Below are 115,343 nucleotides of genomic sequence, written 5' to 3'. Positions count from 1 at the left end.
TAGTCACGCAGGCGCGAACGGAAGTGCTCAGATTTCTGACAGTCGACAGTGAACTCTCCGAATACCTTGACGCCGCGATCCCCGCCTGACCCAGCGCCGCCCGTCCCAAACCAACGAGCGGCGCTCCTTTCAGTGATATCGCTTCGCCATCGCCTCCAGCGCCATCGGCCTGATCCGATCAGCATGCCCCGCACACCCGAACGCCTCGAAGCGCTCGATACACAAGTCCCGCGCCGCCGCCGTCGCCGCTTTCAACGCATGCCGCGGATCGAACTCCGACTTCGCCGACGCCATCGCCCTGCGCATCGCGCCGGTCATCGCGAGACGAATATCCGTGTCGATGTTCACCTTCCTCACGCCGTTCGCGATGCCGCGCCGAATTTCCTCCACCGGCACGCCGAACGTCGCCGGAATTTCGCCGCCGTGCTCGCGAATGATCGCAAGCCATTCCTGCGGCACCGAAGAAGACCCGTGCATCACGAGATGCGTGTCCGGAATGCGCGCGTGAATCTCGGCGATGCGATCGATCGCGAGGATATCGCCGGTCGGCTGGCGGCTGAACTTGTACGCGCCGTGCGAAGTGCCGATGGCGATCGCGAGCGCATCGATGCCCGTCGCCTCGACGAACGCGCGCGCTTCGTCGGGGTCGGTCAGCAATCGATCGTGACTCAACGTACCTTCCGCGCCGACGCCATCTTCCTCGCCCGCGCGCCCCGTCTCCAGCGATCCGAGACAGCCCAGCTCGCCTTCCACCGACACGCCCACGGAATGCGCCGCCTCCACGACGCGCCGGCTCACCTCCACGTTGTACTCGTATTCGGCGGGCGTCTTCTGATCGGGCATGAGCGAGCCGTCCATCATCACCGACGTGAAGCCCGAGCGTATCGCCTGCTGGCAAACAGACGGGCTCGCACCGTGATCCTGATGCAGGACCACCGGAATATCCGGATGCGCCTCGACGGCCGCAAGCACCAGATGCCGCAGATACGGCTCGCCCGCATACTTGCGCGCGCCCGCCGACGCCTGCAGGATCACCGGGCTCTTCGTCGCCTCGGCCGCCTGCATGATCGCGTGCACCTGCTCCATATTGTTGACGTTGAAGGCCGGCACGCCGTAAGCGTGCTCCGCCGCGTGATCCAGCAACTGCCTCAATGCGATGAAAGCCATCGTGATGTCTCCATGCGGGGTGCGAAAATTCAGGCCGCCACGCGGCGCGCTTCATCGACGAGCGCCGCGGTCGTCACGCCGAAGTGCGCGAACAATTCGCTCGCGGGCGCGGATTCGCCGAAGCGATCGATGCCGATCACGCCGCCATTCAATCCGACATACTGCCGCCAGAAGGCCGTGACGCCCGCCTCGATGGCGACGCGCGGCACGCCTTCGGGCATCACGCGTTCACGCCACACGTTGCACTGGCGATCGAACACGGTCGTCGATGGCATCGACACGACGCGCGCGAGAATGCCCTCTTCCTTCAGCGGCTCGACGGCCGCGAGCGCGAGCGCCACTTCCGAACCGGTCGCAATCAGCACGACACGGCGCGCATCGCGTTCGCATGTCGATGGCCAGTCGAGAAGCACGTAGCCGCCGCGCTCGATGCCATCGATCTGCGCTTCATCGCGCGGCACGAAGGGCAGATTCTGGCGCGACAGCAGCAGGCACGAAGGCCGGTCGCGCTCCACCGCGCTCACCCATGCCTGCATCGTCTCGACGGTATCGCAGGGACGCCATACGTCGAGGCCCGGAATCATGCGCAGGCTCGCGGCATGCTCGATCGGCTGATGAGTCGGGCCGTCCTCGCCAAGGCCGATCGAATCGTGCGTAAAGACGAAAACCACGCGCGCTTTCATCAGCGCGGCCATACGCAACGCGTTGCGCGAGTAGTCGGAAAACGTGAGGAAGGTTCCGCCGAACGGCAGATAGCCGCGATGCAGCGCGACGCCGTTCAGCACCGCGCTCATGCCGAACTCGCGCACGCCGAAGTGGATGTAGTTGCCCTTCTCTGGCGTTGCGCTCACATCCACCGCATCCTTCCAGCGGGTGAGATTCGATCCGGTCAGATCGGCCGAGCCGCCCAGCAGTTCGGGCAACGCGCGCGCGAGACCCTCGATTGCGAGTTGCGATGCCTTGCGCGTCGCCACCGTCTGCCGCGCGCGATCCGCATCGCGCACGAGCGCATACGCCATGTCGCGCCAGTTCGAGGGCAGCGCGCCGCGCACGCGACGCTCGAACTCGGCGGCCTCATCCGGAAACACACGGCGATACGCGTCCATGCGGCGATGCCACGCTTCCTGCGCCGTCGCGCCCGCCTCGCGGGCGTCCCAAAGCGCGCGAACCGATGACGGAATCTCGAAGGGCGCATGCGTCCAGTCGAGCGCGCGGCGCGTCGCTTCGACTTCGTCGGCGGGAAGCGGCGCGCCGTGCACGTCGTGCGTGCCGGCCATGTTGGGCGCGCCCAGGCCAATCACCGTCTTGCAGCAGATCAGGGTCGGACGATCAGACTCGCGCGCGTCCTGCAACGCACGCGACACGTCTTCGACATCGTGGCCATCCACCGCGCGCACGACGTGCCAGCCGTACGATTCGAAGCGCTTCGGCGTATCGTCGGTGAACCAGCCATCGACATGGCCATCGATCGAAATGCCGTTGTCGTCGTAGAGCACGGTGAGCTTGTCGAGCCGCAACGTGCCCGCGAGCGACGCCGCTTCATGCGACACGCCTTCCATCAGACAGCCATCGCCCACGAAAACATACGTGCGATGATCGACGATCTCATGCCCCGGCCGATTGAATTCGCGCGCGAGCAAGGCCTCGGCGAGCGCCATGCCGACCGCATTCGTCAAGCCCTGGCCGAGCGGCCCGGTCGTCGTTTCGACGCCGGGCGTCACGCCCACTTCCGGATGCCCCGGCGTCTTGCTGCCCATCTGGCGAAAACGCCTGATCTCGTCGATGGACAAGTCATAGCCGCTCAGATGCAAGAGCGCATAGAGCAGCATCGAACCATGACCGTTCGACAGCACGAAGCGGTCTCGATCCGGCCAGTCCGGATCGGCGGGATTGTGCTTCAGATGACGCCCCCACAGCGCGACCGCGATCTCCGCCATGCCCATCGGCATGCCGGGATGACCGGAGTTCGCCTGGCTGACGGCATCGACGGCGAGCATGCGCAGCGCGTTCGCCATCTGTCGCGTATCGGGTGAGCGATGAAGTCTGGGAAAAGCCTCAGCGACGGCATTCATGAGATGCCTCCTTTGATACAAGATGAGAAATCTTTCTAGGCGCGCGCGCGTCGGTCGCGCAGTTGCAGAATCATCGGCGTGAAGATGAGCTGCATCGCGAGACCCATCTTGCCGCCGGGCACGACGATCACATTCGGCCGCGACATGAACGAGTCGTGCAGCATCGTCAGCAGATAGGGAAAGTCGATGCCCTTCGGCTTCGCGAAGCGGATCACGACGAAGCTCTCGTCAGGCTGCGGAATCTCGCGCGCGGTGAACGGGTTCGACGTATCCACGGTCGGCACGCGCTGAAAATTCACATGCGTGCGCGAGAACTGCGGACAGATGTAGTTCACGTAATCGGGCATGCGGCGCAGGATCGTATCGACTACGGCCTCGTGCGAATAACCGCGCATCGTCTGGTCGCGATGCAGCTTCTGAATCCATTCGAGATTGATGATCGGCACGACGCCGACGAGCAGATCCGCATGGCGCGCGATATCGACCTTGTCGGTCACGGCGCCGCCGTGCAGGCCCTCGTAGAACATCATGTCGGTGCCGGGCGTGACGTCCTCCCACGGCGTGAAAGTGCCCGCGTCCTGTTTGTACTGCGCGCCTTCGCCTTCATCGTGCACGTAATGGCGAAACTGGCCGCCGCCCGTGCGGCCGTAGGTATCGAACAAGGATTCGAGTTCTTCGAGCAGATTCGCTTCCGGCCCGAAGTGGCTGAAATTGACGCGGCCGTCGCGCTCGCTCTGCTTCATCGCCTCGCGCATGCCGAGACGATCGTAACGATGAAACGCATCGCCTTCGACGATCTGCGCATTGATTTTTTCGCGCCTGAAGATATGCGTGAAGCTCTTCATGACGGTGGTCGTGCCGGCGCCGCTGGAACCGGTCACCGCGACGATCGGATGTTTGACTGACATGCGCTGCCTCCCTGATATTCATGTAATGAGCGCTGTTTCAGATGCGTTTCTACGCTTCCGTCTCCGGCAGGAACAGCGAGCGTTCCTTGAACAACGGCGACGTGAACGGCTTGTCCTCGCCGCGATCGTATTCGCCGTGATAGCGCTGAATGCGCTCGACTTCATTGCGCGAGCCGAGAATCACAGGCACGCGCTGATGCAAAGCCTCGGGTTCGACATCGAGAATGCGCTCGCGTCCCGTGATCGACAGCCCGCCCGCCTGCTCGACGATGAAGCTCATCGGGCTCGCTTCATAGAGCAGACGCAGGCGTCCTTCCATCTCGGGCGTCTTAAAGTCGCGCGGATACATGAACACGCCGCCGCGCATGAGGATGCGATGCACTTCCGCGACCATCGACGCGATCCATCGCATGTTGAAGTCCTGCGCGCGGCAACCGGTGCGGCCGTCCTTGCATTCCTGCACGTAGCGGCGCACGGGCGGCTCCCAGAAGCGCTCGTTCGATGCGTTGATCGCGAACTCGCACGAATCCTCGGGAATGCGGATATCGGAATGCGTGAGCACGAAATTGCCGACATCGCGTTCCAGCGTGAAGCCGTGCGTGCCGTTGCCGACGGAGAGCACGAGCATCGTCGATGGTCCGTAGATCGCATAGCCCGCCGCAACCTGTTCGCGTCCGGGGCGCAGAAACGATGCGTCGTCCGGAGGGCCGCTTTCATCGCCGACGCGTCTCAGCACGGAGAAGATCGAGCCGACCACGCCATTGATGTCGATGTTCGATGAGCCATCGAGCGGATCGAACGCGAGCAGATACTCGCCGCGCGGATACGGCTCGGGAATCGCATAGACGCGCTCCATCTCTTCCGACACCATGCCCGCGAGCAGACCGTCCCATTCGCAATGTTGCAGGAAGATATCGTTGGTCACGAGGTCGAGCTTCTTCTGTTCCTCGCCATGCGTGTTGACCGATTGCGCCGAGCCGTGCTGTCCGCCCAGCGCGCCGCGCGTCAATGCGGCCGCGATCGTCTTGATCGATGCGGCCACGTCGATGAGAAGCGCGGACAGGCCGCTCGCGGCTTCCGGACCGGGCTTACGGTCCAGCGTGTCGATCAGGAACTTCGATAAGGTCGTGCGTCCATCCTGCATCGCGCTCTCCTTTTGCGTCATGAATCGGTGAACACACGGCTCGCGCGGATATCGCTCGCGTCGAGTTGCATCAATGCATCGGCATCGGCGATGGCGCTGCCGTTTTCGGCGGCGGCGAACAGACGATTCGCCTGACGCAGACGCGCGCGATCCAGCGCATTGCGCACCGAGCGCGCGTTGGCGAAGTTCGGCTGTCTGATGCGGTGCGCGAGATACGCTTCGAAGGCGTGGCGTGCGTCTTCGTCGAAGCGATAGTGCATGTCGGTCAGCATGTGCTCGGCGATCTGCAGGAGCTCGTCGGGCGCATAGTCCGGAAACACGAGGTGATGCGCGATGCGCGAACGGAAGCCCGGATTGCTGTGAAAGAACGTCTCCATGCGCGACTCGTATCCCGCGAGAATCACGACGAGATCGTCGCGCTGGTTCTCCATCGTCTGCAGCAGTATTTCAATGGCTTCCTGCCCGTAGTCGCGCTCGTTCTCCGGGCGATACAGGTAGTAGGCCTCGTCGATGAAGAGCACGCCGCCCATCGCACGTTTGAGCACTTCGCGCGTTTTGGGCGCGGTATGACCGATGTACTGGCCGACCAGATCGTCGCGCGTCACCGAAACGAGATGATTGCGCCGGATATAGCCGAGCCGATGCAGCACCTGCGCCATGCGCAGCGCGACCGTGGTCTTGCCGGTGCCGGGATTGCCCGAGAAGCACATGTGCAGCGTGGGCGCACCCGACGCGATACCGAGCGTCTTGCGGGCGCGCTCGACGAGCAGATGCGCGGCGATCTCGCGGATGCGCGTCTTGACCGGCGCGAGACCGATGAGATCGCGATCCAGTTCCGCCAGCACTTCGCCGATGCGCGATTCGCGGTAGAGCGCCATCAGGTCGGCTGTGGTTTGAAGAGGCGCTTCTTCTTCGAGCGTGGCTGCGGCGCTCATGATGTCTTCTCCTGATCAATAGCGCTCGCCGCTCGGGCGATCGGTTGCGTAGGTGCGGATTGCGTAGCGCTGGACGCGATTTTTGTCGTCCTGGCGTTCGAGGCGGAAGCCTCGTTCTTGCTCCGGGCGGTTCACCATGAATGACAGACGCATCGTTTCGAAGCCGCGCACCGAGTCGAAGGCGTTCACCTTGATGTAGTGGTTCGGATATGTCTTGCGGCATTCGTTTACTTCCATCAGGACGCCGGCGGCATCGCGGAGGTCGAACATCGGTAAGCCCCACATTTCCCAATACGTGTTGCGGGGATGGGGATCGTCGGTGTATTCCACTGAGCATGACCAGCCCTGGTCCAGGGCGTAATTTATTTGCTTGGAGATTTCCTCGTCCGTAAGCGGGGGCAGGAAGGAGAATGTTCCTTGGGTTATGTTCATTTCGATATCCTTAGGGTTTAGTTTTGCGTTTGCGTTTGTAGAATCCTGATCTCGTGTCGGTCTATTAGCTCTGCCCCTCCCCGGGGCGGGGGTCACTTTCTTTGCTGCTGCAAAGAAAGTAACCAAAGAAACAGCTATCCCCAGCCTAAGCACTTCACACCGGCCGCGGCACAGACGATTGGCCTAATGGCCCGGCTGTAGCGAGTGCCCCCGCAAGCAGACAAGAGCTTGGACCGCGCACGGTCTGACAAATCGCACCACAGAACAAACTGGTTCAGCACGAAATAGCTCCAGCCCGCTTCGCGGCCGACCGGTCAATCGGGTTTGCGCGTGCTTCTTTGCTAATTCCTCTCCTATAGATGGTTTCCCTTGCAAACCCAACGGCAGCGCGAAGCGCTGTGCCGAAGCTATTTGGTGCTGAACCAGCGCGCTAAAACGTCTAGCGCGTCAGACCGTGCGCGAGCCAAGCCCGACTGGGCCTGTGAGGGCGACACTTAGGCGAGTGCCGCCTGCGGCTGGCAAGCATGGCCAACGTGCGTGTGACCGCGGGCTTAAACGAGCTGCTTTCTTTGGTTACTTTCTTTGCAGCAGCAAAGAAAGTGACCCCCGCCCCGGGGAGGGGCAGTGCTAATAAACCAATAAGAAATCGGGATCCGGCGAAAAAAAACCCCCTTACACCGCCGTGGCAGTAACAGCAAAATCCGGCGTATCCGTCGAAGCATAGTTAAAGGTCACATCGCGCCAGGTATCGAGCGCCTGCTTCAACGGCGTACACCCCCGCGCAGCGGCTTCAAGTATCTCCGGTCCTTCATTAGCAATATCGCGCCCTTCATTCCGCGCCTTCACCATCGCTTCGAGCGCAACGCGATTGGCCGTCGCACCGGCCTGAATACCTTGCGGATGCCCGATCGTGCCGCCGCCGAATTGCAGAATGCAATCATCGCCGAAGAGATCGAGCAGTTGATGCATCTGTCCTGCGTGAATGCCGCCCGACGCCACCGGCATCACCTTGCGCAAACCCGCCCACGGTTGATCGAAGAAAATGCCGCGCGACAGATCCGGCTCATTGCGCGCGTCGCGGCACACGTTGTAATAGCCCTGCACCGACAACGGATCGCCTTCCAGCTTGCCCACCGCCGTGCCCGCATGCGCATGGTCCACGCCGGCCATGCGCAGCCACTTCGCGATCACGCGGAACGAAATGCCGTGATTGCGCTGCCGCGTGTACGTGCCATGCCCCGCGCGATGCAGATGCAGGATCATGTCGTTGCGACGCGCCCATTTCGACATCGACTGAATCGCGGTCCAGCCGATCACCAGATCGATCATCACGATGCACGAGCCCAGTTCCTTGGCGAATTCGGCGCGCTCGTACATGTCTTCCATCGTGCCGGCCGTCACATTCAGGTAATGCCCCTTCACTTCACCGGTTTCGGCCTGCGCGCGATTCACGGCTTCGATCGCAAAGAGATAGCGGTCGCGCCAGTGCATAAAGGCCTGCGAGTTGATGTTCTCGTCGTCCTTCAGGAAGTCGAGACCGCCTTTCAGTCCTTCATACACGACACGTCCATAGTTCTTTCCCGACAACCCGAGCTTCGGCTTCACGGTCGCGCCGAGCAGCGGCCGCCCATACTTGTCGAGCCGCTCACGCTCGACGATGATGCCCGTCGGCGGGCCCTGGAATGTCTTCAGATACGCAACCGGAATGCGCATGTCCTCCAGACGCAGCGCCTTCAGCGGCTTGAAGCCGAACACATTGCCGATGATGGACGCCGTCAGGTTCGCAACCGATCCCTCCTCGAAGAGATCGAGCTCATAGGCGATGTACGCGAAGTATTGCGGCTCGTCGGCGCGTGCGTTCGGCACGGGTTCGACGCGATACGCCTTCGCGCGATACATGTCGCACGCGGTGAGGCGATCGGTCCACACGACGGTCCACGTCGCCGTCGACGACTCCCCCGCGACGGCGGCGGCCGCTTCCTCCGGCTCGACGCCTGCTTGCGGCGTGATGCGAAAGAGCGCGATCACGTCGGTATCCTTCGGCGTGTAGTCGGGCTGCCAGTAGCCCATCTCGCGATACTTCATGACACCGGCCGCATAGCGCGAGCGCGGATCGGACGGATTGCGCGCCGCCTCGACGGCGGCCTTGCTGAAGTCGTTCATTCCGTTTCCTCGACAGTGAGATGAGAGTGACGTGCGCCCCGATGTCCGAAGCGACCGTCGCGCTTGTGTTGCCCGCTGTGATTCCAGACTACGCACTGGCCGCGAGGAAAGGAATTCACGAATAACTTGCCGGACCATAAGCGATGCCTTAGTCGGGATTAGCCCTGATGCGTTTGTGGCTGCGCGAGTGGGACACTTTGTTCTGATTTCGTCACAGTCGGCGCTCACGATGAGCGAGCCGCGTTCTTCGGCATCCGCTTCATGCCATTGGCATGACGCTTGCATCGTCGAAGTGCCGGCCCCCTCCCGGCCGCCTGGCGGATTCGTCCGCATCGGCAAATCATTGAAGCGGTAACCGAGGCATCCACTCGACTCACATGGAGGAACGCGCATGCAATGGACCACGCCAAGCTTCACCGATATGCGTTTTGGTTTTGAAATCACGATGTATATCGCCACCCGCTAAACGCGGATCAAACCCGCACGAAGCCGCGCCGAAGCGTTTCGCGGTCATTTCGTGCGGCTTCGAAGACTTTCGCCGACCATCATGATTTACGAGACCATCGTCACGACCGCGGATCGCGATGGCCGGCCCCACATCGCGCCGATGGGCGTGCGTTTCGAGGACGGTTTCGCGATCCTCGCGCCATTCCGACCATCGACGACGCTCGACAACGTCATCGCGACGCAGAGCGCCGTCATCAACTTCACGACGGACGTGCGTGTGTTCGCCGGCTGCGTGACGGGCTATGCGCGCGACTGGCCGACGCTCGCCGCGGACACGGTGCCGAGCGTGCGGCTCGCATCCACGCTTGCGCATACCGAGCTGCGCCTCGCTGAACTTGTCGACGACGAAACACGTCCGACGCTGCGCATGGCATGCGTGCATCGCGCGACACACGCGCCGTTTGCGGGCTTCAATCGCGCGCAGGCCGCTGTCGTCGAAGGCGCGATTCTGGTGAGCCGGCTCTTCATGCTGCCATCGGAGAAAGTGGACAGCGAGATTGCATATCTGAAGATCGCGATCGACAAGACCGCTGGCGATGTCGAGCGTGAAGCATGGCAATGGCTCTTGCGGGCAATCGAGGCGCATCGCGCCAAAGCGCTCACCTGAAGCGTCTTCCGTGGTATTTCCATTGGAGTTTTGACGATGACCGCACTGCTCGCGAGCGTCCGCTCGGCCGACGAAGCATTCGATGCCGCCGACGCCGGCGCGGAACTGATCGACCTGAAGGAACCGGACGCGGGCGCGCTGGGAGGCGTGGTGATCGGCGATATTGCGCTTATCGTGCGGGCGTTGCGTGCGCGCTATGCGGTGCGGCCGATCAGCGCGACGATCGGCGACTTGCCCAACGATGCGCTCGACGATATGACCGCGCGCGTGCTCGATGTCGCGGCGGCGGGTGTCGATTATGTGAAGGTCGGGGTGACGCCCGGTGCGGGGGCTTCCGCCTGCCTGAGGCATCTGGCGAGCCTGCCGGCGGCGGTGGTGCCGGTGTTGCTATCGGATGATGGCGTGGATCGTGAGCTGGCCGCGCTGGCGGTTCAATTGGGCTTTGTCGGCATCGTGTTCGATACGGCGAGCAAGAACGGACGCACGTTGTTCGATTGCGTCGATGCGGGAGTGCTTGCTTCATGCATCGTCGATGCGCGCGCTCGCGGGACGATGATTGCGGTTGCCGGGTCGCTCGGCTGGGGCGATCTCGACAGGATTCGTAGGCTCGCGCCGGATATTGCCGGGTTTCGCGGGGCGCTGTGTGATGAGCGTCATGGGAGGGGGGGGCGGCTTGATCCCAGCCGCGTGGGGATGTGGGTTCGGGCTTTGCATGGGTTTGGGGGTTAGTTGGGGCGGGTTGCTTGGGTTGTCGCCGGATCCCGTTTTCTTTTTGGTCTATTAGCACTGCCCCTCCCCGGGGCGGGGGTCACTTTCTTTGCTGCTGTGTATGGACCGGAGACATGGGTAACACCTGTTCCAGGACATGGGTAACACTTCGGACGAATGGTTCGTCCGGAGTAGATCATGACCTGGGATAGCAAAGACATCATGGAACTGCGGCTTGAATTCGTGGAATTCGCCACCCGAGAAGGGGCCAATCGGCGCGCCTTGTGTCGCCAGTACGGCATCAGCGCGAAGACGGGGTACAAGTGGATCAGGCGCTTCGAGCAAGGCGACACCGCTTTGGCCGATCAGGGCCGACGGCCCGTGCATAGCCCCTCGCGTACCGATGCCGAAGTAGAGGCACGCGTGGTCGAACTGCGTCAAGCGCATCCCGCCTGGGGGGCGGCCAAGCTTGCCAGGCGCCTGAGCGATCTGGGTTGCGCTCAGACGCCTTCGCCGAGCACCGTGACGCGTATCCTGCATCGGCAAGGCTTGATCACCGCTGAGAGCAGCACCGAGGCCTTGCGATGGCAGCGCTTCGAACACGAGCATCCCAACGATCTGTGGCAGATGGATTTCAAGGGCTATATCGAACTCGACAGTGGACGACGCTGCCTGCCGTTCACGGTGCTTGACGATCATTCGCGCTTCGATCTGGCGCTCGATGCGTGTGGCAGCACGCCCACGCGGGTTGTGCGTGAGCACTTGCGCGCGGTGTTTCGCCGTTACGGGTTGCCGCTGCGCATCAATGCGGACAACGGTCCGCCATGGGGCAGCCCTGCGCGACCCGGACAACTGACTGCGCTGGCGATCTGGCTGATCCGCCTGGGCATCCGACCTTCGTACAGCCGGCCCGGGCATCCGCAGACCAACGGTAAAGACGAACGGTTTCATCGGACGCTGAAGGCTGAACTGCTCGCCGGTCGACACTTCAAGAACCTGAAGAGTATCCAGCAAGCCTTCGATACGTGGCGCCAGATGTACAACTACGAGCGCCCGCATCAGGCGCTGGGCATGGCCACGCCGATCTCGCGCTATCAACCCAGCCCGCGCGCGTATCCGGAGCGTCTGCCGCCGATCGAGTACGGCGACGCAGACGTGGTGCTTCGCGTGGGCATCAACGGCGAGGTGCGCTTCAAGTCGCAATGCTTCAAGGTTTCAAGTGCGCTGGCTGAGCTGCCCATCGCGTTGCGCGCCTGTAGCGAAACCGACGGCTGCTACGACGTGTACTTCGCTCATCATCGAATCGATACCATCAACTTGAAGGAGCGCGGCAAAAGGAGCTAAATGTGTTACCCATGTCCTGACACACCTGTTACCTATGTCTCCGGTCCATACACTGCTGCAAAGAAAGTAACCAAAGAAACAGCTATCCCCAGCCTAAGCACTTCACACCGGCCGCGGCACAGGCGATTGGCCTAATGGCCCGGCAATAGCGAGTGCCCCCGCAAGCAGATAAGGGCTTGGACCGCGCACGGTCTGACAAACCATAACCTTGAGCGCGCTGGTTCAGCACCAAATAGCTCCGGCCCGCTACGCGGCCGATGGGTCAATCGGGTCTGCATGTGCTTCTTTGCTGATGCTTCCATCTTTTTTCGACGGTTTCCCTCGCATACCCAACGGCAGCGCGAAGCGCTGTGCCGAAGCTCTTTCGTGCTGAACCCGCGCGCTGAAACATTTGGAGCGGCAGACCGTGCGCGAGCCAAGCCGGATTGGGCCTGTGAGGGCGACACTTAGGCGAGGTCCACGGGCGCCTGGCAAGCATGGCCAACGTGCGTGTGACCGCGGGCCTAAACAAGCTGCTTTCTTTGGTTACTTTCTTTGCAGCAGCAAAGAAAGTGACCCCCGCCCCGGGGAGGGGCGCTGCTAATAGACCGACGTGATAACGGGATCCGGCGAACAAACCTCAAACCGCCACATTCAACAACCGATCCCGCATAACCGCCGCATCACCCTTACTAAAAATCTCGACAATATAATTCGCATCCCGCACATAAGCAGGAAACCGCCGATCCACGATGCCCTTCGCGGCGAGCGACTCCAACGGCGCATCCGCATCGACATCACACGACTTCACGATCATCAGCCGCTCGGCATTGAGCAACGTCGAAAGCCACGCGGCAAGACTATCCGAAGTGGTATCCCAGTTGGTCATCGAATCGGGCGTTGCGCGCATCAGATCCGTCGGTACCCACACCGCAACGCGCCCATCGCGCAATGCCCGCCGGATGCGATCCTCGTTCGACGCCAGCACGAGCTCCGGCACCACGCCCTGCATCAGAATCGCATACTGCGCCATCGCGAGCAGGCACATGTTGTGGGCCGCGAGATCGTCGAACTGCCATTCGTGCTGATACTGCCGCACCGCGTCCGCAAAATCGCCGCCGCCCGGCACGATCACGACGCGCCCTCCGCCCACTTCCCAGAGCCGCGTCAGCCACTCGCGCAGCGCCGGGTCGTGGCTGAGGCTACCCCCGATCTTCACCACCCACATGTTCTTGTCCTCGTTCGATGATGCCGCCGGGCCACGCACCCGGTTTCGATACGCCGTCTTCGCTACGCTATATTTCGCACGCTATCACGCCGCGCGCGGCGATGCATCGTCGCAGGGACGGGCTTCGTTGCCTGCTGCGCCCTTCGCCGCCATCGACGCCAGCAGCGCGACCGCCACGCTCGGCGCACACGTCGATACCCACTCGGCGCGCGTCGCGTCGTCATCCGCGACGCCCGCGAGCCGCGCGAAATCGATATAGCCGCGCGCCTCCTGCCGCGCCAGCGACGCCGCCAGAAAGCGCCCGCAGCCCGCGCCGACGATCGGCGCAGCGGCCAGCGCCGCATCCCGCGCGATCACGCGCGCGAGATTCGTCTCCAGCGCGCGCAACTGCTCGTGCCGCCAGCTCTGCGCAAAGCGCCGCCATTCGGCATCGCTCGCATCGGCGGCGTCGCGGCCGATCATCCGCGCGATGCGCGCCCGGCTCGCGGCCTCCGTCTTCGGCCCGTTGTCGGCGCTCGGATGCTGGTCGTGCTCGGGCCACAATTCGCCCGTCAGTCGATACACATCGGCCGTCGTCGCGAACCACTCGTTCATCACGCCGGTCGTCTCGCCGCGAAACGCGATGCGATGCGCGACCCCGCACAACGGCGTGCGCACGATGCCCTGATAGACCAGTTCGCCGCTGATGAGCCGCTCGGCGTCGTTCGCGCCGCGCGCCACGACACGGCCGCCGACGATCGGGATGATGTCCGTCGTCGTGCTGCCGATATCGATCAGCACCGCGTCCGGCACGCACGTCGCGACCCATTGCGCGGTCGCGAGCCAGTTCGCCGACGCGACCTTGCGCCAGCCGTCCGCGCACGCCGATCGCGCGAGCCAGCCGCCATCGCCGGCGAAGAACATCGTGCGCGGGCCGAGCCGCTGCGCGAGCGTGCGCGTCAACGTGCGCACGCCTTCGGCGCGGTCGGCGAAGAGATCGACCATTTCGCCCGTCATCGTGACGGCGTGACGCGCGGACGCATCGGCGGCGGCGGGCCAGCGCTCGAACATCGCGTCGATCACGCGTTCCAGATGCGGAATGCCCTGCCACAGCGGACACGCCCATTGCGCGACATCGGCGAGCACGCCCGCGCGCGTCGCCATCGACACCTTGACGTGCGCGCCGCCCACATCCCAGCCGAACACCGGCGCATCCGCTGAAGTCGATGCCGTCATGACGCCGCTCCGCCGCACGCGCGCAGCAAACCGGCGTCGCCGTCGAAACCGGGCACGCGATGCGCCGCGAGCAGTTCCGCCGCGAGATTCCTGCCGCCGCGCCGGCTCAACTCGGCATACGCGACCGTCAGACGCGGATTCACTTCGATCACGACCGGCCCGCGCTCCGGATGCCACACGACATCGATGCCCACGAAGCCGCGCAAACCCGGAAACGCTTCGGCGACGCGCAACGCGAGCCGTTCGAGCGCGCGCCCTTGCGGACCGTGCCGGTCGATGCGATCGACATCGACGCCATCGAACTGCACGATGCGCGCGCGCCGTTCCGATCCCGCCGCGTCCGACAAACCGATGCGCTGACGATTGATGCTCACGAGCCGCGACAGTCGTTCGCGACAAATCAGCGAAAGACTCAGCGGCTCGCCGTCGATCCACTCCTGCAACACGGGATTGCGGCCCGCTTCCGCGCGCGCCGCGTATTCGTTGCGCGCGGCGGCGAGGTCGTCGTAGACGTAGGTGTCGAGGCCACCCGCGCCGTCGTCGGGCTTGACGACCCAGCGTCGCCCGATTCCGGCGGACGCGTTCTCCGGTTCGAGTGCGGGCGTCGCCGGAATGCTGCGCGCGGCGAGACATGCGGCCGTCGCGCTCTTGCTCGATGCCGCTCGGATCGCTTCCTTCGCGCAGCCGAGCCAGCGCGCCTGGCCGACGGCATCGTAAAGCTTGAGGAGCAGGCCGTCGCACTCGGGCGCGACGATGCAGGCATAGTCGTGCTCGCGCGCCACGCGGGCGACGAAGCGTATGACCGGCTCGCCGGGCTGCGCGCGCACGTAGCCTTGTGCGTCGTCGAACTGCTCGAAGCGCGAGCTGGCGACGGTCACTTCGATGCCCGGCAGCGCGCGCAGATCGGCGGCGATGGCGTCGCGCATCACGCGGCCCTCGACGATCAGCGCGGAGAGGTCGGCGAGGCTGCCTGCGCCCGCCGCGTCCGGATCGATGCCGCCGCCGGTGAGATACTCGAATACAAAGATCTTGGTCAAAGGAAAGCCATCCATGCAGGTGATACCCGTTCTCGATCTGCTCGACGGCCACGCGGTGCGCGCAGTGCGCGGCGAGCGTTCGCGTTATCGGCCGATCCAGTCCTCGTTGTGCGCCACGAGCGATCCGGTTGCGATCGCCCGTGCGCTCGTCGCCGCGACCGGCGCACGCACGTTGTACGTCGCCGATCTGGGCGCGATCCTGCAGCGCGGCGCGCACGACCATGCGCTCGCCGCTATTTGCGATGCCCTCGGCGAGGGCGTTCGCATCTGGCTCGACGCGGGCTTCACCGCATTCGCGCCGATGCGTGCGCTCGTCGAACGTATCGCGCGGCTCGCGCGGTCCGCATCGCCCTCGGCGATCGTGCCCGTGTTCGGCACCGAGACGCTGCTCGACATCGGCGCGGTCGCGGAGGCATCTGCCTGCGGTTTCGAGCCTATCCTTTCGCTCGACTATCGCGGCGGGCTCGCGCTCGGTTCGCTCCATGCCGAGAGTTCGTGGTGGCCGTCGCGTGTGATCGTGATGACGCTCGATCACGTCGGTGCTTATGCCGGGCCCGATCTCGATACCTTCGCTTCCGTGCGGGCGCTCGCCGGTGCGCGCGAGCTCATCGGCGCGGGCGGTGTCCGCAATGACGATGATCTCGCTCGTGCCGATGACAGCGGCGCATATGCGTGGCTCGTGGCCTCCGCGATTCACGATGGCACCGTGGGTCGGCGCGATGTGCATCGCGGGGCTTTCGACCTCTGAACTCAATATCTGTGCCAAGGGGGGTGGGCTTTGATTGCGCTTGTAATCCTTTGGCAAGCACGTGTTGCATTCAGTGATGCATAGGTGACAGTGTGTTGCATTGCGGAGCAGTTTTTTTGGGGTTTTTTTGGTTTCGCGCCGGATCCCGGTTTCGTGTCGGTCTATTGGCGTTGCCCCTATGCGGGGCGGCAGTCACTAAACAAACAGCTATCCCCAGCCTAAGCACTTTACACCGGCCGCGGCACAGGCGATTGGCCTAATGGCCCGGCAGTAGCGAGTGCCCCCACAAGCAGATAACAGCTTGGACCGCGCACGGTCTGCCGCACCAAATGTTTAAGCGCGCTGGTTCAGCACCAAATAGCTCCGGCCCGCTTCGCGGCCGATGGGTCAATCGGGTTTGCGCGCGCTCCTTCTTCGAAGGTGTCCCTCGCATACCCGACGGCAGCGCGTAGCGCTGTGCCGAAGCTATTTGGTGCTGAACCAGCGCGCTGAAACCTCTCGGGCGGCAGACCGTGCGCGAGCCAAGCCCGGTTAGTCCTTCGAGGGCGACACTTAGGCGAGTGCCACCGTGGGCTGGCAAGCATGGCCAACGTGCGTGTGACTGCGGGCGGTGAGAAGCTGCTTTCTTTGGTTACTTTCTTTGCAGCAGCAAAGAAAGTGACCCCCGCCCCGGGGAGGGGCAGTGCTAATAGACCGACGCGAAACCGGGATCCGGCGAAAACCAAAAACGGCATAGACCTTGCTTAGAAGCACGACCATGCCCGAGTCCTCAACAACACCGAACCCACAGGCCACAGCAAGAAAACCCTGGACCTGTCCGTTCTGCCCGATGCTATGCGACGACATCACGCTCGCACCAACCGCCGATCGACGGCTCGCAGCACCGTCCACCGCATGCCCGCGGCTCGCAGCATCCCTTGCAAGCTACAGTCCGCAGGATGCAAACCGCAAACCCGCGATCGACGGGCAAGACACCGACCTTGCGTCGGCGCTCTCTCATGCCGCGGCGATCCTGTCGAACGCACATCGGCCGCTCTTCGGCGGCCTCACAACCGACGTGGCCGGCGCCCGCGCGCTCTATGAACTCGCCGCGCACTGCGGCGCGATCCTCGATCACCTTCACGGCGACACGCTCGCCGACAGCAACCGCGCGCTGCAAGATCGCGGTTCCTTCTTCACGACGCTCTCCGAAGTGCGCTCGCGCGCCGATCTCGTCATCGTGTTCGCGTGCGAGCCCTCGCGGCGCTATCCGCGCTTCTATGAACGCGCCATCCGCGAAGACCGCGACGTAAGTGTCGTATTCGTCGGATGTGACATCGATAAAGCAGCAAACGCACGCGCCGAATCGATCGCGTCGAACACCGATCCCTTCGATACGCTCGCGCTCTGGTCCGCACACGTCGAAGGCGGCCGCCCGATTCCAGTCGCGGAACTCGTCGCACTGACAGAGCGCATCGCAAAAGCGCAATACACCGCGTTCATCTACGAGCCTGCGACGCTGCCGACCAGACACGCCGCACTCGCGATCGAGGCGCTGCAACGCATCGTGAAGGCGATCAACCGCACCGCGCGCGCAGGCGCAATCGCGCTCACCGGCGACGACGGCGCCGCATCCGTCAATCAGACGATCGCATGGCTCTCGGGCTTCCCGCCGCGCACGCGCGTCGCATACGGCCTGCCGCTCGATCACGATGCGCATCGCTATCGCACCGAAACGCTCCTGAGCCGCGGCGAAATCGATGCGCTGCTCTGGGTATCGAGCTTCGCGCCCGAGCCGCTCCCCGCATCGCTCGATGACGACGTGCCCGCCATCATCCTCGGCCATCCATCGACGCAACTGCCCGCGCGCAAAGGCCCGACCGTGTTCATTCCGGTCGCGACGCCCGGCATCGACAGCGGCGGCCATCTGTTTCGCGTGGATACATCCGTGGTCGCGCAGCTTTACGCCGCACGCGATGTCGACCTGCCGACCGTCGCCGCGATTGCCTCGCAACTCACGCAGGCACGGAGGCCGTCATGAGCCTCGCGCGTCTCAAGGGCGGCACGCTCTACGATCCGGCGAACGGCGTGAACGGCGAGAAGCGCGACATCTATATCCGCGATGGACGCATCGTCGATCACGCGCAGGGAGAAAGCATCGAACACGATTTCGATGCAAGCGGCATGATCGTGATGGCAGGCGGCATCGACCTGCATTCGCATATCGGCGGTGGCAAGACAAATCTGTCGCGCCTGTTGCTGCCGGAAGATCATCGCGACGATCCGCGCGCCGTGCCCGATCGCCCGAACGAAGGCCGCTATATGCGCCTGCCTTCTTGCGGCGTGTGCGCGCCGGGTACGCTCGCCGCAGGCTATCGATATGCGGAAATGGGCTACACGGCCGCGTTCGAGCCGGCGATGATCGCATCGAACGCGCGGCACGCGCATCTGGAAATGGGCGACACGCCGATCATCGATCACGGCGCCTACGTGATGATGGGCAACGACGAGCTATTTCTCCAGATGCTCGCCGCGAACGAAGACTTCGAACGCCTGCGCGATTATGTCGGCTGGACCATCGATTCGAGCAAGGCGCTCGGCGTGAAGGTCGTGAATCCCGGCGGCATTTCGGCGTTCAAGTTCAATCAGCGCTCGCTCGATGTCGATGAAAAGCACGTGCACTACGGCATCACGCCGCGCGATGTATTGAAGACGCTCACGCGCGCGCTCACCGATCTGCGCGTGCCGCATCCGCTGCATGTTCACGCAAGCAATCTCGGCGTGCCGGGCAACATCGAATCGACGATCCGGACGATGGACGCAGCCGATGGCCTGCCCATTCATCTGACGCATATCCAGTTTCATAGCTACGGGACCGAAGGCACGCGCAAGTTCTCGTCGGGCGCGCGTGCCATCGCCGAAGCGGTGAACGCGCGGCCCAATGTGACGATCGATGTCGGCCAGATCATCTTCGGTCAGACTGTCACGGCATCGGGCGACACGATGATGCAGTTCAAGAACGCACCGATGGCCCGCCCGCGCAAATGGGTGCTCGGCGATATCGAATGCGATGCGGGCTGCGGCGTCGTGCCGTTCAAGTATCGCGAACAGAGCTTCGTGAACGCGCTGCAATGGATCATCGGGCTGGAAATCTTTCTGCTCGTCGACGATCCGTGGCGCGTGTCGATGACCACCGATCATCCGAACGGCGCGCCCTTCACGAGCTATCCGCACCTGATCCGCCTGCTGATGGACAAGTCCTTTCGCGACGAGCAGCTCGACAAGCTCAACGCCGATGCGAAGACCGCGAGTGCGCTCGGCGAAATCACGCGCGAATTCTCGCTCTACGACATCGCGATCATCACGCGCGCCGGTCCCGCGAAACTGCTCGGTTTGAAGGATCGCGGCCATCTCGGCGCAGGCGCGGCGGCGGATATCGCCGTGTATCGCGACGATGCGGACCGCGAGCGCATGTTCACATCACCCGCTTACGTGTTCAAGGACGGCGAGCTGATCGCGCGCGACGGCACGCTGCTCGCCACGCCCACCGGCGGCATTCATTACGTGAGCCCCGAGTACGATCGCGCGATCGAAAAGCGCGTGCGCGAGTATGCAGAGGCGAATCTGGCGACGCGCTTCGAAAATATTGCGATCGGCGACGACGAAATCTGCGCGTGCTGCAACGGCGGGCGGCTCTTGCCCGTCGCGTGCTTCGCGGCGAGCGGGAGTTGACGCATGCGCATCAACGACACGCTGATCGACGACACCTTCGCCGAAGCCTTCCCGATGAAGGCGACGCGCCTCGTCATCACCGCGCACACCTCGACGTGGGCGCGCCATGCGGCCAATTCGCTCACAGGCTTCGCGACGTCCGTCATCGATTGCGGCTGCGAGGCGGGCATCGAACGCGATCTGACCGGCGATGAAACGCCCGATGGCAGGCCGGGCGTCGCGGTGCTGATCTTCGCGATATCGTCGAAGGAATTGTCCAAGCAGATCGCACGGCGCGTCGGGCAATGCGTGCTGACGTGCCCGACGACCGCGGTCTATGGCGGCATCGATCCCGCAACCACGCGCGCGCCGCTTTCCGACAACGCGCCGCTCGGCGCTGGGCTGCGTTTTTTCGGCGACGGCTATCAAATATCGAAAGTGCTCGACGGCACGCGTTACTGGCGCGTGCCCGTGATGGACGGCGAGTTCGTCTGCGAGGAATTCACCGCGACCGTGAAAGCGGTCGGCGGCGGCAACCTGCTCTTTCTTGCGCGCGATATCGACAGCGCATTGCATGCCGCCGAATCCGCCGTCGCCGCGATGCATCGTTTGCCGAACGTCATCACGCCGTTTCCGGGCGGCGTCGTGCGTTCGGGTTCGAAGATCGGCTCGAAGTACGCGGGCGCGACGGCATCGACGAATGACGCGTTCTGTCCGACGCTCGTCGGATTGTCGAAGAAAAGCGAGCTGACGCCCGATGTCGCGTGCGTGCTCGAAATCGTGATCGACGGCTTGACCGACGCCGATGTCGGCGCCGCGATGACGGCCGGCATCGCCGCCGCCACGAAGATCGGCCGCGCGGGCGGCGTGCTGCGCGTTTCCGCGGGCAATTACGGCGGCAAGCTCGGGCCGTATCACTTCAAGCTGCATGAACTGTCGAAGGACATCGACGGGAGCCGCGCATGAACGCGATCACGTTGCGCGTAAAAAATGCGCCGGGCTTTCGCGTCGATGGGTCGAAATTGCTGCCTGTCGAACTTGCGGTTGCTTCGCGGACCGAATTGCCGCGCATCGTGCTGCAAGGCGCGGGCGAAACGTGCGCGCTCGGCGATCTCTTCGATATCGCGCTGATCGAGAACGAAGCGCCGTCGCTGACGATCGAAGGTGATGCGCACTGGCTCGATCGCATCGGCGCGAACATGACCGAAGGCACGCTAACGGTGCATGGCAGCGCAGGCGATTACGCGGGCATAAAGATGTCCGGCGGCGAGTTGCACATACAAGGCGACGCAGGTGCTTTCGCCGCGTGCGAGATGCAAGGGGGCCGTCTCTCGATTCACGGCGACGCGGGCGATTTCGCGGCGGGCGCGTTGCCCGGCGACATGGAAGGCATGACGGGCGGCACGCTCACGATTCACGGCAACGCGGGTGCGCGTCTCGCGGATCGCATGCGGCGCGGCACGGTGCTCGTCGCGGGCGATGCGGGCGATTTCGCGGCGTCGCGGCTGATCGCGGGTTCGGTCTGCATCGGAGGAAAAGTGGGCGCACACTTGGGATACGGCATGCGGCGCGGCACGGTGTTGCTGACAAACGCGCCATCTCGCATTCCGCCGACCTTCACCGAAGGCGGCCGCGGTTTCGACGTGTTCTGGCTGCTGTTCACGCGCATGCTCGCCCGTGAAATCGCGCCCTTTTCGACATTCGCCGGTCATGTGTTGCCGCGACGCTACGCCGGCGACCTCGCGGTGGATGGACGGGGGGAATTGCTGATCGCCAATTCATAGCCTGGAGATGAACAATGGATTGTTGGCCATTCATAGGAGAGATGCGATGAGCACCGCGCGGACATCCGCGACCTCGCGCGACGGCGGCATCGGCGCCGCGAGCGAGCGTTACGCACGCCCGATGATCGCGTTGCACTGGCTCATCGCGATCGCGATCATCGCGATGCTGTGCATCGGCTTCTATATGGTCGGCCTGCCGCGCGGGCTGCCGTTCAAATCGGACCTCATCAACTTCCACAAGTCGCTTGGAATCACGGTTTTCCTGCTGGTGCTGATCCGCATCCTGGTACGCCTGGCTTATGGCCGGCCGCCTCTGCCGCCGATGCGAACGTGGCAACGCGCCGCCGCGAGCATTACGCAGGCTCTTTTATATGCAGGCATGGTGGCGATGCCGCTCACCGGTTATCTCGGCTCGTCGTTCAACAAGTTCGGCACGAAGCTCTGGGGCATCGCACTGCCGCAATGGGGCTGGGACGACAAGCAGTTGCGGCAGATCTTTTTCGGCATCCACGAATATCTCGCGTGGATCATGGCCGCGCTGGTCATCCTGCATTTTCTCGGCGCGATGAAGCATCAACTGATCGACCGCGACGGTCTCTTGCGGAGGATGCTGCCTTGAAGATACGCGTGCTCGGTTCATCGGCGGGCGGCGGCTTTCCGCAATGGAACTGCAACTGCCGCAATTGCGATGGCGTGCGGCGCGGCACCATTGCGGCGCGCGCGCGCACGCAGTCGTCCATTGCCGTTACCGATAACGGCGAGGACTGGCTGCTCGTCAACGCATCGCCGGACATTCTGGCGCAGATCGCGGCGAATCCCGAACTGCAGCCCGCGCGCCGCATACGCGACACGGGCATCGCAGCCGTCGTCACGATGGATGCGCAGATCGATCACGTCACGGGCCTCCTGATGCTGCGCGAGCGCGGCACGCCCCTGCCGCTCTACACGACCGACGCCGTGTGGCAGGACCTCTCGACGGGCTTTCCGCTCACGTCGATTCTGTCGCATTACTGCGGTGTGGAGCACAGGCGCATCGCGCTCGATGGCGCATCGTTCTCCGTGCCCGAGCTGCCGCGCGTGACCATCGACGCACTGCCTTTGTCGAGCAAGGCGCCGCCTTATTCGCCGCATCGCGATGCACCGGAAACGGGCGACAACATCGGCCTGATGTTCACGAATACCGCGACCGGCAAGCGCGCATTCTATGCACCTGGTCTCGGCGCACTGGAACCGCACGTGCTCGACGCGATGCGCGAAGCGGACCTGCTGCTCGTCGATGGCACGGTGTGGACCGACGACGAAATGATCGCGCTGAAGCTCACGAAGAAGACCGGCAAGGACATGGGCCATCTTGCGCAGAGCGGCGCGGGCGGCATGATCGAAGTGCTCGATTCGATCGATCGCGGGAACGTCCGCAAGGTGCTGATCCATATCAACAACACGAACCCGATCCTCATCGAGGATGGACCCGAAAGACGCATCCTGTCGGAGCACGGCATCGAAGTCGCGCACGACGGCATGACCTTCGAGCTATGACATTCGCACCGGATACTGGAGACCGCCCGATGTTCGACCCGATGCTCAACCCGACCACAGGCCCGATCTTCACGAAAGTGAAGGACGATGGACCTGCGTGGACGCGCGAGGAATTCGAAGCGCAGTTGCGCGCGAAGGGCACGGCGTATCACATCCATCATCCGTTCAACGTGACGATGAACAGCGGCGGCTGCTCGAAAGAACAGATACGCGGCTGGGTCGCGAACCGTTTCTACTATCAGATCAACATTCCGCTCAAGGATGCGGCGGTGATGTCGAATTGTCCCGATCGCGAAACGCGCCGCCGCTGGGTGCTGCGCATTCTCGATCACGACGGCTATGGCGATCAGCCGGGCGGCATCGAGGCATGGGCGCGCCTCGGCGATGCAGTGGGCCTTTCCCGCGACGATCTGTGGTCGCTCAAGCTCGTGACGCCAGGCGTGCGCTTCGCCGTCGATGCCTACGTGAACTTCGCGCGGCGCGCGCCGTGGCAGGAATCGGTGTGCTCGTCGCTTACTGAAATGTTCGCGCCGCAGATTCACAAGGATCGGCTCGCGACGTGGCCCGAGCATTACACATGGATCGAGCCGGAAGGGCTTTCGTATTTCCGCTCGCGCGTGTCGCTCGCCCAGCGCGATGTCGAGCACGGGCTCGAAGTGACGCTCGCGCATTTCACGACGCGCGAGGCGCAGCAACGCGCGCTCGATATCCTGCAATTCAAGCTCGATATTCTCTGGACCATGCTCGATTCGATCGAAAAGGCGTTCCCGCAATGAGCGACAGCAATCCGATTCAACGCAAGCAGGAAGCCGTCGTTGCACCGGACGATTCCTTGCATCCGAAACTGAAACGCCTGTTCCGGCTGCAGTGGGAGCCGGCGCAGGATGCGCACGTGCTGCTGTATCCCGAAGGCATGGTGAAGCTCAATCAAAGCGCGGCGCAGATTCTCCTGCGTTGCGACGGCACGCGCGACATTCCCGCGCTCGTCGCGGATCTGGAGCAGGCGTTCAATGCGAACGGCCTCGGCGACGACGTGCGCGCGTTCATCGCCGGTGCGCGTGCGCGCGGCTGGCTGGAGTAGCGTCATGACCGACTTGTCCGAACCGATCGCCAAGCCCGAGCACGAAGGCGTGCCGATAGCGCCGCCGCTGTGGCTGCTCGCGGAATTGACGTATCGCTGTCCGCTGCATTGCGTGTTCTGCTACAACCCGGTGAACTACGCGGACCACACGCGCGAGCTCGATACCGGTCAATGGATCGACGTATTGCGCCAGGCGCGTGCGTTAGGCGCGGCGCAACTCGGGTTCTCGGGCGGCGAGCCGCTCCTGCGCGACGATCTCGAAACGCTCGTGGGGGAAGCGCGCAAGCTCGGTTTCTATACGAACCTCATCACGTCGGGCATCGGCCTGACGGAGAAGCGCATCAGCGCATTGCAGGATGCCGGACTCGATCACATCCAGCTTTCGTTTCAGGATTCGTCGCAGGAACTGAACGACTTTCTGTCCAGCACGAAGACCTTCGACTACAAGAAGCGCGTCGCGAGTCTCATCAAGGCGTACGGCTTTCCGATGGTGCTGAACTGCGTGCTGCATCGCTATAACTTGCCGCATATCGGACGCATCATCGATATGGCGCTCGCGATGGGCGCCGAATATCTCGAGCTCGCGAACACGCAGTACTACGGGTGGGCGCATGCGAACCGCGCGCAGCTCATGCCGACGAAAGCGCAACTCGACGAAGCCGAGGCGGTGGTCGAGCGCTATCGCAATGAGATCGGCGACAAGTGCAAGATCTTTTTCGTCGTGCCCGACTACTACGAGCGCCGGCCCAAGCGCTGCATGAACGGCTGGGGCTCGGTGTTTCTCGGCATCGCGCCCGATGGCGCCGCGCTGCCCTGCCACACCGCGCGCTCGCTGCCGGGCCTCACGTTTCCGAACGTCACCGAGATGCCGCTCAAGGACATCTGGTACGAGAGCGATGCCTTCAATCGCTTTCGCGGTTTCGGCTGGATGAAAGAGCCGTGCCGCAGTTGCGACGAGAAAGCCATCGACATGGGCGGCTGCCGCTGTCAGGCGTATCTGCTGACGCAAGACCCCGCGAATGCGGACCCGGTGTGCGACAAGTCCCCGCATCACGAGCGCGTGATCGAAGTGGTCCGCGCGGCAACGGCAAGGCAGGAACCGCAGGAGCAACCCATCATGTTCCGCAACGATGCGAACTCGAAACGCATCGCGGCCCTTGCTCGCGATAATGGTTCAGAAGAAGGAGAAGACAAGCCATGATTGCCGATATCTCCGTGCTGCTCGTCGACGATCACGCCGTCGTGCGTGAAGGCTACAAGCGTCTGCTCGAACTGAGTCCCGACGTGAGTGTCGCAGGCGAAGCGGCGGATGCCGCCGAGGCGTATCAGAAGTTTTGCGCGTTGCAGCCCGATGTCGTCGTGATGGACCTCGCGCTGCCCGGCGCGAGCGGCATCGAGGCGATGCGGCGCATGCTGGCGCGCGAGCCGCATGCGCATGTGCTCATCTTCAGCGTGCACGAGGAAGCGATCTTTGTGCGACGCGCGCTCGATGCCGGCGCGCGCGGCTATGTCACGAAGGCGAGCGCGCCCGATGTGCTCGTGGAAGCGGTGCGTTCCGTCGCGCGCCGCGCGTGCTATCTGAGCCCGGATATTTCGCAGGCGCTCGCATTGCGCGCGACGATTCAGGAAGGGCCGCCGGGACGGCAACTATCCGCGCGCGAGTTCGAGGTGCTGCGTCTGCTGGTGCAGGGTTATACGCTGCCGAACATCGCGGAGAAGCTGGGCCTGAGTCAGAAGACGGTCGCGAATCATCAATCGGTGATACGGCAGAAGTTCGGCGCGGACAACGGCGTGCAGCTTGCGCAGATCGCGAATCGCCTGGGCCTTCACTTCGCCGATTTCGCGTCGTCGGCAGCTGCTTCGTTCGGGCCTGAAGTCGGCAACGGCAGCCCCGCCTGAGCCGGCACGCGCGCGCAAAAAAGAAAGCCGCCGCCCGGCTCGCTGGCGATATGAAACTCCCCGCCGAGCGCTTCGACGCGCTCGCGCATGCCGATCAGCCCGAGCCCTTCGCGCGGCTTCGCGAGATCGACGCCCGGCCCGTCGTCGGCCATCGTCACGACGATTTCCTGCGGCGCGCGCGCCAGATAAATCTCCACGCGTGAGCGCCGCGCGAACTTCGACACGTTCGTGAGCCCTTCCTGCACGAGCCGATAAAGCGTGATGTTGAGCGCATCGCTCAGATTGTCGAAGTCGCCTTCGACGGCGAGCGTGAACGTCGCATCGGGCAAACGCTCGCGCCAGCCATCGACGCAATGTTCGAGCGCGGTCGGCAAGCCGAATTCATCGAGCCCGATGGGACGCAGCATGCGGATCATCCCGCCGATCTCGCGATATACATGCGCCGCGCTTTGCATCAGCGACAGCGACAGCCGATGAACCTCCGCCTCGCGCCCCGCCGACAGATCGCGGATGCGCCCGGCATCGAGCGACATCGCGTTGAGATATTGGCCGAGCTCGTCGTGCAGTTCGCGCGCGAGATGACGGCGCTCGGTTTCCTGTGCGGCGAGCGCCTGGCTCGCGAGCCGCCGGTTTTCCGCGAGCAGATGCTCGGCCTCTTCCTCCAGCACGCGCCGCCGGCGCACTTCCGACTGCGCCTCGCGATAGCGCCGCCATGCGAACCACGCGAAGCCGATCGCGAGCACGACGAGCGTCGGCGGCAGTTCGTCGAGCTGGAAGCGCTCGGCGCTGCGCGTCAGTCGAAACGCGTACTCGCTGAAATCGAAGCGTGCGAAGAGCGCGCCGGCGACGAGCGTGACCGCAAGCACGCAGGCCAGATCGCGCCATGCCGGCGAGCGCGGCGCGCGACGGTCTGCGTCTTTCGCGAGAGAGGGCAGGGATTCGGATGGCATCACGGAATGCATTCTACGCACGGGGTCGTCGTGCTGCGGAGTAGCCGGAACGCGATTGGGAGCGCTTCCCTGCAAGATCGGGAAAAGCTCCCGGTCCACGCGTTCATTCTTATGCGACGCTTTCATTGAAAGAAACATTCTCGAAGCGTGGATCGAAAATATAAGAGGAGACGACGATGAGAAGCATGCCGCGCCTGCCCGCGCCCGCGCATCCGTTCAAACCCCGAGCAGGGATGCGGCTCGTATTCGGCGGCGCGTTCGCGAGCATCACGGTGGCTGCGTGGGCGCAAACGCCGCCTTCGGCCGATGCGGCGGAAGCACCGCCAGCAGCTTCGGCAACGCAGGCGCAAACGCCGCCGAATACGGAGCTGCCATCGATCATCGTCGTCGGGACCACGCCGCTCGTCGGCGTCGGCACGCCGCTCGAAAAAGTGCCGGCGAACGTGCAGACCATCAAGGGCTCGGAGATCGAGGCGCAGCATTCGCCCACGATCGGCAATTACCTGGAGAAGAACGTCGTCAGCGTCGATACCAACGACGCACAGGGCAATCCGTGGCAGACCGATATCAACTATCGCGGCTTCACCGCCTCGCCGCTGCTCGGCACGCCGCAGGGTTTGTCGGTGTTCATGGACGGCGTGCGCATCAACGAGCCCTTCGGCGATGTCGTGAACTGGGATCTGATTCCGCAGGCCGCGATCCAGACGATGCAGATCATCCCCGGCTCGAACCCGACCTTCGGCCTGAACACGCTCGGCGGCGCGGTCGCCGTGACGACCAAGAACGGCCGCAGCAATCCGGGCGGCAACGTGGACGTAGGCTTCGGCTCCTTTGGGCGCAAGTACGCGCAAATCGAGCAAGGCGGCGTGATCGGCGATCATCTGGATTACTACTTCACCGCGAACATCACGAACGACAACGGCTGGGCCGATCACAATTCGAGCCGCATCCGCCAGGCGTTCGGCAAGATCCGCTACACCGATGCCGATACGACCATCTCCGTGTCGATGGGCGGCGCGGACAACACGCTGAACGGCTCGCAGACGATCCCGCGCTCGTTCATGGACAATTTCCGTCAGGCCTATACGTTCCCCGACACGAACGAAAACCAGGTCGGCTATCTGACGATCAACGCGGAGCATTACTTCACGCCGAACGTGCAGTTGAGCGGCAACGTGTACTACCGGCACTATCGCAACAAGAACGTGAGTTCGAACGTCAACGACGATTTCGATCCGGACGGCGACGATGCCGACGAACTCACGCAAGCCTTCAACGATCAGTCGGTGATCGTGACGGACAGCTACGGCGCGAGCCTGCAACTCACGCTGCTCAACAATCTGCTAGGCCATGACAATCAATTGATCATCGGCGCGGCGGGCGACTTCGCGAATTCGCACTTCAGCCAGGCCGAGCAGCCGGCCACGTTCGAAGAGAACCGCGCGACCATCGGCACCGGTCCCTTCGTGCCGACCACGGACGCGAAGACGCACAACTCGAATCTGGGCATCTACTTCGAGAACACGTTCTCCTTCAACGAGCAATGGTCGATGACGCTCGCTGGCCGCTACAACTGGGCGAAGGCGACCATCGGCGATGAAAGCGGCGTGCAGCCGCTGCTCGACGGGAATCACACATTCTCGCGCTTCAATCCCGCTGTCGGCTTCAACTGGAATCCGACGCCCTACTTCACCGCCTACGCGACGTACAACGAAGGCATGCGCTCGCCGACCGCCATCGAGCTCGCGTGCGCGGACCCGGCCGCGCCCTGCTCGCTGCCCAACGACTTCATCGCGGACCCGGACCTGAAGCCCGTGATCTCGAAGACGTTCGAAATCGGCGCGCGCGGTCGTATCGGCAGCCATACGCAGTGGAGCGCCGCGGCCTACAGCACGACCCTGACCGACGATATCCAGTTCGTCAGCAGCCAGGGCGCGGCGAGCACGCTCGGGTATTTTCAGAACGTCGGCAAGACGCGTCGGCAAGGCTTCGAACTCGCGGGCCGCACGCAATGGGGGCCGGTGGGCGTCGCGGCGAGCTATAGCTATGTGAACGCGACCTATCGCTCGACGTGGACCGAGAGCAGCGCGAGCAATTCGAGCGCGGACGACAACGGCAACATCACCGTGCATTCGGGCGACCGCATCCCGGGCATTCCGGCGAACACGGTGAAGATGCGCGTGGACTACAACCCCTTCGCGCGCTGGAACATCGGCGCGAATCTCACGTATCGCAGCAACATCTTCGCGCGCGGCGACGAGAACAATCAGGACGTGAACGGCAGCGTCGCGGGCTATTTCCTGATCGACCTCGACACGACCTACAACGTGACCAAGCAACTGCAGGTCTATGCGACGGTGAAGAACCTGTTGAACAAGCGCTACGCGAACTTCGCGATTCTCGGCCAGAACTTCTTCGACGGACCCAATCACACGTTCAACAACGGAGCGACGGTGAACGAGCAGTTCCTCGGCGTGGGCGCGCCGCGCGGCGTGTGGGTGGGAATGCGTTACGCGTGGAAGTGAAAACGAAATGGCCGCACGCGCGGCCATTTCCCCGATGTGAACCACGCATCCGCTCAACGCCCGACGATCGACCCCGCGCTCGGCGGATACGTGACGATGCCCCACGCGAGCGGCAGATCGCCGATCTGCTTGACCTCCTTGTAATCCGATCCGTCGAGCACGTAGACCGCGTTCGAACGCCCGCACGCGAGCAGCAGCTTCGAGCCGTCCGGCGTGAAGCTGAAGTGCCAGCAGCGCTGACCGACCGGCACGTCCTGCACGTGCTCGTAGGTCGAGCCGTCGAACACCTGCAAGGTCTTGTCGCGCGATGCCGCAACCAGGAGCCGCTTGCCCGACGGATCGAACGAGACGCCGTACGGGCCCGTTTTCGTATCGACGGTCTTCACGGTCTTCAGGCTTTTGCCGTCGAGCACGACGAACTTGTTCGCGTTTTCGAGCGTGACGACATATTGCTTGCCGTCCGGCGACGCCTTGATGCCGCGCGGACGCGAGCCCTTGTCGAGCTTCACCGTGCGCACCGGCTTGCCCGTGCCGACGCGATACACCGACACCGTGTCGTCGCCCTCGTTGGTCACGAGCATCAGCTTGCCATCGGGCGAGAACTCGACGCCCTCGGTCTCGTGCCCGCTCTTGACCGAATGCGTGACCTTCATCGTCTTCAGATCGACGATGGCGATTTCGGCGGGCGGCGAGTTGGCGTCGTCATCCTTTTCAGGTTCGCCCGGCTTCGGCGGGCCGCCGCTTTCGCCCGGCTCGTAAGTCACATACGCATAGCCGCCGAACACGCGCACGAACTCCGGGTTCTTGCCGATCTTCACGCGCTGCACGACCTTGCCCGTCGATGTATCGATCTCGGACAGGTCGCTCGTCGCCTTGTTCGCCACGTACAGACGCGTGCCATCCTTGTTCAGCGAAAGGCCGCGCGGGCCGTCCTTGCCGACATCCCAGGTTTTCGAGAGCGAGAGGCTGTCGAGATCGATCACGCCGACTCCGGCGTTCTCGGTCGTCACGTAGGCGGTCGGCGCGGCGGCGTGCGCGAGGCTCGCGGCGAGTGCGAGCGATGGCGCGAGCACCGACGCGCAGGCGATGCGCGCCGCCTTGAATCTGACTTGCATGGTCGTCTCCAGCGGTTTCGTTTGGCTTGTTCGAGTTCACGGGCGCACGCGCGCGGCGCATCGCACGGCGCGCATGCCTGCAAATCCAACTTAGCTTAATCGGCGCTGCCGTGGCAACGGCATCGGCCGGGAGAAATTCCCGAATTCGGCGGGGAAAGCCGCATTGCGGGATTCAGCGCGTCGCGGACGGATCGCTCGCGAGCAGATCGACGAGCGCTTTCGCCCCGCGCTTCCAGGAGAGATCGGTGTTGCCGCGTATGTCGACGGAGCGCTGAAAGAGCATCGCGCCGCTATCCGCATCTTCGACCCGCAGGTTCATGTTGAGAATGAGGTTGCTGATCTTCTGCACCCAGCACACGCCGACGCGCGACGCGCCCAGCTCTTTCGCCACACGCCGTTCGCAGCCGTTGCACGCGTTCATGTCCTGCGTGCTTTTCAGCGACGCGATCAGATCGCTCGCCCGCGCATTGTCGGCGACGCGAAAGAGCGCGCGCTCGCGCAGATCATCGCGCAACGCGCCGCTCACGACCGCGAGTCGCTCGGTCTGAATGCGATCGATCTCCGCGTCGTTGTAGGCGGCGTTGTCGTCGATGAGCGTGCAATCGAGCATCGCGATCGATTGCGGCGCCTGCTGCGCGAGCGCGCCGCTCATGAAGAAGGCAAGCGTGATCGCGAGCATCGCGCGAAACGTGGGGATCATGATCGTGGCCTCGTCGATGTGCCCTTCAACATACCGGTCGATGAAGCAACGATCAAGAGGCCGCGCGCAATGCTTCATCCGCGACGGCGAGCCGCGAAGCCATCATCTTCACGACGAAGCGATGCCATTCCTGCGCGGTCAGCGGATCGTCGAGTTCGAGCTTGCGCAAGGCAGCGAGCGTGAGACGCCGCAGGCGCGCGGGCTCGTCGGCGACGACATCCGCGCTGCGCGGCGCGTTCGTGTACACCGCCATTTCGCCGATGATCGTCCCCGGCCCGAACGAACGCAGCCTCACCGAGCGGCCGTCCGCGAGCGGCAGCGACACGGTCACGCGCCCTTCCTCGACGATATAGAGCGCATCGCCCGCATCGCCGCGGCGAAAGAGCGCCTCGCCCGCGCCGATATCCCACACGTCGAGCAAATCGGCCAGCCCTTGCAGCGCGCGCGCCGTGAAGTGCGGCGCGAGCATCGCCCGAAAATCGCCCGCCGGCACGCGCGGTTCGAGTGCGTGCGTCAGCTTGGCGAGCTGCTGCGCTTCGATCCATTCGAGGCCCGCATCGAGCGTGTCGAACTCGCGGATGCCGAGCGAGAGCGCGCCGGTGCGCTTGAGCAGCGCGCGCGAGTTGTGCGGCAGCGCGGTCAGCACGAGATCGGCACCGATCGCCGCGCACGCCTGACGCAGCTTCACGAATGCGAGCGACACGGAGGCGTCCATGCCGTTGGTCCAGCCGAAATCGAGCACGACATGCCTTACCGGACGCGGCCCATGCGAGCGAATGCGTTCGCGCACGCGTTGCAGCATCGAGTTCGCCGAGCCGAAGAAGAGAAAACCCTGCAGACAGACGCCGCAGATTTCATCGCCGCGATCGATCAGAAAACGCGTCTCCTCGATGCTGCGCTCGACATTCGAGGTGCGCGTGCGGCCGTCGAACTCCATGCGCACGCAACCGGCGCGTCCGTAGAGCAGCGCGAACGTCACGCACGCCGCGACCACGCCCGCGACGACGCCCGCGATCACGCCATAGAACGCGATCACCGCGAGAATCAGCGGCACGAGCAGATATTCGTGCCACGTGAGCTTGCGATACGCGCCGACGAGCCAGTCCATCATGAGCCGCAGGCCCATGTAGATCTGCATGCCGACGAGCACCGGCACCGGAAACAGCGAGACGAGATCGGGCGACGCGATCAGCACGAAGAGGCACGCGAGCGCGGCGAACACGCCCGCCGCGCGGCTCGTCGCGCCGGCGCGCGCATTGAGCATCGAGCGGTTGTACGACTGATAGCCGACCATCCCGCCGAGCAGACCGCTCGCGATGTTCGCGAGGCCCGCGGCGCGCATCTCGCGGTTCAGGTCGATGTCCTGCCCGGTGGCCGCGCCCATCGCGGTCGAGTTCATGATGATCGTGACCGCCGACACCGACGTGACGATGAGCGTCTCGGGCAGATGCGCGACGATCGCATGCCAGTCGATCTCGCCGCGCGCGAGCGATGACGGCAAATGCAGCTCGGGAATGTGCAGCGCGTGCGTCGGCACATGCTGGAGCAGAAGGCCCATGTCGCGCGCATCGTCGGGCGAGATGCCGGCGATGCTCAGCAGCACATAGAAGAGCGCGATGCCGATGGCGAGCGTGATCGGCAATGCCGCCGCGTGCCGCCAGGTGCGGGCGAGGATCGTGGCGAGCGCGCCGACGAAGAGCGCGGGCGCCCACGCGAGCCAGTGCAGTTGCAGGAGCCGCGGCAGCGCGTGCCAGTCGAGCGCGACGCCCGTCAGCACGCGAAACGCGCCCGCGATCAGCAGATAGCCCGTGCCCGCGAGAAAGCCGCCCATCACGGGATAAGGCAGGAATTGCAGCGAGCGGCTGCGTCGGGATGAACCGATCGCGAAGAGAATCAGCCCCGTCACAAGCGAGCACAGCGCGATGGCGACGAGCACCGTCAGCAGAATTTCCGTAGGCGACCCGCCGTTCGCGCGCACGCTGCTCGCGACACCCGCCGCGACGCCGACCAGAAACGCGGTCGCATTGCTGTCCGGCCCGCCGATGTTTATGCGCATCGAGCTCGTCAGCGCGATCACGAACGCGGTGACGATGCAACTCACGAGCGCGGTCGGGACGCCGAGTTCGGCATAACGCGCGAGATCGGCGCTGAAGATGAGCGTGCCGAGGCTCATCGCGTAGCACAGCATCATGAGCGTGGACACGGTGCCGGCGGTGACGTCGCCGACGAGCGCGGCTGCGCGCGGCATGGCGCGCGCGAGAACCGTGCGATGTGTCGTAGCTGGCTTCACGGCGCCTCCCGATGCGGGAAAACGGCAGACGTATACGCGCGAACGCAAAGCGCGCCGAAAAGTATCCGCTGCGCGCGAAGACGCTGTCAAATCTATGTGAGCACGCTTTTCATCTGACGTGAATGACCTTCGCGGTGGATTCATCGCGCCAACTGGAGTAACGTTGATCGACGCGAGCGAACACTACACCAAGGAGGCGATCATGCCTGACGATCCCGCTCAGTGGCACGTTTTCGACTACGAAGGTTTCGAGATTCACGTGCAGCCGCAATTGAAGCCGACGCCCGAACACGCGGCGGCGGGCAAGGCGGATCGTTACGTGTACATCGGACATGTGTGCCGGCCCGGCGCGAATGCGGACATACCTGGCGAAGCGGTGCATTTCCACGCCGACGGCGAAGACGCCTACAAGAGCGCACAGGATGCCGTCGACGATGCGCGGCATATCGGCAAGAGCATCGTCGATGGCACGCATCCCGATCTTTCGGTACTGCCGCTCGTGTCGCATCAGCATCATCCGGGATGACGAACGAAAGCATGGCATCGCCCGACGACGACGCGCACGTCGAAAGCCTGAGCGCGATCACGCTCGCGACGCACGACATGCCGCGCGCGGTGCGCTTCTATGAAGCACTCGGCTTTCGCATCCTGCATGGCGGCGCCAACGACGCCTTCACTTCGTTCGCGCTCGGCAGTTCGTTTCTCAATCTCACCAGCGAAACGCACGGCCCGATTCAGTTCTGGGGCCGCGTGATCATCTACGTGTCCGACGTGGACGCGTTCTACCGGAAAGCGCTGGCGCACGGCATCGAGCCGCAATTCGCGCCGCGCGATGCGCCCTGGAACGAGCGCTATTTCCATCTCACCGATCCCGACGGCCACGAACTGAGCTTCGCGCGTCCGCTCTGATAAATACGCACACGCACAGGCACGACATTCGCTTCAAAGCGAGTGACGGGTAGCGTACGCATCGGCCATTTCATATGACCGATCGCGCACATACCCCGGCATCGCGTTGCACGACGATGAGTTCACGGCGTTACGCGTTTTTCATGAACGGGGCATGGCGGAAGGCGCGTGAAAGTTCGCTGTTGCTATTTCGCAAAAACGGGCACTGCTCTGAATTCAAGGCGTAGAGTTCAAGTGCTTTATGAAGAACGTGATGCGTTGCGGCAGGGTTTTCATGGATTCGGGCTTTAAACATCGGCAGGTTCGGCCGTTAACCCTTCTATGAATGCCGCAGGAGACTGAAATGAAAAACGCGAATGAGCGGTCCCTTCGTTACCAGGTCGAAAAATGGCTCGCTCCGGGCAGCATGCCGGTGCATGTGAGACAGTTCAGCCGCACGCGTGCCGACAGGCGTCGTTATGTGTGCGTCGAAGCGTTGCACGGCGCGGCTGCGAGAGCGCTGTTCTTCTTCCGTCACGATGACGGTCACTGGTGCGTCTATCCGCCGGCGCCGAAGCAAAGCAATATGCGCGGTGAAAGGCTCGCGGCCTGATCTCCCGCGTCGCGCGATCAGAAACGAAGGTTGTTGAGGAACTGAAACCACATCGCGCCGAGCGGATTCGCAGCATCGGCGCTGGCAGGCTCCTTCTCTTCCTTCCTGTTCGTTGCAGATTCTTCCTCTCGTTCCTTGATTTCTTCCCTGGCTTGTCGCGATTCATGCAGCGCAATTGCGCTGTCCGCGATCTGGCGCGCCGCAGGCTCGTCGCACTGCGCACCGAGCAGCACGCCGAACACGACATCGCGGTTATAGCCTTGCGATGCAAAGCGCATCGCTAGCGATACGCGCTCCGCATAGAGCGCCTCGCGTGCCTCGCGCTCCTTCGCCTCACGTGCCTCGCGCTCGGCTTCTTCCTGGCGCACGCGTTCTTCCCAGCGACGCATCTCGTCGGCATAGATGCGGTCGTACACCTCGCGCTGCGCGGGGTCGGACAGAATTCCGTAAGCTTCCTTGATCTCCAGGAATTTCGCGCGGGCGATGTCTTCGTTGCCCACGTTGCGATCGGGGTGGCAGCGCATCGCGGCCTTGCGATACGCGCGCTTGATTTCTTCTTCGGTGGCGTGCTCGTCCACGCCGAGCGTCTGATATAGCGTTGCCATCTTGCCTTCTGAGGACACGGATCGCCGATCATCGTAACACGCTAAAAACGGGGTCCTTTCGCCAGATGCGGCATTGCAACACGAGCGGCTAGCGGCCTGTGATCTTGCCGCCGAGCACGTCGTACATCGCGCGTGCAGGCTTCAGATAGCGGGAGATGTGAAACCGGATATTGACCACCGCCAGCACGAAGATCGCGAGCGTGATCAGCAGATAATCGCGCCGCTCGGGCACGACGTGATAGCGCGTATGCAGCAGCACGAAGACGATCCACACGAACGCCGGCGCATGCAGCGTCCAGTGGCGCTGAGCAAATTGCCACGCGAGGCGGCGCACGTCGCGGCGTGCGGCGCGATCGAGTCCGGCGAGTTCGGGGCGTCGGCTGAAGTAGAAAGGCATGGTCGAATCGATTCTGCGCGTGGCCATCGTCGCGTCATAAATTCCTGCGACGATTGCGCGTTGTCCCGCTTCAGCATACCCGCTCGACCCTTTCCTTACGATGGCGCTTACACTCGACGACATCCGGCATCTCTTCGACAAGCACGGCTCGATCGCCTATAGCGGCGAGCCGGTCACGCAGTTGCAGCACGCGTTGCAGAGCGCCGCGCTGGCCGAAGCGGCGGGCGCGAGCCCCGAGCTGATCGTCGCGGCATTGCTGCACGACCTCGGGCACCTGCTGAATCTGCAAGGCGAGACGCCGAGCGAGCGCGGCATCGACGATCTGCATCAGTACTACGCGCTGCCCTTCCTGCGCCCGCTCTTTTCCGACGCCGTGCTCGAACCGATTCGCCTGCACGTCGATGCGAAGCGCTGCCTGTGCGCGATCGATGCGACGTATCACGCGCGGCTGTCCGCGGACTCAGTGCGCAGCCTGCAACTGCAAGGCGGCGTGTTCGACGATGAAACCGCGCAAGCGTTTCTGGCAAAGCCCTACGCGCACGACGCCATCGCGTTGCGCCGCTGGGACGACGAAGCGAAGGACGCGCATCGCGTGACGCCCACGTTGCCGCATTTCATGGATATGGCCGCGAGCATCGCGCTCAGTTAGCCGCCGAGCCAGCAGGCACGCCCGTTTGCGGATCGCGCTAGACTGTGCGCCATGCAAACCTTCCCATTTGGCGCGCGAGCGAGCCACGCATCGTGAAAGGCGGCAACTTTCGCATCACCGCCGCCGTCGTCGCGAGCGCGCTCTTCATGCAGAACATGGACGGCACGATCGTCGCGACCGCCATCCCGACGATGGCCCGCGATCTCAACGTCGACCCCGTCCATCTCTCCAGCGCGATCACCGCGTATCTTGTCGCGCTGACCGTGTTCATCCCCGCGAGCGGCTGGATCGCCGACCGCTTCGGCGCGCGCCGCGTGTTCATGTGGGCGATTGCAACCTTCACGCTGGCGTCCGTCGCGTGCGCCGCCGCGATGAATCTGCCGCAACTGCTGGCCGCGCGCGTCGTCCAGGGTCTCGGCGGCGCGATGATGGTGCCCGTCGGCCGCCTGATCCTGTTTCGCGGCGTCAAGCGCGAAGAGCTTCTGCTAGCGACGACGTGGCTCACGATGCCCGCGCTCGTCGGCCCCTTGCTCGGGCCGCCGCTCGGCGGCTTTCTCACCGACGCGCTCTCGTGGCGCAGCATCTTCTGGGTCAACGTACCGGTTGGCATCGTCGGACTGTGGCTTACCTGGAAGCTGCTGCCGCCGTCGCCGCCCGAGGATCGGACGTCGCCCGATCTGCGCGGCATGCTGCTGTCCGGGGCATCGCTCAGTCTGTTCATGATCGGCATCGAGAGTGCGGGGCGCGGCGTGCTGCCCGTCGGCGTGCCGTGGATCTGCGTCGCGGTCGGGCTGCTCCTGTTTCGCGTGACGGTGCTGCATTGCCGCCGCATGCCGAATCCCGCCATCGACTTCTCGCTGCTGTCGATTCCGACTTTTCATGCGGCGACGGTCGCGGGCAGCCTGTTTCGCGCCGGTGCGGGCGCGTTGCCCTTTCTCGTGCCGCTCACATTGCAGACCGGCTTCGGCTACAGCGCGACTGCGAGCGGCCTCGTCACGTTCGCGAGCGCGCTCGGCTCCTTCTGCATGCGTCCGATGACGGCGCTCGCGCTACGGCGCTTCTCGGTCCGAACGGTTTTGTGCACGGGCAGCGTCGTGTTCGCGGCCGTGCTGCTCGTCTGCTCGACGATGTCGCAAGCCTGGCCCGCCGTCGCGATCTTCCTGTTGCTTCTGCTCGGCGGACTCGGCCGTTCGCTCAGTTTTGCGACGATGGGCGCGCTCGCCTTCGCCGACGTGCCCAAGGCGCGCCTCGCTGCCGCCACCTCGTTCCAGGGCACCGCGCAGCAGTTGATGAAGGCGATCGGCGTGACGGTCGCGGCCGGCACGATCCAGGCGACGATGCTCGTTTCCGGCAGCGCACACACGGAGCGCTGGCAACTCGCATGCGGATTCATCGTCACGGCGCTCGTCGTGCTGGCCTCGTTGCCGATGTTCGCGCGGCTCTCGAATGACGCGGGCGAAGGCATTTCGGCGCCCTCGGCGAAGCGCGCGGAACGCACGTAATTCATTCCGATTCGCGGGGTGAAACATCATATTTAATACAAGTGCATGATCCACAAGGATTTTTTATCTGGCTATAATGCGGTTCCGCTTTGATCCGTGAGTCCGATGCGCCGTTTCCTTCCTATCTTTGCCGCCCTGACCGTAGCGCTGAGCGCAGCGCAACCCGCGCTCGCGCAGGAAAATCCGGTCGCCGCAAGCGACGCGGCCTCGCAGTCCGTCGCTCAGGCGGACCCGAAGACCGAGCAGGCGAGCCACAAGATTTCGGAAATGCTGACGCGGAAATTCGGCGTGGCGCGGGAGAAGGCGCAGACCATCGCGGCGGCGGTCATGTCGTCGGCGTCGAAATATTCGCTTCCGCCAGCGCTCCTGCTCGCCATCATTTCGATCGAATCGCGCTTCAAGGAAACGGCCAAGGGGCCGAACAATGCGACGGGCCTGATGCAGGTGGTGCCGTCGGCGCACAAGAAGCTCGTGCGCAACGTGGACCTGACGGACCCGGAAGACAACATCGAAACCGGCTCGGCAATCCTGCACGGCTATGTGAAGTCAGCGCAAGGCGATGTCGATGCCGCGCTGAAGAACTATGGCGGATCACGCGCCTACGCCGAAAAGGTCAGCTTGCGCGTCAAAACGTTCGAACCCGCTGCATCCGCGGATGCAGCATCGGCGAGCGGACAGTAAATCTCGTCAAGCTACGCGCGCCTCCGCCAGGCGGATGCCGGTTCCGCGTCTCGATGACGCCACGGCGATCGCACCCGCAAGCGCGCTGACATCGTTTTATATTCAATACGCCTTCTGGTTGCCGGTGCCGTCCGACTTCATGCCGCCGGAATTCATGTTGCCGTTATTCGGCGCGCTGCGCTTCACGGTGCCCTGATCCTGGCTCATGCCGTTGGTCGCATCGTTGCCCATGCCGCTCTTCACGCCGGTGCCGGTCGAACCATCCGCCGCGCCGCCCACGCCAGCGCCGCCCATGCCGACGCCACCGCCCTTGCCGCCCGCCGCCGAGCCCGCACCCGCCGCACCATTGCCGCCTGCGCCCGCCGAGCCGCCTGCGGCGCCGCCACCACCACCCGCTTGCGCGTAGACACCGCCGGACAGACCCAGCACCAGCGCGGAAATCACCAGCTTCTTCGTAGTCGCATTCATTGCAAGTCTCCCTGATTTGCGTATCGGTCGTTGCGCATTGGATGCAACGACCGTGTTCGCATTAGCGCAAGGGACGTGCCGCGCCCGACACTGGATCAATAACCGCAAGGCACATACGCGCCACGGTAGTTGTCGTAGCAGTAGCCGGGCGGCTGCGCCGGTTGTGCATAGACCGGTTGCGCGTACGCGGGTTGTTGATAGACGGGCTGCGCATACGTGGGCTGCGCACTCGCCACCGACGTCACCAGCGCGCCGAGCACCGCGCCGCCGATCAGCGCACCGACGATCGCACCGCCATCCCCGCCGCCGCCACGATGACCGCCGCCGTGTCCGTGCGCCGACGCCTGGCCTGCCACAGTCAAACTACCGATCATCAACAAGACAAGTGCTGCGCGTTTCATGAGCTTCTCCATTTCCCGTTTGGCCGGGTTTATGGAGATCATCTTAAGCAGACGGCTAAGAAATAACTGCAGCAGTTGGTAACCGTGCATTTCAACGATTACAAATAGCGCGTCGGAAAGTCACGTTGGAAGAATTCGATTCGGATGCCGAACTTCTCCAATAACCGTTACAAATGGAATTGGTTTCGTTAAACGGTAACAGCTTTTCTGACGCACTCGGTAACGCGCTTCGACATCCAGAAACGATGCAGCCGCTTTTACCGCACGCGGTTTCATTTGCTAGCCACTGGTTACTGTTTGTCACCAGAACGACGTCAACTGGATCGACGGACGCGGCGTTTTCATCGTCAACGCGGCGCACTGCGTGCCACGTGTCCTCAAAGAAAAGATCAAAGGGAGTTTCAAACCATGAAGAAGATCGTCGCTGCTCTCGCATCCGCCATGCTCGTCACCACCGTATTCGCGCAGACTGCCGCAACCGACGCCGGCAAAGCGCAATTGAAGGCCAACAACGAAAAAGCCGAGGCTCAGGCAACCGCCAACAAGAAGAAGGCCGACGCACAGCACGATGCCGCGAAGGCGCAGGCATCGGCGAACGAGGACAAGGCATCGGCGCAAGCCGACGCCAACAAGGAAGCCGCGAAGGTAGCGCAGGCGACCACGCCGGAACAGGCTTCCGACGCCCGCGGTGATGCCACCAAGGCACAGGCGAAAGCCAACAAGAAGAAGCACGCTGCACAAACCAAGGCCGACAAGAAGAAGCAGGACGCAGCGAAGGATGCCAACGTGGCGCAAGCGAAGGCCGATAAGGAAAAAGTCGAGGCGCAAAGCGACGCTAACAAGACGGCCGCCGATGCGAAGGTGGACGCGGCGAAGAAGTAAGGGAGGCCAGCGTCATCGCATCGCGCACTGGGCATTGCATATCAACCAAACCAGTGCGTTCGATTCAGGCGAGCCTTCGGGCTCGCCTTTTTGCATTTCCTTTGGTCCAACTTTTTGCGTGCGACTAAAGGAAATGCTCTACTTGCCGATATCGACGAGCGGCTTATCATTCGTGAATTAAAAGAACACGAACGGAGACGCCCCACATGCGCACGCTGACCGATCAGTTGTCGCAATACGCCGAATATCATCGCGACAGGCGCAACATCGCCACGCACTTCATCGGCATTCCGCTCATCGTGCTCGCGATCGCCGCGCTGCTGAGCCGTCCCGCATGGCCCGTGTTGTCGGGCGCGTTTCTGCTCACGCCTGCGTGGGTGCTGTTCGCGCTCGCCACGCTCTACTATCTCTGGCTCGATGTGCCGCTCGGCATCGGCATGGGTATCGTGTCCGCGTTGAGCGCGGCGTTCGGGCAGTGGGCCGCGTCGCAAAGTACATGGAGCTGGCTCGCGATCGGCATCGGCATGTTCGTGATCGGCTGGGCGTTTCAGTTCGTCGGGCATGTGCGCTATGAACATCGCAAGCCGGCTTTCGTCGACGATATCATCGGCTTGTTGATCGGGCCGCTCTTCATACTCGTCGAGCTGATGTTCGGCCTCGGCCTCATGCGCGATCTGCACGATGCCATCGAAACGCGCGCCGCGCGTTGATCAGTCCACGCGCTCGATTTCCTCCGCGACGGTTTCATGCTCGACGCTCGCGTGGTGCTCGCTCATCAGCAATGTCCGCTTGTGCGACCGCTCGCGCATCAGCAGACGCGCGCTGTGCACGCCGGTCAGCACGACGGCGATCCAGATCGGCACATAAGTACCGAGCTGCCGCGCCGAAAACGGCTCGCCGAGCAACAGGACAGCGACGCCGACGAGCAGCACCGGTTCCACGTAGCCGAGAATGCCGAAGAGCGCGATCGGCAGATGACGGCTCGCGCGCAGGTACGACGCGAGCGCAATCGTGCTCAACGCGCCGAGTCCGGGCAAAAGCAGCAGCCCGAGACGCGGCTCGCCCGCGACATCCGCGAACGAGCCGCGCACGATCAGCATGATCGCGGCGACGGGCGCGATCAGCATGATTTCGACGGCGAACGACACGAGCGGATCGGCATTGAGCCGGCGGCGCAACACGAAGTAAGGCGGATAGCCGAGCATCACGACGAGCGTCGGCCACGCGAACGCATGCGTGATCACCAGCTCATGCGCGACGCCCACGGCCGCCGCGGCGACGCCCGCCCACTGGAAGCCGTCGAGACGCTCGCCGTAGTGAAAGCGGCCGAGCAGCACCATCGCGAGAGGCAGAAGAAAATAGCCGAGCGATACTTCGAGCGCGCGACCGTGCAGCGGCGCCCAGAGAAAGATCCACAACTGCACGCCGAGCAGCGCGGCGGCAATAGCGAACGCCACCAGCAGTTGCGGCGTTTTGGCGAGCCTCGCGACGAGCGCGCATAATTGCGGCCAGCGCTTGCGCAGCGCAACGAGCGCGAGCGCGCCCGGCAATGTCCACACGATTCGCCACGCGAAGATGTCGAGCCCGTCGAGGGGCGCGAGCCATTTCGTATAGCCGGACATGAGCGCGAAGAGCGCGGAAGCGGCAACGGACAGCGCGATGCCGCGCCCCAGGTCATGCTGATTCATCGAAAGAGGCGCTGCGCGCTGAAGGTGACTGCAAGCCGAACGAAACGTGAACGCGCATTCTAACGGTGCACGCGCGCAATTTTCAAAACCCGCTTCAATCGAAATTCCCGGACGTGCCCGCTTTTTGCTTCCTTCATGCTTCGCATTTCCGCATGAACTCCGCTGCCTGATCGCTGTCACTTGCGGTTGTCTTTAGCCGGTCACGATGATCGGCGACCCTTGTCGGTCCGGCATTTGCCGGTCCGGTCCCGAAGTCCGGGCGGCGCCGCGTACGAACATCCGCCGCTCACGTCATTGCATCCGCAGCAACACGCGCCGTGCCGTCATGTTCCACGATGGCACGCGAAGAAAACGCCGCATCGATGGAGACGTCATGACTCAACCTGCCCTGTCGCCCCGCTTTTCCAACGCCTTCGCAGAGGCCGTGTACGTAGGACTCAGCAAGCGTCCGCAAAAAGAACTGCCTTCGATGTATCTGTATGACGAAGTCGGCTCGGCCCTCTTCGAAGTGATCACCGCGCTGCCCGAATACGGCGTGACGCGCGCCGAAGAACGCGTGCTGAAGGCTCACGCGGCAGACATCGTCGCGGCCATGCCGGGCGATATCCAGGTCGCCGAACTGGGCAGCGGCAGCGGCCGCAAGACGCGCCTCATTCTGGAGGCGCTGTGTAAAAAGCAGCCCACCGCTTACCATCCGATTGAAATTTCTCGCACCGCCTTGCAGTTGTGCCGGCGCGAACTGAGCGATATCGAGCGCGTGTCGATCGTCGGGCACGAGCGCGATTACCTCGCGGGATTGTCCGAAGTCAGCGCGAAGCGCAAGGACGGCGAAAGGCTGCTCGTGCTGTTTCTCGGCAGCACCATCGGCAACTTCGCGCGGCTCGCGGCGACGAAGTTCCTGCGCTCGATCCGCGGCATGCTCCAGCCCGGCGACGCGCTCTTGCTCGGCACCGATCTCATCAAGCCGCTGCCGGTGCTCGTCGCCGCGTACGACGATCCGATCGGCGTCACGGCCGCGTTCAATCTGAACATGCTCGCGCGGATCAATCGCGAACTCTCCGGCGACTTCCCGCTCGATGCCTTCGAGCACGTCGCGCGCTTCAACCCGGATGCGCGCAGCATCGAAATGCATCTGCGCGCGAAGCGTGCGCTGTCCGTGCGCGTGCGCGGCGCGGATCTGCGCGTCGAGTTCCGCGAAGGCGAGACGATCTGGACGGAAAGCAGCCACAAATATGCGGCCGATGAAGTCGCGCCGATCGCCGCCGATGCGGGCTTCGAATGCACGCATCAGTGGCGCGACGAGCAATGGCAGTTCGCGGAAAGCCTGCTGGTCGCGAAGTGATTCAGTGCTGCTCGAAGCGCTCGTAACGTTTTTCGATGTGGCGCTCTTCGCTGTGGAAATCGGTGACGCGGGCATGCGGCGGCCCGCGTCGCAGCCATTCGAGCATCAGATCGACCTGATTGGCCGCGCCCTGCACGATCGCTTCGACGGAGCCGTCGTCGAGATTGGCGACCCAGCCGCGCACGCCGAGCGCATGCGCCTTTCTGACCGTGTAATGCCTGAAGCCGACGCCCTGCACGACGCCGCGCACCCGCACGTAATAGGTTTCGATTCTCGTATCCAGATCCGGGCCTGGCATCGTGCTCACTCCTTTCAGATGTCGATACGCCGCATTGTAGCCACGCTCGTCAACTCAGACGGAAAGGCTGCGCCATGTCCGCGCGCTCGCCCGAACGCGGATGCGGCACGCGCGGCAGCGTCACTACGAACACCGTGCCGGATTCGGCGGTGGAGTGCGCCTTGACATCGCCGCCGTGCATCTGCGCGATCTCGCGCGTGATGTAGAGCCCGAGACCGAGACCGCTCGATTCGTGCTGGCGCCGGCCCGAGCGATACGGCGCGAAGATCGTCGGCAGGACGTCGGCGGGAATTTCGCCCGCATTCTGCACGGTGATGATCACGTCGTCGGCGTTGCCGTCGAGGCGCACCTGAATCGCCGAGCCTTCGAGACCGTGTTGCAGCGCGTTGCCGATGAGATTCGAAAACACTTGCGAGAGCAGATCGCCGTCGCCCTGCAAAAGCGTATCGCCCTGACGCAGCACGAAGATGCGCCCTTCGCCGACCCGCGCCTCGTATTCGTCGACGATATTCTTCGCGAGCGTCATCAACTCCACCGCGCGCGGCTGCAAGGTCACGCGTCCGCCGCGCAGACGCGCGAGGTTCAGCAACTGATCGATCATGCGCACCATGCGCATGCCGCTCGACTTGATGCGCGTGCCGATATTCGCGACGTTCTCGTCCGGCACGAAGCGCGCGAGATATTCCGCCGACGCGATCACCGCCGAGAGCGGCGTGCGCAGATCGTGGCCGAGCACGGCCATCAGCATCTCGTTCGCATCGAGCAGTTGCTGCACGGTCGCGAGTTGCGTCGCGAGCTGCTGCTTCTGGCGCTCCATCTGGATGAACACATCGACCTTCGAATTGAGGATGCGCGAATCGAAGGGCTTGTAGAGAAAGTCCACCGCGCCCGCTTCATAGCCGCGGAAGGTGCGGCTCGCGTCCTGCGCCGTCGCCGTGAGGAAGATGATCGGCACATGCGCGGTGCGCGGGCTGCCGCGCATCAGCTCGGCGAGTTCGAACCCGTCCATGCCGGGCATGTTGACGTCGAGAATGGCGAGCGCGACTTCGTGCTTGAGCAGAAGCTCGAGCGCGGCCGGTCCCGATTCGGCTTTCAGCACCGACAGATCCGGCCGCGCGAGCGACGCTTCGAGCGCGGTGATGTTGTTGCGGATGTCGTCGACGATCAGCACGTGGATGGGTTGCGTCATCTGGTGACTCCTTGCCTTGCTTCCTTCATTGCCTGTAGCCGATGCACTGCGTGAGCCGCATCGCCATGTGATCCAGCGTGAGCACTTCGTTCACCGCGCCTTGCGCGATGGCCGCGAGCGGCATCGCGGGCGCGCTCGCCGTCGCCGGGTCCTGCGCCCAGCATGCGCCGCCCGCATCGCGGATCGCGCGTGCGCCGCGCGCACCGTCGTCGTTCGCGCCGGACAGCACGATGCCGAGCAGCCGCTCGCCATACGCATGCGCCGCCGATTCGAACAGCACGTCCACCGACGGCCGCGAAAAGCGCACGGGCGGATCGACGGACAGCGCGATCGCCGGCGCCGCGCCGCCCTCCGCCTCGACGAGCATGTGATAGCCCGGCGGCGCGAAATACACGGTGCCCGGCGCGATTTCGTCCTTGTCGAAAGGCTCCACGATGGCCATCTCGCAGCGCGTCGCGAACAATCCGGGCAGGAGGCTCGGCTGCCCCTGACGCACATGCACCACGACGAGCACCGGCGGCGCGAACGCCTTCGGCAACGCGGGCAGCAAGTGATTGAGCGCCTCGACGCCGCCCGCCGATGCGCCGATCACGACTGCCCCGATGCGGTTCGCGTCGATCATCGTCACACCTTCTGATAAAGCCGCTCGCGCGGATTGAAGTCCGCGAAACGGTCTGCGTACGTGGAAAAGCGCAGGCTCTCCTTGCTGCCGAGACCGAGAAACCCGCGCCGCACGAGCGAATCGCTGAAGAGGCCGAGCGCGCGATCCTGCAGTGCGCGATCGAAATAGATCAGCACATTGCGGCACGACACCAGATGCGCTTCGAGAAACACGCTGTCCGTCGCGAGACTATGATCCGCGAACACGACGCGCGACTTGAGCGTCTGCGAGAACTTCGCCGCGCCATACGCCGCGTGATAATAGTCCGACAGCGAACGCTTGCCGCCCGCCGCCAGATAGTTCTGGCTGAAGCCCGCCATGCGCTCCAGCGGATAAATGCCGCTTTCCGCCTGACGCAATGCTTCGGCGTTGATGTCGGTCGCGTAGAACACGGTGCGGTCCGCGATCTTCTCCTCCGCGAACAGCACCGCGAGCGACCACAGCTCCTCGCCGCTGCTGCATCCCGCGACCCACACCTTGATCGACGGATACGTCTGCAGAATCGGCACCACCTGCTCGCGGATCGCGCGAAAATACTGCGGGTCGCGGAACATCTCGCTCACCTGCACCGTGAGGTACTGAAAGAGCCGCGCGAACAAAGCCGGGTCGCGCAGAATGCGCTCCTGAAGATGCGACAGCGTCGGCACACCGAAATCGTGCACCGCCTGCGCGAGTCTGCGCCTCAGCGAACTCACGGAGTAATGCCGGAAGTCGTGCTGATAGCGCAGGTAGATCGCTTCCAGAATCAGCTTCAGTTCGATGTCGAACGTCGCTTCTTCGTCGTGCCGGCCGTCATTCATCTGAGAGATGGGTCCGTTCATCGCTGGCGCAGCCATACGCGGCACAGCGACACGAGCTTATCCACGTCGATGGGCTTGGATATGTAGTCGTCCGCACCCGCTTCGAGACATTTCTGGCGATCGCTCGGCATCGCCTTCGCCGTCAGCGCGATGATCGGCAGGCGCGCATGTTCCGCGCGCTTGCGGATCTCGGTCATCGCGGTGAGGCCGTCCATCTCGGGCATCATGACATCCATGAGAACGAGGTCGATGTCGCCGCGGCGCGCGAGCGCTTCGAGCGCCTCGCGTCCGTTGCGCGCGATTTCGAGCGTCGCGCCGAGCGGCTCGATCACGCGCGAGAGCGCGAAGATATTGCGCACGTCGTCTTCGGCGAGCAGGATCGTGCGGCCTTCGAACACGTCGTCGCGCTGACGCGCCGCGCGCAGCATGCGCTGCTGCTCGGGCGGCAACGCGCTTTCCACGCTATGCAGGAACAGCGTGACTTCATCGAGCAGGCGCTCCGGCGATTTCGCTCCCTTGATGATGATCGATTTCGAGTAGCGGCGCAGACGCTGCTCCTCGTCCTGCGACAAAAGCCGTCCGGTATAGACGATGACTGGCGGCGACGCCTGCCCTCCGCCCGCCGACACGCGTTCGAGCAATTCGTAGCCGGAGCCGTCGGGCAGCGCGAGATCCATCACGACGCAATCGAACGGCGCGCGCTGCATTTCCTCGATGGCCTCCGCGATCGATCCCGCTTCCACGATGCCCACGGTCTCGCTCGCGAGCAGCGCATGAATGCTCTGGCGCAGCGCCGGATCGTCCTCGACGACGAGCACGCGGCGCATGCCCTGCGACGAGCGCGCTTCGAGCTTGCGGATCGCGTGGGCGAGATCGTCGCGCGCGCTCGGCTTGAGCGTATAGCCGATCGCGCCGAGATGCAGCGCGACATCGGCGTGATCGGTCGCGGAGACGACGTGAATCGGGATGTGGCGCGTGAGCGGATCGTGCTTCAGCCATTCGAGCACCGTGAGACCCGACTGATCCGGCAGACCGATGTCGAGCAGAATTCCGTTCGGCTGGAGCGAACGCGCGAGCTCGACGCCCTGCGTCGCCGTGGCGGCGTGCACGCAGTCGAAGTCGAGTTCGTGAGCGAGATCGTAGAGAATCCCGGCGAACGGCTGATCGTCCTCGATGACGAGAATCACGCGGCCCGGACGCTTGCGGTCGGCACGATCGTCGGCGATGGCCATCGGCTCGTGCACCGCGACCGGCGGATGAACTTGCTGCGGCTGCATCGGCGCGGGCGCGGGTGCGGACGCCGGCTCACTCGCTTGGGCGATCGTATCGAGCTTCGCGGTGACGGTGCCTTCACGCACGGCGATCGGCAGCGTCACCGAAAACACGCTGCCATGCCCGAGCTCGCTCGACACGGACACCGAACCGCCGAGCAGACGCGAGAACTCGCGCGAGATCGACAGTCCGAGGCCGCTGCCGCCGTATTTGCGGCTCGTGGTGCCGTCGGCCTGCTGGAAGGCCTGGAAGATCATGTCCTGCTTCTCGCGCGCGATGCCGATGCCCGTGTCGCGCACGTCGAAGCGCAGCGCGTTGTCGCCCGCGCGCTCGACCGCGACCGTCACGCTGCCGCGCTCGGTGAACTTGAACGCGTTCGACAGCAGATTGCGCAGCACCTGCAGGAGCCGCTGGCTGTCGGTGACGAAATACTGCGGCACGTTCTCGCCGTGCTGCGTGACGAATTCGACGCCCTTGCTTCCGGCAACCGGCGCAAAGGACTGCCGCAGCGTCTGCAGGATCGAATCGACGGACGTGGGCGCGAACTGCACGTCCATCTGTCCCGCCTCCACCTTCGACAAATCGAGAATGTCGTTGATGAGCGAAAGCAGATCGCTGTTCGACGAATGGATCGTCGCCGCGTAGCGCACCTGTTCATCGGTCAGGTTGCCCTGCTTGTTGTCCTGCAGGAGCTTCGCGAGGATCAGCGAGCTATTGAGCGGCGTGCGCAGTTCGTGCGACATATTCGCGAGGAACTCCGACTTGTACTGGCTCGCGCGCTCCATTTCCAGCGCGTTCGCGGTCAGTTCCTGCTGCGCCTGCAGAAGCTCGGCCTTTTGCCGCTCCAGATGCTGCGTATGCTCTTCGAGCTGGACATTGGTTTGTTCGAGTTCCGCCTGCTGCTGTTCGAGACGCCCCTGCGAATCCTGCAGCGCGCGGCCGCGCTCTTCGAGTTCCTCGTTCGACACGCGCAGCTCCTCCTGCTGCACCTGCAATTCCTCGCTCTGGCGCTGCGTTTCTTCGAGCAGTTCGACGAGACGCGCGCGATAACGCGCGGAACGCAGCGCCATGCCGATCGGTTCCGACGCCATGTCGAGCAGCGCGCGGGCATCGTCGAAACGTCCTTCGTTGCCGACGAAGCCGAGCTCGATCGCGCCCGCGACATCGCCATCGGCGAAGAGCGGCGAGATCAGTACGCGCGACGCCGTCGCCGATCCGAGCGCGGAACCGGCTTTCAGATAATGCGACGATGCGTCGCGTAGTTCGAGCACGCGCGCTTCCTCGATCGCCTGGCCGACGAGCCCTTCGCCCCGCGCGATCCTCGCCGGCGCGCCGCCTTCGTCCGGCAGCGCCCACGCGCCGACGCGCACGAGCGCATCGCCGTCGAGCGCATAGACCACGCCGACTTTCGCTTCCACGTACGGAATGATCGAACGCAGGATGCTCACGCCGATCGAAGCCGGTGACTGCTCGCCGCGCAATTTGACGCCGAGCTGCACGATGCCCTGCTGCAGCCAGGTCGTGCGTTGTACGGCCAGCCGCGATTTGATATATAGATGCGCCACCGCCGCGAGCGCGAGCAGCACGACGATGCCCATCGCGCGATTGATCTGGAGCACGTCGCGGCTCGTGTTCGGGTCGGCGGCCGCGAGTGCGTATCCTGCGATCATCAGCACGGCCGATGCGCCCGCGGTGACGATCGGCACCGACGGCCGGTCGGCCCAGACGCACAGCACGACCGGCAGCACGTAGAAGATCCAGATCGCGACGCGCATCGGCGTGAGCACATCGATGCTGAACACGACCGCGAGCGTGAGCGCGATGGCGAGGTAAATCCAGGAGCGTAGGTTTCGAGTGTCTAGAGGCATCGTCCACCGGTTCTGTTCATGTTTTGCGCGGGCCACGCGCCGGCAGCAGGCACGGACCTTAGCATGACGCGCAAGCCCTTGTCACATCGGGCTTTGCAGCCGATCAGCGCATGCTTTCCCGCGCGGCAGTTGTTACGAAAGACGGCCGCGCCAGTATTTTCAACGAGGTAAGAATGACTGATTTTTCCGGCTCTCGCGTGCTTGTCACGGGCGCCTCGGGGTTCGTCGGGTCCGCGGTCGCGCGGCTCGCCATCGAACGGGGTTTCGACGTGCGCGTGCTCGTGCGCAAGACCAGCCCGCGCAAGAACGTCGAATCGCTGAATGCGGAGATCGTCGTCGGCGATATGCGCGACGAAGCGTCGATGCGCGCCGCGCTCAAAGGCGTGCGCTTCCTTTTCCACGTCGCCGCCGATTACCGCATCTGGGCGCCGGACCCGAGCGAGATCGAGCGCGCGAATCTCGAAGGCACCGAGGCGACGATGCGCGCGGCGTTAGCGGAAGGCGTAGAACGCATCGTTTATACCAGCAGCGTCGCGACCCTGAAGGTGACGCGCTCCGGCGCGATCGCCGACGAGACCAAGCCATCGGACCCGGCGAGCACCATCGGCGCGTACAAGCGCAGCAAGGTGCTCGCCGAGCGCGCCGTCGAGCGCATGGTCGCGCAGAACGCGCTGCCCGCGGTGATCGTGAATCCGTCGACGCCGATCGGCCCGCGCGACGTGCGTCCGACACCAACCGGGCGCATCATCGTCGAAGCGGCGACGGGCAAGATTCCCGCGTTCGTCGATACGGGCCTGAATCTCGTCCATGTCGACGATGTCGCGAACGGGCACTTTCTGGCGCTGGAGCGCGGCAAGATTGGCGAGCGGTACATCCTCGGCGGCGAGAATCTGCCCTTGCAGCAGATGCTCACGGACATCGCCGGATTCGTCGGGCGCAAACCGCCGACCATCAAGCTGCCGCGCGGGCCGCTCTATCCGGTGGCCCTGGGCGCTGAACTGATCGCCAAGCTGACAGGCAAGGAACCGATGGTCACGCGCGACGCGCTGCGCATGTCGAAGAACAAGATGTACTTCACGTCGGCGAAGGCCGAACGCGAGCTGGGATACAGCGCGCGGCCGTACCAGCAGGGATTGAAGGATGCGCTCGACTGGTTCCGGGCGAACGGTTATCTCGCAGGATGAAGCACGGAATCATTTCATGAAACGTTCCGGCCGAGGAATGAGGCGCAGGAGTGCAACTCTTGTATAAGACTCGAAAAAAGTTAAGTCCTTGAAATAGCACGAAAAACGTCCGTTTTGGCCCGTCTCGCACGGCGAGATTCACACGCGCGCCCCGCAAAATTCAGGCAGAATAGCGGTTTGTTGCCGGAGGGGTGCCGAGGCCGGCGGTTTTTTCCAACCTGTTTTCGGATGTCGAGACAAGCGATGAGTAATCAGCAACCCACCATCATCTACACCCTGACCGACGAAGCTCCGCTGCTCGCGACCAGCGCCTTTCTGCCGATCATCCGTGCCTTCACCGCGCCGGCGGGCGTCAATGTCGCGACGAGCGACATCTCCGTGGCCGCGCGTATCCTCGGCGAATTCCCCGAATTCCTGACCGACGAGCAGAAGGTCCCCGACAACCTCGCCGAACTCGGCCGCCTCACGCAGCTCGACGACACGAACATCATCAAGCTGCCGAACATCAGCGCGTCCCTGCACCAGTTGACGAGCGCGATCAAGGAGCTTCAGTCGAAGGGCTACAAGCTGCCCGACTACCCCGAAGAACCGAAGAACGACGAAGAGAAAGCCATTCGCGCGCGCTACGGAAAGTGCCTCGGCTCGGCCGTGAACCCGGTTCTGCGCGAAGGCAACTCGGACCGCCGCGCGCCGCTCGCCGTGAAGAACTACGCGAAGAAGCATCCGCACAGCATGGGCGAGTGGAGCATGGCTTCGCGAACGCACGTCGCGCACATGAAGCATGGCGACTTCTATCACGGCGAAAAATCGGTCACGAATGACAAGGCGCGCGAAGTGCGCATGGAACTCGTCACGAAGCGCGGCGAGACCATCGTGCTCAAGCCGAAGGTCAAGCTGCAGGACGGCGAGATCGTCGACAGCATGTTCATGAGCAAGAAGGCGCTGGTCGAATTCTACGAAGAGCAGATGGAAGACGCGCGCAAGACCGGCGTCATGCTGTCGCTGCACGTGAAGGCGACCATGATGAAGGTCTCGCACCCGATCGTCTTCGGCCACGCGGTGAAGGTGTTCTACAAGGATGCGTTCGAGAAGCACGCGAAGCTCTTCGAAGAACTCGGCATCAACGTGAACAACGGCCTCGTCGACCTGTACACGAAGATCGAGACGCTGCCGGAATCGCAGCGCGATGAAGTCATCCGCGACATGCACGCGTGCCACGAGCACCGCCCGGCGCTCGCGATGGTCGATTCGGCCAAGGGCATCTCGAACCTGCATGCGCCGAACGACGTGATCGTCGATGCCTCCATGCCCGCGATGATCCGCGCCGGCGGCAAGATGTGGGGCGCCGACGGCCGTCCGCAAGACACGAAGTGCCTGATTCCGGAGAGCACGTTTGCGCGCATCTATCAGGAAATCATCAACTTCTGCAAGACCAACGGCGCGTTCGATCCCAAGACCATGGGCACGGTGCCGAATGTCGGCCTGATGGCGCAGAAGGCTGAAGAGTACGGCTCGCACGACAAGACGTTCGAGATCGCGGAAGACGGCACGGCGCGCATCGTCGATAACGCGACGAACGAAGTCATCGAAGGACTCACGCAGGAAGTCGAGAAGGGCGACATCTGGCGCATGTGTCTCGTGAAGGATGCGCCGATCCGCGACTGGGTGAAGCTCGCCGTCACGCGCGTGAAGAACTCGGGCACGCCGGCGGTGTTCTGGCTCGACCCGTATCGTCCGCACGAAGCCGAGCTCATCAAGAAGGTCGAGACGTACCTGAAGGACTACGACACCGAGGGCCTCGAAATCCACATCATGTCGCAAGTGCGCGCGATGCGTTACACGCTCGAGCGCGTGATCCGCGGCATGGACACGATTTCGGTCACCGGCAACATCCTGCGCGACTACCTGACCGACCTGTTCCCGATCATGGAACTCGGGACGAGCGCGAAGATGCTGTCGATCGTTCCGCTGATGGCGGGCGGCGGCTTGTACGAGACGGGCGCGGGCGGTTCGGCGCCGAAGCACGTGCAGCAGCTCGTGCAGGAAAACCATCTGCGCTGGGACTCGCTCGGCGAATTCCTCGCGCTGGCGGTGTCGCTCGAAGAGCTTGGCATCAAGAACGATAACGCGCGTGCGAAGCTCGTTGCGAAGGCGCTCGACGCCGCCACCGGCAAGCTGCTCGACAACAACAAGAGCCCGTCGCCGAAGACCGGCCTGCTCGACAATCGCGGCAGCCAGTTCTATCTCGCGATGTACTGGGCGCAAGAACTCGCGTCGCAGACGGACGACAAGGAACTCGCGCAACTGTTCGCGCCGCTCGCGAAGACGCTGGCTGAAAACGAGCAGAAGATCGTCGACGAACTCGCCGCCGTGCAGGGCAATGCGGCGGACATCGGCGGCTACTACAAGCCGGACGAGAAGAAGCTCGAAGCGGTGATGCGTCCGAGCAAGACGCTCAACGCCGCGCTCGCGGAAGTGCGCGCGAAGTAAGGCGATACGGGCGCGTCATGCGCTCCGATGAACCGGCATCTCTTCGGGGATGCCGGTTTTGTTTTGCGCCATCGGCGTCGAAGAAATCTGTCGTGTAATCCGCAGTTTCGGTGCAATTGGTTACAACCTGTGCCGACCTCGCCAAATTCGAGCGGGTAGAATCGTTGCCTCGCCGCCCGCTTGCCAGACACAGACACACTCGCATGAATCTACAAGACCAGCTCGGCGCGCTCGAGTCGAGCCTCGACACGCTCCTCCAGACCGCCGCCGCATCTGTCCGATCATCCGTTGAATCGACCGAAACCGCTTCGACGTCCGTTGCGGGTTCGCCGGATGAACCGCCCGCGTTGGGCGACGTGAGCGAACCGGCCGATTCCGCCGCGCCCGCCGAACCGCCCGGTCTGAACGAGCCGCCCACGCTTGTCGTCTCGCGTCCGGAACGCGATGCAGTTGAAATGACGATTGCGGGCAAGACGGTGAAGTTGAGCCCGGAGGGGGTGTCGGAGTTGATCGAGGAGTTGTCGAACGTGCGGGCGTCGATGTCGGCGGAGCAGCCGGGGGGTATCGCGCCTGGATGGCGCTTTGCGGCTACCAAGAATCCCGTCATGGCGACGCAGAAATATGCCAACGGCGATCGGCTGCTGGTCATGCGTCATGCCGGGCATGGGTGGGTGCCGTTTACGTTTTCGCCCAACATGGTCATCGAGTTGTATGCCATGTTGACTAAGAAATAGGCTCCGTTTTTTCTTCGCTGGGTCCCGGTTTCGTGTCGGTCTATTAGCACTGCCCCTCCCCGGGGCGGGGGTCACTTTCTTTGCTGCTGCAAAGAAAGTAACCAAAGAAAGCAGCTTCTCATCGCCCGCGGTCACACGCACGTTGACCATGCTTGCCAGCCGCCAATGGTCCTCGCCTAAGTGTCGCCCTCGAAGGACCAACTGGGCTTGGCTCGCGCACGGTCTGCCGCCCGAGACGTTTCAGCGCGCTGGTTCAGCACCAAATAGCTTCGGCACAGCGCTGCGCGCTGCCGCCGGGTCCGCAAGGGAAACCATCGGTGTACGCAGTGCATTGAGATGGTGGCGTTAGCAACGAAGCGCACGCACACCCGATTGACCGGTCGGCCGCGAAGCGGGCCGGAGCTATTTGGTGCTGAACCAGTGTGTTGTGTGGCGCGATGTGTCAGACCGTGCGCGAGCCAAGCCCGGTCAGTCCTTCGAGGGCGACACTTAGGCGAGTGCCATCGGCGGCTGGCAAGCATGGCTAAACTGCGTGTGACCGTGGGCTTAAGCGAGCTGCTTTCTTTGGTTACTTTCTTTGCAGCAGCAAAGAAAGTGACTGCCGCCCCGCACAGGGGCAGTGCTAATAGACCACCGCGACAATGGGATCCGGCGAAACAAAAAACCCACCTACGATCCCTCCTGCCCCGGCGCCTGCACCCGCGCCTTCCACTGCCCGCCTTTCCCGCTCCAGTAACGCACCGCCGAGCCGATCGTCGCGCTCACATAAAACAACGCAACGAGCGGCAGAAGCGGCGCCCACAACAGCGATCTGCGGTAATAGCGCAGCATCGGACCATACGCGATGCACATGAACGCCCACGCCGCGCATGCCGGCCACGCCCGCGCGCCATAAGCCAGCGCAAGCACCGGCGGCGCGAGATAGATAACCACCATGCCAAGCACGGTGCCGGCGAGCAGCAACGGCGAATAGCGCAACTGCGTAAAAGCCGTGCGAGCGATCATGTTCCAGATATCGCGCCAACTATCGTAAGGACGCAGCGATTCGCTGCCCTCGGCGAGATCGAGGCGAATCGGCCGCGCGTCGGTGCGGCCCGCGCGATGCTTGATGCGCGCGGCGAGACTGCAATCGTCGATCAGTTCCTGTCGGATCGATTCGATCCCGCCCGCCTCCACCAGCGCCGCGCGGCGTACGAGCATGCAGCCGCCCGCCGCACCGGCAGTCGGCTTCTTCACGTCGTTGACCCAGGCGAACGGATAGAGCTTCGCGAAGAAAAACACGAACGCCGGAATCAGCACCTTCTCCCAGAGTGAATCGCAACGCAAACGCACCATCAGCGAGACCAGATCGCGGTCTTCGAGAATCGTGCGCGCGACGAGCTGCGTCGCGGCATCGGCCGGATGGTAGATGTCCGCGTCGGTCAGGAGCAGGAACTCGGCAGGCAGACCGAGCGAATCGATCGCACCGATGCCCTGCGACTGCGCCCACACCTTGCCCGACCAGCCCGGCGGCAGCGGCTGCGCGGTCAGCACGGTCAGACGGTCTTCAAGCCCGAGATCGCGTGCGGCGGCGAGCGCGACCTGGGCGGTGCCGTCGGTGCTGTGGTCATCGACGACGATCACATGGAACGCGCCCGCGTAGTCCTGCTTCAGGAGCGAGCCGACCGCGCGCCCGATGACGTCGGCCTCGTTGCGCGCCGGCACGACGGCCACGAGCGCGGGCCATGCGCCACGACGCGCGATCTCCGCGTTGCCGACGGCGTGGACCGTCGTACCGGATAGCGCCGGCGCAGGTTCCGCGCGCCAGAAGCCGCCGCGGGCGAACAGCAGCACGATCCAGATCAAAAAAGACAGCCAGGCGATCAGTAGCATGAAATAAACAATTAGCTTGGAAACAGTGGCGCAGCCGGATGGCGCGGTCGACGAGGCGTTGCGCGAAAAATACACAAATCGAACGGCGCCGGAAGTTCGTCCGGAAGGCCGCCGGGCGGGGCGCAACGGCGCAAGTCTCGCCGCCATGCGGTCCGAGGCGTCCGACAGTTTACTGGGTTCTGAAAATTGCCGTATCGGCACGCGCCGGGCGGCTGCACGCAGTGAAGCGGGCATTGAGCACCCAAAAAGGGAACGGGTTAGAATACGCGGTCAACTTCGGCGCGCAGACCAAATCACCGTGTCTTTTTTTCCGGTCTGCTTTCCCGGGGCGTTTTTAACGTCTCCGAGGCGTCGTGAAGGCCGAATCAAAGGAAAGCGCGAGCTTCGCGCCGGCTAACCCCGAAACCCGCGTCAGTCGGAGTTCGTTCGAATATGCGTATCATCCTTGCTCAACCCCGCGGCTTTTGTGCGGGTGTGGTCCGTGCGATCGAAATCGTCGATCGGGCCCTCGAACGACATGGCGCCCCCGTCTATGTGCGTCACGAGATCGTTCACAACCGTCATGTCGTCGATAATCTGCGCAGCAAGGGTGCGCGTTTCGTCGAGGAACTGGATGAAGTGCCGCACGGCGCGGTCGCGATCTTCAGCGCGCACGGCGTCGCGCAGAGTGTCGAGAAGGATGCGCAGACGCGCGGGCTCGATGTGCTGGACGCCACCTGCCCGCTCGTCACCAAAGTTCACGTGCAAGGCCGCCAGTATGTATCGCAGGGGCGCACGCTCATTTTGATCGGCCATGCGGGCCATCCGGAAGTCGAAGGCACGATCGGGCAGATTCCGGGCGAAGTCGTGCTGGTGCAAAGCGAAGCCGAAGTGGAGAAGATGACCCTCGCGCCCGATACGCCCGTCGCCTACGTCACGCAGACCACGCTTTCGGTCGATGACACACGCGGCATCATCGATGCCTTGCAGCGCCGCTTCACGGATATCGTCGGCCCGGACACGCGCGACATCTGCTACGCGACGCAAAACCGCCAGGCCGCCGTGCGCGAGCTGTCGAGCCAGGTGGATGTGCTGCTCGTGGTCGGCGCGACCAACAGTTCCAATTCGAACCGCCTGCGGGAAATCGGCGCCGAAACCGGCGTTCCGAGCTACCTCGTCGCGGACGGTTCAGAGATCAGGCCGGAGTGGTTTGCCAATGTGCAGACGGTCGGCATCACCGCAGGCGCTTCGGCGCCCGAGGAAATGGTCAAACATGTGATCGATGCCCTGCGCGCGTTCGGAACCGTCGAAGTCACGACGATGAACGGCCGCGAGGAAAAGGTCGAATTCAAACTTCCCGCGAAGCTCACTCAGCCGGTCGCCGCCGTTGCGGCAACCGCGACTCGCGAAGAATAAGGAGAGGACGCAATTGTCTATCCCGATGCTCCAGAAGGCCCGCGTAGGCGCCTACATCTTCAAGCAGCACTTCACGGGCACCAAGCGTTACCCGCTCGCGCTGATGCTGGAACCGCTGTTCCGCTGCAATCTCGCCTGTAACGGCTGCGGCAAGATCGATTATCCGGATCCGATCCTGAACCAGCGTCTGTCGCTGGAAGAGTGTCTCGGCGCCGTCGACGAGTGCGGCGCGCCGGTCGTGTCGATCGCGGGCGGCGAGCCGTTGCTGCACAAGGAAATGCCGCAGATCGTGAAGGGCATCATGGCGCGCAAGAAGTTCGTGTATCTCTGCACGAACGCGCTGCTGATGGAAAAGAAGATGGACGACTACGAGCCGAGCCCGTACTTCGTCTGGTCGGTGCACCTCGACGGCGACCGCGAGGCGCACGATCACTCGGTTTCGCAACCGGGCACCTACGACAAGGCCGTCGCCGCGATCAAGGAAGCGAAGCGCCGGGGCTTCCGTGTGAACATCAACTGCACGCTGTTCAACGATGCGGAACCCGAGCGCGTGGCGAAGTTCTTCGACACGCTCGGTCCGATCGGCGTCGATGGCATCACGGTCTCGCCGGGCTATGCCTACGAGCGCGCGCCGGATCAGCAGCACTTCCTGAATCGCGAAAAGACCAAGAACCTGTTCCGCGAAATCTTCAAGCGCGGCAACAACGGCAAGAACTGGTCGTTCAGCCAGTCGACGCTGTTCCTCGATTTTCTCGCGGGCAACCAGACGTATCAGTGCACGCCGTGGGGCAACCCGGCGCGTACGGTGTTCGGCTGGCAAAAGCCGTGCTATCTGGTCGGCGAAGGTTATGTGAAGACCTTCAAGGAACTGATGGAAACCACCGACTGGGACAAGTACGGCACGGGCAAGTACGAAAAGTGCGCGGACTGCATGGTCCACTGCGGCTTCGAAGCGACCGCCGTGATGGATACGGTGGCGCATCCGCTGAAGGCCGCGAAGATCGCTCTTTCGGGTCCGCGCACGACGGGCGCATTCGCGAAGGATCTGCCGATCGACAAGCAGCGTCCGGCCGAGTACGTGTTCTCGAAGCACGTGGAGATCAAGCTGGAAGAGATCGGCCGCACGCAGAAGAACAAGGGTGCGAAGACAGCGGCGGCGGTGAACTGAGCCGCGCGTTGAACGTGTAGAAACGCGAGGGGCGGGTGACTTGGGTCATCCGCCCTTTTTGTTTTTGATGAAGAGCAAAAAACGCGACGGCTCTCACCGTCGCGTTCTCGTCAACTGCCGCCAAGCCATCAACTCAACAGCACTTCCCCGCCCCCGATCCATACCTCGCCTCCTGACGCTCGCGGAAAAACTCCGCATAGCTCATCATCGGCTTGTCGGGATGCGTCGTCTGCATGTGCGTGACATACGCATCGTAATCAGGCATCCCGACCATCAGACGCATCGCCTGGCCGAGATACCGTCCTGCTTGACGAAGATCGGTGAACATCGCGCGCTCCCTAGTGGCCCGAACGAACCGCCGCGCTCGCGCCGGCGGGCATCGCTTCGAAAGGCGTCTCGCGCACTGTCGGCTTCGTTTCGCGACGCGCGCGCAACACCGCCAGCACGCCATACACCGCGATGCTCACCACCACGAAGATGAACAACCCGGCAAGCGCCGCATCGACGTAATCATTGAAGATGATCCGCTGCATCTCCGCGAGCGACTTCGCCGGCGCCATCACCTTGCCCGCGTCGTACGCATCCTTCAGCTTGCCCGCGTGCGCGAGGAAGCCGACCTTCGGATTCGCGTCGAAAATCTTCTGCCAGCCGGCCGTCAACGTGCAGATGAGCAGCCAGATCGTCGGCAGCAGCGTGACCCACGCATAGCGCTCGCGCTTCATCTTGAACAGCACGACGGTGCCGAGCATCAGCGCGATGCCCGCGAGCATCTGGTTCGAGATGCCGAAGAGCGGCCACAGCGTGTTGATGCCACCGAACGGATCGACCACGCCCTGATACAGGAAGTAGCCCCACGCGGCGACGCACAGGCCCGTCGCGACGAGGTTGGCCGGAAGCGACTCCGTGCGGCGCAGCGCCGGATGGAACGTGCCGAGCAGATCCTGCAGCATGAAGCGGCCGGCGCGCGTGCCCGCATCGACGGCGGTCAGGATGAAGAGCGCCTCGAACAGAATGGCGAAGTGATACCAGAACGCCATCATCGCCGGGCCGCCGATCACCTGATGAAGAATGTGCGCCATGCCGACCGCGAGCGTCGGCGCGCCGCCGGCACGCGCCACGATGGTCGTCTCGCCGACCGCCTTCGCCGTCGATGTCAGCATGTCCGGCGTCAGCAGGAAGCCCCAGCTCGACACGGTCTGCGCGACCGCTTCGGGCGTCGAGCCGAGCAGCGCGGCGGGGCTGTTCATCGCGAAGTACACGCCCGGCTCGATCACGCAGGCGGCGACAAGCGCCATCATCGCGACGAACGATTCCATCAGCATCGCGCCATAGCCGATGAAGCGCATGTTGGCTTCGTTATCGATCATCTTCGGCGTCGTGCCCGACGAGATCAGCGCGTGAAAGCCCGACACCGCGCCGCACGCGATCGTGATGAACAGGAACGGGAACAGGTTGCCCGACCACACCGGCCCACTGCCATCGACGAACTTCGTGAAGGCCGGCATCTTCAGCTCGGGCGCGACGATCAGAATGCCGATCGCGAGGCCGAGAATCGTGCCGATCTTGAGGAACGTCGACAGATAATCGCGCGGCGCAAGCAGCAGCCACACCGGCAGCACCGACGCGACGAAACCGTAGCCGATCAGGATCCACACGAGCTGCACGCCGGTGAACGTGAAGTACGGCGCGAGCGTCGCGGATTCGGCGACTTGCCCGCCGTACACGATCGCGAGCATCAGACCGATGAAGCCGATGATCGACACCTCGCCGATGCGTCCCGGACGGATGTAACGCGTATAGATGCCCATGAAGAGCGCGATCGGGATGGTCGCCGCGACGGTGAACGTGCCCCACGGCGAATTGGTGAGCGCCTTCACGACGATCAGCGCGAGCACCGCGAGAATGATCACCATGATGAGGAACGCGCCGAAAAGCGCAATCACGCCGGGCACGGTGCCGAGCTCCATCTTGATGAGATCGCCGAGCGAGCGGCCGTCGCGACGCGTCGAGATGAACAGGACGACGAAGTCCTGCACCGCGCCCGCGAACACCACGCCGCCGAGAATCCACAGCATGCCGGGCGTATAGCCCATCTGCGCGGCCAGCACCGGGCCGACCAGTGGACCCGCGCCCGCGATCGCCGCGAAGTGATGCCCGAAGAGCACGTATTTGTTCGTCGGCACGTAGTCGAGGCCATCGTTGTGACGAACGGCCGGCGTCATGCGCAGGCCGTCGAGCTGCAGGACTTTCGACGCAATGAAGCGCGAGTAGAACCGGTAAGCGATGAGATAGACGCAGACCGCCGCGATGACGATCCATAGTGCGCTGATGCGCTCGCCGTGCGCGAGTGCAATAGTGCCGAATGCGAACGCGCCCAATAGCGCGAGCGCGATCCAGCCCAGGAATCCGGAAGCCCGATTCATGGCGTCTCCTTAGTTATTGACCCGTCAGGTCGATGGATGCGCCGTGATAGCGCATTGGGCGGTAGTATTCGCTTTCGCCACGGCGCTTACAAGCGCATAACTACGTATGCGCGCTACGTGGCTTCACGTAGCGGAAAACCCTGTATCGATGAACCTTAAGGCTAAGATCTTCCTGCTCGCGATCGTTCCGTTCGCACTGGCGATCGGCGGCATCACCTACGGCGTGCGCCAGCAGGCGCAATCGCTCGCGCAGGCGCAGCACGACACCACGCAGGCCGCGTACATGTCGAGCAAGGAAATCGAGCTGCGGCATTACGTCGAGATCGCGAAGAGCGCCATCGCACCGTACTACGATGCACCCGCCACCGATCCGCGCAGCGACGACGAACGCCGCCGCCTCGCGCTCGACGCGTTGCAGCGCCTCGACTTCGGACAGGACGGCTACTTTTTCGTCTACACGATGCACGGCACGTCGCTTATGCATCCGCGCCAGCCTGATCTCGTCGGACGCGATCTCTGGCTGATGCGCGATCCGAACGGCGCGCTCACCATTCAGGAACTCGTCAAGCAGGCATCGAAAGGCGGCGGCTACGTGCGCTACGTCTGGCGGCGGCCGTCCACGGGCCTCCTCGCGCCGAAGCTCGGCTACGTGGTGCCGCTCGAACGCTGGGGCTGGATGATGGGCACGGGCATCTATCTGGAAGATGTCGAAACGACGCTTGCGCGCATCGATGCGCAGGCGGCCGCGAACATCGAACGCACGCTGATGTGGATCAGCGCGATCGCGCTCGCCGCGCTTGCGATCATCGCGGTGTGCGGCGCGGTGCTGAACATCAGCGAGCATCGCAGCGCCGACGCGAAACTGAAGCGCCTCGCGCGGCAAGTCGTGGACTCGCAGGAACAGGAACGCGCACGGCTGTCGCGCGAGTTGCACGACGGCATCAGCCAGATGCTGGTCTCGGTGAAGCTGCTGCTCGAATCGGCGCTCGCGCGTTTCGAGCGCGGCGCGGCGCGCGAACCGACCGCCGAAGCCGCGCTCGCGACAAGCCTCGGACGCCTCTCCGGCACGCTGCGCGAAGTGCGCCGCATCTCGCATGCGCTGCGTCCCGCGATGCTCGATGATCTCGGTCTCGCCGCCGCGCTCGAGCAACTCGCGCGAGAATTCGACGGACACGACGGCATCGAGGCGCGTTTCGAAGCGATGGACCACGGCAAGCCCTGCGCGACGCAGCGCACCACCCTGCCGGATCCCGTCAACACCGTGCTCTTTCGCATCGCGCAGGAAGCGCTGACCAACATCGCGCGGCACGCGCAGGCTTCGCGCGCGGCGATCACGCTCGATATCGCCACGCACGCCGTCACGCTCGACATCACCGACAACGGCCGCGGCTTCGACGCCCACAGCGCGGTCTCCGATCCGGCGAGCGGCGTCGGCCTGCGCAACATGCGCGAGCGGCTCGACACCCTCGGCGGCACACTGGCGATCAGTTCGCAACTCGGCCGCACGTCGATCACCGCGAGCGTGCCGCTGCCGCTCGCCGCACCCAATCTTCAAGGACATACCGATGAGCGCTGAACCCGCCCGCATCATTCTCGTGGACGATCATCCGCTCGTGCGCGACGGCCTGCGCGCCCGCCTCGACTCCGTGCCGCGTCTCTCCGTGATCGGCGAGGCGGGCAACGCAAAAGAGGCGCTCGCACTCGCCGCCGACGAAGCGAATCCGCCCGATCTCGCGCTGATGGACGTCGGCATGTCCGGCATGAGCGGCATCGAGCTGGCGGCGCTTTTTCACGAGCGGCACCCGGGCATCCGCGTGCTGATGTTGTCGATGCACGACAACGTGGAGTACGTGAAGCAGGCGGTGCGCGCGGGCGCAAGCGGCTACGTGCTGAAGGATTCGCCGGCCACCGAGATCATTCAGGCGATCGACGCGGTGCTTGCCGGAAAGACCTTTTTCAGCGCCGGGCTCGCCGGGCGCATGATTCAGGCACAGTCGATGCAGACGCCGCTCGAACGCCTGACGCCGCGCGAGCTCGATATTCTCGATGCGCTGGCCGAAGGCTTATCGAGCAAGCAGATCGCGCTGCAGCATGGGCTGTCGGTGCGTACGGTGGAAACGCATCGGCTGAATTTGAAGCGCAAACTGGATATCGATGGACAGGCCGAGCTGATCAAGTTCGCGGTGGAGCACCGCAGAACATGAGGCCGGCCTGCCAGCAAAGAGACGCGAGCGTCAGCCCGCCGAACGGGCGTTGTGCTCGGAAAGGAACTTGATGAGACCGTCGACGCCGCCCTTTTGCAACTGGCCGGCGAATTGTTGCTGATAGACCTGAATGAGCCAAGCGCCCATCATGTCGATGTCGTAGATTTTCCAGCCCTGCGGCGTCTTCTCCAGACGATAGCGCACGGGATTGTCGCCGCCCGTGGAAATGACGTGCGATTCGACGACCGTGTCTTTCGCGTTGGCATCGATGTTGGGGGCGTCGAACTTGAACTTCACGTCCTGATCGCGCAATTGCGCAAGCGAAGCCGCATAGGTGCGAACCAGCAGCGTCTGGAACTGGTCGTAGAGCTGCTTTTGCTGCTCGGGCGTGGCGCTCGCCCAGGCCTTCCCAACCGCGATGCGCGTGGTGCGCTGGAAGTCGGTGGCGGGCAGGAAGCGCGTCTCGACGAGCTGCGTGATCTTCGCCATGTCGCCGCCGCGCGCCTGCGGGTCGGCCTTCATCGCGTTGACGGTGCCTTCGACGGCATTCTTCACGACGGCATCGGGACTCGTTTGTGCGAGCGCCTCGCCTGCGAAGGACAGCGAGACAAGGAGGAAAGCGAAGCAAATAGACAAATAGCGTTTCATGGCACCCGTTCTCTAATCAGGTTTGGTGGCGCGGGTTGTGCGGCCTTCCGGCATTGCAGGAGCGGCCAGCTTGCTGCGAGGTCAGTATATCGACATCGCCGCGCCGCAACAGTTCAAGCGCGGCGTGTTGCGTGCGCCCGGTATACTTGCGCGGCTCCCCGCATCGTTTCAATGGAAATGATCCGGGTTCCGGCGCTCGGCATTATGCAATTCGCGCGTTCGCACGCACAAAAGATAACAGGCACCAGGTAGCGTCTTCATGCTGACGTCCAACATTACTCGCTTCGTCACCCTCGCCATCCGCCGGCCGGCGTGGATTATCGCCGTTTCGCTCCTGCTCGGCGTGCTCTCCACGATTTATGTCGTCCATCACTTCAGAATCAGCACCGACGTCAGCCAGTTGATCGAGACGGAGCCCGAGTGGGCTGCGCGCAGCAAGGCCATCGACGAGGCGTTTCCGCAGCGCGGCGCGACATTGCTGATCGTCGTTCAGGCGCCCGCCCAGGAATTCGCCGATGCCGCCGCGAACGAACTCGCCGCCGCGCTCGCGAAGGAGCCGGAGCGCTTCAAGTCGGTGTCGCAGCCCGAGGGCGGCACGTTCTTCGAGCACGACGGCCTGCTCTATCTGCCGACGGACAAGGTCGAACAGGTCACGAAGCAGCTCGCGCAGGCGCGCCCGCTCATCAATACGCTCGCGCACGACCCGACGCTCACCGGCCTCGCGCAGACGCTCAACACCACGCTCAATCTGCCGCTCACGCTCGGACAGGTCAGTCTCGGCCAGATGGCGGGTCTGCTCGGCAGAAGCGCGACGGTGCTCGACCGCGTGCTGGCGAATCAGCCCGCGGCATTTTCGTGGCGCGGCCTCGCGGATTCGTCCGACAGCGCCGCGCCGGGGCGCGCGTTCGTCACCGTGTTGCCGGAGCTGAACTTCAATGCGCTGAAGGCGGCGGCGGGCACGTCGGAGGAGATTCGCGCGAAGGCCGCCGAACTCGGCATCGACAAAAAATACGGCGCGACGCTGCATCTGACCGGCGCGCAGCCGCTCGCCGACGAGGAATTCGCGTCCGTGCAGGACGGCGCCGTGCTCAACGGCGTGCTGACCTTCCTCGTCGTGCTGATGATCCTCTGGGTCGCGCTGCGCTCGAAGCGCATGATCCTCGCGGTGTTCATCACGCTCTTCGTCGGGCTCGCGATCACCGCCGCGCTCGGACTCATGATGGTCCACGCGCTCAACATGATCTCGGTCGCGTTCATGGTGCTGTTCGTCGGCCTGGGCGTGGATTTCGGCATCCAGTTCGGCGTGAAGTATCGCGAGGAGCGCTACAAGCACAGGCGGCTCGACGTGTCGCTCGCGGAAACCGCGCGTCATGTCGCCGTGCCGCTCACGCTCGCCGCCGCCGCGACGGCCGCGAGCTTCTTCTCGTTTCTGCCGACCGCGTATCGCGGCGTGTCGGAGCTGGGGCTGATCGCGGGCGTCGGCATGTTCGTCGCCTACGCGACCAACATGACGCTCCTGCCCGCGCTCATCAAGGTGTTCGCGCCGCCGGGCGAAGCGCATTCGCCGGGCTTTCCGGTGCTCGCGCCGCTCGACGAATTCCTCGACAAGCATCGCAAACCGGTGCTGATCGGTACGCTCGTGGTCGTGATCGGCGCGCTGCCGCTGCTCTTCGATCTGCGTTTCGACTTCAACCCGCTGCATCTGAAGGACCCGCACACCGAGTCGATGGCGACGCTCATCGCGCTCAAGGATTCGCCGGAAGGCGCGGTGAACGATGTCGCGGTGCTCGCGCCCTCGCTCGCCGACGCCGACAACACCGCCGCGAAGCTGCGAAAACTGCCGGAAGTCGGCAGCGCGACGACGCTCTCGTCGCTCATTCCCGCCGATCAGCCGAAGAAACTGGAGCTCATCAAGGCCGCCGCCGATCAATTGCTGCCCGCGCTCGATCAGCAGACGGCATCGCCCGTGACGGACGCGGTGCGCGTCGCCGCGCTGAAACGGGTGTCGAGCCAGCTCTCGCTCGCCGCCGAGGAGCATCCCGGTCCGGGCGACAAGGAAGCGAAACATCTGTCGCAGACGCTCGCGAAGCTGGCGCAAGCCGACTCCGCGACCCGCGACCGCGCCGAACACGCGATGGCCGAGCCGCTCCGAATCGCGCTCGCGCAATTGCGCGCGCTGCTCACGCCGACGGAAATCACGCGCGAAACGCTGCCGCCGCAGATGGTCGCGTCGTTCGTGACGCCGCAGGGCCAGGCGCTCGTCGACATCGCGCCGAAGGTTCCGCCAGGCGTCGATCCCAACGACGACGCGCTGCTCGCCCGCTTCGCCGACGCGGTGCAGAAGGCGGCGCCCGACGCCATCGGCGGGCCGATTTCCGTGCGCCATTCGGCGGAGACGATCATCAAGGCGTTCGAGCAGGCGGCGCTCTACTCGCTCATCGCGATCACCGTGCTGCTGTGGATCGCGCTGCGCCGTTTTGGCGACGTTTTGAGAACTTTGGTACCGTTGCTCGTCTCGGCGATCGTCACGCTGGAACTGTGCGTCGTCTTCAGGATGCCGCTCAACTTCGCGAACATCATCGCGCTGCCGCTGATGCTGGGCGTCGGCGTCGCGTTCAAGATCTACTTCGTGATGGCGTGGCGCTCCGGGCAGACGCGCTTGCTACAGTCGAGCCTCACCCATGCCGTTATGTTCAGTGCGGCCACGACGGCGACGGCGTTCGGCAGCCTGTGGTTCTCTCATCATCCGGGCACGTCGAGCATGGGACGGCTGCTGGCGCTGTCGCTCTTTTGCACGCTGATCGGCGCGGTGGTGTTCCAGCCCGTTCTGATGGGCAAGCCGCGCAAGGTGCGCGCGGCGGCGCGGGCGAAGCTCAGGGCGGCGCAACGACATGACAACCTAAGAGGAATTGAAGAATGAAGTGGGGATCGACGGCTTTGACCGCTCGTGCAGTGCGTAAATTGGGGATGAGTCTGGCGATTGCGGGCGTGCTCACGACAGCGGGCTGCGCCACCGGCCCGGACCGCAATCCGAAAGACCCGCTCGAGCCGATGAACCGCAAGATCTTCACGTTCAACGACACGCTCGACACCTACGTCGCCAAGCCGGTCGCGCAGTTCTACGTCGATTACACGCCGAGCCCGTTTCGCACGGCCGTTAGCAATTTCTTCTCGAACCTCGGCGATTTCTCCAACTTCGCGAACAACCTGCTGCAGTTGAAGATCACCGATGCGACGCAGGATCTGATGCGCATCGCGATGAACTCGCTGTTCGGCGTCGGCGGCCTGATCGATGTCGCATCGCCCGCGGGCTTGCCGAAGCATCATCAGGACTTCGGCCTGACGCTCGGGCACTACGGCATGCCGTCGGGGCCGTATCTGGTGCTGCCGCTGCTCGGCCCGAGCTCGTTCCGCGATTCGACGACCTGGCTCGTCGACTGGCGCGTGAACCCCCTGAGTTATTCCGAAGCGGAAATACGCTGGCCGTTGTTTGGAGTGAACTTCGTGAGCGCGCGCGCGGACCTGATCGGCGCGACGGATCTGCTCTCGGCCGCCGCGCTCGACAAATACGCGTTCGTGCGCGATGCCTACACGCAGCGGCGTCAGTACCTGCTGACGGGCGGCGGCGCGAGCACGTTGCCCGACTACGGCGACGAAGGCGCATCGGCGCCCGAAGGCGCGAGCGCGCCGGGCGAGACCGGTGGTGGCAGTACGGAACAAGGCTTGCCGACGTATGTCGATCCGGGCGCGGCGGCGTCGCCTGCGGGTGGTGTCGGCGGGAAATCGCCAGCGCCGGAAGAGAACGCGCCAAAGGGCCAGCCGTCGCCGAGTTCGAGCAAGGCGCAGGGGCTGCCGCAGTATGACGATCCGGCGGCGCAGCCTGCGGGCAAGTGAGCTGGGGGGTGATGGCTGGAAAAGCAAAACGGGCGCGTGGGCGCCCGTTTTGTTTTTAGTGCGCGGCTTCTTCGATGCCGTGAGATTTGGCGCGTCAAAGACTCTGCCCTCGCTCTCACGCCGCCGCGGCTGCCTCGTAGATTCCGCCATCGCGACGCCCAACCGCCAGGACGACAATATCGGGATCGGCTTCGTCGTCGCGAACCAGATAGACGAGCCGATAGCCCACTCCCCGCAGCTTGATTTTGTAGCAATCTGAAAGGGGCGACCGAAGTTCGGAGCCCGGCACACGCGGCGTCTTGAGCCGTTTTCTCAATGCCTGCTTGAAAAGCGCTTTGAGCGAGCCATCCAGTTCGGCCCAGTCCTCTAGTGCCTCGGGAACGAACAGGAGTTCATAAGCCATCAAAGATCGTCGAGGTTGACTTTGACCGCGCGTTTCACCGATTTGAGCCGGGACTGGACCAACGTTGCCAACTGGCGCTCGTCATACAACTCGGCGATCTCCGCCATCAGCTCCGGAGAAACCGTGTAGAAGGCAGGCCGATTGTGATTAAGTACGGCGACCGGTTCACCGCCCGCCTCGTCGACGATCTTCCCCGGGTTCTGCTTGAACTCGGAGATGCTGACGGACAACACGCTATGAATGCGTTCCATGAAAGCACCAAAAATAGGTCTGAATTTCGACCTATTTTACATGGCTAATCGCGTCGGTACGCGATCAATGCGCGGCCTCTTCCGCCACTTCCTCGAACAGATCGTCGCCAGACATATTCGGCGCTTCCACCGCACCCTGATCCCGTCGATACGCCTCGAACAATTCATCGGCGTAGCGAATCTGCGTGCGGCCGTGCGGCGCGGGTTCGCCCTGCTCGTTCAGATTCACGAACACCATCTTCTCGACGGTCAGAATGCTCTTGCGCGTGATCTTGTTGCGGACTTCCGCGCGCAGCGTGATCGACGTGCGGCCGAATTGCGTCGCGGTGATACCCAGTTCGATGATGTCGCCCTGGCGCGCCGAGCTGACGAAGTTGATCTCGGACATGAACTTGGTCACGACGCGCTGGTTGCCCAGTTGCGAAATCGCGTAAATCGCGGCTTCTTCGTCGATCCAGCGCAGAAGACTGCCGCCGAACAAGGCTGTTTTTTCCGGACCTACATTTTCGTCAACATGGCCGCTGACGCCCTTGGGACGGCCGTTCACCGATAATTCCGAATCCCGCGAAATTGACGATTTCGCATTATGAAATAGCAAGACCAGCTTGACTTGGGGATAACTAGCATCGCCATGAAATTTTTTTATCTGATCTCGAAATTGATCGAATGAGTGATTTGTCCGTTGCGATGCACCCTGCCTCAATTTAGTTTTAAGGTCAGAGAGCAAGTCCCTAACGGATGATGATCACCGCGCACAGCGGCGTGGGCATCCCGCAGCGCCGGCCTAGCCTCCTTCCGACGTGCGTCCGCTCATGCCCCTCTCATTCCTTTTGTACGCGAGCGATAGCTTCCTCAAAGCTCGCGGTGAACTCGTTCAGCGTCATCCCGAGTGCGGCACACCACTCTCGAACTTCAATAAAGTCGAGACGGCGCTGCCCGCTCTCACATTTACTGACAAATGGTTGGTCAACATTAAGCCTCGCGGCCAGCTCGCTCTGCAGGATGCCGGCGGATTCCCTTGCATCTCGAAGACTGGCAAGAAAGAGACCGTACTGCTGTGTGTATATAGATTTTTCCACGGTTGGACCAAGCTGGCACGAGGTGAACAGCTTGCAGTCCAAAATCGCATATGCCAAAATCGCATATGCGATCTTCGCATATTGCTTGTTCTATATGAACATCGTCAGTCGGTGCGACGTCGACGATTCTTCGTCTGCCGATCGGCCATGCGCCCCAAAAAGCAACGATTGCAGTTGGCTCCTTGTAGACCCTAAAACATTTTGTCGGCCGATCTGATGCTATTTACTGACAGCAGTTGGGAAGAGCGACATCCCATAAAGAAGAGACTCTTGCAGCCACTTCTTTCGTGGCGGTGCGTTGGATGGTCGGACCTCACGCTGAACTTCTTTGTGGTTGCCTCATCTGGCGATGGGGATTGCGCGAGCCCGGACGGTTGGGTGGTGGACGGTGCCGAGGCGCTGATTGAACTGGTACTGCATCTTGGCGATGTCAGCTTTGCGGTTCACTTGTTGGCTCGCAACGAAGCTGACGCTTCCGTCACGCTCTGTCGAGTAAGCGGTTTGTGGCAGGAGGCTGAGGGCAAAGATAAGGACGTCGTGCACTACTGGTATTCGACCACCGACGGAGAGACAAGACGGTGTTCGCCTGTCGCATCCGGTAGGCGTGTTAAGAGACCACGGTTGGTCAAAGTATTGAGCTTCGAAAACGGGTGAGTACGAGCGAGATTCGAAATCTGCGCCGGGCAGCAGAACGAGCTTATCCGTGAAGGCCGGCCTGTCGCTGGTCGCGAACGTTCGACTTAGTCCAGCACCGACAGGTATTGAAGTAGCAACACAAAGGGATGGATATGCCGCGGTCCGGAAGTAATACGAGCACTGATGTGCGACACGTCATGCGCAATGCCGCCGTTGCGGCGATGCTGTCGGACCCAACAGGCGCTGAAGCAAGTCTTTTCCTGTCCGATGCGGAAGTCGGGCGCCTCTTCAAAGCACACCTCATCCAAGTCATTGGCACCGCTACGTTGTCGAACTTGGACCTAAGCTCGACCCGTGAGGAAGACGAGAAGCGAGGTCGCATCACCGCCCGCCGAGCTTCGGAATTTCCAAGTTTGAGCAGTGTCTCTGCGGCCAACATAGAGCGGTACTCGCTTGTTCTACAAGGAAGGCTGCTACCCGCTGATGACTTTTGCAAAGCTGCGGGTATCACTGAGGCAAAGCTAAGCGAGGACGTTGCGTCGGGCCGAGTGTTCACCGTGGAATTTGAGTCCAACCAGTATTACCCAATTTTTGCCCTGTCGAATCTATTCAATCGCAGGGACTTTGCTAGGGTGGTACGGCGCCTGGGTGACGTGACCGGTTGGAGTAAATGGAAATTCTTCACGACGCCATCAGAATCACTTGGAGGTCTCACGCCGCTAAGACTTCTAGGGCGCGAGCAAGTGGAGCGAGCACTGGCGGCAGCCGATGAGTTCAAAGCCCTGAGTGCGATGTTTTTTAGTATCACGAGAACGACACCGGTCTCTGACTAACCCCTACCGCCATGAATCCAATCGCGAACAAAGGAGTATCAACGCCACGGCCGTCTCGCCAAAAACGACGCATTCTTTCGCTCGAAGAGGCGCGGCTTGCACAGATAGACCGTGCGATTCATCATGCAGTTGTCGCTGCTCTCCTGGTTGACCCTACAGGCTGGAACGCACTTTTAGAACTCTCCGACGAGGAGCTCGGGCGCCGGTTCAAGAATCGACTATGGGAAGTCATTGGCGTATCGACGATACTCAACATAGACCTTCCCTCGATGCATGACGAGGACGAGAATCTACGCAAGCGCATTCGCCGTCAATCGAAACTGCGAACATCTAAAAACGAGGATTTGATACAGAGCGCGTCGGCAAACCCCGAGCGCTACGACCTTGTACGTCAGGGAAAGTTGCTGCGCATGGACGACTACCTAGGAGCTGCAGATGTCACAGAGAAGAAACTGGGCAAATCCCTAGCTTCAGGGAGAGTCTTTAGCGTTGAGCTCGAAGGCGAGGTGTACATCCCTGCATTCTTTCTCTCCCCCATGATTCATCACAACGACTTCGCGAAGGTTGTGCGTAGCTTGGATGATATGTCCGGTTGGAACAGGTGGGAATTTTTCACGACTCCAACAGAGCCTCTTGGTGGCGCCACGCCGCTGCAATTTCTCGCGATAAAAAAGGTCAAGCCCGTGCAAAAAGCCGCTGAAGAATTCACGAAGCGCTGAGCACGGCTCCTTTCTAGGCCATGGAACAGATTCTGGAAATCGTTCTCCGAAACCCGCCGATTCTATATGTACCAGCGCTCGGCGTCGTTCTCGCTTTGATGGTGTTACGCATACAGAAGCGTTATGTGAACCAAGGCTACATCTTCCGGCGCTCAACTACTTCATCGAGCGAGCACCATCCTTCGCTCACCGCAGAGGACAACATGTCTACTGAGAATGAACTTGACTTGGAGATTGCTCTGCGCAAAATCCACGAACTCGCTCTCGCGGACGGAGACCTTGGCCATGAGTATTGGCGTCAGGTTGGGCAACTCCTTCGGCGAGCAGCCGACATGCAATCGCAGATAGATGCGCTCAACAAAGAACTAGAGCTTTGTCACGCGAAGCAACGCAAGCGACACTGAGATGGATACTTTTCATAGTAAAGATGCCTAATTCCGATACACACATCCCGGCCGACCACATCGCCGTGAGCAGGCTTCTTTCGAAGATTTTGCGCCATGAGCCTGAGATGGTTGGCATCCAGCTCGACAGTCAGGGATGGGTATCTATTGGCGAACTCACGCGCGCTATCGAACGCGCTGTGCGTGCTGTGGGAGCGTCAAAGCGGTTGAGGTCGCTGCCAGCCGTGAACAGAGACATCATTCTGGCGGTCGTAGCGACAAGCGATAAAAATCGCTTCTCGCTTTCGCCAGACGGCAAGCGGATACGCGCAGCGCAAGGTCACTCAATAAAGGTGAACTTAGGATACTCCGCAATGGAGCCCCCTGCCGTTCTCTATCACGGCACCACCTGGAGCAACTGGACGAGTATTGTTTTTGAAGGGTTGACGCCTCGAACTAGGCACGCCGTCCATCTGAGCACGGACATCGACACGGCAATGCGGGTTGGTGCTCGCCACGGTACGCCATTAATTCTCGTCGTAGATACCGCGCAGATGTACGCGGATGGGTACACCTTCACCCGCGCGGATAACGGCGTATGGCTTACTGCGGTGGTTTCGCCTAAATATCTGTCTCAATTGAAACACAATGAGCGCGGGCCGAAGTGATGGCAGCGCGTGTTCAGTGAGACCCAAGACATCCTTCACAACCGACTTAGAAATGAACGAGCAATCGCGACTTGAAGTGCTGCTAATGAGTGGGTCCGAGCGTCCCTCCGAAGACCTCAGCCGGAGCTGGCAGATGAGGAAATCCCCTAGCTGCGGCACCATCCGCTCGGGACCGACAACGGGCAAGTGGTGCATTTTCGCGGCTTCGTCCGATGTCGACCAGGCATGGGAGAAAATTAAAGGCGCAGTTGAGAGCGACAAGCTCGTATTTGCGAAGGTGTCGACGGCTCTTCGCAGCCTTGGTCGTGATGGTCATGTCATCTGCGTCTACACGCAAGATTGGACGGACAAGCAAGACCTCTTGCGCGTACGTGAAGTATTGCGCTCACTGGGCTTTGTTGAGGAGCTCGGATACAAGCGTGACGTTGATACACAAAACAGGATTTACGGCCCTGCCGAGTGGTATCTGCGTGCGTAGTCGGCCGCTGCAATAAAATCGGGAGAAGGAATGTGTCGGATTCGGAAGACGAAAAACTGGATAAAGCTGTCGCCTGGTTGCGAGATGCCGACGGATTGCTTATCACCGCGGGTGCTGGAATGGGCGTCGACTCGGGCCTGCCTGACTTCCGTGGGCGGGAAGGATTCTGGCGGGCGTACCCCGCGCTTCGGCATCAACGTCTCTCGTTCGAGGACATGGCAAACCCGACAAGGTTTGCAGAGCATCCAGAACTTGCGTGGGGTTTCTATGGACACCGCCTCGAACTTTACCGAGCGACAGTTCCGCACGAAGGCTTTGAGATTTTGCGCAGATGGTCGGACCGCATGCGCCATGGCGCTTTCGTGTTCACGAGCAATGTCGATGGGCAGTTCCAAAAGGCCGGGTTTCCGGAACAACGCGTTCACGAGTGTCACGGGTCGATTCACACACTTCAATGCCTAGATGTATGTACGACAGACACTTGGTCGGCCACGGAATTTCATCCAGTCGTCAACGAGGAAACGGCGACGCTGGAAAGTCCGATGCCTCGCTGTCCCCGGTGCGGTGCGCTTGCACGGCCAAATATTTTGATGTTCAGGGACTACGGGTGGATTAACGTGTCCTATGAAAAGCAACGGGAGCGCCTGGACGCATGGATTTCAGCGGTCTCGAACTTGGTTGTCGTGGAACTCGGTGCAGGCAAGGCGCTCCCAACGGTGCGACGCTTCAGCGAACGGAACGCGCGTCAGCAACTCATCCGAATAAATCCCCGTGAGCCAAACACAAATCGATTGCATGGAGTCGGATTTGGTGACGGTGCGGCCTCGACCCTTAAGCGACTCGACGCCAGATTGTGAATGGGCGGTAGAAGTGTCCTCCTACAAGCATGGAGAAAGGAATGACGGACCGACGTGTGCCCGATGATTTTCCGAGAGAGCTGGACCCCGGTGCTGTACCTGGGGTTCAACCGAAGCTTCTTGTCCGCGAAGTAGACGGTCGCTATCAAAGTGGTCTCACTGAAGAGCAACTGTGGGTGCGCTATGACGCGTGTGAGGACCTTGCTAGCCAGCTATCCGCGTACGTAACGCGAAAGATTGCCTGCGCGGGTCTGTCGCCAGGCGTGGCGTTGACCCGGGCCGAGAAAGGCATGAGATTGAAGGTCGACACTGGCGAATGGGACTTCTCCCAACGTGAGGTTCTTTGGGTCATGACGCGCACGCGGCAATTGCTGTTTGATGTGGCCGATACGTCTCTGAAGAAAGCGACGCATTGAAAGGGTGAGGTAGTCGCTAGTGCGTAACGCCAGGCTTGACCTGACTCATCAAACCCTTGGTCGGCCGAAACCGCTATTGCGGCTCAGCCGTCACCGCTCCCGCGACCCAGCCAGCGCTTCCTAGTGGGGCTTTGGCGGCATGCGACTCAAGTGCTTCAACCGACGGGCGAGCTAACATCTCTGACCGGATTTTTCTTGGCCTACCCTCCGAGTGAAGCCATGCTCCGCTTCGCATGAGCTGCGGCACGTGCACGGTGTCAGATTGACGGCTCTCGGAGCGCATGCCTTCAATCACCCAACGGACAGTCACGCGAGAGCACCGCCGTCCTCGACATGTATTGAACGGTCGCTCGTCCTAGCAAACCGGTTTTTAACGAAACTGGCCCGATCATGTCACTCCCCTTCCCTATCGCGATCGACACGCACGTTTCTTGAAAATATTCTTGACCGAAAAATTCCAGACACACAAGCCAGTTTCACGAATTCGTTGGACGTCCAACTTGCCATTTCGCTGTTTCGCCTCTTTCATGCCCTCTTCGCGCGCTTATACGAAGAGGTCTGCAGTTGCAGACCTCGGGACGTCGGTCTGACCGGCACCTCCCGAACAATGACGAGTTCCATATTCGAAGAGGCTATTTATGACGTGCAGCTCTGCAATTACGATTGGCGGCTATGAACTGGATGTATGGAGACGCTCCTACACCGTCTGGGAGCGATTTGAGAAAAAGGACCGGGTCATTCGCTCGCGGAAGCGCTCGCTCGATTGGGACCGGTCCAATGGTGAACAGCGATTGATGCTCGAATTTGCATATTCGGTAACCGCGGACGTGCTTCGCAGGCGTCTCGGGCGCGCGGGCTTTACGCGAACAACGCTCGAACAGGAGTTCGAGCGGTACTACGAGGCCGTTTGCCGACAATCAGGAACGCTGTTCTTCAGTACCTATCTCGAGGGTGAAAAGGCACAGGCTCGCGCCGACGCCTTCCGGGCCGCCACGCTGGACGACTGGCTGGAGGCGCTCGCGAAGGTGGTCAAGGCGAACGTCACCCGGGCTCGACGGATTGCACGTGAGGTCGCTCATCCCGAGGACGTTCTTGTCGACATCATCACCGGCTCAGACTCACCCCGTGACGACAACCTGATGCCGAAACACTGCATTCGTGGCTTCCCGTGCAGTTCACTCGACAACATGGCCGTCGCACTGCTGGAGATTGTGGACGGCGACGTACTGTGCGAGCAAGACGTGTCCATGTTCGTCGAGTATCTGGACGATACAACATTCGATGACATGAGGCTTCGTCAGAAGCCGGCCGCTCAGAATGGATTTCACGACGAGGGCGACATCTAGCGACGCGCCGCGAATCGTTACCAACACGGGAGTTGGATTGCAACGTCGAACACAGCTACTCATTGCTGAAGTCTTAAACGAGTAGATCGTGTCTTCCCTGGAATGTGCCTCTCAAGCACGAGAACAAAGGAATCTATATGCAGTGCGTCGTACATACCACCATTGGTGGCTATCCAATCGCGAGTACACTCAACCGATACAACCGGTGGTACTTCAAGCCGGAAGACCGGCTCATCCGTTGCCGGGAACAGGGGCCCGAGACGCTCGAATTCGAGTTTGTGTACTCGATAACGGCCGACACGCTTCGTCGGCGACTTGGCCGAGCGGGATACAACCGTGCTACGTTGGAAAGGGAGTTCTGGAAGTATTACGAAATGGTTTCCAGGTGCTCTGAAGGCGACAACCTGCACTTCACCGGCGAATCCGCTGAGGCATACAGAGAAGCGTTCCTGATGTCCGGTTCACTCGAAGGGTGGCTCTATGCCCTCGAAAGAGCCGTGAAAACTGGTGTAACTCCTGCCCGACGGGCTGCAGAAGGATTCGCGTTAACAGGTGACCCATATGTGGACATCATCACCGGTCCGGACAAGCCGCCCTTCGAAGACCTTGAACCTGAACATGGTCTTCTGGGATTTCCGTGCAGTACCTTCAACAACATGGCGGTGGCGTTGCTTGAGGTTACGGATGGAAACGCGGCGTGCGAACTGGATGTGACGTCGTTTGTGCTGCATCGAGGCGACATCACCTTCGATGACATGCTCGGAAGAAGGGACGAATACTAATCTCAACGTGCGCGATCGACGGTCGCGCACGTTTTCTACATGACACCTGACACCGGCCGGTCTCGGTAACCAGCCTCACGTCCAATGGTCGAAGCGGCAAAGTCGCCATTGGCTTGCCGGCGTCTCTTCGCAGCACAGCGCGAATACCAGAGGAGCGTGGTACCGGTGCGCCGACTCGCGCTCTGCCACCATATCAGTGGCAAAGAACACTTCCAGTCGGTCAGACAGACCAAGCGCGGCCGTTTCATTCGTCTCGACAGCATCGCGGCACCCGATACCGGTTCACGCGAATTGAAGAATCGAAATCAGACTTACTGTGTGAGTTCCACGTTACATGCCCACTCCGTCTTCCTATACTTACGACGTCCCCCAATTGCTGCGGGCGATTTACCACGAAACCGATATGAACATGACCCAAACGAACATCATGGCGCAGAGCCCGAGCGAAATCTACGCCAAGGCGGGCGATGCTATTTTCAAGTACATGGCCGATTGCAAATACGATGAGTCAATGCTGTGGGAGTATTACCTCGGCCTGGCCCTCGCGTATGTATATCAGCCTCATCCTCGATTCTGGCGCGACTTCAATGCCGACATTGTGGTCAATGCCGTCTCTCGGTACCAGTCTCACTATCTCTCGACGCCTGTAGCTTCGGATGAGACAGTCAACAGCATTCGGGAGGTAGCGCATTGGTTGGTCCAGCTGCACGCATTTCACGAGTTCGCCGAAGAGATAATCGCGGAGTTGCCTGTCGCAGAGAGACCAGAGAAACCTGAATCCGCAGCCGAGTGGGTTTGTGCTGCGCTCGAAGGAGAAGGTCTGGAGCCAGAGTTCTTCAAAAGGCTGCAAGATGGCTTCCGCTCCGGCGGGTGGGAACTCACAGCTATCAAACACCTTAATCAGCTCAGAGCGGCAGCCTGCATCGCGCTTCCGAGCCATTCAATGGCCCGTATCTATCGCAAACATGCCATGAGACCGGCGGACTGAGTCGCTAGCAACAAATGAAAAAGCGAGCGCAACCTATGCTGCGCTCGCCAGAGATGCAATACCCCAAATCTGCAGATCGGGCCGAACCCAAACTGCCCCCCATCGTCACGCGACCCGGCAATATCGCTGTTCCCGAGCCTTGTTATCCATAGGAGCAAGCCTTCTAGCCGTATATATCCACGGCGCCATCAGCTGATGCATATTCGTACAGACCGCGCATCAACAGATAGTGCTTGTAAAACTTCCCTTTCCTGTTTAATCGTACTCGGTCATCCCACTCATCGAATTCGGCCACCAGTTTTGCCGATGCAATTGGTCCGAGCATTCCACCATTCCCGCCGCGGAAGATGTCACGAAAAGCGACCCTACTGTCGGCTTCGGGAATTTTTCCATCGCACCCTAAGAGATACGACAGGTCCACAATCCAATCGACAAACTCGGAATGGTCGTCGAATATAAAAAACCTCCGTTTTTCTGCGCATACGTAGCGTGCATCGACATCGAGTCCTTCAGTGAAAAATGGGCTCCAAGGATGGCCATATACGGTAACGAATTCGTTTCCGTTCTCAATAGCGTCGACTTCGTCATCAAAGCTCAGGATTTTCCTCAAGCCCTTATAGGCCAAAATGCTATGTGGCATAGTTTTCCGTATTCATTGTATTGTTGGCGAACGAACGCTAAGTTGCGCCGCGTATCTCACGATTCGCGTAGAACGACAGACTTCCGATGTTTCGTGTCATCTCCAACGCGACTGATGTCCTGCAAATCAGTATAAGAAGATCAGTGGAGCATAATCGGGAGGAGGCGCGCACAAAGCGACATGTAATTCGCCTTCTTACGAAAAAACCCGCTGCTGCGTGAGGAAGCACTTTTTTGTTACGAGACGACGCGTGGCTCCCAGCCGCGAAAGCCGCCTGAATTGAGACGGCTACGACAGCGCTTGTACGCCCATCCCATTGCTATGGAGCTTGAACTTGGCTATGTCCTACTCAACAGTCAGCGAAGGGCGAAGCTTCCGACTATGAGCCGCAGTTCGTTTGGTAGGTCGCAGCGGAGTCATGGAGTGTCCGAGCGTAAATGCGCGTTACTGAACAACAAGGTGACGGCATCGAATGAGACGAGCGACCTGCGTTCCGAGTCTAAGGCACTCGATTCCACGCGTGGCATGCTCGACGCAGTTCAAAACCTCAAGCGCACTCTCACCACATCGACTTCCATCGCGATTCGCAAATCGAAGTTCCTTCTCGAGCCTCCTATTGCGAAGCTCAACAAAAATCCATTCAGATGCTGCCGCCCCATCTCTCGGACGCGCCGCCAACGGCAGAGCCATCAACATTTCCGCATTCGTTTCATCGAAGGCGTAAGTGGCTATAACCTCCTCGACTTCACGCAGCATGTCACTGACAGACTGTTGGCGGGCCTCAGCGGCCGCACGCCAATCGGGCCATTGTCGCGTTACGGCGTCGAGCACGGCTGCAAGGTCGAAGTCTCGCCAGAATCGTGGGAGCGGCTGATATACGTACTCAAACGCGAAACAGAGGTTGCCTAGGTTGACATGGTCGTCATTCATTCCGCAGTCGACCATGAATTTGACTACGGCATTGGCAACTTCCTCACCGGGGATTGTGGTGGCCTGCTGCTTCGGTTTTGCGGTTTGCATGTTGGTACCGTTCATTGCGCTGTTTGGGTAGGTTCAGGGGGACATGCAACAAAATAAACTGGACCACTCACAAAATACCCCCGAAAATAATATAGGTTTTTCACGTCATAACGACGCCTGATAACCCCGAAAAAGAAATTAGTGCCTAACGGCATTTCCAAACCTGTTCCGAGGGACGGCTGAGCGAATTTATATCACCCAATTTCGAGGCAAACAAGTGGAGTTTCATGTCGATTTTCGCGTTAGCGAAAAATCACCTCTCAATAACTGAGAGTTTTTCGTGAAAATATTTTTTGACTCCCCGCGACTCCGCCGGGCCGGCGTCATGGGGTTTCCCTACGCCGCGGGCGGCCAGCGAACGCTGGCGGCGGGCCCGCCGGGGCGTGGACCAGCAGCTTAATGATCCAGAATTTGGCCCCGCAATGGTGGCACGAAAATCAAAATAAACAGCCAATTCAACCTCGTTTTTTATGACCAAAATTTATAATTATTATTTTCTGCGTGCTGAGAGGTCAATCAATACGTGATGTTCATACTTTTCAAGCTCAGCGACACATGCCCTCCAAAACAGCCATTTGTTTAAGCTCATTTTTTAAAATCAGCATGCTGATGCAACAAAAAGCCGACGATCGCCATCCGGTTATCGCTCGTAGAAGTTGGTACCGCAAACTGGGCGGCCACTTCGACCCAGCGAAGGCTGGACCCCTACCGTTTGGAACCGGACGGGCGGATCAATATTCGCCGACCGCTGGCCCGGCCACAAAGGGGCAACAAGGGGAACCGAATTGACGCTGGGTGGGCGCCGGCTTGCAAGCCATGAAAGGCGAGCATCTCCAAGGATGGGTGTATTGGGCAGGGTCGCGTCTCCGCGAGCGCACTGCCATTATTACGATTTCCTTCCATGCCTGACACGATACTCCGCGTCCGAATGAGCAATTCTTCGGAGGCCGGGCAACTCGCGTAAGCGCTCGGACATTGGCTGGCCCAGATCTGGGAGGCATTGGTCCGCGCTCGGGCACCCCTCTTTGCGCCCCACGCAATGGTGCCTAGCACGGGACACGGATTCTCTCGGCAAGGTAGAAACCATATCGTTGAGCCCATCGACAACCCAACACCCCTGATGGAGCAACGCCATGACTATTCACCTCTTCAGCCCGATCAAGCTTGGCCGCCTTTCCCTTGACCACCGTGTCGCGATGGCGCCGCTTACACGCTCGCGCGCCGGGCAGCCGGGGAATGTGCCGACGTCGATGAACGTCGAGTATTACCGGCAGCGCGCAAGTGCCGCCTTGATCATCAGCGAAGCTACGCAGATTTCGCAACAAGGGCAAGGCTACGCCTGGACCCCTGGCATCTACACGGATGAGCAAATCGAAGCATGGCGCGCGGTCAGCGACGCCGTGCATGCAGAGGGCGGCAAGATGTTTCTGCAGTTGTGGCACGTCGGACGCGTGTCCCATCCGGTATTCCAACCGAATGGTGGACTGCCCGTTGCTCCGAGCGCGCTGCCTGTTCCTGGCAAGACGTTCATTCTTGACGACCAGGGTAATGGCGTCTGGGGTGATATTCCGGTGTCGCGAGCGCTGACCCTGGATGGAATCCGCGAAATCGTCGAAGACTATCGTCGCGCCGCCCGCAACGCGATGTTGGCTGGTATGGACGGTGTCGAGATCCATGCAGGCAATGGCTACCTGCTTGACCAGTTCATCAACAGTGCAAGCAATCATCGCGAAGACGCGTACGGCGGCAGCATTGAAAGCCGTGCGCGTCTTCTGCTCGAAGTCGTTGATGCGGTGTGTGACGAAGTCGGCGGGCAGAATGTGTCCGTGCGCCTCACACCGATGGGCCGGTTCATGGGAATGGGTGACGACACGCCGGAGGCTACTTTCGGCTACATCGTTCGCAGCCTCGACAAGAAGAACCTCGCGTATCTGCACCTGGTAGAACCAGCGATGGTAGGTACCGTCAAGGACGAAAACTTCGATCCGCGCTGGGATGCGATCGTCGAACAGCTGCGCGGCGAATACCACGGCGTGCTTATGCTGGCGGGCGGTTACAACGGCGTGACCGCGGAGGCTGCCCTCGCAAGCGGACGCGCAGACATCATCGCCTTCGGCCGGCCGTTTATCGCGAACCCCGACCTGCCCTCACGTCTGCGCCAGGATCTGCCGCTCAACGTACCCGACAGCAGTTCGTTCTTCGGCGGCGGTGAGGCGGGCTACACGGACTATCCGGCGGTTGCGTAACCCCTTGCGTATCCCCACGCGCCGCGACGGACGCAACCGCGTCGTCCGATAACAATGGGAGAAGAGAAATGGATGCCGGGAAACGCGGCTGCGCCCTGATCATCGGCGGCTCGCTGGGCGGCCTGTTTGCGGGCTCTGCACTACAGGCCATCGGCTGGGACGTGGAAATCTTCGAGCGCTCCCCAGCGACGCTCGAAAGCCGTGGCGGAGGCATTGTTCTTCAGGGAGATGTGGTGCGGGCAATGCGATTCGCCCAGATTGTGGCCGCTCACCCGCTCGGCGTCCGCTCGAAGGACCGGCTCTTTCTCGATCCGCAAGGCAATGAGTTGAGCCGGCAATACATGCCCCAGACGCAGACATCGTGGAACACGCTCTATAACACCTTGAAGCAGGCGATTCCCGAAGAACACTATCATCGTGGCGCGAAATTTATTGGTTTCGACGAACACGCCAATGGGGTGACCGCGAGATTCGAGGACGGCCGTCTCGTCGAGGGGGATATCCTCATCGGTGCTGATGGCGGCGGCTCAACAGTGCGCGGACTCTTGCTGCCCGATCTCAGCCCGTCTTATTCGGGGTATGTCGTGTGGCGCGGACTTGTCGACGAATCGAAGTTGCCAAAGGCCGCTCGCGACCAGATTTACGAACATTTCGTGTTCCAGCATGATTTCGAATCGATGATGCTGGAGTACATGGTGCCCGGGGTCGATGGCTCCGTCCAATCCGGACATCGTCGTTTCAACTGGCTTTGGTATCTGAAGGCCAGCTTCGGGACTGAACTCGACGCCGTTTTAACCGATCGCTTTGGCGTCCGCCGCAGTCATTCAGTGCCGCCTGGTGCAGTCGCGCCGTTACAGGAGGCATGGATACGCCAGATGAGCGAAGAACGCCTCAATCCAGCGTTCCGCGCGCTGGTAGACAGCACTGACGACATCTTCGTCCAGGCGATCATGGATTTTCAGGTGCCGCAGATGCGCTTCGGCCGCGTGCTATTGCTCGGAGACGCTGCTTTCATCCCCCGGCCACATACTGCTGGTAGCACGGCGAAGGCGGCAGCCAACGCGGTTTCGCTGGCCCAGACGATTGCGAGCACTCCGGATCTTGAGCATGCCCTTCGCCAATGGGAACAGCAGCAACTGGCTGAAGGCATGCACATGACCGACTGGGGCATCGGAATGGGCAACCAGATCATGAACATCGCCCAGCATTAGACCGCCAGCAGTATGTCCTGTCGCATGCCGACGTCATGGGGGCTCACTGTAGCCCCTTTTCTCGCTGGGATCCTCCCCCACACCGAAAAGCTCGGAACGCAAAGGTGCCTTGCGTCGCGATATGATTCCGCTCTGCTCGCGTGCGCCCTAACCTAGGGGCTGGACAAAACATACGAGCAACGTCATGAAACCCCTCCCCGAACCCCCGTCAGCCGTAAAAGCTGCAATGAACCGCTTCATCGCAATCGCTGTCACCCTCGGCATCGTCATGGCGAGCGCGACACTTGCAAGTCCGCTGTATCCGCTTTACGAGCACTCGCTGGGCATCACGTCGGCGGGCATCACCATCGCCTACTCGGCCTATATGGCTGGTGCACTCCTTGCATTACTTTCACTCGCTCATCTAAGCGAGCACGTCGGATTTGTGCACGCGTTGAGGGTTGCCATCCTGCTGCTCCTGGTCGGCCTGCTTATCTCTTCGGATGCGCACGCCCTGCCGGTTCTGGCAGCCGGGCGGTTCGCGATAGGTCTGGCCGCCGGCATGGCATCAAGCGCCGCGACGGCCGGTCTTGCCGCATTGGAGCCGCATGGACAAGTGCGGCGAGCCCCGCTCGTCGGATCGGTGATGACGGTGGCGGGGTTCGGTCTCGGACCGTTTGCTGCCGGAGCGGCGGCTCAGTTCCTTCCCCATCCGCTCATCACGCCGTACCTGATGTTTGCAGTCGCCGCAGTTCTGGCATGGGTAGCACTCACCGCGCTGCCCGCCGATGGTTCAATCGGGCCAATCCGTCAGTTCCGTCCGAAACTGAGGTTCCATCTGCCCGCGATGCACGCAATGCGTCCGTTCGCGCTAGCGGCTCTTACAACCTTCGTCGGCTATACGCTGCTCAGTCTTTATGCGTCACTCGCCCCGTCATTTCTGGTTGAGCTCCTTCCGTGGCGCGGTCCTGCTGTCACTGGCGCCGGCGTAGCATTGCTGTTCGCGGGATCAGCGCTCGCGCAGCTCGCGCTCCGGAAGGTGTCCTCGACTCGTGGTTTAACAGTTGGCGCAATCTTGATCGCAGCGAGCGTCGGTTTGCTGGTTCTCTCGCTCTCTGTGCATTCGGGTATCTTGTTCATCGCGAGCGATTTGCTGGGCGGTTTCGGTCAGGGTCTCGCATTCATGTCGGCGGTCGCGATGGTAAATAGCATCCGGTCCGGTGAACATGGGGGCCGTATCGTTTCCTCATTCTTTTCCGTTGCGTACGTCGGCGGTATTGTGCCAATTGTCGCTCTCGGCCTGATGTCCGCGTGGATCGGCGTGTTCGCAGCCATAGCTTGGCTCTCAGCTGCCCTCGCCCTGCTGGCACTCCTGCTAGCGACAATTGCTCACCGGACTACAAAATCGCTCCAAGGGACGTAACGCGGTACCGGGCGTGGCCGCGCCTGCCGTTCAGCTTGCTAATTGTCGTTCGATAGATAAGAATATGGGCTCGGACAGGAGCCCGGCCATGCCACGACGAAAATCTGATGCACTATCGCCGTCCGGAAAGGCGGATGCTGACCAGTTGCATATCACTGCTGGCCGTAGGTTGTCGCCCGAAGCACGCGAACAGCAAATCGTTGCGAAGGCCATCGGACACTTCGCAACACATGGCTTTTCAGGCAGCACGCGCGAACTGGCGCGACAGCTCGGAGTGACCCAGCCGCTCCTATACAGGTACTTCCCTAGCAAGGAAGCCCTCATTGAGCGCGTCTATCAAGAAGTCTATAGCTGGGATAGCTCATGGGAAAAGCTCATCGCGGATCGCTCGATTCCTCTGCAAGAACGCCTGTCGACTTTCTATAAGGCCTATGCGCGAACAATCCTCCGGCGCGAGTGGATCCGGACGTTCATCTTCGCCGGACTGAGTCGTGACGGTCTCAACACAAAATATCTGACCAAGCTCCGGGACCGCGTGTTCATCCCGGTGTTGCGCGAGTTGCACGCAACGTATGACATCCCGCCGCCTTCGCCCGGCGCACAACTCGATGCCGAAATCGAGCTGGTCTGGAGTCTTCATGCGAGCATTTTCTATCTCGGCGTCCGCAAATGGGTCTATGGTCTGTCCGTGCCAGAGGACCTGGACGAGGTTATCGACTTTCAGCTCGACGTCTTCCTGAACGGAACACCGGCGACCTTGAAGAAAATGAACGCGGGCATCCCGCGACCAAGTCGCCGCAAGACTGCCTGACTAGCCATCGCACTCTCCTGTGATGCATTCACAGACGGCGGCTGCTGACATTCCGGCTTGTCCACCGGGCCGGTTCATCAAACTCTGAACGGAATGAAAGCATGGACAAGCTAGCCGCGCTTCGCGCATTCGTAGAAGTCGCGGAAAGCGGCGGCTTTTCCAGCGCGTCGCGACGCCTCGATCTTGCCGCTTCCTCCGTCGTGCGGTCGGTGGATGCACTCGAGGAATCACTCGGAACGGTGCTGTTCAACCGCACAACGCGCCAAGTCACCCTCTCCGACGCGGGCACCACCTACTATGCACGCGCGAAGAAGCTCCTTGAAGACATGGCCGAAGCAGACGCGTCCGTTTCAGACCGCGGAGGTGAGCCGTCTGGACCGTTGCGCGTCTCTATTCCGGTCGCGTTCGGCTCACGAATTATCGCGCCACATATTGCCTCGTTTCTTTCGCAGTATCCGAAGATTGAGCTGGATGTGCGACTTAGCGATTCAATCGTCGATCTCGTCGCGGAGCGTATTGATGTAGCGATCCGTCTCGGCGAAGCAGCTTCGACGGCTGATGTCGTGAGCAAGCGTATAACCGAATTCAAGCGCTGCGTTGTAGCAAGTCCAGACTATATCCTCGAACATGGCCAACCTGCGACGCCAGATGACCTGGCAAAGCATGAATGCCTGCGATTTACTTATGGTTCGGACCTACAGGTCTGGAGTTTCTCGCGTGATGAGACATCAACACGCGTATCCGTTCGGGGACGGCTGAAAGCGAACACGTCGGAACTACTTCGTGAGGCAGTCTTGGGCGGCGCCGGCATCGCGCTCTTGCCGGATTGGCTTGTTCGTGACGACATCAGGGCTGGAAAAATGACCGAGCTATTCGTCGACTTCGATTGTCGGCCGAATAATGCACATGCGGTCGTCAACGCGTTGTATCTTCCGAACCAACGTGGTTCACGTCGCGTCGGGGCTTTTATCGGATTCGTTTCATCAATAATCGAGTCCTGTGAATAGCAGTATTGGCCTTTACAGCGAATGCAAATTGGCGCGAATGCTCCGTTTGACGGCTCGCGCTGCCCGCTGCGGAATCTGATTCGGCTAATGCTGCAGGAGAGCCTCTCGGCACTTGCGCGGTTGCCCCGTTATGTTCGTCGAGCGAGACTCGTACCGTAGACGGCGGGCAGTGTGCTTTCCATATAGTTCTTCCCTGGCTGCCTCGCTCAATTGCAGCGGAACACCCCAGCGACTTTTGCGCTTTGTGCAAAGCTATTAGCGAGTTGTATCCCATTATCGTGGCTTCCGACGAGGACTACAGTGCTTCATACGCAAGGAGCCCATCATGTCGGATAACGTAGCTACGTCCTCGATCACGCGCGCCACATCTCCAAAGCGCGCCCTTATCATCGGTGGATCGCTCGCTGGACTTTTTACCGGCACCCTGCTACTTCGAGCGGGATGGGACGTCGATGTCTTCGAACGCTCACCGGACGATCTCGACAGCAGGGGCGGCGGCATCGTACTACAGCCTGAAGTAGTCGAGGTGTTTCGCCGCGCCCGCGTAGACCTCAGCACACTTACCCTCGGCGTCACCTCACAAGATCGCGTCGTGTTCCAGCCGGACGGTTCAGTCCTGAGTCGCCGGCTCGCGCCACAAACGCAGACCTCATGGTCCCTGATTTATTCCACGATGCGCCGCGCATTTGGTAACCGGAACTATCATCAGGGACGTCGGTTGACCGGCATCCGCCCCCAGCCAAACGGGTGCGTGACCGCCATTTTCGACGACGGCAGTGAAGAGAGCGGCGACCTGCTCGTCGGCGCCGACGGCGGCAACTCTACGGTCCGGCAACTGCTTTGGTCAAACAGCGAACCGCAATATGCGGGTTATCTGGCGTGGCGTGGACTTGTGTCCGAAGATGACATGCCCGAAGTAACTCTCGAGACGCTGCATGGCGACTTTGCATTTGCAAACAACCGCGAGTCGCACATCCTCGGCTATCTCGTACCAGGGGAACGCAACGATACACGCCCAGGACACCGCTTTTACAACTGGGTTTGGTATCGCACAGTCGATGATGTCGAACTGCGAGGCGTCATGACCGATGTGGACGGGAGGTACCGCGGATACTCGGTTCCGGAAGGAAAGCTGGCGCCGGCGTGGCGTGAGCGCATCCTGCGCGACGCCGACGCGTTACTGCCGCCAGGCTTCCGAGCGATTGTCAAAGCGACCGCGCAGCCCTTTGCCCAAACTATCCGCGACCTGTCAGTTGACCGGATGGTCAAGGGTCGGGTGGTGCTGATTGGGGACGCAGCGTCCATCCCGCGCCCGCATACCGCCGCAAGCACGTCCAAGGCAGCCACTAATGCGCTCGCACTCCAGACGGCTCTGCTGCGTCTTCCTGACGACGTCGATAGAGCACTTGCCAGCTGGGAACCAGAACAGGCAGCCCTCGGAAGGTACCTTCACGAACGGGGCCGTCAAGTAGGCGATCATCTGCTGTTCGGTTCGACTTCGGCTAAACCCGTTGGCTAACTGACGTGTTCGCTCGCGGTTTTCCCAACGCGGGACGGCGTCTCCAGCCATCTCATTCACAACTTGTCGCCGGCGGGAAGCAAATGAGCAGGATGGCTCTCTCTTCTTACGACCAGGCGCGGCCTCGAGCCCGTTTCCCGGCGGACAAAATCAAAAAGTCAGGGTAAATCCTCATTCAATCCAACTTGGCTCTGCAGTTGAGCTCAACGTATAATTTATCGAACGATCAATGATCGACCGATAAATTAAAGGAGGCAGGCATGCCTATCTCGAAGCTCGCGCATTACTCAATCCGCACGACCGATCTCCAGAAGTCGTGCAAGTTCTACGAAAGGGTACTCGGATTCAAACAGGGTTTCCGTCCGCCGTTCGATTTTCCCGGCGCCTGGCTCTACAAGGGCGGCGACGAGAACGACCTCGGCACTGTCCACATCATCGGCATCGATCCGAACAACCCTGAAGGTCTGCTTGCCTACCTGGGCGATAAGGACCTTCCGCCCTCCGGCACGGGAACTGTCGACCATATCGCGTTCCTGGCAACGGGCGTTGAGGAGATGTGGAAAACGCTTGAGTCCGAAGGGATCGAATGGCGGGACCGAACCGTTCCGAGTCTCGGGCTACACCAAGTATTCATTGAGGATCCCTCGGGCGTCACGATCGAACTGAACTACCCCGCCTCGGAAGTAGCGCACCTGAAAGTTCCGCATGCAGCGACAGCGGGCGCAGCAAACAACGTTGGAGATTACTGATGAATACGCTTTCAACTCGCCCCAAAGCCATCGTGGTGGGGGGGTCCCTGGGAGGCCTGTTTGCCGCCAATCTGCTCAGCCGTAATGGCTGGCAGGTCGATGTATTTGAGCGCGTGCCCGAAGAGCTGGCAGGCCGCGGTGCTGGTATCGTCACACATCCCGAGTTGTTCGAGGCGCTGGTCGCCGCGGGCGTCGACCTCGATGATTCAATCGGTGTTCAGGTCCAATCACGCGTGACCTTCGCGCGAGATGGAAGTGTCCTCTCGGAGCGTGACCTGCCGCAAACCTTGACCGCGTGGGGCAAGATGTACCATGTGTTGCGCTCTGCATTTCCCGACGCCAACTATCATTCCGGCGGCACCGTCGTCTCGGTACAGAACGAGTCCGACCATGCATCCGTTACTCTCGACGACGGTACCGTGCATCGTGCCGACTTTGTCATCGCTGCCGACGGCTTCAAGTCTGGGCTACGCGACCAGTTCCTTCCCGATGTGGAATTGCAATACGCCGGATACGTCGCATGGCGAGGTCTGGTGGACGAGGCCGCGCTTTCGCGCGAAACACATGAGGCTCTTTTCGAGAAGTTCGCCTTCTGCCTCCCGCCGCATGAGCAGATCATCGGATACCCCGTAGCTGGTGCCGGCAATAGTACAAAAGCTGGCCAGCGTCGCTACAACTTTGTCTGGTACAGGGCAACCAGTGAAGACGTTGACCTGCCTAACTTGCTGACGGATGCAACAGGCAAGCGATGGGTCGGCGGCATCCCTCCAACTCTCATTCGCCCCGACGTTCTCGCTCAAATGGAAGAGGCCGCGCACGCTCTCCTCGCCCCGCAGTTCGCCGAAGTAGTCACGAAAGCCACTCAGCCCCTCTTCCAGCCCATCTTTGATGTCGAAGTACCGCAAATGGCATTCGGACGGATCGCGTTGCTCGGCGATGCTGCGTTCGTGGCGCGCCCGCACTGTGGCATGGGCGTCACCAAGGCGGCAGGCGACGCGATGGCGCTTGTAGCTTCGCTGAACGCGAGCGCGTCCATTCCAGAGGCTCTGCTCGCGTACAGCGACGTGCGGACCCAGTTCGGAAACGCGATCGTTGAACACGCACGCCATCTCGGCGCCTATATGCAGGCTCAGTTGAAGACCGAAACGGATCGCGCAATGGCAGAACGTTACAGGACGCCTGAGGCAGTGATGCGGGAGACAGCCGTCTCCCCTCAGTTCTAAAGAATTCGAGGCGTGCCGGCCAAGGCGGCCGGTTTCTTAACGTCTCGACGACAACGTAACCAAGGAGACACCGTGGACCATACTTCCCCGGCTTATAGCAATGACACGTTCGCAGCGGGCAATCCCTGTGCTGCCGTTGCCAATCCCATTCTCGACGACGTCCGATTTCAGACTCTCGTTCGTTCGCGCCGCATCTTCTCCTGGTCACTTACCGCGGTAATGTTGATTCTGTACTTCGCGTTCATCCTGACGCTAGCTTTCTCGCCTGATTTGCTTGGACGACGCATCTCAGCGGACCAGCCATGTACATGGGGCATTCCAGTCGGGTTTGGGATGTTTGTCATCACGTTCGCTCTCGTCGCCGTCTACGTCTTCCGCGCAAATACAGTCTTCGACGCGGCCGCGAGCAAAATCAAGGAGGGTGTACGGAAATGAAACGCCTCGGTCTCTGCATTTTTCTGCTTCTCGGCGCGCTACCTGCATTTGCTGCGGCGCCGGCTGGCCTCAAGCAAAGCCACAACCCGATCGCCATCGGGATGTTCCTCGTGTTCGTCGCATCGACGCTGTTCATTACTCGTTGGGCGGCACGAAAGAACAACAGCGTCGCCGATCACTACGCTGCCGGGGGCAAAATCACAGGCTTCCAGAATGGGTGGGCTATCGCCGGCGACTATATGTCGGCAGCCTCATTGTTGGGCATCTCCGCTCTCGTTTTCTCGAGTGGTTATGACGGCCTGATCTACTCGATTGGCTTCCTTGCCAGCTGGCCCATCATCCTGTTCCTGATTGCCGAGCCGTTGCGCAACCTCGGCAAGTACACCTTGGCAGACGTGGTTTCCTATCGCCTGCAGCAACGACCGATTCGTGCATTCGCGGCTTCCAGTTCCATCGTGATTGTTCTCCTATACCTCGTCTCACAGATGGTCGGTGCCGGCAAGCTCGTCGAACTGCTTTTCGGCTTCAACTACGTTGCAGCGGTTGTCATTGTCGGCGTGCTTATGGTCGTCTACGTATTCTTTGGCGGTATGCTGGCTACGACCTGGATCCAGATCATCAAGGCCGTCCTGCTGCTCGCCGGCGCAGCATTCATGGCAGTCATGGTCCTTAGCCGCTTCGGCTTCAGCTTGAACGCCTTGTTTTCCCAGGCGATTCTCGCGCACCCAAAACATGTCGCGATCATGAGCCCAGGCGGCCTTGTCTCGGATCCTGTATCAGCTGTATCTCTTGGCCTGGCTCTCATCTTTGGTACCGCCGGGTTGCCACACATTCTCATGCGGTTTTTCACAGTCGGCGACGTCAAGGCGGCCCGTAAGAGCATCCTGTACGCGACGGGCATCGTCGGAATCGGCTATGCGCTCATTATCATTATTGGTTTTGGGACAATCGCTCTCGTTGCGACGGATCCGCAGTACCACACGCCGTCCGGGACCGTCATCGGCGGCGTCAACATGGTCGCCATCCATCTTGCCCACGCGGTCGGTGGAAATATTTTCCTCGGCTTCATCTGCGCCGTTGCCTTCTCGACCATTCTCGCCGTTGTGGCCGGATTGACTCTTGCTGGTTCGTCTGCTGTATCGCATGACCTTTATGCGAACGTGATTCGCAAAGGTGCGGCAACCGACCGGGAAGAGATGCGGGTATCTCGCATGACCACGCTCGCGCTTGGCGTGCTCGCTATCCTGCTGGGTATCGCTTTCGAGAAACAGAACATCGCATTCATCGTCAGCCTGACTTTTTCGATAGCTGCGAGTTCGAACTTTCCCGTTCTCCTGCTTTCGATTTACTGGCGAGGACTGACTACGCGTGGCGCGGTGTGGGGTGGTTCCCTTGGCTTAGCGACCGCTGTGATCCTCACGATCCTCAGCCCGACGGTCTGGGTACAGGTTCTCGGACATGCGCATGCAATTTACCCGTACGAATATCCAGCCCTCTTCTCGATGCTAGTCTCGTTCGCGGCAATCTTTGTTTTCTCGGTCACTGACAGGTCGGCAGCCGGCGTGCGCGAGCGCAGCCTCTTCGAGAACCAACTCGTCGACTGCGAGTTGGGCATGTTAAAACAAGGGTAATTTCACCGTGTAAGGCCAGGCGCAACCGATTTATGGATTCCGCCTGGCCGAATACTTGATGACCTGGGGCGCTGACCAAGGATTTTTCAGCTCCCCCAAGAACGCACCGTAGCATCAACCAGCCTGTTTCTGTCCGCGGATTCATCGGCTACTACGTGGACAGGAAGCCGTCCATGCTAGTCTCACCTTGCTGTTAGGTCTCTCTGTGCTCGGCGACCGCCCACCGCGCCTCAACAGCAACGTCTTCATACGAACCCTTCGTTTCATCAACGGAAACCCGAATTTTCGGGCGGGGGCATTGTTTCTGACGCAATGGACCTGTGCGTGGTCACCAAGTTCAATTTATCAAATGATCATCTAAACTACTCTTAAACGCACTGATAGACAGCTTCATTTGTGAAAGGCTACGTCGATCTAAGCGACAGATGTGCAGCATCACATATTTCCAGCTTCACTCGCACTCGCCGCTGTGTGGATGTCGCGAACTGTCCAAACATGCGGACGATGAGGAGCAACCAGATCATGAACATGCGAATTGAGCCGCTGGCCCTTCTTGGCCCTGACCCATTGTTTGCGACGATCTCGTCAGGAGTATCGATACCCTATCTCGAGGCCGGATCCGGCGACCCTCTCCTGTTCGTGCATGGATCCCTCTGTGACTACCGTTACTGGGACGAACAGATCATCTCGCTCTCCACGCAATTTCGCTGCATTGCTCCAAGCCTGAGTCACTACTGGCCCGCCTCAGAGGCATCGATACGAGGGGACTTCACTCTTGAAACGCACGTAACGGAACTTGCCGAATTCATCGGTGCGTTGGGCCTCGAGTCAGTACATCTTGTCGGACACTCCAGAGGAGGCACTGTAGCTTTCAACCTGGCACGTTGTCATCCCCGGCTTGTGAGAACGCTAACGCTCGCCGACCCGGCTGGCCCCTTGCAACACGACGACACTGTCGCCGCGGCGTTGCCCGCAGCGACCAACGCTTTACGGGCCAAGGTCTCCGATTTGATAGAAGATGGCGAGACCGAAGCAGGACTGGAACTGTTTGTAGATTCGGTGAGCAGGCCAGGATCCTGGCAAAAAAGTAGCAGCAGCTTTCGCACGATGGCTATTGACAACGCAAGAACGCTTCCCCTCCAGTTTCGTGATCCCTTGCCGGCGTATTCTCGCGACACTGCCGCCGACATCAAATGTAGAACGCTGCTCATCGATGGCCAAAATAGCCCCAAGATGTTCCGCAACAACGTAGACAAACTCGCGGAATGGCTCTATCTGACTGAGCGTCAAACTATCGCTGGCGCATCACACGGCATGAACGTTGCCAATCCACGCGCGTTCAACCGGATGCTTCAGTCCTTCATCCTGTTCGAATGACGCCGATTTACGACCTCAACGGCTACAAAGCCCATCCCTACTGAACTGCGCGAGGATTTCACATTGCGCGATTACGGTGGGCTACAGGCGACGATAATGTGAATGCACCTTGCGTTCTGGTTTTGGCATTACTATATTGGTGACGTGCTTGCTTGAGCAACGAAAAATTGAAAAAGTGAAGAGCTGATGGCCTTCAAGACAGCAGGAGCTTGCGCTGCTCGATTTGACCGCTCCGATCTGCATCCCCTCTGAAGTATGAAAATTCGCATTGGTTCGAATTGCTCGGGTCGCACATAGTTTCCGAGACCGGCACCAGCTAGCGTTTTCCGTCGATTGTTCCCTGACTATGCTGCAGCGAGACTTGCGACAGTGCATTGCGATCACACCACCGGGTCCGGCTTTGGAGCCGTCGCTGGGACAACTCCCCCGGCACGCACGTGTATTTTTCCAGTAGGTCTCGACCGTCTGCATGAAGATGGCTAGCGAGACAGCCTTCACAGGGCGCCCTGAATCGCGCCATGTCTTATCAGGAGATGAACATGAAGTTCCTGTTTAACGATGAGTCGTTTTCGTTCGAGACGCTCCGTACCGCTGGCTTTTCCAATTACGGAGGCGCGGACCTTGGCGAGGTCATCGTGACCGCTCGCGCGATTCCTGAAGGCGACGAAACCGCATGGCTCGCTCAATGGGAAGCCACGGCAGACCGGGTGGCGAAGATTGGGGATACGTCGAGTTCGGCAGGCCATCAAGTCAGCGCCCGAGAGGCTTATCTTCGCGCCTCGAACTACTATCGCACGGCCGAGTTTTTCAAGCGAGCAAGTCCAGTGGGAGACGCCGACGTGGCGCGATTGTCTGGTCGCTCAACAGAGGTGTTCCTGAAAGGCGCGCGACTGCTTGAAACGCCTTTCGAAGTCGTCGAGATTCCGTACGAAGGTGGCACCCTACCGGGCTATCTATTTCTGGCTGATCGGTCGGGGGAACCCCGTCCCACAGTCATCTACAACAATGGGTTCGATTCAACGCAGGAAGAGTCGTACTTCGCCATCGGGGCGGCTGCGCTAAGCCGCGGTTATAACGTCCTTGCCTTCGACGGACCTGGCCAAGGGGCCGCTATTCGCAAGCAGCAACTAACCTTCAGGCATGATTGGGAGGCAGTCATCACGCCAGTGGTTGACTTCGCGCTCACCCGCAAGGAAGTTGCTGCAGACAAGATCGCTCTCTTTGGTTATAGCTTGGGCGGCTACCTCGTTGCGCGCGCCGCCGCTTTCGAGCATAGACCGGCTGCAATCATTCTTGACGATGGGATTCTCGATTTCCACGCGGTGTTCGACAACTCCCTCCCGCCTTTCCTCGTATCCTGGATTCATGACAAGAACGACGCCGCCGCGAATGAGGTTTTGCGTATGCTGATGAAAAGCAGCACCGGCGCACGTTGGCTGTTGAACAACGGCATGTGGACGTTCGGCACGGATTCGCCGGCGGAATTCGTTCGAAAGAGCAAACAGTACACGATGGAGGGTATCGCTGGGCAGATCAAGGCCGCGACGCTGGTGCTCGATGCCGAGAACGACCAATTCCTGAAAGGACAGCCGGCAGCCATCCATGCTCAGCTTGTCGCGCCAAAGAAGCTTGTCACACTGGCTATGGCTGAGGGCGCCGGCGAACATTGCCATATGGGAGCAATGTACCGCGCCCACCAGACGATGTTTGATTGGCTCGACGAGACATTAAAACACTCGTGAACGGTCGCTGTCCTCTTGTGAAGACGCGGGGCATGCCCGCGCCTTAGCAAACTGGAAGGGCTTCGCGCTCGCGGGAAAGTCCGCGGCGTGAGCCGAACACACCCGTTCTTATTGGTGAGATGAACTGGGATCAGCCCAGAAGGGCTAGCTCAGCTCACCGCATCCGCAAATATGAGGCTTACTGAGCGCTAGTTGCGTCCGGTCGCGCCAGCTTGGCGCCAGCCCACAGAGCACGCTTGCTGCGTTCGTATTGCGGCGGATATGTCATCTGGCCTTCAGCACCAAGGCGCTCGGCCGCGTGCCATACCCATCGCGGGTTGTCCAGGAACGCTCGGCCCACCGCCACGGTGTCTGCCTGCCCCGATGCAATGATTTCTTCAGCCTGGTTGGCTTCGGCAATCATACCTACGGCACGCGTATGAATTCCGACATTTGCCTTCACTTCGGCAGCGAACGGGACTTGATAGTTCGGCCCCACGGGGATACGAACCGTCGCGATTCCACCTGAGCTCACACACACATAGTCCGCCCCTGCTGCCTTCAGTGCAGATGCGAAAGCAACGGCGTCTGCGACTCCCAGTCCTTCCGGCGTCCAGTCAGATCCCGTAATTCTCAATCCGAAGCCAACGTTGTCGGGGAGAGCCTTCCGAACCGCAACCGCGATCTCCAGCGGAAACGCCATCCGGTTCTCCAAAGAGCCGCCGTAGGCGTCCGTGCGCAGATTGGCAATCGGCGAGAGGAACTGATGGATGAGGTATCCATGCGCGGCGTGGATTTCGACTACGTCGAAACCAAGGCGTGCTGCACGAATAGCCGCCGCCACAAAGCCATCTCGCACCCGATCCATGTCGGAACGCGTCATCTCCTTGGGCGTATGCCAGTCCGCTCCAGCGGCCAATGCAGACGGACCTTCGGTCTGCCACGGATCCTCGAGGGGACCAAGCGCTGCACGACCTTCCCACGGGCGTTGCGCGGATGATTTGCGTCCCGCGTGGCTGAGCTGGATACCCCACTTGGTCCCCTTCGCAGCCACTCGCCGTGCGGCAGCCATTACACGCGCAATCGATGCCTCGTTCGCGTCGCTATAGAGACCCAAGCATCCGTGGGTAATGCGCGCATGCCGCTCAGTAGCGGTAGCTTCGAGAACAATGAGACCAGCGCCGGACATCGCGAGCTGCATCAGGTGCATCTGGTGCCAGTCGTTCGCGCACCCATCATCCGCACTATATTGGCACATCGGTGATACAACGATACGGTTCGGGAGCGTAACCGGCCCGATGGTAACCGGCGAAAACAGCGCTGACGTCATGACTTTCTCCTGCCGAATATTTGGTGAGAATCGGTGGTCGCGCGGCTATCGCGACGCTTCCGAATGCCGAGGCGTTACTCGCCACAGGCAATGTGAACCGGCCAACTCTGCGACTCCGCGGCAAGACCGGTTAAAACGTTGATCGCAGTATAATTTATCTTTTGATAATTTGCCGTGCGTGTGCTCGCATTCGGCCCAGTGTCTCACGGGCGGAATCTTTCGAAACGACCAGTGGGAAAGGAAGAGACGGGATTGTCACAACCATTTGCACAGGCGCATTGCGCGTCATGCATAAATGCTCTTCGTCCAGCCTCGACCCGCTCCCGGCCTTCGAACCGGCCTAGTTCGGGCCGAAGGCCGACAGCGAACTGCCCCTTAATCCGATGGACGACACGACCACGTCCGCAAGGCATCAAAGTTTAGGTCAAGGAAGCGCCTAGTTATGCAAGGTTTTTGACACACGAGTAGAGTCACAGGGCGTCTCCTCCACGTCCTCCACGTGGCCTGCCCGCCGTAAGGCGGGTTTTTCTTTCGATGGCTGCGAAGTCCAATTCGAAGCGAGAGATCGCTTCACCCTTTGTACACGTCGGCTTCAAATTCATGTTGACGTCCCCCGACGGGTCGCCCACAACTTGGGTCTGGCCGGCCCTGCAAATTCGTTGACGTCAACCAATCGCAAGGTTATGTCGAGCCCACGTAACCCGACCTCTGACTTAGGTGCAAAAATCTCAAACTTGGAAACGAGATATCCAGATATCCCTGAATCGGCCGCCATGTGGCAGCGCTTCGAACATGGTCTTCGCTCGCAGTCGACAGCTCACTTTATCGCACCAGGCGTTGCGCGAAATCCAGTCTTACCGGCCGAACTCTTCCGAGGTAGAAAACTCGCGACCACCAGCCCCAGGAGAATGATACCCAGGGCCCAATCGAAGGTATGACCGAAAGCGCGCCCGATAGCCGGCAGCACCGCCGCATACTCGGTAAGTGACAAGCTTCGCATGGTCTGTATGCCGGTCTCGCCCGCGATCCTGACATGCGCAACTTTCTCAATTTGCTGAGACAAGACCACGGCGAGCAACGCTGTACCTATGGAACCGCCCACGCGCTGAGCCACGTTCATCCCACTTGTGACTCGTGCCACCTCATGCCGCTGCAAAGAGGCCAGCGCCGCGCTCATGGTCGGCATCATTGTCGACCCCATACCGAGACCCAGCAAAAAAAGCGTTACTTCAATCTTCCACAACGAGGTATCACTCTGAATGTGGGTAAGACTGAACATGGCTAGGCCAACCAAGACCAGGCCGAACAGCACAACCCGACCCGGGCCAGCCCTGTCGGTTATACGCGCTGCTGCGGGCATCGAGATCACTGCGCCAACGCCTTGCGCCGCTATCAACAACCCCGCGTGGAACGCCGACTCGCCCCGAACAAGTTGAAAGTACAGAGGCAGTAGCAGCGCCGTCCCGAAGAACGCGGTCCCAAGCAACAGCATAGTAAGCGCTGCCGGTCCCACGGAGCGGCGCGCAAAAAGACGCACATCGATCAATGCACCCTCTCGACGCCGGGCATGCCATACGAACGCCGCCAATAGTGACAGACCGCCGATGACACCTCCTGTTGCGTGAATCGACTTGAAACCACCACCGGATGCCGTTTCCGCCAAGCCGTAGACGAAGATCGCAAGTCCTGGCGATAACAATAACAAGCCGAGCCAATCAAAACCGTTCCGTTGTGCGGGCTCATCGCGCTCCAATACACGAACGGCGGCCAACAATGCGATCGACCCAATAGGCACGTTGACGAAGAAAATTCCTCGCCAAGACACATCGTCAACGAACCAGCCACCAAGAATCGGGCCCACTATCGGCGCCAGCAGCATCGGGATACCAACGATGCCCATCACCCGCCCCATGCGGTTGCTACCCGCAGCATGCGAAAGAATTGTAAGACCGGTTGGCATAATCATTCCACCGCCGAACCCCTGTAGCACTCGAAATGCTATTAACGACGCAGCCGACCACGCCATACCACACAGCATCGAGCCGACCACAAAAAGAAGGATTGACCCGATATAGAGGCGCTTGGTGCCGAAGCGATCTGCCGCCCAACCGGTCAAGGGGATGACGGTCGCCAGCGCCAACATATAGCCCGTGGAAACCCACTGCGTGACTGACAACGAAACGCCAAATGTTCGCGACAGTTCCCTGATGCCTACGTTGACAATGGTGGTATCGAGGATTGACATGAAGCTGCCAAGAACAACCACGGCAGCGATCCGTAACACGTGTGGATCGAGTGTCCGTGTTGCGGTCGTCTGAGCAGTCGGGGTCATGTGAATTTTTCCAGAGAGGAGGTCAACGAGCAAATCAAAACGGTACGGAAATACTTGTCGATGCCTTGGTAGCCAACGTAGTAGTTGGTACGTTTCGTCCGACATTGCTCTGCGTCCAACGAATATTTCGCTGGGCTTCGGCACACGTCCAGCTCCCTTCACCGGTTGCCTGCAACCCACTCCTCGAGTTCTAGAACGACCGATACAGGCCAACCAGAACCTTACCAACGTTCACGGATATGTGACGGCAACGGCGGTTGCATCCCACACCTACACCTCGGATTCTAGGGTTAACCTAATGCTAATGCAACTTGCGTTCACATTTTACCGTCGATATATTGACCACAAGATCGCTTCAGCACGAGTCAAGATGCGACCGCGCCACTCTCACCGCAATCGTTCACATGCACGCGTCGAAGCGCATCATCGCTCCACCGCAAGCATCGATATGCCAACGAGCAATGAGCGAAGTGCGTGCGTCGGATAGGAAGCCTGGTGCGAGCCGAAGGACGGCCGAACCTTGCCATGATGAAGCGAGGGCGCCCTACTCACGACACGCGACGTCACCCACATGCGAATGGGGTGTTGAGGAAGAAGTTGGCGACGAAGGACATTTTCTGAACGAGTAAGGTCCATTCGTTCAGTGATTACACAAGATTTTGCCTTACATATTAGTTAGCAATACTACATTATAAGGAGATATTGATGAATCACCGAAGGAACGGAGGCAGAAGTTTGTTCACACGAGCGCGGTCGAAATATCCGTCACGGGCACGGATGCTGTCTCGACTACTGACTGGAATTCTTGCTACAGCGCCCGTCGCGGCAGCGGCGCAATCGAGCGTGACACTCTATGGCCTGATCGATACGGGCATCAACTACCGGACTTCGGCGGGAATAACGTCCTCCGGAAAGCCTGGTAGCGCGTTGGTACTCGCCTCTGGCAATGACTTCACCAGTCGTTGGGGGCTGCTTGGCTACGAAGAGCTTGGTGGCGGAATGAAAGCTATTTTCCAGCTCGAAAATGGGTTCAGCGCGGTCACTGGCGCAGGAAACTTCTCCGTTCCCTTCCCGAACGACACAAATTCTCTTTTTGACCGCATGGCGATCGTCGGCATCAAGAGCCCGCTCGGTACGGTTCGACTCGGACGCAACTATTCCCCCTTCTATGAAGGCGTGGTCGCCGGGGACACTGCCATCAGCAACTTTGGGTCAATGTCGCTTGTCGTGATGTCGAATTCGTCAAACGTCAATCCAAAATTAGGGCCCGCAGGAGAGATCAGCGGTATCAACAGCAGAGTCAACGGCGGATTGATGTATGCATGGGTGAACAACTCAGTCAAGTACACGATTCCCGACAACACCTACGGATTCAGCGGTAGCGCACTCTACTCCTTCGGCGGGACGGCCGGGAGCATACAAAACAAATCGACGTGGTCTGCCAATCTGGACTGGACCAACGGCACGTTGGGCTTAATTTCCGGGTATTTTGACGCCAAAGATCCGAGCGGCCTGACTAACAATCCCTGGCTGCGAGCCTACGCTCTCGGCATCACCTATGTGTTCGGTTCAGTAAAGACTGGATTTGAGTTTTCGAAATTCCGGAATCCCACGACGGGCGCCAATCAGAATTTCTACTACGTGTCAACGAGTTGGCAGACCACTCCTTTCCTCTCTTTTGTCGCGGATTACACGCACCTTCAGGATTTGCAGAATAGCAGCGCCGGCTCCAATGTTTACAGAGTTGGCACGACATACTTCCTCTCAAAATCTTCGAGCATTTACGCTGATATAGGGTATGCGGACAACAAGTCGCAGGGCGTATTACCGGGTGGGGAAGGCGCGACTCCGCTTCTCACCCCAGGCCTTATTGGCCGCAACCAATTGGCAATTGCGGCCGGTATCAGAAAGCTGTTCTGACTTCCCCGCCCTGACCGAGCCACAACCACGAGCAACGCGGTCCGCGACATGACCGCGGGCTCGGGCGCAGGAAGCCTGGCGCATGGCCGCCCCGCAGGACAGAAATGCAAGCCCCAAAAACTGTCTTGGCCAATTTCCTGCGCCGCCCCATTTCTTAGGTCTCAGAGCATATCGCTTCGGTGGCTCGATCCATGTCAGTCAGGCGGACCGATGCGCCGCCTGCCCGCATCCCACTTCCTTGCGAAGTCTTGCCAGCGGCGCTAAAGTCTACAATATGTGAATGCGAATCCGATTTGCGTTATACTACGTAACGTCGGATGATCCGCAGGTCCATCAAGGACTCTGGACTGACGGAAGGACTGCGCTCGATTGAAGCAAATTGGAAGGGCTGTCGATGTCCTCAGCGACGCGCAGCTGATTGAAGAGCATCGAACAGTATCCGCGGACGACTTCGCCGTTCGCACTTACTAGAGAGAAATCATGAAGACTGATTCGTACATTGAAGAAAGCGACGTTTCCGCGCCCACGCACGCGTTTCGCGGTGCGACGGTCGGCAACCAGCCGGATTTGGTGATCGGGACAGCAGACGGTCGTGAGCTGCACGCTGACCTGTATTTTCCTGAACCAACGAACCAGCAGCGGACCGCAGTCATTCAGGTGCACGGTGGCGCATGGCGGCTTGGGGACCGCAAGATGGTCGCCGCGCGCAATGAGAAATTGAGCTCACTCGGCTTCACCTGCATCTCGATTGAATACCGTCTAGTGCCGCAGAATCCGTGGCCAGCGCAAATCCACGACGTGCATCGTGCCATCCGATGGGTGCGCGCGAACGCCGAAGCGCTGGGCGTCGAGCCTAATCGAATTGCGATTCAAGGGTTCAGTGCCGGCGCACATCTGGCGCTCATGGCGGCTGGGACAGCCGACAACCCTGCGTGGCTGGAACCCGGGCTCAACGACCCGACTTCTGCCCGCGCGGATGCCGTCATTTCCCTCTATCCGCCGGTACTGTTCTACCACGAGCCGGAATTAGATGTCTCCCCTACGGGGATGGTTCACAACAACGCAGCCGGCGAACTGCAGGCAGGCGTGTTGCTCGACGATGCATCCACTCCAGAGGCTGCGACCGCCATCTCTCCGCTCGCCTACATCGGAGCTGATTTCCCCCCAACGTCACTGTGGCATGGGGGCGCCGACGGGTTCGTCCCGCCGCACCACACCCTTTGCGTCTATGACGCGCTGATTCGGCACGGTGTTACGACCGATCTACAGGTCATTTCCCGGGCGTGGCACGGGTTCGATTCGTCCGCGAGTCTCGGCGAAATGGTAGCTAATTCGGTCGCGCTGTTTCTCCGTCGGACGCTAAGCGAGCGAGACAAGCTCGCGAATGAACACGCACAACTCATCCCTGACACGTTCCCGGCGACGATGCGCGATCGAATTCTTGCCGCCATCGCTTGAGTTCGGCGGCGGCTTGCAACAGCAGTTCTTCCCTTCACTCATCAACCGATGCTTCCTTCCGTGAGACCGACCATGATTGAAACAATCTCCAAACCCATCACCCTGCCCTGCGGAGCCACGCTCCAAAACCGATTGGTGAAAGCCTCAATGAGCGAGGGTGTGGCGGACGACCAAAACCACGCGACCACGCGCCTCGTGAATCTCTACCGCCGCTGGGCCAATTCGGGCGCCGGCCTGCTGCTCTCTGGCAATTTCCAGATTGACCCGACGCACTTGGAACGCCCAGGCAACGTGGTAGTCGTCGACGAGACCGGGTTGGACAACCTAGCGCTGGTGGCTGCGGCCGGTCGGTCGAAGGGTGCTGCGTTCTGGGCGCAACTCGGCCATACTGGCCGGCAGGTTGCCTCCGCCATCAACCCGGCGCCGCTTGCGCCGTCGTCTGTAGAGATGGAAGTGCCCGCGACGCTCGGCCGCAGCTACGCTAAGCCACGGGAGATGACCGTGGAGGAAATCCGCAATGCAATCTCGCAGTTCGCGACCGCCGCACAACTCGTTAAACGAGCCGGGTTCACGGGCATCCATATCCATGGCGCACATGGCTATCTCGTCTCGCAGTTCCTGAGCGGCCGTTCCAACACCCGAACCGATGCCTGGGGCGGATCTCTGCGTAACCGCGCCGAGTTTTTGCTGCAACTGATTGCCGCCGTCCGCTCGGCCGTGGGACCCGAGTTCCCTATCGGCCTGAAACTGAACTCGTCGGACTTCATGAAGGGCGGCTTCACCAAGGCAGATGCCCTTGAGGTTGTAGGCTGGCTGAACGAATCGAGCCTGGACCTTCTGGAGCTCTCCGGCGGCTCGGTGGAGCAGCCGAAGATCGTCGGCCTTACGTTCCAGGATGAAGGCGAAGACGGCCGTTCGGCCAGCACCATCAAACGCGAAGCCTATTTCGTCGAATTTGCGGCGGAGATCCGCCAGATTGCCAAGATGCCGGTGATGGTCACGGGTGGCTTCCGTACCGTCACGGCCATGGCTCACGCAATCGAAGGGGGTGAAGTGGATCTGGTGGGCCTCGGCCGGCCTTTCTGCGTCGACCCTGACATCGCTGGGAAGCTTTTGCGCGGCGAAGCGAACCACGCCCCGAGCCCCGAGGCAAATTTGCAGGTCTTCTTCATCCTGCCTTGGTGCAACGTGCAAATCGACCGGATGGCCGACGGCCTTGAGCCGGATCTGGAGATGTCGGGCGAAGCCGCTTTGGAACAATTCAAGGCGCTGGAGACCGGCTATCTGAAGGCGTGGCTGGCCCGCAACGCTGTCGAGACTCAACAAGTCTAACTACACATCATCTTTCTCGCGTCGGGACGCGTCTGCTTCATCGGCGTCACTGATGCTCAGAAGCATCAGCCTGCGGTCCAACTGCCCCGCTTCGTTTTAGAAGCGGGTACGACGCCCGCAGGCTGCGCAGTTCTTCCCGACTGAGGAGTTTGACGTTTTCGACCATGCCGACCTTCGAATTTTCGCGCCACGTTCTGCCTCCGCAACAAGACCGAAGCCGGCAGGCGCTGGCTAGAATCGTCGAAGCTGCCGGTCTCGTCTTGCGTCGAGACGGGATAGACGGCTTTTCGATTCAGGCAGTCGCAACAGCGGCCGGCCTTCCCGTCGGTAACCTATATAGACGATTCCGCGGCAAAGGCGACATCCTGCAAGCGTTAAAGGAAGACGTAACATCGCGCATTGAGCACACGATCGTCCAGCAACTCGCCCGGCGCCGCTTTCATAGTATTGACACCTTCATCCCAGCCTATATGGCTCTGAACGTGAAAGTATTCGCTCAGGATGAAGCCGTGCACCTCGCGCTATATGACGAACGCGTGCGCGACGCTGCCCAGGATGAAATCGGGACGAGCGGCCGACAAAGGATTTTCAGCGTCTATCGCGAGACTCTTTTGCTTCTGCTCCCGCACCTCAGCGGCACCTGCGCCGAAAATCGAGTGCGTGTGTCCTTCCAGATCATGACATCAGCAGTAGTAGAAAAGGCACGTGGTCGAGACTCGATTCTCAATGCCCTTTCCTGGCCGGCACTGAAGGCGGAGTATGGTGCAGCCGCACTAGCCTATCTAAAGTCCTGAACGAGCTTCTGGGCAACCAGGACTACGTGGCTCGCACGTATCTATTTTTGAGCTCGTTATCACCCGCTCACGTCAACGCCTGCTGCTCTCAGCGAGAATCAGATAGCGAGTCGTCCCCATCGCCGTGAGAAGCAAGATACCGGAATGCCGCCTCTCCGTACTCGCGTGAAGCGGCACCCCACGAGGTGCCAGACATTAGCTGATCATTTCCTGCCGCTTTGGCGAGGAATGCGAGAGTGATGATTTGGAAAGAAACGCGTACCAGCACCTCCTTGCGGCGATTCGGCACATCTCCGAGCAATGGAAGGAGCGATTTCTTGTACTGGTCGTAGATTCTTAACCGGCCCTCGGTTCCGATTTTCGACAGAGCTGGATTGATTGTCGGCTGATTGAAAAGAACCTTATGAAGCGCCTCGTCCTTCTCGAAAGCGACCGCCATCGATTGCGCATATGCGAAGACGAGATCACGTGCCTCGGCAAAAACTTGCCCATCAAGCTTCTGCATCACTGCCGCTTCAAGTCGTGCGGTGGCGTCTAACTTGATGGCCTGGATGATGTCGTCCTTACCCTTGAAGCGTCGATAGATGTTCCCGACGGGCATGCCCGCGGCGGCAGCAATTTCAGCCATTGAGAATCCCTCGAGCCCACGCGCGACCATCACTTCTGCGGCGGCTTGAATAATACGCGCCAAGGCGGCGCGACTGCGCTCCTGCTGAGGTGGCAGGACGAACGGAGAGGTGTCAAAAGATCTCATACCCTCATTCTAGCGCAGCCGCCCTTTTGCTTATTTCTTCGCTGGCACGAACGGCATAACCAGGTACGAGTCATGGTCGCCGCCGGTCGCGATTGTCGTCTCGCCGCCAAACTCCGCAGCCGGCCGATCCACCGGGTCCGTGTGAAGGAAAAACCCAGAACCGCGATTGATCATTTGAGTTGGATCCGCGCCCAGCCGGACAAAGTCCGAGCCTTCAACGCGCACTCTCAGCTTGTAACCGGGGTGAACCACGATCGATGTCGGCCAGATTTCCACGTCGACCGGATAGAGCTGACCCGGCGCCAGTTTCTGTATCTCATCGTGAGTGTGCCACGGCTGGACAGCCGTGCTGCGCTTCTCGTCGAGCTTGCGCTGGGAGACCCGCAGCCAACCTTGGGAAAGCGGCGCCGCTTCATCGGACGCACCGAGGAAGGTGACTTCCTTGCCTGTCTCGTCGAACAACTGCAGGGTCACAAACAGATCTGCATCAGTGGTGCTCGAGGAAACCCAGAGATGCGCCGCCAGCGGGCCGGAGAACTCCTCGGTGGTATCGAAGGTCGTGTCGAATGTCGCAACGCCTTGCCCAGCCTTGAAAGTCGCAGTGGACGGCGTGCCGGGCATCTGCTCGCCGACTTGCTTCGTCGCCGCGTCGAGGTGGTACTTCTTCCACTCAATCCGGGAAATCGGCCACGTCGATTCCGCTCGGTCGACAGCGGGCTTCACTGCCGGGTCCCGAACCGTCATCGTGACTGGTGGTAGAGATTCCCAGCCGTTATTCACGCCCTTGAGGTAACGGTCAAAGAACCTGTGCTGCAATGCTATCCCCTCCTTACCGTAAAAGCTGTCGTCATGCGTTCCACCGTGTACGAAAAGCTTCTTGCTCGGTGACGACGCCAGCACAAATCCCTCATAGTTGCCACGGCCGTGCAGCCCCGCGCCGGAAAGGTTACCGGCCGAGAGCAGCGGCGTCTTGATGCGAGCCAGATCCGGAGTACGTTCCTCATTGAACGCGTCGAGCAGCGGGTGCTCGTGGTCCTCATCTAGCGGATCGATGCGATTCGCCTTCAGTTGATCCTCGCGCAGCGGCGCCCCCGTCGGTGGCTCATGGGTTCCCGGGTCTCGATAGCGGGTCTTTGCGTTGCCATTTTGGTTCGGCAGAATCTGACCGTTAAACCAGATCTGGAAGAATTTGTCGCTCTCGATACCCCCGTGGAAGAACACCTCCCGGTACAGATCCGATGCTCCCTCCCATGGGGCGATTGCGGCCAAGTGCGGCGGCTGGAGCGCTGCAACCTGCCACTGGTTGATCGCCATGTACGAAATGCCGAGCAGGCCAACCTTCCCGTTGGACCATGGCTGAGTGCCAGCCCACTCAATGGCGTCGTAGTAGTCACGGGACTCACGAACGGACAGGACATTCAGGTATCCGGGCGAATAGCCCGACCCGCGAACGTCGACGGCGATTACTACATAGCCGTCGCCGACCCATCGTTCCGGATCGGTCTCTTCCCAACGCACGAAGCGGCACGATGATCCGGCGCAAACTGCCGGGTTGGATTTGATTGTCTTGGCCCACGTCGATGCATAGGCCTCCTGGAAAGGCACATCCTTACCATACGGGCCCTGCGCCATGATTACCGGGTACTTGCCCGGCACTTTGGGGCGATACACGTTGGCATAGACGTAACTACCGTCTCGCAAAGGCACCTTGACGTTCTGTTCATACAGCATAGTTCGGCCATTCTGCAGCACGACCTCCTCGTGCGCAGCCGGGATTGTGACGGGTTCAGCGTCGGCCTGAGCGGCGGAAAACACCGAGGCGACTGCCAGTGCCACGGAGGCGATCTTCAAAAGTTTCATTTTCAATCAATCCTTTGGTTGGTCAGGCTCTTCACGCATTAATGCAAATGCGATTTGTGTTCCGCTTTGATCGTACGAGCAACCAAGGAGCCGCAACAAGCTAGGGCCAACCCTAGCGCTGCTTTACTCGTTCGTGAGAGTTCCTAGTTTCATTGTTCGAAAACCGACAGAACTTCGGCATTCAAATCCGGCTCGAACAGCCAGAGCATTGCAAACTGATTTCTCCTCGGCTTAACGTGCCCGCAAATCACGCCGCTTTGGAAAACCACGCACGACTATCGGGTAGGGTGAGGGGTCACCCCCTCAGCCCTCCCACACCACCGTACGTGCGGTTCCGCATACGGCGGTTCATCAAGAAGGCTGGAGGCGTCGCTGGGTATCCAGCAGCGAAACCAGCCCCAGTTTGTCGAAGAAACGTTTCGGGAAGGCGTCGTTCATGTGGCGCGCTCCAGCGTTCCACCACGGCCCCTGGCCGTTGTGGGCCGAGCGCCATGCCCGATCCTCCGGTAGTCCTTGTCGACGTAGCATGGTGGTGCGCCCCCGCCGGTGCTTCGCCTGCCGCCAGAGCAGGCATCGCAGTCGGCGTCGGAGCCAGCCATCCAGTTCCTCCAGCGCGCGTTTGCCTTGCGTGAATCGGAAGTAGTTGACCCACCCTCGAAGCACCGGGTTCAGTGTCTCAATGGTGCCGCTCAAACTGCTTCCCCGCCCCTCCCTCAGCAACGTCTTCACGCGCGCCGTCAGCCGTTTCAGGCTTTCCGGCGCGATGCGCAGTCGCGCCTGACGATGAGCCGTCAGGCTGTAGCCGAGGAATTTACGTGTCCACGGGCGGGCGCATGCGCTCTTCGCGTCGTTGATCTTCAACTTCAGACGCTTCGCGAGAAACGTCGTCATTTCAGTCAGCAGCCGCTCGCCTGCCGCCTTGCTTCGGACATAGATATTGCAATCGTCCGCATAGCGACAGAACGCATGTCCGCGCCGCTCAAGCTCACGGTCCCAATCCGTCAGCAGGATGTTCGACAGCAGCGGCGATAGGGGACCACCTTGCGGTGTCCCTTCCCGTCTCGCCTGCGCGATCCCGTTGCGCATCAGGCCCGCCTCCAGATACCGCCGGATCAGCTTGAGCACCCGTTCATCCGTGACCTGCCGCGCAATCCGCGACATCAAGATGTCGTGGTTCACCCGGTCGAAGAATTTCTCGAGGTCCAAATCTACAACCCAGCGACGGCCTTCGTGCACGTACCGCTGTGCTGTCAGGACCGCTTGCTGTGCGCTGCGCCCCGGCCGGAAGCCGTAGCTCGATTCGGAGAACCCAGGTTCGAAGATCGGTTGGAGTACCTGATGCAGCGCCTGCTGGATCAGTCGATCCAATACCGTCGGAATGCCCAGTGTTCTTACCCCGCCCGAAGGTTTTGGTATGTCCACTGCGCGTACCGCCGCCGGCATGTATCGCCCATCCAGCAACGCCGCCTTCACGCCCGGCCAGTGAGTCTTCAGCCAGTCTTTGAACTGCTCCACCGAGAGACCATCGATCCCCGGTGCGCCGCGATTCTCAACCACCCGTCGATACGCCAGCCACAGGTTGCTGCGTTCAGCCACCGCCTCCATCAGCGATGGCTCCCCCGCTTTCGTTTGCCCGGTAGCCGCCGCATCAGCCTCGACACCACGAGCGCCGACCTCGAGATTCCGTCCCGGTCCTTGTTTCATGGCCCCAGTCTCCCGGGCTTGTGTTTCATCGGCTGACATCGAGTCTCTACCGTCCTAATTGCGGTCCTTCATGTTTGGGCCTTCAGCCTCGCGGCCTAATATGCCCTCTGCTGACTTCTGCACGGCCATCCCAGCGCCTCTCGACGCCAGTAGCACTTCGGCAGCCGCACAGATCTCCCCGGGTATGACGCACCCACCTTCGCGCTTATGCCTGTCGGATATACGCCGCATCATTCCGTGCAAGTATTGGACTTTGGCCTTTTTGGCTGCCTCATCCTGATGTGTCGCCTCGTATCCGCTTCCTGTTCGTCAGGCCAGCGCTTTGCCTCGGGCTTCCTTCGGACTCGCAGTCACCCGCGAAACCCTTGCCTCCGGCTAACACTTCCCCTTGCCGGGTGTGTAGAGGACTTTCACCTCCTAGTGAGTGCGCCCTGCCGGGCGCACCAAAAAAAAGCCCGCCATATAGGCGGGCAAAGGTCGCTTCTCACTTGGAATCTTCGATATTGCGTGCCGAATATCGAAGGGACTTGCGACTGGTAGCGCAATTGCAATAGGTTTCGATGCTCCGACCGAGCCAATCGCCTACCTGCTCTTCGATGACTGCGACTCATCTACGCAAGATGATGCGGGGCAATCGTCAAGGTTATGCCAACTTCAACGAGTCGAGCAGCATGTCGCCAAACGGAAGCGAACCGAGATTGCTCTGCCCCCCGTCGATACTGATGATTGAGATAAAGTCAAATGTGGTGTTTGGAGAGTTTGGTCTGATCAGGCGGCAAGCGGTTGCTGAGCCGGTGTGCTGTCAGTCACCGGTAGCCCGTCTTTGAAAGGAACTCCTTCGAGCAGGGAGGCGACTTTTTCGGGCGCACGAATGCGCCGCCACGATTTTTCCGCCGACTCAATCAGCTTGAATGCGAGGCCAAGGAAGGTCGGACGCGAAACGCAATTGCGCGTGCGAGTTGTTCGATGCCGAACGGTGGCAAAGGTCGACTCAATGGGATTGGTCGTTCGCAAGTGCTGCCAGTGTTCGGCAGGAAAGTCATAGAAGGCAAGCAACTCATCACTGTCTTTTACGAGTTTCTCCGTCGCCTTCGGATACTTGGCCGCATAAGCGTCAATAAAGCGGTTGAAGGCCGCGAGGGCTTCCTCGCGTGTGGCGGCTTGCCAGATCTCCTGCAGGCCAGCTTTGGCCCGACCATGCTGGGATTTAGGCAAGGCGCTGAGAATGTTTCCAGTCTTATGGAACCAGCAGCGCTGGTGCCGGGTCTTTGGAAACACTTCAGCCAATGCCGCCCACAGACCCATTGCCCCATCGCCGGCCGCGAGCAGCGGACCGCTTTGCAGGCCTCGTGCCTTCAGATCCAGCAAGAGCTCGCACCAAGCGTCCTTCGACTCGCGGAAACCATCGCCGATCGACACGCGTTCTTTCGTTCCATCAGGCTTGACGCCGATGATGACCAACAAGCACTGGCCGTCCGAATCGTCGCTGCGCAGCCCCGTGTGGATGCCATCGGCCCACCAATAGACCCACCGCGCGTTTGACAGATCACGCTGATTCCACAAAGTGTGCTCGTCGGCCCACTGAGCCTTTAGACGGCTGACCACATTGGGCGAAAGACCTTTGGCCTCTTCGCCCAACAGCACGCTCAGCGCCTCGCCCATGTCGCCGGTCGACACGCCACGTAGATACAGCCAGGGCAATGCCGCCGACACGCGGGGCGACTTCCGAATGTAGGGCGGCACGATGTTCGAATTGAACTTCACGCCCGAGCCCGAGCGATCGCGGACCTTCGGCACCTTCACGGTGACCGGGCCAATCGCGGTCACAACCTCGCGCTCAGGCAGGTAGCCATTGCGAATCACGGCCCGTCTTCCATCGAGAGTCTTCACGTTGTCGTAGCGTTCGAGCAATGTCGTCAACTCCGCCTCAATCGCTTGCTGGATGATCTGCCGGGCGCCTTGTTGAATCAAATCGTCAAGGCCGCTGGGCCGTGCTTCCGATTTACCCGCGCTCGTTTCTTCTGTAACCTTCTTCATTGGTGGTGGATTCCGGTTTGGCTGGTTGTTACTCTGGACAAGCAACATTCTCAGCTAAACCGCCACCGCCTTCAAATCCCTGCCTCACCCAAACACCATGCATGGACGCCCCCGGTTTGCCAAGCTCTCATCTGCGACGGTGTGAAGGTTAAGATTGCAGCCATGCATCCGGACTTCGCTGTCCGGCGCAAGCCGGCGGTCCCTGATGGAATTTGCTGGTCGGGGTCTCATCAGATTTGCGTGCTGTCGCGCACACCGGTGTTTTCAGACTTTCCCGACCACGGTCTAACCTGTTCTGCCATCACGTAATGATTGCCCAGGCAATCGGCTGAAGTCTCCTGCTGTTCGTTATTCGATGATTCGATGCGGGTATTGCTGAGGTTAAACTGCCATTTTTGCCGCCGCGTAATCGCTCTCGAACTCGCGACTGCGGGCCAGGAGTGCCCATACGATCCGTGCATTTTTGTTTGCGAGTGCCACGGCTGCGACATTCGGGTTTCGCCGCTGTAACAGGCGCTGCAACCAATAATCTTTCTGCTCCTTGCGACTGGCAGCCTGAATTACTGAACGCGCGCCGTGAATCAGCAACGTTCTCAAATAGGTGTCGCCTCTTTTACTGATACCGAGTAGCACGGTCTTGCCGCCGCTGGAGTTCTGCCGGGGCACCAGACCAAGCCATGCCGCGAGCTGACGCCCGTTTGAAAAACTCTTTGCGTCGCCGATCGAGGCAATCAATGCACTCGCGGTAATCGGCCCGATGCCGGGCACCTTCGCGAGCTTGCAACTGGCTTCGTTCTCGCGGTGCCACGTTTGAATCTGCACCTCCAGCTCCCGGACCTGACAGTCGAGCTCTTTAAGGTGTTCCATCAGGCGCTGAATCAGCAGCCGGAACGATCCCGTCAACTCGTTGGTCGCATCTTCGAGCAACTCGGGTACCCGTCGGGCAATGTGGGAGATCCCTTGCGGGACAACCAGTCCGAACTCACTAAGCAGACCGCGTATCTGGTTGGCTTGCGCAGTACGTGCCCGCACGAAGCCTTGCCGGACACGATGTAGCGACAGCACCGACTGCTGCTCAATGTTCTTGACCGGCACGAAGCGCATATTCGGCCGCGCGACGGCTTCGCAGATCGCCTCGGCGTCGGCCGCGTCGTTCTTGTTCGTCTTCACGTAAGGCTTGACGAATTGCGGTGGGATCAGTCGCACGGCATGCCCCATGGTCTCGAGTTTGCGAGCCCAGTAGTGCGCGCTCCCACAGGCCTCCATCCCGATCAAACAGGGCGACAGGTTTGCGAAGAACGTCGTAACCTGATCGCGTTTCAGCATCTTCTTCAGTACGGCTCTGCCATGCTCATTCACGCCATGCACGGCAAAAACAGTCTTCGCCAGATCGATGCCAATTGTCGTAATCTTCATGGTGGGCGCTCCCCTCGTTCAGGTGGTTGCTTTAACACTTCCACTTTGGCACATCGATGCCGTTTCGGGTGGGGGCGTCCATTCCATTAGATCCGACCATAACTCCTGATGATTGCGCCGTTGATGTAGCTCGCCGCGCCGCTACATAGAAAGAGAGCAAGATCGGCAATCTCGTCACGCTCCGCCGCGCGGCGCATCGGAATACCAGCTAGCAAACGCTCCCAGCTCGAATCACCATCAGGAGCGAGGCGTTTCATTCCTTCCGTATCAGCTACCGGTCCCGGCGCAATCGCATTGCAGCGAATCCCCCGCGACGCCCATTCTATTGACAATGTGCGCACAAGCATATCGATGCCCGCCTTCGCCGCGCACACATGAGCTTGCGCCGCCATCGGCAGTATGGATTGCACCGCCGAGATGGCGAGCAGATTCGCGCGCCCTTCGCGTAACACGTCGAGCGCTGCGCGGAACGTATTGAAAGTGCCGACCAGATCAATATCAATCACGGTTCGAAAACCGTTTGCCGACATCTTCGCAGCTTCGGCGACGAAGTTACCCGCCGCACCAGCGATGCAAATATCGACTGGGCCAAACTTAGTACGCGCCGTTTCGAAGGCTTCAGTTAGTGCGTCGGCGCTGCGGACATCCGCAGAAGCCGATGGCCTCTCCACCCAAAGCCTGAATGTCTGCCGCGGCCGCCGCGCTGCGGTCTCCGTTACGACCAACGATCGAAATGCGGGCGCCTTGCATCGCAAAACGTTCGGCAATGCGCTTGTTTATGCCACTACCAGCGCCCGTGATGATGGCATGCTGCCCCGCAAGCAGGTTGTCTTTAAAAACGGCATTCACAAGCAATTCTCCTAGAAGTGAGCTGTGGCTGAGCTAGACTCCACAGCCCTTGCAATAGTCACGGCCCGACGGGGGCGAAAATACAGACTTCTTTTGTCATCTTTGACACACCGACTAACGCCGGTCTGCTGCGATAGGCCGCTCTCAACCGTAAAGAAAGACGCCCTGCCCAACTTTTCGACCGAGCCGACCGGCCGCCACCAATTCTCGCAACAGTGGACACGCGCGGTATTTCGAATCGGCAAAATCCTCCTCGAATACATCCAGAACTGACAAACACACGTCGAGTCCAATCAAGTCAGCAAGCGCCAGCGGGCCAATTGGATGATTCGCACCGAGCCGCATTCCCGCATCAATCTCGTCTGCCGTTGCAACCCCTTCGGCAAGCGCGAAGAAAGCCTCGTTAATCATCGGAACGAGAATCCGGTTCACTACAAAGCCCGGCGAATTCTTCACGCTGATCGGCGATTTACCCAGTCGCACCGTTAGCGCACACACTGACTCGATAGTGGCGACGCTGGTTTTCAATCCGCTAATGACTTCAACCAAAGGCAACAGCGGCACGGGGTTGAAGAAATGCATGCCGACAAAGCGCAAGGGGTCCGCGAGCGCCGAACCTAACTCTGTAATGGAAATTGACGACGTGTTCGACGCAATAATTGCATTCTGACTCACCACCGTTTCGATTGTCTGTAGGATACGACTCTTCAATGCAAGGTCTTCCGCGACCGCTTCGATAACAAGATCGACATTCTTGAGCCGCTTATAGTCGGTCGAAATGTCAATGCGCGACAGGGCGACGTCACGACCATGAATATCAAGCTGACCCTTCGCTACAAGCCTCTCGAGGTTTCCAGTCAACGTCGCCACGCCTTTGGTGAGCGCCGCCTCGGTCACATCTATCAGCACCACTTCGAGCCCGGCAGTGGCAACGATCTGCGCAATGCCGTTGCCCATCGTGCCCGCGCCGACAATCCCAATGGAGTTAATCGTCATGGCTTTTCCTTCGACGAAATGGACTGCAGCTATTGGAGATTCTCAAAAACCGCGGCGATACCTTGGCCGCCCCCAATGCACATCGTAACCAGCGCGAACCGTCCGCCGATGCGCTGCAATTCGTACAGCGCCTTGACGGTAATCAGTGCTCCGGTCGCACCAATGGGATGACCCAACGAAATACCTGAGCCATTCGGATTGACCTTACGCGGGTCAAAGCCCAGTTCTTGTGACACGGCGCATGCCTGCGCTGCGAAGGCCTCGTTGGCTTCGATCACATCGAGATCTTCGATTTTTAGGCCCGCTCGCTTCAGCGCGAGATGTGTTGCTGGCACTGGACCAATACCCATGTAAAGGGGATCGACACCGGCGTGCGCATACGACACTAGCTTGGCGAGCGGTTTCACGCCCTGCTCTGTCGCCGCTTCGATTGACATCAACAGCACCGCTGCAGCAGCGTCGTTGATACCCGACGAGTTGCCTGCCGTGACCGTGCCATTTTCCTTTTGAAAAACGGGCCGTAAGGATGAGAGTTCCTTCGGATCCAGTTGCAGACGTACGTGCTCGTCTGTGTCGAACACAATCGCCTGGCCTTTCACTTTCCGCGTAATCGGGATGATCTGGTCTTTGAAACGCCCTTCCGCAACGGCATGAGCAGCCCGTCGATGGGATTCCACTGCGAGCGCGTCTTGTTGCTCTCGTGTAATGCCAAATTTCGTAGCAACGTTCTCGGCGGTAACGCCCATCGGAAACGTGTGGAATGGATCGTTAAGCGCCCCGAGCATCATGTCGACCAGGCGCGTATCACCCATTCGAGCACCAAACCGCGCATCAGACCAGATGTAAGGTGCTCGACTCATGTTTTCGGCGCCACCACCGATAGCGACCTCCGCATCGCCAAGCAGAATAGTCTGCGCGGCAGAGATAATCGCCTGGAGGCCTGACCCACAGAGACGATTGACAGTGAGGGCTGGCGTAGCTTCGGAGACGCCACCATCGAGGGCTGCGACGCGAGCCAGATACATATCCTTGGGCTCCGTGGCAATTACGTTGCCGAACACGACGTGGTCGACCTGATCCCCACCGACATTTGCGCGTGCCAATGCTTCCCGTACAACAAGCGCGCCCAGTTCAGTCGGTGGCAAATCTTTCAGGCTGCCACCAAACTTCCCGATAGCGGTGCGCACACCGCTGACAACGACGACGTCCCTTTTCATATCAATCTCCAATTTCGCGATGCAAACGCGGAGGCTTTCGCGTTGTCCGCGCGTCGATTCACATATTTGGATAATTTGGGCCGCCGCCACCTTCAGGCGTTACCCACACGATGTTCTGCGTCGGGTCCTTGATGTCGCAGGTTTTACAGTGCACGCAGTTCTGAGCGTTGATCTGCAGACGGTATTCGTGTTGTTCTGTCTTGATGAACTCGTAGACGCCTGCTGGGCAAAAGCGCGCTTCAGGGCCGGCGTAGGTTTGCAGATTCAGCGCGATGGGAACGTCTGCGTCCTTGAGCGTTAGATGCGCCGGCTGATTTTCTTCGTGGTTCGTGTTCGAGATGAACACCGACGAGAGCCTGTCGAACGTGAGCTTGCCGTCAGGTTTCGGATACTCGATCGGCGTGCACTGCGATGCCGGTTTGAGCGTCTGATGATCCCAGTGCTGGTGATGCAGCGTCCACGGCACGTTGCCGCCCAGCAACTTCTGCTCAATGCCGACCATCAGCGTGCCGAGGTACAGGCCCTTGCTCATC

Annotated in this window: 106 protein-coding genes and 1 pseudogene (2 of these 107 cut by a window edge); 63 read left to right on the top strand and 44 right to left on the bottom strand. The window is 61.1% G+C overall.

The genetic code is table 11. The annotated features are described in order from the left end of the window. A protein-coding gene (locus ACEN42_RS15890) for a type II toxin-antitoxin system VapC family toxin (protein ID WP_371881786.1) crosses the window boundary here: on the top strand, positions 1–89 show its 3' portion. 292 nt of this gene lie to the left of the window's left edge; only the last 89 of its 381 coding nucleotides appear in the window; the start codon falls outside the window, past its left edge; the stop codon is at positions 87–89. Between the two features lie 40 nt (positions 90–129). On the opposite strand, the gene fba is transcribed toward ACEN42_RS15890, so the two are convergent. From fba to ACEN42_RS15855, 7 genes are all read right to left on the bottom strand, one after another. Continuing rightward, positions 130–1,167 (bottom strand): class II fructose-bisphosphate aldolase, encoded by a 1,038-nt coding sequence (gene fba / locus ACEN42_RS15885; protein WP_029672363.1) that lies wholly within the window; start codon positions 1,165–1,167, stop codon positions 130–132. A gap of 29 nt (positions 1,168–1,196) precedes the next feature. After that, positions 1,197–3,239, bottom strand: coding sequence for a transketolase (gene tkt, locus ACEN42_RS15880; protein WP_371881785.1), 2,043 nt, complete (start codon positions 3,237–3,239; stop codon positions 1,197–1,199). A 35-nt stretch (positions 3,240–3,274) separates the two neighbouring features. Beyond that, complete coding sequence (locus ACEN42_RS15875; protein WP_029672365.1) at positions 3,275–4,147, bottom strand: phosphoribulokinase; 873 nt, start codon at positions 4,145–4,147, stop codon at positions 3,275–3,277. A 49-nt stretch (positions 4,148–4,196) separates the two neighbouring features. Further along, on the bottom strand, positions 4,197–5,291 hold the full coding sequence (locus tag ACEN42_RS15870) for a class 1 fructose-bisphosphatase (protein ID WP_238217315.1): 1,095 nt from the start codon (positions 5,289–5,291) through the stop codon (positions 4,197–4,199). Between the two features lie 17 nt (positions 5,292–5,308). Beyond that, positions 5,309–6,226 carry a CbbX protein gene (cbbX, locus tag ACEN42_RS15865; protein ID WP_371881784.1) on the bottom strand — a complete coding sequence of 306 codons (918 nt, stop codon included), beginning with the start codon at positions 6,224–6,226 and terminating at the stop codon, positions 5,309–5,311. Between the two features lie 15 nt (positions 6,227–6,241). Next, positions 6,242–6,658, bottom strand: coding sequence for a ribulose bisphosphate carboxylase small subunit (locus ACEN42_RS15860; protein WP_029672368.1), 417 nt, complete (start codon positions 6,656–6,658; stop codon positions 6,242–6,244). A 672-nt stretch (positions 6,659–7,330) separates the two neighbouring features. Further along, positions 7,331–8,821 (bottom strand): form I ribulose bisphosphate carboxylase large subunit, encoded by a 1,491-nt coding sequence (locus ACEN42_RS15855; protein ID WP_238217311.1) that lies wholly within the window; start codon positions 8,819–8,821, stop codon positions 7,331–7,333. Between the two features lie 391 nt (positions 8,822–9,212). Between ACEN42_RS15855 and pqqA the strand changes: the two genes are divergently transcribed. From pqqA to ACEN42_RS15835, 4 genes are all read left to right on the top strand, one after another. Further along, the gene (pqqA, locus tag ACEN42_RS15850) at positions 9,213–9,287 is read left to right on the top strand and encodes a pyrroloquinoline quinone precursor peptide PqqA (protein WP_008354335.1); all 75 of its coding nucleotides are present in this window, start codon (positions 9,213–9,215) and stop codon (positions 9,285–9,287) included. 81 nt (positions 9,288–9,368) lie between these two features. After that, positions 9,369–9,935, top strand: coding sequence for a DUF447 domain-containing protein (locus ACEN42_RS15845; RefSeq protein ID WP_238294026.1), 567 nt, complete (start codon positions 9,369–9,371; stop codon positions 9,933–9,935). Positions 9,936–9,971: 36 nt separating this feature from the next. Continuing rightward, entirely contained in the window at positions 9,972–10,664 is a 693-nt protein-coding gene (locus tag ACEN42_RS15840) for a (5-formylfuran-3-yl)methyl phosphate synthase (RefSeq protein ID WP_371881783.1), read from the top strand. A gap of 177 nt (positions 10,665–10,841) precedes the next feature. Next, positions 10,842–11,987 (top strand): IS481 family transposase, encoded by a 1,146-nt coding sequence (locus ACEN42_RS15835; RefSeq protein ID WP_371881782.1) that lies wholly within the window; start codon positions 10,842–10,844, stop codon positions 11,985–11,987. Positions 11,988–12,606: 619 nt separating this feature from the next. Here the strand turns inward: ACEN42_RS15835 and ACEN42_RS15830 are convergent. From ACEN42_RS15830 to ACEN42_RS15820, 3 genes are all read right to left on the bottom strand, one after another. Further along, positions 12,607–13,194: an aspartate kinase gene (locus tag ACEN42_RS15830; protein ID WP_029672372.1), complete on the bottom strand. Its 588-nt coding sequence runs from the start codon at positions 13,192–13,194 to the stop codon at positions 12,607–12,609. A gap of 84 nt (positions 13,195–13,278) precedes the next feature. Beyond that, positions 13,279–14,409 (bottom strand): hydantoinase/oxoprolinase family protein, encoded by a 1,131-nt coding sequence (locus ACEN42_RS15825; RefSeq protein ID WP_371881781.1) that lies wholly within the window; start codon positions 14,407–14,409, stop codon positions 13,279–13,281. Beyond that, a complete protein-coding gene (locus ACEN42_RS15820; RefSeq protein ID WP_371881780.1) occupies positions 14,406–15,446 on the bottom strand; it encodes an ATP-grasp domain-containing protein in 1,041 nt (346 codons plus the stop codon). The genes ACEN42_RS15825 and ACEN42_RS15820 overlap by 4 nt, the downstream gene beginning before the upstream one ends. Before the next feature lie 13 nt (positions 15,447–15,459). Here ACEN42_RS15820 and ACEN42_RS15815 point away from each other — a divergent pair, with 13 nt between their 5' ends. From ACEN42_RS15815 to ACEN42_RS15765, 11 genes are all read left to right on the top strand, one after another. After that, positions 15,460–16,194, top strand: a complete 735-nt coding sequence (locus ACEN42_RS15815; RefSeq protein ID WP_371881779.1) for a HisA/HisF-related TIM barrel protein — start codon at positions 15,460–15,462, stop codon at positions 16,192–16,194. Between the two features lie 757 nt (positions 16,195–16,951). Next, entirely contained in the window at positions 16,952–18,214 is a 1,263-nt protein-coding gene (locus ACEN42_RS15810; protein WP_371881778.1) for a formylmethanofuran dehydrogenase, read from the top strand. Further along, the gene (locus tag ACEN42_RS15805; RefSeq protein WP_371881777.1) at positions 18,211–19,905 is read left to right on the top strand and encodes a formylmethanofuran dehydrogenase subunit A; all 1,695 of its coding nucleotides are present in this window, start codon (positions 18,211–18,213) and stop codon (positions 19,903–19,905) included. The genes ACEN42_RS15810 and ACEN42_RS15805 overlap by 4 nt, the downstream gene beginning before the upstream one ends. Before the next feature lie 3 nt (positions 19,906–19,908). Beyond that, a complete protein-coding gene (gene fhcD / locus ACEN42_RS15800) occupies positions 19,909–20,850 on the top strand; it encodes a formylmethanofuran--tetrahydromethanopterin N-formyltransferase (RefSeq protein ID WP_371881776.1) in 942 nt (313 codons plus the stop codon). Beyond that, positions 20,847–21,668, top strand: a complete 822-nt coding sequence (locus ACEN42_RS15795) for a formylmethanofuran dehydrogenase subunit C (RefSeq protein WP_371881775.1) — start codon at positions 20,847–20,849, stop codon at positions 21,666–21,668. The genes fhcD and ACEN42_RS15795 overlap by 4 nt, the downstream gene beginning before the upstream one ends. A 46-nt stretch (positions 21,669–21,714) precedes the next feature. Then, on the top strand, positions 21,715–22,287 hold the full coding sequence (locus ACEN42_RS15790) for a cytochrome b (protein WP_371881774.1): 573 nt from the start codon (positions 21,715–21,717) through the stop codon (positions 22,285–22,287). Beyond that, the gene (gene pqqB, locus ACEN42_RS15785; RefSeq protein WP_371881773.1) at positions 22,284–23,204 is read left to right on the top strand and encodes a pyrroloquinoline quinone biosynthesis protein PqqB; all 921 of its coding nucleotides are present in this window, start codon (positions 22,284–22,286) and stop codon (positions 23,202–23,204) included. The genes ACEN42_RS15790 and pqqB overlap by 4 nt, the downstream gene beginning before the upstream one ends. Positions 23,205–23,233: 29 nt before the next feature. After that, positions 23,234–23,980 (top strand): pyrroloquinoline-quinone synthase PqqC, encoded by a 747-nt coding sequence (gene pqqC, locus ACEN42_RS15780; protein ID WP_371881772.1) that lies wholly within the window; start codon positions 23,234–23,236, stop codon positions 23,978–23,980. Continuing rightward, positions 23,977–24,285, top strand: a complete 309-nt coding sequence (gene pqqD / locus ACEN42_RS15775) for a pyrroloquinoline quinone biosynthesis peptide chaperone PqqD (protein ID WP_238218204.1) — start codon at positions 23,977–23,979, stop codon at positions 24,283–24,285. The genes pqqC and pqqD overlap by 4 nt, the downstream gene beginning before the upstream one ends. A 4-nt stretch (positions 24,286–24,289) precedes the next feature. Continuing rightward, positions 24,290–25,486, top strand: coding sequence for a pyrroloquinoline quinone biosynthesis protein PqqE (gene pqqE / locus ACEN42_RS15770; protein ID WP_187605329.1), 1,197 nt, complete (start codon positions 24,290–24,292; stop codon positions 25,484–25,486). After that, positions 25,483–26,184, top strand: a complete 702-nt coding sequence (locus tag ACEN42_RS15765; RefSeq protein ID WP_187605330.1) for a response regulator transcription factor — start codon at positions 25,483–25,485, stop codon at positions 26,182–26,184. The genes pqqE and ACEN42_RS15765 overlap by 4 nt, the downstream gene beginning before the upstream one ends. Here ACEN42_RS15765 and ACEN42_RS15760 read toward each other — a convergent pair. Next, positions 26,112–27,134: an ATP-binding protein gene (locus ACEN42_RS15760; RefSeq protein WP_371881771.1), complete on the bottom strand. Its 1,023-nt coding sequence runs from the start codon at positions 27,132–27,134 to the stop codon at positions 26,112–26,114. The two genes, ACEN42_RS15765 and ACEN42_RS15760, sit on opposite strands and share 73 nt — an antisense overlap. 176 nt (positions 27,135–27,310) lie before the next feature. On the opposite strand from ACEN42_RS15760, the gene ACEN42_RS15755 reads away from it, so the two are divergent. Further along, positions 27,311–29,659 (top strand): TonB-dependent receptor, encoded by a 2,349-nt coding sequence (locus ACEN42_RS15755; RefSeq protein ID WP_371881770.1) that lies wholly within the window; start codon positions 27,311–27,313, stop codon positions 29,657–29,659. Between the two features lie 53 nt (positions 29,660–29,712). Here the strand turns inward: ACEN42_RS15755 and ACEN42_RS15750 are convergent, their stop codons facing one another. From ACEN42_RS15750 to ACEN42_RS15740, 3 genes are all read right to left on the bottom strand, one after another. Further along, positions 29,713–30,774, bottom strand: coding sequence for a beta-propeller fold lactonase family protein (locus ACEN42_RS15750; RefSeq protein ID WP_371881769.1), 1,062 nt, complete (start codon positions 30,772–30,774; stop codon positions 29,713–29,715). Between the two features lie 172 nt (positions 30,775–30,946). Continuing rightward, a complete protein-coding gene (locus ACEN42_RS15745; RefSeq protein ID WP_238218210.1) occupies positions 30,947–31,474 on the bottom strand; it encodes a DUF3280 domain-containing protein in 528 nt (175 codons plus the stop codon). Positions 31,475–31,526: 52 nt separating this feature from the next. Next, complete coding sequence (locus ACEN42_RS15740) at positions 31,527–33,722, bottom strand: SulP family inorganic anion transporter (RefSeq protein ID WP_371882289.1); 2,196 nt, start codon at positions 33,720–33,722, stop codon at positions 31,527–31,529. Positions 33,723–33,966: 244 nt separating this feature from the next. Between ACEN42_RS15740 and ACEN42_RS15735 the strand changes: the two genes are divergently transcribed. The 3 genes from ACEN42_RS15735 (at position 33,967) to ACEN42_RS15725 (ending at position 35,265) form a co-directional block, all read left to right on the top strand. Further along, positions 33,967–34,290: a hypothetical protein gene (locus ACEN42_RS15735; protein WP_187605335.1), complete on the top strand. Its 324-nt coding sequence runs from the start codon at positions 33,967–33,969 to the stop codon at positions 34,288–34,290. Between the two features lie 11 nt (positions 34,291–34,301). After that, positions 34,302–34,673 carry a VOC family protein gene (locus tag ACEN42_RS15730; RefSeq protein WP_371881768.1) on the top strand — a complete coding sequence of 124 codons (372 nt, stop codon included), beginning with the start codon at positions 34,302–34,304 and terminating at the stop codon, positions 34,671–34,673. Between the two features lie 343 nt (positions 34,674–35,016). Continuing rightward, complete coding sequence (locus ACEN42_RS15725; RefSeq protein ID WP_187605337.1) at positions 35,017–35,265, top strand: hypothetical protein; 249 nt, start codon at positions 35,017–35,019, stop codon at positions 35,263–35,265. Between the two features lie 17 nt (positions 35,266–35,282). Here the strand turns inward: ACEN42_RS15725 and ACEN42_RS15720 are convergent, their stop codons facing one another. Together ACEN42_RS15720 and ACEN42_RS15715 are read right to left on the bottom strand one after the other, a co-directional pair. Further along, positions 35,283–35,870, bottom strand: a complete 588-nt coding sequence (locus ACEN42_RS15720) for a J domain-containing protein (RefSeq protein ID WP_371881767.1) — start codon at positions 35,868–35,870, stop codon at positions 35,283–35,285. Positions 35,871–35,958: 88 nt separating this feature from the next. Next, positions 35,959–36,294, bottom strand: coding sequence for a hypothetical protein (locus ACEN42_RS15715; protein ID WP_371881766.1), 336 nt, complete (start codon positions 36,292–36,294; stop codon positions 35,959–35,961). 73 nt (positions 36,295–36,367) lie between these two features. Here ACEN42_RS15715 and ACEN42_RS15710 point away from each other — a divergent pair, with 73 nt between their 5' ends. The 3 genes from ACEN42_RS15710 (at position 36,368) to ACEN42_RS15700 (ending at position 39,099) form a co-directional block, all read left to right on the top strand. Then, entirely contained in the window at positions 36,368–36,916 is a 549-nt protein-coding gene (locus tag ACEN42_RS15710; protein ID WP_371881765.1) for a phosphonate degradation HD-domain oxygenase, read from the top strand. A 92-nt stretch (positions 36,917–37,008) separates the two neighbouring features. Beyond that, a complete protein-coding gene (locus ACEN42_RS15705; RefSeq protein WP_371881764.1) occupies positions 37,009–38,418 on the top strand; it encodes a DHA2 family efflux MFS transporter permease subunit in 1,410 nt (469 codons plus the stop codon). A 105-nt stretch (positions 38,419–38,523) separates the two neighbouring features. Beyond that, the gene (locus tag ACEN42_RS15700) at positions 38,524–39,099 is read left to right on the top strand and encodes a transglycosylase SLT domain-containing protein (protein ID WP_371881763.1); all 576 of its coding nucleotides are present in this window, start codon (positions 38,524–38,526) and stop codon (positions 39,097–39,099) included. A gap of 102 nt (positions 39,100–39,201) precedes the next feature. Here ACEN42_RS15700 and ACEN42_RS15695 read toward each other — a convergent pair whose 3' ends face one another. Together ACEN42_RS15695 and ACEN42_RS15690 are read right to left on the bottom strand one after the other, a co-directional pair. Next, positions 39,202–39,567: a hypothetical protein gene (locus ACEN42_RS15695; RefSeq protein WP_371881762.1), complete on the bottom strand. Its 366-nt coding sequence runs from the start codon at positions 39,565–39,567 to the stop codon at positions 39,202–39,204. Positions 39,568–39,662: 95 nt separating this feature from the next. Next, entirely contained in the window at positions 39,663–39,968 is a 306-nt protein-coding gene (locus ACEN42_RS15690; protein ID WP_035506984.1) for a hypothetical protein, read from the bottom strand. Positions 39,969–40,376: 408 nt separating this feature from the next. Here ACEN42_RS15690 and ACEN42_RS15685 point away from each other — a divergent pair, with 408 nt between their 5' ends. Together ACEN42_RS15685 and ACEN42_RS15680 are read left to right on the top strand one after the other, a co-directional pair. Then, the gene (locus ACEN42_RS15685) at positions 40,377–40,850 is read left to right on the top strand and encodes a hypothetical protein (protein WP_035506862.1); all 474 of its coding nucleotides are present in this window, start codon (positions 40,377–40,379) and stop codon (positions 40,848–40,850) included. Between the two features lie 206 nt (positions 40,851–41,056). Then, positions 41,057–41,560 carry a DUF962 domain-containing protein gene (locus ACEN42_RS15680; RefSeq protein WP_371881761.1) on the top strand — a complete coding sequence of 168 codons (504 nt, stop codon included), beginning with the start codon at positions 41,057–41,059 and terminating at the stop codon, positions 41,558–41,560. Here the strand turns inward: ACEN42_RS15680 and rarD are convergent, their stop codons facing one another. Next, a complete protein-coding gene (gene rarD, locus ACEN42_RS15675; RefSeq protein ID WP_371881760.1) occupies positions 41,561–42,538 on the bottom strand; it encodes an EamA family transporter RarD in 978 nt (325 codons plus the stop codon). Between the two features lie 373 nt (positions 42,539–42,911). On the opposite strand from rarD, the gene egtD reads away from it, so the two are divergent. Then, a complete protein-coding gene (gene egtD / locus ACEN42_RS15670) occupies positions 42,912–43,880 on the top strand; it encodes an L-histidine N(alpha)-methyltransferase (protein WP_371881759.1) in 969 nt (322 codons plus the stop codon). Position 43,881: 1 nt separating this feature from the next. On the opposite strand, the gene ACEN42_RS15665 is transcribed toward egtD, so the two are convergent. From ACEN42_RS15665 to ACEN42_RS15645, 5 genes are read right to left on the bottom strand one after another with little or no spacing between them, the layout of a single operon-like run. Further along, positions 43,882–44,178: an acylphosphatase gene (locus tag ACEN42_RS15665; RefSeq protein ID WP_035506870.1), complete on the bottom strand. Its 297-nt coding sequence runs from the start codon at positions 44,176–44,178 to the stop codon at positions 43,882–43,884. 49 nt (positions 44,179–44,227) lie between these two features. Further along, complete coding sequence (locus ACEN42_RS15660; protein WP_371881758.1) at positions 44,228–45,367, bottom strand: ATP-binding protein; 1,140 nt, start codon at positions 45,365–45,367, stop codon at positions 44,228–44,230. Positions 45,368–45,392: 25 nt separating this feature from the next. Continuing rightward, positions 45,393–45,989 carry a chemotaxis protein CheB gene (locus ACEN42_RS15655; RefSeq protein ID WP_250485159.1) on the bottom strand — a complete coding sequence of 199 codons (597 nt, stop codon included), beginning with the start codon at positions 45,987–45,989 and terminating at the stop codon, positions 45,393–45,395. Between the two features lie 2 nt (positions 45,990–45,991). Continuing rightward, positions 45,992–46,828, bottom strand: a complete 837-nt coding sequence (locus ACEN42_RS15650; protein WP_187605349.1) for a protein-glutamate O-methyltransferase CheR — start codon at positions 46,826–46,828, stop codon at positions 45,992–45,994. A gap of 17 nt (positions 46,829–46,845) precedes the next feature. Then, positions 46,846–49,968, bottom strand: coding sequence for a response regulator (locus ACEN42_RS15645; protein ID WP_371881757.1), 3,123 nt, complete (start codon positions 49,966–49,968; stop codon positions 46,846–46,848). 173 nt (positions 49,969–50,141) lie between these two features. Between ACEN42_RS15645 and hpnA the strand changes: the two genes are divergently transcribed. The 3 genes from hpnA to ACEN42_RS15630 all read left to right on the top strand — a co-directional run bounded on the left by hpnA (position 50,142) and on the right by ACEN42_RS15630 (position 54,376). Continuing rightward, the gene (gene hpnA / locus ACEN42_RS15640; protein ID WP_371881756.1) at positions 50,142–51,152 is read left to right on the top strand and encodes a hopanoid-associated sugar epimerase; all 1,011 of its coding nucleotides are present in this window, start codon (positions 50,142–50,144) and stop codon (positions 51,150–51,152) included. A gap of 243 nt (positions 51,153–51,395) precedes the next feature. Continuing rightward, positions 51,396–53,642, top strand: a complete 2,247-nt coding sequence (locus ACEN42_RS15635; protein WP_371881755.1) for an NADP-dependent isocitrate dehydrogenase — start codon at positions 51,396–51,398, stop codon at positions 53,640–53,642. Between the two features lie 203 nt (positions 53,643–53,845). Further along, entirely contained in the window at positions 53,846–54,376 is a 531-nt protein-coding gene (locus ACEN42_RS15630; RefSeq protein WP_371882288.1) for a hypothetical protein, read from the top strand. Between the two features lie 669 nt (positions 54,377–55,045). Here the strand turns inward: ACEN42_RS15630 and ACEN42_RS15625 are convergent. Beyond that, on the bottom strand, positions 55,046–56,248 hold the full coding sequence (locus ACEN42_RS15625) for a glycosyltransferase (RefSeq protein WP_371881754.1): 1,203 nt from the start codon (positions 56,246–56,248) through the stop codon (positions 55,046–55,048). A 432-nt stretch (positions 56,249–56,680) separates the two neighbouring features. Here ACEN42_RS15625 and ispH point away from each other — a divergent pair, with 432 nt between their 5' ends. Next, a complete protein-coding gene (gene ispH / locus ACEN42_RS15620) occupies positions 56,681–57,643 on the top strand; it encodes a 4-hydroxy-3-methylbut-2-enyl diphosphate reductase (RefSeq protein WP_187605355.1) in 963 nt (320 codons plus the stop codon). A gap of 13 nt (positions 57,644–57,656) precedes the next feature. Continuing rightward, positions 57,657–58,811, top strand: coding sequence for an adenosyl-hopene transferase HpnH (gene hpnH / locus ACEN42_RS15615; RefSeq protein ID WP_187605356.1), 1,155 nt, complete (start codon positions 57,657–57,659; stop codon positions 58,809–58,811). A 133-nt stretch (positions 58,812–58,944) separates the two neighbouring features. Here hpnH and ACEN42_RS15610 read toward each other — a convergent pair whose 3' ends face one another. Together ACEN42_RS15610 and ACEN42_RS15605 are read right to left on the bottom strand one after the other, a co-directional pair. Next, on the bottom strand, positions 58,945–59,139 hold the full coding sequence (locus ACEN42_RS15610) for a YbdD/YjiX family protein (RefSeq protein ID WP_035502870.1): 195 nt from the start codon (positions 59,137–59,139) through the stop codon (positions 58,945–58,947). A gap of 10 nt (positions 59,140–59,149) precedes the next feature. Continuing rightward, complete coding sequence (locus tag ACEN42_RS15605) at positions 59,150–61,234, bottom strand: carbon starvation CstA family protein (protein ID WP_371881753.1); 2,085 nt, start codon at positions 61,232–61,234, stop codon at positions 59,150–59,152. A gap of 148 nt (positions 61,235–61,382) precedes the next feature. Between ACEN42_RS15605 and ACEN42_RS15600 the strand changes: the two genes are divergently transcribed. Further along, positions 61,383–62,810: a cache domain-containing protein gene (locus tag ACEN42_RS15600; protein ID WP_371881752.1), complete on the top strand. Its 1,428-nt coding sequence runs from the start codon at positions 61,383–61,385 to the stop codon at positions 62,808–62,810. Continuing rightward, complete coding sequence (locus ACEN42_RS15595) at positions 62,800–63,438, top strand: response regulator transcription factor (RefSeq protein ID WP_371881751.1); 639 nt, start codon at positions 62,800–62,802, stop codon at positions 63,436–63,438. Before ACEN42_RS15600 ends, ACEN42_RS15595 begins: the two co-directional genes overlap by 11 nt. A 30-nt stretch (positions 63,439–63,468) precedes the next feature. On the opposite strand, the gene ACEN42_RS15590 is transcribed toward ACEN42_RS15595, so the two are convergent. Next, positions 63,469–64,086 carry a phospholipid-binding protein MlaC gene (locus ACEN42_RS15590; RefSeq protein ID WP_187605361.1) on the bottom strand — a complete coding sequence of 206 codons (618 nt, stop codon included), beginning with the start codon at positions 64,084–64,086 and terminating at the stop codon, positions 63,469–63,471. A gap of 259 nt (positions 64,087–64,345) precedes the next feature. Here ACEN42_RS15590 and ACEN42_RS15585 point away from each other — a divergent pair, with 259 nt between their 5' ends. After that, positions 64,346–67,006: an MMPL family transporter gene (locus tag ACEN42_RS15585; protein WP_371881750.1), complete on the top strand. Its 2,661-nt coding sequence runs from the start codon at positions 64,346–64,348 to the stop codon at positions 67,004–67,006. A gap of 47 nt (positions 67,007–67,053) precedes the next feature. Beyond that, positions 67,054–67,980 carry a VacJ family lipoprotein gene (locus ACEN42_RS15580; protein ID WP_238214431.1) on the top strand — a complete coding sequence of 309 codons (927 nt, stop codon included), beginning with the start codon at positions 67,054–67,056 and terminating at the stop codon, positions 67,978–67,980. A 115-nt stretch (positions 67,981–68,095) separates the two neighbouring features. Here the strand turns inward: ACEN42_RS15580 and ACEN42_RS15575 are convergent, their stop codons facing one another. The 4 genes from ACEN42_RS15575 to ACEN42_RS15560 all read right to left on the bottom strand — a co-directional run bounded on the left by ACEN42_RS15575 (position 68,096) and on the right by ACEN42_RS15560 (position 69,770). Then, complete coding sequence (locus ACEN42_RS15575; RefSeq protein WP_371881749.1) at positions 68,096–68,383, bottom strand: type II toxin-antitoxin system RelE/ParE family toxin; 288 nt, start codon at positions 68,381–68,383, stop codon at positions 68,096–68,098. After that, a complete protein-coding gene (locus ACEN42_RS15570) occupies positions 68,383–68,634 on the bottom strand; it encodes a type II toxin-antitoxin system Phd/YefM family antitoxin (protein ID WP_187605365.1) in 252 nt (83 codons plus the stop codon). Before ACEN42_RS15570 ends, ACEN42_RS15575 begins: the two co-directional genes overlap by 1 nt. A gap of 64 nt (positions 68,635–68,698) precedes the next feature. Continuing rightward, positions 68,699–69,115 carry an acyl-CoA thioesterase gene (locus ACEN42_RS15565; protein WP_371882287.1) on the bottom strand — a complete coding sequence of 139 codons (417 nt, stop codon included), beginning with the start codon at positions 69,113–69,115 and terminating at the stop codon, positions 68,699–68,701. A gap of 340 nt (positions 69,116–69,455) precedes the next feature. Then, positions 69,456–69,770, bottom strand: coding sequence for a helix-turn-helix domain-containing protein (locus ACEN42_RS15560; protein ID WP_371881748.1), 315 nt, complete (start codon positions 69,768–69,770; stop codon positions 69,456–69,458). A gap of 213 nt (positions 69,771–69,983) precedes the next feature. Here ACEN42_RS15560 and ACEN42_RS15555 point away from each other — a divergent pair, with 213 nt between their 5' ends. The 11 genes from ACEN42_RS15555 (at position 69,984) to ACEN42_RS15505 (ending at position 77,819) form a co-directional block, all read left to right on the top strand. Beyond that, positions 69,984–70,367 carry a hypothetical protein gene (locus ACEN42_RS15555; protein ID WP_371881747.1) on the top strand — a complete coding sequence of 128 codons (384 nt, stop codon included), beginning with the start codon at positions 69,984–69,986 and terminating at the stop codon, positions 70,365–70,367. A 179-nt stretch (positions 70,368–70,546) separates the two neighbouring features. Beyond that, positions 70,547–71,182 carry a hypothetical protein gene (locus ACEN42_RS15550; RefSeq protein WP_371881746.1) on the top strand — a complete coding sequence of 212 codons (636 nt, stop codon included), beginning with the start codon at positions 70,547–70,549 and terminating at the stop codon, positions 71,180–71,182. Positions 71,183–71,193: 11 nt separating this feature from the next. After that, positions 71,194–71,901, top strand: a complete 708-nt coding sequence (locus ACEN42_RS15545; RefSeq protein WP_371881745.1) for a hypothetical protein — start codon at positions 71,194–71,196, stop codon at positions 71,899–71,901. Positions 71,902–71,921: 20 nt separating this feature from the next. Continuing rightward, on the top strand, positions 71,922–72,305 hold the full coding sequence (locus tag ACEN42_RS15540; RefSeq protein ID WP_371881744.1) for a hypothetical protein: 384 nt from the start codon (positions 71,922–71,924) through the stop codon (positions 72,303–72,305). Positions 72,306–72,328: 23 nt separating this feature from the next. Next, positions 72,329–72,952 (top strand): RNA 2'-phosphotransferase, encoded by a 624-nt coding sequence (locus tag ACEN42_RS15535; protein WP_371881743.1) that lies wholly within the window; start codon positions 72,329–72,331, stop codon positions 72,950–72,952. Positions 72,953–73,004: 52 nt separating this feature from the next. Continuing rightward, positions 73,005–73,430, top strand: a complete 426-nt coding sequence (locus ACEN42_RS15530; protein ID WP_371881742.1) for a putative phosphothreonine lyase domain-containg protein — start codon at positions 73,005–73,007, stop codon at positions 73,428–73,430. Between the two features lie 32 nt (positions 73,431–73,462). Beyond that, positions 73,463–74,287, top strand: a complete 825-nt coding sequence (locus ACEN42_RS15525; RefSeq protein ID WP_371881741.1) for an NAD-dependent deacetylase — start codon at positions 73,463–73,465, stop codon at positions 74,285–74,287. A gap of 41 nt (positions 74,288–74,328) precedes the next feature. Continuing rightward, entirely contained in the window at positions 74,329–74,703 is a 375-nt protein-coding gene (locus ACEN42_RS15520) for a hypothetical protein (protein WP_371881740.1), read from the top strand. 638 nt (positions 74,704–75,341) lie between these two features. Beyond that, the gene (locus ACEN42_RS15515) at positions 75,342–76,049 is read left to right on the top strand and encodes a HEPN/Toprim-associated domain-containing protein (protein ID WP_371881739.1); all 708 of its coding nucleotides are present in this window, start codon (positions 75,342–75,344) and stop codon (positions 76,047–76,049) included. 137 nt (positions 76,050–76,186) lie between these two features. After that, a complete protein-coding gene (locus tag ACEN42_RS15510) occupies positions 76,187–76,831 on the top strand; it encodes a HEPN/Toprim-associated domain-containing protein (protein ID WP_371881738.1) in 645 nt (214 codons plus the stop codon). Between the two features lie 403 nt (positions 76,832–77,234). Continuing rightward, entirely contained in the window at positions 77,235–77,819 is a 585-nt protein-coding gene (locus ACEN42_RS15505; RefSeq protein ID WP_371881737.1) for a hypothetical protein, read from the top strand. 163 nt (positions 77,820–77,982) lie between these two features. Here ACEN42_RS15505 and ACEN42_RS15500 read toward each other — a convergent pair whose 3' ends face one another. Further along, positions 77,983–78,459 carry a hypothetical protein gene (locus ACEN42_RS15500; RefSeq protein ID WP_371881736.1) on the bottom strand — a complete coding sequence of 159 codons (477 nt, stop codon included), beginning with the start codon at positions 78,457–78,459 and terminating at the stop codon, positions 77,983–77,985. Between the two features lie 423 nt (positions 78,460–78,882). On the opposite strand from ACEN42_RS15500, the gene ACEN42_RS15495 reads away from it, so the two are divergent. From ACEN42_RS15495 to ACEN42_RS15435, 13 genes are all read left to right on the top strand, one after another. Continuing rightward, positions 78,883–79,368, top strand: a complete 486-nt coding sequence (locus ACEN42_RS15495) for a hypothetical protein (RefSeq protein WP_371881735.1) — start codon at positions 78,883–78,885, stop codon at positions 79,366–79,368. A gap of 1,244 nt (positions 79,369–80,612) precedes the next feature. Next, a complete protein-coding gene (locus ACEN42_RS15490) occupies positions 80,613–81,725 on the top strand; it encodes an alkene reductase (RefSeq protein ID WP_371881734.1) in 1,113 nt (370 codons plus the stop codon). A gap of 68 nt (positions 81,726–81,793) precedes the next feature. Next, a complete protein-coding gene (locus ACEN42_RS15485) occupies positions 81,794–82,936 on the top strand; it encodes an FAD binding domain-containing protein (RefSeq protein WP_371881733.1) in 1,143 nt (380 codons plus the stop codon). A gap of 184 nt (positions 82,937–83,120) precedes the next feature. Then, positions 83,121–84,338, top strand: coding sequence for an MFS transporter (locus ACEN42_RS15480; RefSeq protein WP_371881732.1), 1,218 nt, complete (start codon positions 83,121–83,123; stop codon positions 84,336–84,338). Between the two features lie 88 nt (positions 84,339–84,426). Beyond that, the gene (locus tag ACEN42_RS15475; protein WP_371881731.1) at positions 84,427–85,149 is read left to right on the top strand and encodes a TetR/AcrR family transcriptional regulator; all 723 of its coding nucleotides are present in this window, start codon (positions 84,427–84,429) and stop codon (positions 85,147–85,149) included. Between the two features lie 101 nt (positions 85,150–85,250). Next, positions 85,251–86,156, top strand: a complete 906-nt coding sequence (locus ACEN42_RS15470; RefSeq protein WP_371881730.1) for a LysR substrate-binding domain-containing protein — start codon at positions 85,251–85,253, stop codon at positions 86,154–86,156. Positions 86,157–86,481: 325 nt separating this feature from the next. Further along, positions 86,482–87,675: an FAD binding domain-containing protein gene (locus ACEN42_RS15465; protein WP_371881729.1), complete on the top strand. Its 1,194-nt coding sequence runs from the start codon at positions 86,482–86,484 to the stop codon at positions 87,673–87,675. Between the two features lie 260 nt (positions 87,676–87,935). Then, positions 87,936–88,424: a VOC family protein gene (locus tag ACEN42_RS15460; RefSeq protein WP_371881728.1), complete on the top strand. Its 489-nt coding sequence runs from the start codon at positions 87,936–87,938 to the stop codon at positions 88,422–88,424. Further along, entirely contained in the window at positions 88,424–89,647 is a 1,224-nt protein-coding gene (locus ACEN42_RS15455) for an FAD binding domain-containing protein (RefSeq protein WP_371881727.1), read from the top strand. The genes ACEN42_RS15460 and ACEN42_RS15455 overlap by 1 nt, the downstream gene beginning before the upstream one ends. A 72-nt stretch (positions 89,648–89,719) precedes the next feature. Continuing rightward, a complete protein-coding gene (locus tag ACEN42_RS15450; RefSeq protein ID WP_371881726.1) occupies positions 89,720–90,082 on the top strand; it encodes a DUF485 domain-containing protein in 363 nt (120 codons plus the stop codon). Further along, a complete protein-coding gene (locus ACEN42_RS15445) occupies positions 90,079–91,713 on the top strand; it encodes a cation acetate symporter (RefSeq protein ID WP_371881725.1) in 1,635 nt (544 codons plus the stop codon). The genes ACEN42_RS15450 and ACEN42_RS15445 overlap by 4 nt, the downstream gene beginning before the upstream one ends. A 522-nt stretch (positions 91,714–92,235) precedes the next feature. Next, positions 92,236–93,090 carry an alpha/beta fold hydrolase gene (locus ACEN42_RS15440; RefSeq protein WP_371881724.1) on the top strand — a complete coding sequence of 285 codons (855 nt, stop codon included), beginning with the start codon at positions 92,236–92,238 and terminating at the stop codon, positions 93,088–93,090. Positions 93,091–93,629: 539 nt separating this feature from the next. After that, the gene (locus ACEN42_RS15435) at positions 93,630–94,832 is read left to right on the top strand and encodes an alpha/beta hydrolase family protein (RefSeq protein WP_371881723.1); all 1,203 of its coding nucleotides are present in this window, start codon (positions 93,630–93,632) and stop codon (positions 94,830–94,832) included. Positions 94,833–95,010: 178 nt separating this feature from the next. Here ACEN42_RS15435 and ACEN42_RS15430 read toward each other — a convergent pair whose 3' ends face one another. Continuing rightward, a complete protein-coding gene (locus ACEN42_RS15430) occupies positions 95,011–96,141 on the bottom strand; it encodes an NADH:flavin oxidoreductase/NADH oxidase (protein ID WP_371881722.1) in 1,131 nt (376 codons plus the stop codon). 817 nt (positions 96,142–96,958) lie between these two features. After that, positions 96,959–98,473, bottom strand: coding sequence for a DHA2 family efflux MFS transporter permease subunit (locus ACEN42_RS15425; protein ID WP_371881721.1), 1,515 nt, complete (start codon positions 98,471–98,473; stop codon positions 96,959–96,961). A gap of 705 nt (positions 98,474–99,178) precedes the next feature. On the opposite strand from ACEN42_RS15425, the gene ACEN42_RS15420 reads away from it, so the two are divergent. The 4 genes from ACEN42_RS15420 to ACEN42_RS15405 all read left to right on the top strand — a co-directional run bounded on the left by ACEN42_RS15420 (position 99,179) and on the right by ACEN42_RS15405 (position 103,977). After that, positions 99,179–100,393: a porin gene (locus ACEN42_RS15420; RefSeq protein ID WP_371881720.1), complete on the top strand. Its 1,215-nt coding sequence runs from the start codon at positions 99,179–99,181 to the stop codon at positions 100,391–100,393. A 480-nt stretch (positions 100,394–100,873) separates the two neighbouring features. Further along, positions 100,874–101,851 carry an alpha/beta hydrolase fold domain-containing protein gene (locus ACEN42_RS15415; RefSeq protein WP_371881719.1) on the top strand — a complete coding sequence of 326 codons (978 nt, stop codon included), beginning with the start codon at positions 100,874–100,876 and terminating at the stop codon, positions 101,849–101,851. A gap of 72 nt (positions 101,852–101,923) precedes the next feature. After that, entirely contained in the window at positions 101,924–103,183 is a 1,260-nt protein-coding gene (locus tag ACEN42_RS15410; protein WP_371881718.1) for an NADH:flavin oxidoreductase/NADH oxidase family protein, read from the top strand. 164 nt (positions 103,184–103,347) lie between these two features. Next, entirely contained in the window at positions 103,348–103,977 is a 630-nt protein-coding gene (locus ACEN42_RS15405) for a TetR/AcrR family transcriptional regulator (RefSeq protein ID WP_371881717.1), read from the top strand. A gap of 88 nt (positions 103,978–104,065) precedes the next feature. Here the strand turns inward: ACEN42_RS15405 and ACEN42_RS15400 are convergent, their stop codons facing one another. The 9 genes and pseudogenes from ACEN42_RS15400 to ACEN42_RS15360 form a co-directional block, all read right to left on the bottom strand. Next, the gene (locus ACEN42_RS15400) at positions 104,066–104,731 is read right to left on the bottom strand and encodes a TetR/AcrR family transcriptional regulator (RefSeq protein WP_371881716.1); all 666 of its coding nucleotides are present in this window, start codon (positions 104,729–104,731) and stop codon (positions 104,066–104,068) included. A 30-nt stretch (positions 104,732–104,761) separates the two neighbouring features. Further along, positions 104,762–106,591, bottom strand: coding sequence for a CocE/NonD family hydrolase (locus ACEN42_RS15395; RefSeq protein WP_371881715.1), 1,830 nt, complete (start codon positions 106,589–106,591; stop codon positions 104,762–104,764). Positions 106,592–106,942: 351 nt separating this feature from the next. Further along, on the bottom strand, positions 106,943–108,334 hold the full coding sequence (ltrA, locus tag ACEN42_RS15390) for a group II intron reverse transcriptase/maturase (RefSeq protein WP_371881714.1): 1,392 nt from the start codon (positions 108,332–108,334) through the stop codon (positions 106,943–106,945). A gap of 729 nt (positions 108,335–109,063) precedes the next feature. Next, entirely contained in the window at positions 109,064–110,332 is a 1,269-nt protein-coding gene (locus ACEN42_RS15385; RefSeq protein WP_371881697.1) for an IS256 family transposase, read from the bottom strand. Between the two features lie 381 nt (positions 110,333–110,713). After that, the gene (locus ACEN42_RS15380; RefSeq protein ID WP_371881713.1) at positions 110,714–111,748 is read right to left on the bottom strand and encodes an IS110 family transposase; all 1,035 of its coding nucleotides are present in this window, start codon (positions 111,746–111,748) and stop codon (positions 110,714–110,716) included. A gap of 86 nt (positions 111,749–111,834) precedes the next feature. After that, positions 111,835–112,597 (bottom strand): annotated as a pseudogene (locus ACEN42_RS15375) (SDR family oxidoreductase). A 144-nt stretch (positions 112,598–112,741) separates the two neighbouring features. Next, on the bottom strand, positions 112,742–113,593 hold the full coding sequence (locus ACEN42_RS15370; protein ID WP_371881712.1) for a 3-hydroxybutyryl-CoA dehydrogenase: 852 nt from the start codon (positions 113,591–113,593) through the stop codon (positions 112,742–112,744). A gap of 29 nt (positions 113,594–113,622) precedes the next feature. Then, on the bottom strand, positions 113,623–114,810 hold the full coding sequence (gene bktB, locus ACEN42_RS15365) for a beta-ketothiolase BktB (RefSeq protein WP_371881711.1): 1,188 nt from the start codon (positions 114,808–114,810) through the stop codon (positions 113,623–113,625). A 58-nt stretch (positions 114,811–114,868) separates the two neighbouring features. Beyond that, a protein-coding gene (locus tag ACEN42_RS15360; protein ID WP_371881710.1) for an electron transfer flavoprotein-ubiquinone oxidoreductase crosses the window boundary here: on the bottom strand, positions 114,869–115,343 show its 3' portion. 1,199 nt of this gene lie beyond the right edge of the window; 475 of the gene's 1,674 nt are visible here — the last part of the coding sequence; its start codon lies beyond the right edge, outside the window; its stop codon occupies positions 114,869–114,871.

Origin of the sequence: Caballeronia sp. S22 (genome assembly GCF_964261745.1) — a bacterium.
Taxonomy (GTDB): domain Bacteria; phylum Pseudomonadota; class Gammaproteobacteria; order Burkholderiales; family Burkholderiaceae; genus Caballeronia; species Caballeronia jiangsuensis.
Note: the sequence above shows the minus strand (reverse complement) of the source record. Positions and strands in the feature narration are given on the sequence as shown.

Bases quoted from the DNA above. Each gene is read 5' to 3' on its own strand.
- fba (WP_029672363.1), bottom strand. From the start codon at position 1,167: ATGGCTTTCATCGCATTGAGGCAGTTGCTGGATCACGCGGCGGAGCAC.
- tkt (WP_371881785.1), bottom strand. From the start codon at position 3,239: ATGAATGCCGTCGCTGAGGCTTTTCCCAGACTTCATCGCTCACCCGAT.
- ACEN42_RS15875 (WP_029672365.1), bottom strand. From the start codon at position 4,147: ATGTCAGTCAAACATCCGATCGTCGCGGTGACCGGTTCCAGCGGCGCC.
- ACEN42_RS15870 (WP_238217315.1), bottom strand. From the start codon at position 5,291: ATGCAGGATGGACGCACGACCTTATCGAAGTTCCTGATCGACACGCTG.
- cbbX (WP_371881784.1), bottom strand. From the start codon at position 6,226: ATGAGCGCCGCAGCCACGCTCGAAGAAGAAGCGCCTCTTCAAACCACA.
- ACEN42_RS15860 (WP_029672368.1), bottom strand. From the start codon at position 6,658: ATGAACATAACCCAAGGAACATTCTCCTTCCTGCCCCCGCTTACGGAC.
- ACEN42_RS15855 (WP_238217311.1), bottom strand. From the start codon at position 8,821: ATGAACGACTTCAGCAAGGCCGCCGTCGAGGCGGCGCGCAATCCGTCC.
- ACEN42_RS15845 (WP_238294026.1), top strand. From the start codon at position 9,369: ATGATTTACGAGACCATCGTCACGACCGCGGATCGCGATGGCCGGCCC.
- ACEN42_RS15840 (WP_371881783.1), top strand. From the start codon at position 9,972: ATGACCGCACTGCTCGCGAGCGTCCGCTCGGCCGACGAAGCATTCGAT.
- ACEN42_RS15835 (WP_371881782.1), top strand. From the start codon at position 10,842: ATGACCTGGGATAGCAAAGACATCATGGAACTGCGGCTTGAATTCGTG.
- ACEN42_RS15830 (WP_029672372.1), bottom strand. From the start codon at position 13,194: ATGTGGGTGGTGAAGATCGGGGGTAGCCTCAGCCACGACCCGGCGCTG.
- ACEN42_RS15825 (WP_371881781.1), bottom strand. From the start codon at position 14,409: ATGACGGCATCGACTTCAGCGGATGCGCCGGTGTTCGGCTGGGATGTG.
- ACEN42_RS15815 (WP_371881779.1), top strand. From the start codon at position 15,460: ATGCAGGTGATACCCGTTCTCGATCTGCTCGACGGCCACGCGGTGCGC.
- ACEN42_RS15810 (WP_371881778.1), top strand. From the start codon at position 16,952: ATGCCCGAGTCCTCAACAACACCGAACCCACAGGCCACAGCAAGAAAA.
- ACEN42_RS15805 (WP_371881777.1), top strand. From the start codon at position 18,211: ATGAGCCTCGCGCGTCTCAAGGGCGGCACGCTCTACGATCCGGCGAAC.
- fhcD (WP_371881776.1), top strand. From the start codon at position 19,909: ATGCGCATCAACGACACGCTGATCGACGACACCTTCGCCGAAGCCTTC.
- ACEN42_RS15795 (WP_371881775.1), top strand. From the start codon at position 20,847: ATGAACGCGATCACGTTGCGCGTAAAAAATGCGCCGGGCTTTCGCGTC.
- ACEN42_RS15790 (WP_371881774.1), top strand. From the start codon at position 21,715: ATGAGCACCGCGCGGACATCCGCGACCTCGCGCGACGGCGGCATCGGC.
- pqqC (WP_371881772.1), top strand. From the start codon at position 23,234: ATGTTCGACCCGATGCTCAACCCGACCACAGGCCCGATCTTCACGAAA.
- pqqD (WP_238218204.1), top strand. From the start codon at position 23,977: ATGAGCGACAGCAATCCGATTCAACGCAAGCAGGAAGCCGTCGTTGCA.
- pqqE (WP_187605329.1), top strand. From the start codon at position 24,290: ATGACCGACTTGTCCGAACCGATCGCCAAGCCCGAGCACGAAGGCGTG.
- ACEN42_RS15765 (WP_187605330.1), top strand. From the start codon at position 25,483: ATGATTGCCGATATCTCCGTGCTGCTCGTCGACGATCACGCCGTCGTG.
- ACEN42_RS15760 (WP_371881771.1), bottom strand. From the start codon at position 27,134: ATGCCATCCGAATCCCTGCCCTCTCTCGCGAAAGACGCAGACCGTCGC.
- ACEN42_RS15755 (WP_371881770.1), top strand. From the start codon at position 27,311: ATGAGAAGCATGCCGCGCCTGCCCGCGCCCGCGCATCCGTTCAAACCC.
- ACEN42_RS15750 (WP_371881769.1), bottom strand. From the start codon at position 30,774: ATGCAAGTCAGATTCAAGGCGGCGCGCATCGCCTGCGCGTCGGTGCTC.
- ACEN42_RS15745 (WP_238218210.1), bottom strand. From the start codon at position 31,474: ATGATCCCCACGTTTCGCGCGATGCTCGCGATCACGCTTGCCTTCTTC.
- ACEN42_RS15740 (WP_371882289.1), bottom strand. From the start codon at position 33,722: ATGCCGCGCGCAGCCGCGCTCGTCGGCGACGTCACCGCCGGCACCGTG.
- ACEN42_RS15735 (WP_187605335.1), top strand. From the start codon at position 33,967: ATGCCTGACGATCCCGCTCAGTGGCACGTTTTCGACTACGAAGGTTTC.
- ACEN42_RS15730 (WP_371881768.1), top strand. From the start codon at position 34,302: ATGGCATCGCCCGACGACGACGCGCACGTCGAAAGCCTGAGCGCGATC.
- ACEN42_RS15725 (WP_187605337.1), top strand. From the start codon at position 35,017: ATGAAAAACGCGAATGAGCGGTCCCTTCGTTACCAGGTCGAAAAATGG.
- ACEN42_RS15720 (WP_371881767.1), bottom strand. From the start codon at position 35,870: ATGGCAACGCTATATCAGACGCTCGGCGTGGACGAGCACGCCACCGAA.
- ACEN42_RS15715 (WP_371881766.1), bottom strand. From the start codon at position 36,294: ATGGCCACGCGCAGAATCGATTCGACCATGCCTTTCTACTTCAGCCGA.
- ACEN42_RS15710 (WP_371881765.1), top strand. From the start codon at position 36,368: ATGGCGCTTACACTCGACGACATCCGGCATCTCTTCGACAAGCACGGC.
- ACEN42_RS15700 (WP_371881763.1), top strand. From the start codon at position 38,524: ATGCGCCGTTTCCTTCCTATCTTTGCCGCCCTGACCGTAGCGCTGAGC.
- ACEN42_RS15695 (WP_371881762.1), bottom strand. From the start codon at position 39,567: ATGAATGCGACTACGAAGAAGCTGGTGATTTCCGCGCTGGTGCTGGGT.
- ACEN42_RS15690 (WP_035506984.1), bottom strand. From the start codon at position 39,968: ATGAAACGCGCAGCACTTGTCTTGTTGATGATCGGTAGTTTGACTGTG.
- ACEN42_RS15685 (WP_035506862.1), top strand. From the start codon at position 40,377: ATGAAGAAGATCGTCGCTGCTCTCGCATCCGCCATGCTCGTCACCACC.
- ACEN42_RS15680 (WP_371881761.1), top strand. From the start codon at position 41,057: ATGCGCACGCTGACCGATCAGTTGTCGCAATACGCCGAATATCATCGC.
- rarD (WP_371881760.1), bottom strand. From the start codon at position 42,538: ATGAATCAGCATGACCTGGGGCGCGGCATCGCGCTGTCCGTTGCCGCT.
- egtD (WP_371881759.1), top strand. From the start codon at position 42,912: ATGACTCAACCTGCCCTGTCGCCCCGCTTTTCCAACGCCTTCGCAGAG.
- ACEN42_RS15665 (WP_035506870.1), bottom strand. From the start codon at position 44,178: ATGCCAGGCCCGGATCTGGATACGAGAATCGAAACCTATTACGTGCGG.
- ACEN42_RS15660 (WP_371881758.1), bottom strand. From the start codon at position 45,367: ATGACGCAACCCATCCACGTGCTGATCGTCGACGACATCCGCAACAAC.
- ACEN42_RS15655 (WP_250485159.1), bottom strand. From the start codon at position 45,989: ATGATCGACGCGAACCGCATCGGGGCAGTCGTGATCGGCGCATCGGCG.
- ACEN42_RS15650 (WP_187605349.1), bottom strand. From the start codon at position 46,828: ATGAATGACGGCCGGCACGACGAAGAAGCGACGTTCGACATCGAACTG.
- ACEN42_RS15645 (WP_371881757.1), bottom strand. From the start codon at position 49,968: ATGCCTCTAGACACTCGAAACCTACGCTCCTGGATTTACCTCGCCATC.
- hpnA (WP_371881756.1), top strand. From the start codon at position 50,142: ATGACTGATTTTTCCGGCTCTCGCGTGCTTGTCACGGGCGCCTCGGGG.
- ACEN42_RS15635 (WP_371881755.1), top strand. From the start codon at position 51,396: ATGAGTAATCAGCAACCCACCATCATCTACACCCTGACCGACGAAGCT.
- ACEN42_RS15630 (WP_371882288.1), top strand. From the start codon at position 53,846: ATGAATCTACAAGACCAGCTCGGCGCGCTCGAGTCGAGCCTCGACACG.
- ACEN42_RS15625 (WP_371881754.1), bottom strand. From the start codon at position 56,248: ATGCTACTGATCGCCTGGCTGTCTTTTTTGATCTGGATCGTGCTGCTG.
- ispH (WP_187605355.1), top strand. From the start codon at position 56,681: ATGCGTATCATCCTTGCTCAACCCCGCGGCTTTTGTGCGGGTGTGGTC.
- ACEN42_RS15610 (WP_035502870.1), bottom strand. From the start codon at position 59,139: ATGTTCACCGATCTTCGTCAAGCAGGACGGTATCTCGGCCAGGCGATG.
- ACEN42_RS15605 (WP_371881753.1), bottom strand. From the start codon at position 61,234: ATGAATCGGGCTTCCGGATTCCTGGGCTGGATCGCGCTCGCGCTATTG.
- ACEN42_RS15600 (WP_371881752.1), top strand. From the start codon at position 61,383: ATGAACCTTAAGGCTAAGATCTTCCTGCTCGCGATCGTTCCGTTCGCA.
- ACEN42_RS15595 (WP_371881751.1), top strand. From the start codon at position 62,800: ATGAGCGCTGAACCCGCCCGCATCATTCTCGTGGACGATCATCCGCTC.
- ACEN42_RS15590 (WP_187605361.1), bottom strand. From the start codon at position 64,086: ATGAAACGCTATTTGTCTATTTGCTTCGCTTTCCTCCTTGTCTCGCTG.
- ACEN42_RS15585 (WP_371881750.1), top strand. From the start codon at position 64,346: ATGCTGACGTCCAACATTACTCGCTTCGTCACCCTCGCCATCCGCCGG.
- ACEN42_RS15580 (WP_238214431.1), top strand. From the start codon at position 67,054: ATGAGTCTGGCGATTGCGGGCGTGCTCACGACAGCGGGCTGCGCCACC.
- ACEN42_RS15575 (WP_371881749.1), bottom strand. From the start codon at position 68,383: ATGGCTTATGAACTCCTGTTCGTTCCCGAGGCACTAGAGGACTGGGCC.
- ACEN42_RS15570 (WP_187605365.1), bottom strand. From the start codon at position 68,634: ATGGAACGCATTCATAGCGTGTTGTCCGTCAGCATCTCCGAGTTCAAG.
- ACEN42_RS15550 (WP_371881746.1), top strand. From the start codon at position 70,547: ATGCGCAATGCCGCCGTTGCGGCGATGCTGTCGGACCCAACAGGCGCT.
- ACEN42_RS15545 (WP_371881745.1), top strand. From the start codon at position 71,194: ATGAATCCAATCGCGAACAAAGGAGTATCAACGCCACGGCCGTCTCGC.
- ACEN42_RS15540 (WP_371881744.1), top strand. From the start codon at position 71,922: ATGGAACAGATTCTGGAAATCGTTCTCCGAAACCCGCCGATTCTATAT.
- ACEN42_RS15535 (WP_371881743.1), top strand. From the start codon at position 72,329: ATGCCTAATTCCGATACACACATCCCGGCCGACCACATCGCCGTGAGC.
- ACEN42_RS15530 (WP_371881742.1), top strand. From the start codon at position 73,005: ATGAACGAGCAATCGCGACTTGAAGTGCTGCTAATGAGTGGGTCCGAG.
- ACEN42_RS15520 (WP_371881740.1), top strand. From the start codon at position 74,329: ATGACGGACCGACGTGTGCCCGATGATTTTCCGAGAGAGCTGGACCCC.
- ACEN42_RS15515 (WP_371881739.1), top strand. From the start codon at position 75,342: ATGACGTGCAGCTCTGCAATTACGATTGGCGGCTATGAACTGGATGTA.
- ACEN42_RS15510 (WP_371881738.1), top strand. From the start codon at position 76,187: ATGCAGTGCGTCGTACATACCACCATTGGTGGCTATCCAATCGCGAGT.
- ACEN42_RS15505 (WP_371881737.1), top strand. From the start codon at position 77,235: ATGAACATGACCCAAACGAACATCATGGCGCAGAGCCCGAGCGAAATC.
- ACEN42_RS15500 (WP_371881736.1), bottom strand. From the start codon at position 78,459: ATGCCACATAGCATTTTGGCCTATAAGGGCTTGAGGAAAATCCTGAGC.
- ACEN42_RS15490 (WP_371881734.1), top strand. From the start codon at position 80,613: ATGACTATTCACCTCTTCAGCCCGATCAAGCTTGGCCGCCTTTCCCTT.
- ACEN42_RS15485 (WP_371881733.1), top strand. From the start codon at position 81,794: ATGGATGCCGGGAAACGCGGCTGCGCCCTGATCATCGGCGGCTCGCTG.
- ACEN42_RS15480 (WP_371881732.1), top strand. From the start codon at position 83,121: ATGAAACCCCTCCCCGAACCCCCGTCAGCCGTAAAAGCTGCAATGAAC.
- ACEN42_RS15475 (WP_371881731.1), top strand. From the start codon at position 84,427: ATGCCACGACGAAAATCTGATGCACTATCGCCGTCCGGAAAGGCGGAT.
- ACEN42_RS15470 (WP_371881730.1), top strand. From the start codon at position 85,251: ATGGACAAGCTAGCCGCGCTTCGCGCATTCGTAGAAGTCGCGGAAAGC.
- ACEN42_RS15465 (WP_371881729.1), top strand. From the start codon at position 86,482: ATGTCGGATAACGTAGCTACGTCCTCGATCACGCGCGCCACATCTCCA.
- ACEN42_RS15460 (WP_371881728.1), top strand. From the start codon at position 87,936: ATGCCTATCTCGAAGCTCGCGCATTACTCAATCCGCACGACCGATCTC.
- ACEN42_RS15455 (WP_371881727.1), top strand. From the start codon at position 88,424: ATGAATACGCTTTCAACTCGCCCCAAAGCCATCGTGGTGGGGGGGTCC.
- ACEN42_RS15445 (WP_371881725.1), top strand. From the start codon at position 90,079: ATGAAACGCCTCGGTCTCTGCATTTTTCTGCTTCTCGGCGCGCTACCT.
- ACEN42_RS15440 (WP_371881724.1), top strand. From the start codon at position 92,236: ATGAACATGCGAATTGAGCCGCTGGCCCTTCTTGGCCCTGACCCATTG.
- ACEN42_RS15435 (WP_371881723.1), top strand. From the start codon at position 93,630: ATGAAGTTCCTGTTTAACGATGAGTCGTTTTCGTTCGAGACGCTCCGT.
- ACEN42_RS15430 (WP_371881722.1), bottom strand. From the start codon at position 96,141: ATGACGTCAGCGCTGTTTTCGCCGGTTACCATCGGGCCGGTTACGCTC.
- ACEN42_RS15425 (WP_371881721.1), bottom strand. From the start codon at position 98,473: ATGACCCCGACTGCTCAGACGACCGCAACACGGACACTCGATCCACAC.
- ACEN42_RS15420 (WP_371881720.1), top strand. From the start codon at position 99,179: ATGAATCACCGAAGGAACGGAGGCAGAAGTTTGTTCACACGAGCGCGG.
- ACEN42_RS15415 (WP_371881719.1), top strand. From the start codon at position 100,874: ATGAAGACTGATTCGTACATTGAAGAAAGCGACGTTTCCGCGCCCACG.
- ACEN42_RS15410 (WP_371881718.1), top strand. From the start codon at position 101,924: ATGATTGAAACAATCTCCAAACCCATCACCCTGCCCTGCGGAGCCACG.
- ACEN42_RS15405 (WP_371881717.1), top strand. From the start codon at position 103,348: ATGCCGACCTTCGAATTTTCGCGCCACGTTCTGCCTCCGCAACAAGAC.
- ACEN42_RS15400 (WP_371881716.1), bottom strand. From the start codon at position 104,731: ATGAGATCTTTTGACACCTCTCCGTTCGTCCTGCCACCTCAGCAGGAG.
- ACEN42_RS15395 (WP_371881715.1), bottom strand. From the start codon at position 106,591: ATGAAACTTTTGAAGATCGCCTCCGTGGCACTGGCAGTCGCCTCGGTG.
- ltrA (WP_371881714.1), bottom strand. From the start codon at position 108,334: ATGTCAGCCGATGAAACACAAGCCCGGGAGACTGGGGCCATGAAACAA.
- ACEN42_RS15385 (WP_371881697.1), bottom strand. From the start codon at position 110,332: ATGAAGAAGGTTACAGAAGAAACGAGCGCGGGTAAATCGGAAGCACGG.
- ACEN42_RS15380 (WP_371881713.1), bottom strand. From the start codon at position 111,748: ATGAAGATTACGACAATTGGCATCGATCTGGCGAAGACTGTTTTTGCC.
- ACEN42_RS15370 (WP_371881712.1), bottom strand. From the start codon at position 113,593: ATGACGATTAACTCCATTGGGATTGTCGGCGCGGGCACGATGGGCAAC.
- bktB (WP_371881711.1), bottom strand. From the start codon at position 114,810: ATGAAAAGGGACGTCGTCGTTGTCAGCGGTGTGCGCACCGCTATCGGG.